Below are 112852 nucleotides of genomic sequence, written 5' to 3'. Positions count from 1 at the left end.
CCGGCGATGATGCCGGGCGACATTATGGGCCATGAAATGATGGGCGAGGTCGTGGAGACCGGGTCCGGCATGAACGGCAAGCTGAAGAAGGGCGACCGGATCGTCGTGCCCTTCACCATCCAGTGCGGCGAGTGCGACCAGTGCCGGCGCGGAAATTTCTCCGTCTGCGAGCGCTCCAACCGCAACAAGGCGCTGGCCGACAAGGCCTTTGGCCATACCACGGCGGGCCTGTTCGGCTATACGCATCTCACCGGCGGATACCCCGGCGGGCAGGCGGAATATCTGCGTGTTCCCTTTGCCGATTCCACCCATATCAAGGTGCCCGACAGCCTGACCGACGAGCAGGTCCTGTTCCTCGGCGATATCCTGCCGACCGGCTGGCAGGCAGCGGTGCATTGCGACATCGAGCCGACGGACACGGTCGTCGTCTGGGGTTGCGGTCCTGTCGGGCAGATGGCCATTCGCAGCGCGGTGCTGCTCGGTGCCAAGCTGGTGGTCGCAATCGATTGCATTCCCGAACGTCTGTCCATGGCGCAGGCGGGCGGTGCGCTGACCATCGATTTCAGTCAGGAGAGCGTTGTCGAGCGCCTGAATGAGCTGACCGACGGCAAGGGTCCCGAGAAGTGCATCGATGCGGTGGGGCTCGAAAGCCATGTTTCAATGAGCCAGCCCGATACGCTGCTCGACCGGGCCAAGCAGATAATGATGCTGGAAAACGACCGGCCGCACGTGCTGCGCGAGATGATCTATGTCTGCCGCCCCGGCGGCATCATCTCCATCCCCGGTGTTTATTCAGGTCTGGTCGACAAGATCCCCATGGGACAGGCCATGAACAAGGGCCTGACGTTCCGTATGGGTCAGACCCACGTCAACCGCTGGACGCCGGACCTTGTTCGCCGGATCGAGGAGGGGCAGATCGATCCGTCCTTCGTCATCACGCACACGGCGACGCTCGAGGAGGGCCCCGAGATGTACAAGGTATTCCGCAACAAGCAGGACAGCTGCATCAAGGTCGTTCTCAAACCCTGACAGGAGGCAATCATGTCCATACTTTCCAGACTGACGCGCAACGAGGGCGACCCGAAGATTCTGTCGTCAGGGCCGCGCTCCCGCGAAGCAACGGATGAACTCGCACGAGGGCTCGGCTGGTTCAGCCTCGGGCTTGGCCTGTTCCAACTCATGGCACCGCAGCGCATAACCAGGGCCTTCGGCGTCACAGGCAGCGAGCATGTGGTTCGCGCCTACGGTGCCCGCGAGATCGCCAGCGGCATGCTGACGCTTTCGACCGACAAGCGGGCTGGGTTGGCAAGCCGGGTGGCTGGCGACGGTCTCGACATCGTCACGTTGCTGGCGCTGCTTTCCTACCGCAATCCGCAGCGACATACGGTGAAGGCAGCGCTTGCCATGGTCGTCGGTATTACAGCAATCGACCTTCTGGCGGCGGGTGCCGTGTCTGCCAGGAAGGCGCGGCCGAAGACGGTGAAGGATTACAGCGATCGCTCAGGTTTCCCCGGCGGTGTTGTCGGTGCCCGCGGCATTGCCCGGCAAAAGCCGCCGACCGAGGCACGGGCGGAAACGACACACTAACGGCGCGTTTTATCGCGTTACGAGACACAGGCGGCGGATCGTGTGGCCCCGAGGGGGTACGATCCGCCGCCTGTCGTTTTTCAAACAGACGCTGCGCGCTGGCCGTGAGGTCATGCCAGCCCGCAGGCGGGGAGACTTCCCGCTCGTTCCCGCCAGTCGTACCGCCTCTCCCAAGGCGTTAAACGCTCCGAATTTTCCACACCGCGCGAGGTTGATGCCTCGGACATCTCCACGCTCGCCTCTTTTCCCTTGTCGTCGATCGACGGCACTGCGTCAGGAGGTTATGTCTGGTTTTTATGTGTGCATTGCAGGCAGCGTTTCCTGGCAATACCAAAAAAAACCAATTCGAGAGCGACCCTCTGGCATTTGTGAAAAATCAGCGTCTTTATAAACTATTCTAGAACAGCAACTTAGCGGAAACGTTAAGAAACGCCTGTGCTTGGGCTGGACGATTGGCCTGTTTTTGGTATTGTCGATCTGAAGCACGATGTCCCCTAGGGATGTGGTTTGATGAATGGCTCTGAAGAAGCCGGTAAAGACGGGTTCGCGAATTCGCACGGTGGTGAGACATGCTCGTTATGAAAATGAATTTCATGATTGTTCGTGTGTAAGGTTTTTATGTTGACGAGATCGCTGATCTGACACAGGCTACGAAAATAAATTACGAAAAACGGGGAGCAGGCCGATATGAAGGTCGCCATTATCGGGCTTGGGTTTCGGCTGGGATATCTGGGCCGCATTTTCAGGGATATGGATCCGACCTTCGAGATCGTTGCTCACGTCGATCCGGCGCCGGCAGGCCTGCCCGGTCTTGAGGAGGCCGGCATCTCCGCCGGAAAAGCCTATGCAACGCCTCAGGAGATGATCGCCTCGGAGACGTTCGATCTCTTGATGGTCGGTTCTCCGAACCACATGCATCTCGAGCATATCCGCATCGGGCTTGAGGCCGGGCTCACCGTCTTCACTGAAAAGCCGATCGTCGTGACCATTGAGGAAAGTCTCGAGCTGGCGCGTCTCCTTCATCGTTACGGCCATGACAGGCTGCTGGTCGGCCTCGTGCTGCGCTACTCGCCGCTCTACCGGGACCTGCGTCAGGCGCAGGCCGAGGGCCGGCTCGGCGAGATCGTGTCGATCGAGGCTTCCGAGCATATCGAGCCTTATCACGGCGCCTTCTTCATGCGCGACTGGCGGCGTTACGGCCGCTATGCCGGCGGCTTCATGCTGGAGAAGTGCTGCCACGACCTCGACCTCTATAACGGCGTGGTCGGCGCGCGTCCGCGTTATGTTTCCTCCTTCGGCGGTCGCAAGAGCTTCATTCCCGCCAACGATCCGCGCAACGAAGGCGCCAACGACATGGAAGTCTACCACCGCAAGCCGAGCGGCTGGGAAGGGTCCGACAAGGTGTTCGACAGCGACGGCGATCTGATCGACTATCAGACTGCGATCGTCGAATACGAGAACGGTACCGCCATGACGTTTCACACCAATCTGAACGTGCCGGACCAGTTCCGTCGCTTCTGCGTCATCGGTTCCAAGGGCATGGCGGAAGGCGATTTCGTGCGCGGCTATCTCGATGTGCACAATGCGCGCAACAACGAGAAGGTGGTCGCCAAGACCTATCAGGCGCCGTCCGAAACATCGCACCATTACGGTGCCGACGAGCAGATGGCCGAAGACGTGTTCAAGTTCATCACGGAGGGGCAGGCGCTGCCCGTGTCGGCGCTGAACGCCATCGAAGCGGGCATTCTCGCGCTGGCGATGGATGAGGCCCGGTTCGCCCGAAAGGTCGTGGATCTCGCGCCGGTCTGGGCCGAATACGATGCCTGCCTGCATGGCACATCCGCCGCGTCGTCCGCACAGCTGACCAAGTCGGCTTGAGAGGGTAGGTCATGGAAGCCAAACGAAGCACCGTCCTCTTCGCCTGGCTCCTCATGGCGCCAGCCATTCTCTATGTCACCGTCATCGTTGCCTATCCCCTCGTGGATACGTTCATCCTGTCTTTTACGGATGCCTCCCTGAAGAAAACGACCAACTGGGTCGGATGGGCGAACTACAGCAAGATATTCAACGCGACGTTCGCGGAAGTCATCATCCGGACCTTCATCTGGACCTTCTTCTCCGTGTCGCTGAAGATGATCATCGGCACGTTCGGCGCCTCCATGCTGAACGCTGCCGTGCCCGGCCGCGCGCTCTTCCGCGTACTGACCATGCCGCCCTGGATCGTGCCCATGGCCATCGGCATCTTCATGTGGGGCTGGATGTATAATGGCCAGTTCGGCATGATTTCCGGGTTGCTCCAGCGCTTCGGCCTGTCCGACAGCCCGATCGCCTTCCTCGCGCAAGGCTCCACCGCCTTCTGGGCAACGGTCATCACCGACGTGTGGATCGGCGTTCCCATGGTCACGCTGTATATGCTGGCCGCCATGCAGTCGATCCCGCAGGATCTCTACGAGGCCGCCTGGACGGATGGTGCCGGCAGGTTCTACCGCTTCCGCCGCATCACTTTGCCGCTGCTGGTGCCGTCGATGATCACGATGTCGATGATCTCTCTCATATCGACCTTCAACTCCTTCGACATCATCTGGATCCTCACGCGCGGCGGGCCGACGGGGGAAACGACGACGATGATCATCGACACCTACCGGACGGCCATCGGCTCCAACAGGTACGGGGAGGGCGCAGCGCGGGCGGTTCTCATCTGCATCTTCCTGTCGATCTTCTGCGTCTTCTACTTCCGCATGACCAGCCGCCTTTCTTCCGGAGACAAGCGATGAAAGAGCCGTCCATCCTCATCAACCGCTATGCCTGGTACGAGATCGTCGGCATCTATGCGGGTATCTTCGTTTTTCTCACCTTCCTTCTCGCGCCCTTCGTGGAAGGCTTTCTGGTGTCGCTGAAGCCGTTGAGCCAGCTGTTTTCCTCGCCCTACCGCTTCATTCCGGAAAACGGCTCGTTCGAGGCCTACCGCACCATGTGGGTCAGCGTTCCCGGCTTCGCACGCTACATCTTCAATTCGCTGTTCATCTCCAGCGTCGTCACCATTGCCGTGCTGATCCTTGTGGTTCCCGCGGCCTACGCCTTTGCCCGCTTCGAGTTCAAGGGTTCCGGCCAGCTTCTCGGCGCCTTCCTCGCGGTCAACATGTTCTCCGGCGCGGTGCTGCTTATCCCTCTTTTCCGGCTGATGCGTTCGCTCGGCGTGCTCAACACCTATTTTGCGATGATCGTGCCGGGCGTCGCCTTCCTCATCCCCACGGCCATCTGGCTTCTGCGGACCTATATGATGCGGATTCCGAAAGAACTGGACGAAGCCGCCTTCGTGGATGGCGCCAGCCATTTCTACACGCTGCGCCGGGTCATCCTGCCAATCGCCATGCCCGGTATCGTCGTGGTCGCCATCACCACCTTCATCGGCTCCTATGCGCAGCAGTTCATCTATGCGCTCACCTTCAATTCCAAGTCTGAATATGCGCCGCTCCCCGTGGGGCTGTTTGCCTATTTCGGACGTCAGGAAGTCGTCTGGAACGAGCTCATGGCGGCGAGCTTCGTCGGCATCGCCCCGGCCATGATCGTGATCTTCTTCCTGCAACGCTATCTCGTCAGCGGCCTGACCGCCGGCGCGGTGAAACAATAAGACCAACCACCAGAGACTGAACGGGAGCATAAGAACATGACATTTCACTTCAAAACGGGCCTGCTAGCCCTGTCGCTGCTCGGCTCGACCGCGCTCGGCATGCTCGGCACGGCTGTCACGGCACAGGCGGCTGACCAGGAAATCAGCTGGATCTATTGCGGCGACAAGATCGACCCGATCCACGAAAAGTATATCAAGGAATGGGAAGGCAAGAACGCCGGCTGGACCGTGAAGCCCGAACTGGTCGGCTGGGAGCAGTGCCAGGACAAGGCAACGACGCTGGCGGCTGCCGGTAACCCGGTCGGCATGGCCTATGTCGGCTCGCGCACGCTGAAGGAATTTGCCGAGAACGACCTGATCGTCCCCGTGCCGATGACGGAAGAGGAAAAGAAGAGCTACTACCCTAACATCGTCGATACCGTGACTTTCGACGACAACCAGTGGGGCGTGCCGGTCGCGTTTTCGACCAAGGCTCTCTACTGGAACAAGGACCTCTTCGCCAAGGCCGGCCTCGACCCGGAAACCCCGCCGAAGACCTGGGCCGAAGAAATCGCCTTCGCCAAGCAGATCAAGGAAAAGACGGGCATCGCCGGTTACGGCCTGCCGGCCAAGACATTCGACAACACCATGCACCAGTTCATGCACTGGGTTTATACCAATAACGGCAAGGTCATCGATGGCGACAAGATCGTCATGGACAGCCCGGAAGTTCTGGCAGCCCTGCAGGCCGTCAAGGACATCACGCCTTATTCCGTCGAAGGCGCGACCGCCTACGAGCAAAACGAAATTCGCGCCATCTTTCTCGATGGCAAGGCCGGCATGATCCAGTCCGCGTCCGGTGCCGCGGCTCTTCTCAAGAAGACAAACATGAAGTGGGGTGTCGCGCCGCTTCCGCTGGGTCCATCGGCCAAGGGCGAAGGCACGCTGCTGATCACGGACAGCCTCGCCGTCTTCAAGGGTACGGGCGTCGAGGAAAAGGCGATCGAATTCGCCAAGTTCATCACCTCGCCGGGCCCGCAGGGCGAATACGAGTTGCAGGGCGGCGCTGGCCTCACCCCGCTGCGTCCTTCGGCCAAGGTTGACGAATTCGTCAAGGCCGATCCGTCGTGGAAGCCCTTCATCGATGGTATCGCCTTTGGTGGTCCCGAGCCCCTGTTCAAGGATTACAAGGGCTTCCAGAATGCCATCATCGAAATGGTGCAGTCCGTCGTGACCGGCAAGGCCGAACCGGCAGATGCTCTGAAGAAGGCTTCGGCCGCGATCGAAGAGTACAAATAAGCCAGTCCCTGCCTGCTGTCGCGGCGGTCTTTGCCGCTGCGACAGTGCCTTTCCGGAGCGGGTCCGGCCTCTGTCGTTGATCCGCTCCCTCCTTTTTCGTCCAGACCAACGCCGCCCGCTTCGGCGACCGGAGACCGATGTGATACAGCTCTTCCTCAACAAGGTGCAGAAGTTCTACGGCGACTTCGAAGTGCTCAAGGGCGTGCAGCTCGAGGTAATGAACGGCGAGTTCGTCGTCTTCGTCGGCCCGTCCGGCTGCGGCAAGTCCACGCTTCTGCGCATGATCGCGGGTCTCGATTCCACCACGAGCGGCGATATCGTCATCGACGGCGTGCGCGTGAACGACCTGCCGCCGGTCAAGCGTGGCATCGCCATGGTGTTCCAGTCCTATGCGCTCTACCCGCACATGACCGTGTTCGAGAACATCGCTTTTCCCCTGCGCGTGGAAAAGATGGAGGAGAGCAAGCTGAAGGCCAAGGTCGAGAACGCCGCGCGCATCCTGCATCTCGAACAGCGTCTCCAGCAGAAGCCCGGTCTGCTTTCCGGCGGACAGCGGCAGCGCGTTGCCATCGGCCGCGCCATTGTGCGCGAACCCAAGATCTTTCTGTTCGACGAGCCTTTGTCGAACCTCGATGCAGCACTGCGTGCCGACATGCGTATCGAGCTTGCCAAGCTCCACCGCGAACTCAAGGCGACGATGATCTACGTGACGCACGATCAGGTGGAAGCCATGACCATGGCTGACCGCATCGTCGTGCTGAATGCCGGCGATATCTCGCAGGTGGGCGCACCGCTGGAACTGTACCACAAGCCCCGCAACCTCTTCGTCGCCGGCTTTATCGGCAACCCGAAGATGAATTTCGTACCTGTCACTTGCACGGCTGTCGGCTCCGCTGGTGTCACGGTGGAGTATCAGGGCCAGACGGTCACGATTCCTGTGGCAAGCCGCGGCGATCTCGTCGGGCAGACTCTGACGCTCGGCATTCGTCCCGAGCATACGATGCTGACGCCCGGCGACCTCAACATTGCGATCATTCCGTCCGTCATCGAGCGGCTGGGCATCAACACTGTCGGCTATTCCAGCCTTTCGGACGGCACGCCCTATTGTGTGCTTCTGCCCGGTTCCGCACCGCTTGCCGTCGAACAGCCCGTCTCCACCGGCATCATGGCCGCCGATTGCCATCTGTTCGAGGCCAATGGCGAGGCGCTGGAGCGCACCGTTGACTGGCGGAATCTGGAGATTCCCGCGGCTATGACGGCGGCCTGAGGGTCTTTTCTTTCTTAACCCCTCACCACACCAGCCCGCGTGCTGCGACATCCTCGACGCGCGTCACCACGCCGTCCCGATGAAACGTCATGATATCGAAGAGGTTCGAGACCACGCAGGTGTGGTTCGGCACGATCAGCACCTTCTCGCCGATCTCCGGCCGGGCGCCCGGCACGCGTGACAGGTCCACCACGCCATGCTCTTCCGACAGACCTGTGATGACGGCATCGGGGTATTCGACGATCATGCCGTAATCGGAAAATCCGAGCAGATCCGATGTCAGCGCCTTCGATCCGGCATCGAGGACGGCGCGGTCGGGTGTCGGGCGGGCGACGACGGTGGCCAGGATCTGCATCGCGCAGTCGGCAAGCGAGCAGTGGCCGGAGCGGGCCATGGCGCGATCGTTGTAAACGTAGGTTCCGGCACGATGTTCGGTGGCGGAAGGCACGAGGTGGGCCGAGAACAGGCTCGGCGTTCCCCCGTGGCTGACAATCGGGCAGGGGATGCCGAGCGCCTTCAGGCTGGCGATGGCACTTGAGAAGAAAGCTTCCACCGCCGCTTCGTCATGGGCTTTCGGATAGGTCAGCAGGCCCCCGAAAACGAGGCCGTCGGCAGCCATGATCGCCTGTGCCAGAGCAACCGCTTCTGCCGGATCCTGCACGCCGCACCGTCCGGCGCCGGTGTCGCATTCGACCAGCACCATCAGCGGCTTTGTGCCTGCAAATCGCGTGGAAAGGCCGGCGACCGTCACCGCGCTGTCCGCGACGACCTTGAGGCTGGCAACCCGTTCGTTCAGCGCCTTCAGCCGGTCAAGTTTTTCGGGCCCAAGAATGTTGAAGGTGATGAGGATATCTTCGAAGCCTGCATCCGCGAAAACCTCGGCCTCCGTGATTTTCTGGCAGTTGATGCCGCGCGCGCCGGCCGCTTCCTGGGCCTTCGCGATGGCCGGGATCTTGTGAGTCTTGATATGCGGCCGGAAGGCGAGGCCGTGGCTGTCGAGATAGGTTTGTACGCGGGCGATATTCGCCGCAAGCCTGCCCTCGTCGATGAGGGGCAGCGGCGTCGACAGCGACAGGATGGGCTGGCCGACCTGCGGCCGGGGCGGTGTGGTCATCGGCGTCTCTCCCAAGGGGTCGTTCTTTTAAAGATGCTTCGTCTTCTGCCGGTTGCCCGAAGTCTGCGCGACGGCTCTGCGAGCCGCGACCACGGACTATCCCGCGTTCGCAACGTTCACGTCGCGTCCATGCGGGTCCGCCACTATCGGCCAGATCTCGCGCGAGACGCGCCGGTAAGGGGTTTTTGCCGGATTGTTCGGGTAGGGCGATCCGGCCGAGCAGTAGAGGATCTCGGAGGCGATCTTCGAGAAGGCGGCATAGAAGTGGTTGGTGGATTTGATCACCAGTATATGCTTTTCGCTCGGGTCGATGCCGAGCGCGGTAAACAGCGACGGGTCGTAGCTCTGTACGCGGACCGAACTCAGGATGATATCGATCCCATCGAGGTGGATGTGTGCGGCGTCGCCGAAGGGCGCAACGCTCTCGCCGAAGCGCATTTCGGCGTTGCGGACGACATGCTTGACGGTGACCCGCCCGTCGATTGGGCTGCCGGTGCCGGGCGCGGATTTTGCGCCGAACCGCAGCGGGATTTCGGCGCCTGCACCAGCCGCAAGGCAAATCTGCACGGCGATCGGATCCCAGATCATGCCGACGGCGACATTCCGGGCACCGCGGGCAAGCAGTGCTGCGAGGATCACCGTTGCATCCCCGGCCGTGCCTCCGCCCGGATTGTCCCACATATCGGCGATAATAACGGGACCGCGCGGGTTGACCAGAGCCCGGTCGATCGCTTCCGCCTCGTCGATCTGCGGCATCATGAAGGTTCCGCGTTTGGAAAACAGATCGAGGCCGAGTTCACGTGCCAGTCGCTGACCCTTTTCGGGATGTCCGTTCGTGATCGCGATGGTCTTCGTGCCCATTTCCGGTACGTCTCCGGCCATGAAGCCGTGGATGACGGAGAGGGAGAGGATTTCGGGATCGTCCGCCTCCATCCGCATCAGCCGGTCCACGAACGAGCGCATCGGTTCCCGGGAGGTCGGGAAGACGTCGATCATCCGGCAGTCGAACACGGACATCACAGGCTTCACGCGACCTTCCAGCGTATCCACGGCGATCCGCCAGAGGTCTCCCGCGCGGTCGACGAAGTCGGTATGTGGGAATTCCTTGAACACGACGAAGAAATCGACAGCTGCGACGCGCTTGGCGGTGAGATGGCTATGAGGATCGATTTCCGCACAAACGAGAATATCAGGACCGACGATCTCGCGGATGCGTGCCAGAAGATCGCCTTCCGGATCGAGATAGCCATCCGCAACCATCGCGCCGTGCAGGCCCATGACCACGCCATCGACAGGCATCGCGGCCTTCAACTGGTCGAGGATTTCGTCGCGCAGGCTCTCATAGGCCTGCCGGTTGACGAGGCCGGCCGGGTCCGCCCAGGCGGCTGTGCCCTCGATCAGCGTCCAGCCTTTTTCCGCGCAGACCTTCCGTCCCACAGTGATAGGGGCGGTGCAGAGCGTCGGCGTCTCCGGATGCTGGCCCGGAGGAGCGTAAAGGGACGCCTCGAAGGCGCGGCGGTCGATGCAGATCGGCGCGAAGGTGTTGGTTTCCGTGGCGAGAGCGGCGGTAAAGAGACGCACGGTGTTCAGCCTTCCGCAGGTTGTCAGGGCAGGGCGCGGATCTGCGCACCGCCCGATCGGTTATCGCTCAATCGTCTACCGCTCAGGCAGCGGGGTTCGGCAGGTAGCCGGTGAAACCGCAGATCTTCCAGCGGCCCTCATGCAGACGGCAGGTATAGAGCGTCTGCCACTGCATCACGTCGAGGCTGCCATCGGTCTTGCGGATGCCGCCCTGAAACTTCTTTCGGGCGAGCGCCGTCTCGCCCTTCACCTCGATCTCTGCCAGCGTCGTCGTTGCGAAAATCGCCTGACGCGGGTCCTCGCCATAGGTCTGGCCCTGAAAGTCGCGGGCCTGCTTCAGCCATTCGTCGCGATAGGCGTCGAGCGACGGAAAGGCGAGGCTCCAGTCGTCGGGGTTTGGCTTGTGATTGCCGCTGATGGCGAGAAAGCCCTCCTCGACGAAATCTGCCGCCACCATCGACCAGTCCGCGGCGAGAAAGGCATCGATGTCTCTGGGAACCAGCATGTCCCATATGGAATGGCGCGCCACGTCGCTTGCCGGAAAGGGGTTGGCATGGGGATCACGCATGGAATGACCTTCGGTCTAAATTATTTTCATAGAAGCTCGAAAACTCTGGTCAAGTTCTGTTTTCTATGGTCCATTGTCAATCATCGACGAAAATAATTTGCACGAGGGCCGCGATGACCATCAAGCGTTATGGTGCTGAGAAAGCCGGTGCCGGCGGCCAGAGGCTGCCTTTCGCCCGTGCCGTGGAAGCTGCCGGGTGGCTGCATGTTTCCGGGCAAGTGGCCATGGAAGACGGCGAAATCATTCCCGGCGGCATCGTCGAACAGACGCACAAGACAATCGCCAATCTGCTCGCCATTCTGGATGAGGCCGGTTACGGCGTCGAGCATGTCGTGCGCTGCGGCGTCTGGCTGGACGATCCGCGCGACTTCTGGACGTTCAACAGGATCTATCAGTCGTATTTCGGCGAGCATCCCCCGGCCCGCGCCTGCGTTCAGGCATCCATGATGGTGGATTGCAAGGTCGAGATTGACTGCATCGCCTACAAGGCGCCGCTGTAAAGGCGCGAGTCACGCGTTGGTTCAGGGGGAGGCGGGATGGATATCTTCACGACGATCCAGGAGGGCCGGGCGCAGTTTTCGCCGTCCGAGCAGCGGATCGCCGATATTCTCCTCGGCGACTTCGAGTTCGCGGTCAACGCCTCCATCATCGAGCTTGCCGAGCGGGCGAATGTATCGCCGCCGACCGTCACCCGCTTCTGTCGCAATGTCGGCTGCCAGAGCTTTTCCGACTTCAAGGTGAACCTCGCAAAAACCGCCTTCATCGGCGTGCGCTACCTCAACCCGGAGGCCAAGAGCACCGAGCCGGCCGATGTGGCAGAGGATGTGATCACCAAGGCGCAGAACGCCCTGTTCATGATGCATCGCGCGCTCGATCCCGTCCTTCTGGACAAGGTGGCCGACCGTATGTCTCGTGCCGAGATGGTCTACAGCTTCGGTTCCGGGGGGAACTCCTCGATGATCGCGAGCGAAATGCAGAACCGTCTGTTTCGCCTCGGCTCCCGCGTAACGGCTAGCAACGATCACAATATGCAGCTGATGCTGACGGCGGCGGCTCGCACCGATGATGTCATTTTCGGCTCGTCCTTTTCTGGCCGCAACCATGACCTCGCCCGTTGTTTCACGCTCGCCCGCGAAAACGGCATCACCACGATCGCGCTCACGCAGTCGGGCAGCCCCGTTGCGCAGGCGGCCGAACTCGTTGTCGGCATCGATCTGCCGGAGGGCGTCAATATCTTCCGCCCCACCTCCACCCGCTTCGCCTTTCTCGCCGTCGTGGATGTGATCGCCAGCCTTGTCGCCTACCGCAACCGCAAGCTTTCCACCGTGACGCTGCGCCACATCAAGCAACAGCTGGTCGAACACCGCGATGGTGACGACCGGCAGATCCTCGGAGACTGACCATGCCGCGCACGATTGCCCGTTTGAGCGAGACCCACCGATGAGCCGCTCGGTCGCCGTCGTAACGGGAGCTGCCGGCGATATCGGCCGTGCGATTGCTGCTCGTCTGTCCGAAAGCCATGATGTGGTCGTTCTGGTCGATATCGATGCGTCGGCGGTTGAAGCGGCGGCCGTCGCTCTTGGCCCCTCCGGGCGCTTTGCCACTGTTGTCTGCGACGTCACCGACGAGGCGAGCATTCGCGCGATGGCGGAGGCCGTGGCCGGCCATGGCCTTGTGCGGACGCTGGTCAACAATGCCGGTGCCGCCCGCGCGGTCAGCCTGCACGATACGGACGGCGCCATCTGGCGGGCCGATGCGGCGCTCAATCTGGAAGCCCCGTTTCTGGTGTTCCGCGCGCTGGAAGCGGCGCTGAAGGAGGCGCAGGGCGCGGTGGTGAATATCGCCTCCGTCAACGGGCTCGCCGTTTTCGGCCACCCGGCCTATAGCGCGGCCAAGGCCGGCCTGATCCACCTGACGCAGTCGATTGCCGTGGAATACGGCAAGTTCGGCATAAGGGCCAATGCCGTTGCGCCGGGTACCGTTCGCACGCAGGCGTGGGAGGCGCGCGCAAGCGCCAATCCTCAGGTGTTCGAGGATGTGAAGCGCTGGTATGCGCTTCGCCGCATTGCGACGGCAGAGGATGTCGCAAATGCCGTCTTCTTTCTCGCCGGCGAACAGGCGCGCGCCATCACCGGCGTCTGCCTGCCGGTGGATTGCGGACTGACGGCCGGGCAGGCCGAGTTGGCGCGGACCTTTTCGCAATCCGACAATTATTGAGATCACGACCGTCCAGAAGGGAAACCACCATGGCAAACGCACATGATTTCCGGCTCGAGAACAGCTGGCACCCGATTGCAGGAGAAGACTGCGGCGGCTTCGTCTCCACGCTGTTCAACCTCTCCGACACGCCTGTCTCAGGCTTCAAGCTGGCCTATACGTCGCTGACCCGTGTGATGGACAATCCGGCCTGTGACAATGCCACCTTCCTCATGCGCAACGCCAATTTCCATCAGTTCGCCCCGCCGAAGGACTTCGTGCTGGCGCCCGGCGGCAGCTGGCGCTTCACCGTCTCCGGCCTCTGGCGTCCGGCAAAGCACCGGACGGACGGCGCGAAATCGGCGTATCTGACGCTGGGCGATGGCAGCCATGTGCCTGTCGATGTGGACGACCTGCTTCTTGGCGGGCGTCCCGCCGAGCCGGCACCGGATCTGCTGCCGAAGGGTGAGGTGACGGAGCCATTTTACCTGCTTCCCTGGCCAAAAGCCGCCAGCCTGTCCGCCGGGGATGCCGTGCCCGTCGCGCTCTACCCCGCCGAGGGAGCAAGTGTCGAGGAACTGAAGGCGGTCAGCACGGTCATCGCGCTCTACCGTCGCCTTTTCAAGGTAGGGCATGTGCCGCTGTCGCTCGCACCGGTTCATGAAGGCCGCGCCTTGCAATTCCGGCAGACCGAAGATCTTGGCGCCGAAGGCTACACGCTGGACTTCGGCGATGTGGTCACGCTTGCCTATGGTGGCGCGGCCGGCCGGCAATACGGGCTGACCGCGCTTTCGCAGATGCTGCACGGTGCACGGGCCGAGAAAGCGCTTTTCCGCTTTCCCTCGACCGGCGAGATCGCGGATGCGCCGCGCTATGTCTGGCGCGGCTGCCATCTCGATGTTTCGCGTCAGTTCTATCCGGTCGCCGACGTTAACAGGCTCATCGATATTCTCGCCTGGCACCGGATGAACGTGTTCCACTGGCACCTCTCGGACGACGAGGCGTGGCGTCTGGAAATCACGGCCTATCCGACGCTGACGACGCTCGGCGTGCTGCGTGGTCCTGACGAGCCGATGCTGCCGCAACTCGGCAACGGTGCAGAGCCGGTCGGCGGGTTCTATTCTCAGGAGGACGTGAAGGCGATCGTTGCGCATGCGTTGGCACTGCATGTCGAGGTCGTGCCCGAGATCGATATTCCCGGCCACAGTACGGCAACGCTGGTGGCCCTGCCGGAGCTTGCCGATGGACAGGAAGCGCCCGACAGCTATCGCTCCGTTCAAGGCTTTCCCAACAATGCGCTGAACCCGGCGGTCGAGGAAACCTACGTGTTTCTCGGCAAGGTTTTCGATGAGATGGTTACACTCTTCCCCTCGAAGCTTCTCCATATCGGCGGGGACGAGGTGGCGTCGAACACGTGGATGGCATCGCCGCTGGCGCGCAAGCTGATGACGGAGGAGGGCATCGAGGACACGTTCGGGCTGCAGAGCTATTTCATGAAGCGTATCCAGCAGATGCTGTCGACACGTGGTCGCAGGCTTGCCGGCTGGGACGAGGTTTCTCATGGCGGCGGCGTCGACCCTGAGGGCACCCTGCTGATGGCGTGGCAGAAGCCGGAAGTGGGCGTTGAACTGGCGCGCCAGGGCTATGATGTCGTGATGACGCCGGGGCAGGCCTATTATCTGGACATGGTTCAGGACGAGGCCTTTCAGGAGCCGGGCGCAAGCTGGGCCGGCACCGTGCCGCCCGAGCACACCTATACCTATGAGGCGGTCGGCGATTTCCCGGAAGAACTGCAAGCCCGCATGCGCGGTGTTCAGGCCTGCATCTGGTCGGAGCACTTCCTCAACCGCGACTACTTCAACCACCTCGTCTTCCCGAGGCTCGCCGCCATCGCCGAGGCCGCGTGGACGCCACGGGAACGCAAGGACTGGCAGCGATTTGCCGCCCTGGCGCCGTTGAGCCCTAGGCTTTGAGCGGTTTTCCTTCCTTTCTTCCCCGCAAACAGAAACCGCACCACTCCAAAGGCCGGATATCATGACCTTCCGTATCGCCGTAGGCGGCATCCATACCGAGTGCAGCACCTCTTCTCCGGTTCTGATGCGCCCTGAGGATTTTCGCGTTCTGCGTGGGTCCGATCTATTGTCGGCCGAGTATTTCTCGTTTCTACCGAACCCTGACGTCGCGCCCCTGCCGCTGCTTCATGCCCGTGCCGTTCCGGGCGGGCCGCTGGCGCGGGAGACCTATGAGGGCTTCAAGACCGAATTCCTCGATCGTCTGAAGGCCTCGCTGCCGCTCGATGGGCTGTACCTCGCCATGCATGGCGCCATGAACGTCGAAGGCATGGATGACGCGGAGGGTGACTGGATCTCGGCGGCACGCAGTGTCGTTGGGCCAGATATTCCCGTGGCTGCGAGCTACGACCTGCACGGCAACGTCACGCAGCGCATCATCGATCAGCTGGATATTTTCGCGGCCTACCGCACCGCGCCGCATATCGATGTACGCGAGACGATGGTCCGGGCATGGTCCATGCTGGTAAAGACGTTGCAGACAGGCGAGAAACCCGGTGTCGCATGGGCGCCGGTGCCGGTGCTGCTGCCGGGCGAACGCACCTCCACCGAAGACGAGCCGGCAAAGAGCCTCTACGACGCGTTGCCGAAGCACGATGCCGTGCCGGGGATCTGGGATGCAAACCTCATGGTCGGCTATGTCTGGGCCGACGAGCCGCGCGGAACGGCCTGCGCCGTGGTAACCGGAACGGACAAGGCGGCGACTGAAGCTGCCGCGCGCGACATCGCTCTATCCTACTGGGCGGCTCGCAAGGACTTTCGCTTTGGCCCTGAGACCGGGCCGCTCGAAGAGATGCTGGACATTGCCGAGCGGACGGAGACCCGGCCGGTCGTCCTTGCGGACTCGGGCGACAACCCGACGGGCGGCGGCGTCGGCGACCGGGCCGATGTGCTCAACGCCCTCATTGCGCGCGATTTTCAAGGCGCCGTCATCGGCGGCATTACCGATCGGCCAGCAGTGGAAGCCTGCTTTACAGCGGGTGAGGGCGCGGTCGTGCAGCTGCGGATCGGCGGCGCTCTCGATCCCGCGAGCCCCTTTGCCAACGTTTCCGCCACTGTCATCCGGCTCGATGATCCCGCTGATGCCGGGGAGCGGCAGGCGGTCGTCACCGTCGGTGGCATCACCGTCATCCTCGCAGCGCGGCGGCGGCCCTACCACAACATCGCCGACTTCACCCGCCATGGCATCGATCCCCTGAGCGTTCGGCTGCTCGTGGTCAAATCCGGCTATCTCTCGCCCGAGCTGGCGCCTATAGCCCGGCCGAACCTCATGGCCCTTACGGATGGCGTCATCAATCAGGATATCGAGCGTCTGCCCAACAACCGGCGCCTGCGCCCGTCCTATCCGTTCGACGCAGATTTCGATTACGTGCCACAGCCGCAAGCCTCTGCCCGCTGGAAGTGAAGGCAACGGCAATGCCGAAAAATACGCGACGGTGCCGCTTGCGCCGTTGCACTGCTGATGCTGGCGTATAGTATAGGTTTCATCCTCATATTCCCGGCGATGTGCCGTCTCTCCAGCTGGGCCGTCTCGCGCCCTGGTGTTCCCCATGAGCCTATCGATCGCGACTGCCCTTCGGGACCCGTCGCTCCGCGTCAGCGCGCTTGCCATCTTCTTCTTCGGGTTCTCCGGGGCGGCGACCCAGCCCTACCAGTCGATCATCGGCATTCGCGAACTCGGGTTGACCGATAGCGGCTATGCCACCCTGATGTTTGCAGCCGCTGCCGTCAGCGTCACGGCGAGCGTGCTCATGGGCATCTTCGCCGACCGGCTCGGCGACTATCGCACCTCCATCCTCTATGTCGCGCTGTTCGGCATATCGGGCTTCGCTCTCGTCTACGTCTCGGCGACGATCACCGCCTTTGTCATTGCCAAGCTCGTTCTGCTGCCCGTGTTCGGAGCGCTGAATTCGCTCATATTCGCCAATGTGCGCGCTGCCTCGGGCGGGCTGGCGCAGTCGCAGCTCGTGGCGGTCAACGCCACGATGCGCGCGACGATCTCGCTCTCCTGGGTGCTGGTTCCCGGCATCGTCGGCATCGCGCTCGCCGGTTCGCAATCCATGCTGCCGGCCTATCTAATTGCGGCGCTTGCTGCGGGCGTCTGCTTCATCCTCGCGGCCTTCTACCTGCCGCGGCCTCTGCCGCTCGGGACCCGCGACGATGCCGCGCGCTACCGGATTCTCGCCTCGCTTGGCGAAGTGGTGTCGCCGCGCGTCGCGCTCCGGCTCCTCGCCATCGCGCTCATCTGCTCCATGCTGTTCGTCAACGATGCCGTGCGGTCGCTGATCATCACCGGCAAGGTGGGCGGAACGGTGCGCGACATCGGCATCGTCGTCGGCGTGGTGGCGCTTCTGGAAATCGTCTTCATCCTGTTCTGGAGCGCGGCCGAGCGGCGGATCACCTCACTGCGTTCGCTGGTCATCGGCGCCACGCTCTATGCCGTCTACATGGCGCTGCAGGGCATGGCCACGCAGACCTGGCATATCTACGCCCAGACGATCATCAGCGGCATCGCCGCTGCTGCCATCATCAGCCTGCCGATCACCTATCTGCAGGACCTGATCGCCGACCGGCCCGGCCTCGGCAGCTCGCTGATCGCGGTGAATATGTTTCTCAGCGCAGGCATCAGTGCGGTCGTCTTTGCAGTGGGCACGCGGCTCGGCGACTACGGGTTTACCTCCATCCTCGGCGGCTTCGTCGGTATCGCCGGCGTTATCCTGCTCGTGGTTCTGGACGGGAGCAAAGGACGGGCGAAGGCCTGACCTGACCGACAAAGATCTTCACAACGAAAAACACCGGAGCGTCGATCGCTCCGGTGCTCTGTCTTTATGCGCTTGAGCTGTCGCGGCTCAGGAAGCCTTGGCGCCGGCCAGCACTTCTTCGCACCAGCTCGGGCCACCCGGCTGACGGCGGTCGCCGACGAGGCGAACCGATTTGATGATATAGTCCGAGGAGACGGTGAGCTGTACCGAGCAGCTGAGATACTCAGTGCGAGCCGGCGACGTCTGCTTGCCGCGTGAGCCATCTGCCTTCTTGGCATAGGTCGCGGGAACCTTGCGGTTGCGATAGCCGCCCTTCCACGAATAGAGGGTATCGCTGCCGCTCTGCGCGTCGGCGATCGGCGGGCCGAACTGGGCGAAGAAGACGCCGGCCGGCTGTCCGGCCCAGCGGGCTTCGACCGCGTTCTGCTGCATTGGCGCAACGGTCGTGCATCCGGCAAGCGCCAGCGCAAGGCCGGCAGCGGCGAAAACCCGCAAGGTCATGTATCGTCCCCTTCGAAAGATCCTGAAACCGGACGCCCTGCCGCCTGCTACCAGCCCCTTGCCGGCATCAAGGCGCACCGCCCGTTCGCTCACGCCTCTAGCGCCAATCGCATCCAAAGAAAATCGCTTGGAACCTGCCGATGCGTAATTAATTCCGAGCGTTGCCGAAAATCTCTACCGCCGCCGCAGCCTATGTGGTCTGCGACATCTTCCTGTCAAAAACTCATCCAAACCGATGATTTGCCGCTTGTGGAATGAAAAACGCTGTTCTATAGAAACGCCGCTGGTCACGGAGTGTAGCGCAGCCTGGTAGCGCACCACGTTCGGGACGTGGGGGTCGCAGGTTCAAATCCTGCCACTCCGACCAGCCGAAAAGCCCGCGATTGCGGGCTTTTTTCATCTCAGTGCCGGATATGTTCGTGGAGCTTCTCGGCCTGCCCGCAGTCTCGCCGGTGCTTTGAATTATCACCAAAGATGGTTCCGAGACGGCGTATGACCGGTGCCGACGTTATGGTAAGCGGTTTGCCCGTCAGACCAGAAGAAGAACCGGGACGGATACAGTGACGAGAAGAGCCGCGCCTGCGGTAACGACGATCTTGAGAAGGCTCGTGTCGAAGGACATCTTCTGCTGTTCTGTCATGCTCTACTCCCAACGCTCGTCTTTCTGTTTTTTATGATGTGGTAACGCGGTGAGTTGGGAGAATGTTTCGAAAACGGCTCGGCGTATCGACAATTGTTTGAAGGACAACCGTGGCGCGACATTTCGCACGTGCCACGGTTGCCAGATTCCTAAAGCTCTACCTTTGCCGGTGGGCCGCGGAAGGCATCGAGCCTGTCGATGAGGTCGAGGCGGACGGGTGCGCCGGTTGCGGCGGACTGGTAGATCGCTTCCATGAGAACATGATCCTGCACGCCTTCCTCGCCCGGCGTACGGGGCTTGCGGTCGTGGAGGATGCAATCGGCGAGATGGTCGATTTCGGCGGCAAACTGGTTGTTTGCCGAAAGGTCGATCTCCTTCTGGACTGTCTGGTCACCCTCCCGCTCGATCACGGTCATGCTCTGGCCCTCGTATTTATAGGCGTTGGGCATGTCGACGGTTGCCCTTTCGAAGTTCAGGCGCTGATGCTTGTCATCGCGAGCGCCGTAGCTGGTCAGGCAGTTGACCATGGCGTTGGAGGGGAAGCGAAGGGTGAAGGACACGGTTTCCTCGACCTCTGCATAACGAGGGTCGTCGGGCGGGCTGTATTGCGTCGCCATGATCTCCACCGGCTCCTCGCCGGTCAGGAAGCGTGCGGTGTTCAGGCAATAGAGCCCGATATCCGGCAGCGCGCCGCCGCCGGCGAGCGCCTTCTTGTGACGCCATTGCTCGGCGCCATTCTCCGCGACGGTCTGGACGTTGATGGCCGACATGCCGACCAGCCGGCCATAGGCCTTCGAGCGGACCTTCTCGGCCAGATGCAGATTGAAGGCCTCGTACTGGATGCGGTAGGCGATCATCAGCTTCACGCCGGCGGCATTGCACGCATCCAGCATGGCCCGGGCTTCGGTGGAGTTTACCGACATGGGCTTTTCGCAAAGGACGTGCTTTCCGGCTTTCGCGGCCCGCTCGACGAACGGGCGGTGCAATCCGTTCGGCGTCACCACATAGACGGCCTTGATCTCGGGATTGTCCTTGATCGCGTCGAAGCCGGCATAGTCGTAGCAGGCTTCCGGCCTGACGCCATATTGCTCGGCGACCGTCTTCATCTTCTCGGGCGAGCCGGACACGAGAGCCACGAGCTTCGCGCTCTTGGTTTCGCCGAAAGCAGGCAGGATTTCCTCAAGGCTGAGGCGGCCGAGCGCCACGACCGCGAAACCGACGCGCTCGCCGGGCGGTAGCGGTGCTTTGGGATTGCCGCTCGGTGTCTCCGAGGGGCCGCGCCATTCGGGGAAGGTGACCTTGCCGTCCTCGACCGCGCCCGTATCGACCGGGGAGGGTGGGGGCAGGCCCTGCGTCTGGGCCTGCACTGCGGGAGCGAGCAGCATGCCGGTAACGCCGACGCCGCCGAGTTTCAGCAGGCCGCGTCGGTTGAAGGCAGGAATGTCATTCATGGGAGGACCTCTCGTTGATCCCCTTGCGAACTACGGAAGCCGTTGTTTGTTCACATACTGCCGCCTAGAGTTTCCGGTGAACACGGGTTCACCGGAAAAGCTCTATCCTCTTGTTTTCTCCGCATTGTCCGACGCCGAAGCGATCCCGCTTCGGCTGGAAATGCTCTAGACCGCCTCCAGAATTCGCCTCTGCAGGTCCACCGCGCGGGGGTCTGCCAGTTCCCGCCGGGGACGTTCAAGATCGATATCGATGTCCAGCGCAACGGCACCTTCACGCAGCACAATGACACGATCGGCCAGCGCGACCGCTTCAGCAACGTCATGGGTGATCAGCACGGTGGTAAAGCCGCGCGCGGTCCACAGGGTTTCGAGAAGGCGGTGCATCTCGATGCGCGTCAGGGCGTCGAGAGCGCCGAAGGGCTCGTCGAGCAGGAGGATGCGCGGCTGGCTGACGAGGGCGCGGGCCAGCGCCACGCGCTGCTTCTGCCCGCCGGAGAGCACGCTCGGCCAGTCGTTTTCCCGGCCGTCGAGACCGACATCCCGTAGCGTGGTGCGGGCCGTCTCCTGCCACTGGGGACCGCGGGCGATGCCGACATTTTCTCCGACCCGCTGCCACGGCACCAGCCTCGCCTCCTGAAAGAGGAGACGCACATCGGGATTCAGTCCATCGACCGTCTTGCCGCCGATGGACACCGTGCCTGACGTCGGCTTGTCGAGACCGGCGATCAGCCGCATCAGCGTGGACTTGCCGCCGCCCGAGCGCCCGACGACGGCGAGGAACCGGCCGGCAGGCACATCCAGCGAGAATTGCTTCAGGACGCTCAGCGCGCCAAAGCACTTCTCAACGTTCGACATCGAAAGAGGCAGGCCGTTGACCGGGCTTGCTGGCTGTCTCGTCTCCTGTGTTTTCAGGGTCTCGGACGGTTTCAGCGCGAGGGTCATGGCGTTCCCTTCTCCGCGCCCTGATAGGCCGGATGCCAGGAGAGGACGCGCCGCTCGATGGCGCGCGTGGCGAGATCGGCGACCTTGCCAAGCAGGGCATAGACGATGATGCCGAGCAGCACGACGTCGGTCTGCAGAAACTCGCGGGCGTTCATGGTCATGTAGCCGATGCCGTTGGTGGCGGAGATGGTCTCTGCAACGATGAGCGTCAGCCACATGAAGCCGAGCGCATAGCGCAGGCCCACGAGGATGGAGGGCAGGGCACCGGGCAGGATGATGCGGGTGATCATGGCGCGGCGGTCGAGCCCGTACACTTCGGCCATTTCCACCACCTGCGGGTCGATGGTGCGCACGCCGTAGAATGTGTTCATGTAGATCGGGAAGAAAACGCCGACGGAGACGAGGAAGATCTTCGCCGTCTCGCCGATGCCGAACCAGAGAATGACGAGCGGGATGAGCGCGAGATGCGGCACGTTGCGCACCATCTGGATCGTGCTGTCGAGGAAGGTCTCAGCGGGCCGCCACAGGCCGTTGACCACGCCAAGTGCAAAGCCGATGCCGCCGCCGATGAGGAGACCGATCACCGCGCGCTGGGTGGAGGCAAGCGTGTGGTAAAGGAGCGAGCCGTCGAGCAGCAGCCGCCAGAAGGCTGCGGCGACGGCGGTGGGCGCTGGAATGAGCCGCGCGGTGACGAGGCCGCTGCGCGAGGCGATCTCCCACAGGATGAGGATCGCGATCGGCAGCGCCCAGGGTGCAAGGCGTTGCCAGACGGCGGCGCCCGTCCCGGGATCGCTATCCGAACGCGTGCTCTTCCGCGACACGACCGAGGCTTCGGTTCCGGAGCCGGCGAGCGAGGCTTCCGCCATCAGGCGCCACCCTTGCGGACGTTGTCGGCAATGACGATCGGCGCGGGAATGAGGCCGAGCGTGTGGAATGTGTCAGCAATCGCCTGCTGCTGTGATACGACCGCGTCGCTCAGTGGCGTGACGCCGAAGGACTGGCGCTCCAGCGCGATGGCAAGGATGTCGCCGGGGATGCCGACGATGGGCGCGAGCTCCTCCGCGGCCGTTGCGGTGTTCGCCTTCGCCCACCGGTCGATTTCTCCGATGGCGGCGATCGTCACGTCGAGCGCTTCGGCATGAGCGTCCACGAAGCTCTTCGTGCTGAGGTAGAACTGGTGGTTCGGCACGAGGTTTTCGCCGTTGCGCAAGGTGCGCGCGCCAGTGGCGGCTTCGGCTGCTGCCTGGAAAGGATCCCAGATCACCCAGGCATCGACGGCGCCCTGTTCAAAGGCGGCGCGGGCATCGGCCGGCGGCAGGAACGATGTCTTGATATCGGTATAGGCGAGGCCCGCATCTTCCAGCGCCTTGACCAGCAGGAAGTGCACATTCGATCCCTTGTTGAGAGCGACGTTCTTGCCCTTCAGATCGGCGACCGTCTTGATGGGGCTGTCGGCGGGCACGAGGATGGCTTCGCCGCGAGGCGCGGGCGGTTCATGGGCGATGTAGACGAGCGGCGCGCCGGCAGCCTGCGCGAAGATCGGCGGCGTCTCGCCGGTCGAACCGAAATCGACGGCGCCGACATTTAGCGCTTCCAGCAATTGCGGCCCCGCCGGGAATTCCGACCATTCCACCGTGTAGCCGATCTTCTCCAGCTTCTCTTCCAGTATGCCCTTGCCCTTCAGCAGAACCAGCGTGCCGTATTTCTGGTAGCCGACACGGATGACCTTGTCGGCAGCGCGGGCGGGCAGAGTGCCGAGAAGCGGAAGAAGGGCGGTGCCGGCCAAAGCGGTGGTCAGGGAACGTCTGGTAATCAGCATGAAAGTGCTCCGTCGCAAGTCCAAAAGTCCCGTGGTCACCCCGGAAACTCAGTTGATCCATAGACTAAGCGTGGTGTCTGCCGATGACAGATATTGCATGCTCTTTTTCACCGCCTCGCGAGCATGTGTTTGTGCCGATGCGCGGGCTTACGCAAATCATCCACTTCAATTGGCTTGGAAACGCTGGGGCACGCACAATGGGCAGCTGTGCTGAAGGCGACGTTTCGCCGGAAGCTCCCGCTTGAGAAAGCGATTTCACATATACAGCGAAAAATAGTCTATTAAAACTGTGTATTTCTCGGTCGGCCTCTAGGCTGTCTCCATCGGAATCCCGATCCCATCCGATTTCCCATGGAGACAGTGTCATGACGATCCATCAGCCACCAGACGTCGCAGAGCAGCAGGGTGTACCACAGACGCAAGGAACGCCGTCCGGCGCGCCGACGTTTAAAAGCCGGCATCCAGAGACGCTGGCGCTACACGGCGGCAGCTTCCGGTTCGATCCGACGACCGGAGCGGTGGCGGTGCCGATCTACCAGACCTCGTCGTTCCAGATCTCCAACACCGAAACGGCGGACAAGCTATTCGCGCTCGAAGCTCCCGGCCACCTCTATTCCCGCATTTCCAACCCTACGCAGGATGCCTTCGAGCAGCGGCTGGCAGAGATCGAAGGTGGCGCCGCGGCGCTGGCCGTCGCCTCGGGGCAGGCAGCGTCCGCCTATTCCATCCTCAATCTCGCCCGGCACGGCGACAACATCGTCAGCGCCGCAGGCCTTTACGGCGGCACATGGGCCTTGTTCGCCGCGACGCTGAAGAGCTTCGGCATCGAAACACGATTTGTGGATGCTACCGATCCGGAGGCTTTCGCACGCGCAACCGACGACCGGACGCGGGCTTATTACGGGGAATCCCTGCCCAATCCGAAGCTCGAGGTCTTCCCGATCGCGGAGGTTGCGGCTGTCGGGCGGCGCTTCGGCATTCCCCTGATCGTGGACAACACGGCGGCACCGTTGATCATTCGCCCGCTGGAGCATGGTGCAGCCATCGTGGTCTACTCGACCACCAAATATATCGGCGGTCACGGGACGTCGATTGGCGGCGCCATCATCGATGGAGGGAATTTCCCGTGGCGGGACCTCGCAGAGCGCCATCCCAACCTCAACGAACCGGACCAGAGCTATCAGGGCAAGACATGGATCGAGAAGGCGGATGCGATCGGTTTCCACCCCTATATCCTGCGGGCGCGCGCCGTTTTGTTGCGCGACCTCGGGGCCGCCATCAGCCCGCAAAACGCGTTCAACCTGATCCAGGGGCTGGAGACGCTGCCGCTGCGCCTGCGCCAGCACAATGACAACGCGATCAAGGTGGCCGATTTTCTCCTGTCCCACCCCAAGGTGGCCAGCGTCATCTTCCCGAAGTTCCAGACGGGTCAGGCCCGCGAAAGGGCCGAGACATATTTTGTTCCGGGAAGCTACGGCGCGCTGGTGGGCTTCGAACTGAAGGGCGGCCGCGAGGCGGGGCGCCGGTTCATCGACGCGCTGACGCTCTTTTATCATCTTGCGAATATCGGCGATGCCCGATCGCTGGCCATCCATCCCTCGACCACGACGCATTCCCAGCTGAGCGTCGAGGACCAGCGCGCGGCCGGCGTAACCCCCGGCTATGTCCGGTTGTCGATCGGTATCGAGCATCCCGACGACATCATCGCCGATCTGCGTCAGGCGATCGACGCCGCCTGAAGAGACTGCAGCCATAAGACAGCATTGGACCAGACCGCAACCAGACAGGGGACATCGATGACCGGGACTGCCACGCACCGCTACACGCCGCCAACCGCCTTGCTTTCGGCAAAGGTGGAATGGCCGACGGTTCTTCTCGCTGTTGGACTTCATGGCGGCTTTCTGGCGGTGACGTGGTGGTGGGCTGTGCTGCCTCTGCCGCTGGTGGTCGTCATCGGCGGGTTGCTGATCGCGTGGCACGCCTCGTTGCAGCATGAGGTCATCCACCATCACCCGACACGGAGCCGGCGCATCAACGATGCGATCGGCTCCGTGCCGCTATCGCTCTGGTTGCCCTATCCGATCTACAAGGACAGTCATCTCGATCACCACCGCGACGAGTTCCTGACCGATCCGGTGGAAGATCCCGAATCCTCCTATGTCACACAGGCCGTGTGGCTCGGCCTCGGGCGAACCGGCAAGCGTCTGGCGCAGTGGAACCTGACGCTGCTCGGGCGGCTGACGATCGGGCCTGCGGTGATGCTGGGGAGTTTCCTGGCTGGCGAGGCGCGCTTCGTCTGGCGCAACGAGGTCGGCCGCCGGAGCATCTGGGCGCTGCACGCGCTCGGGGTGGCGATTGTGCTGACCTGGGTCGTCGCCATCTGCGGCATGCCATTCTGGCTCTACTTCTTCGGCTTCGTCTATCCCGGAGCGGCCATCACACGGCTGCGCTCTTATGCAGAGCACCGCTTTGCCGAGGCGGCGGCGGAGCGCACGGCCATCGTGGAAAACAGCCGCATCTTCGGGCCGGTCTTCCTGTTTAACAACCTGCATGTGCTGCACCACCGCAAGCCGGGTCTTCCTTGGTACCGTCTGCCGGCCATCTACCGGCGTGATCGGGAGGCTCTTGTGGCGGCGAATGGCGGTCTCGTCTATAATGGCTATCTGGATGTCGCGCGGCGTTTCCTGCTCCGCCCGCACGATCGGATCACGCATCCGCATCATTCCGGTTGATGCGGACAGCACGGGACGTCACGAAGGAAGCCCATGTCGCAGACCTCGAATGTCGCGTCGCGTGTTGCCAGTCTTGCAATGTATGCGAACCCCGCGCCCGTGGCGGCGGCAACGGCGAAGCTTTGGGATTATCTGCGCGACAAGCTTCGCGCCGAAGGTCTTGCGGAGGTGCCGCAGGCTCTTTCGACGCTACCTTATGATGAGGCCTGGCTGCGGCCTGAGCTTCTACTCGCCCAGACCTGCGGCTTTCCCTTCGTCAGTCGGCTACGGGGCAAGGTGCGGCTGGTCGCGACGCCGGTCTATCGCTACCCCGGCTGCGATGGCCCCGACATGCGCAGCTTTCTCATCGTTCGCAGCGACAGTGCTGCGACCGCGCTGATCGATCTGAGGGGCGCCCGCGCCGCCGTCAACCAGCCGGACAGCAACTCCGGCGCCAATCTCTTCCGCGCAATGATCGCGCCGCTGGCGATCGATGGTCGCTTCTTTGGCGCGTTCATCGAGACAGGCAGCCACGTCGCCAGCATCGACGCGGTTCGCGAGGGTGCCGCGGATATCGCGTCGATCGACTGCATCACCTATGCCAACATCCTTCGCTTCGACCCCCGCCGCCTGAGCGGCATTCGGGTGCTGGGCGAAACAGTGAAGGGGCCCGGACTGCCGCTGATCACCCGCCTGTCGGCCTCCGACGAGGAGATCGCGCTTCTTCGGCGCGTGCTCGATGCGGCCGCGACCGATGCGGCTCTGGAAGGGGTTCGCGACCATCTCGGTCTTGTCCGTTTTGCCCGACTTCAGGATGCGGATTATGAACCCCTTGCGGCTCTTGCCGATGGCGCACGGGCGCTCGGCTACCCTGTGGCGGGTGCGTGATGCAGCGTGAAAACGTTGCCCCTTCAGCTTGAGCGCCTATGTCAGCCTCTGAAAGTCGGCGAAGGTTTCGCCGATCGCCTGATGGCGAAGACAGTAAGGAAGACGGTATGACAGACCTCACGAACACGCGCATCACGCTTGCCCGTCGGCCGCAAGGCGCACCGGTTGCGGAGGATTTCCACGTCGAGCAGGTACCCGTTCCCCAGCCGTCCGAAGGCGAGATTCTCCTGAAAATCCTGTATCTCTCGCTCGATCCGTACATGCGGGGCCGGATGAGCACGGCGAAATCCTATGCCAAGCCTGTCGAGGTCGGCGCGGTCATGGAGGGGGGAACGGTGGCCGAGGTCGTCGCCTCGAAGCATGCCGATTTCAAGCCCGGCGACATCGTCCTCTCGCATGCCGGCTGGCAGTCCTATTCCGTGTCGGATGGCAAGGGCCTGCGCAAGCTCGACCCGAATGTGGCGCCCGTCTCCACGGCGCTCGGCGTTCTCGGCATGCCCGGCTTTACCGCTTATGCCGGCCTCCTGACCATCGGCCAGCCGAAGCCGGGCGAGACGGTGGTGGTGGCTGCCGCCAGCGGCGCCGTCGGCTCCGTCGTCGGGCAGATCGCCCGGATCAAGGGTGCCCGCGCCGTTGGCATTGCAGGCGGCCCGGACAAATGCGCCTTCCTGCGCGATGAACTCGGCTTCGATGTCGCGGTCGATCACCGGGCGCCGGACTTTGCCGAGCAGTTGAAGGCGGCATGCCCCGATGGCATCGACGTTTACTTCGAGAATGTCGGCGGTCACGTCTTCGATGCCGTCTTTCCGCTTCTCAATACCTATGCACGGGTGCCGGTCTGCGGCCTCATCGCGCATTACAACCAGGGCGGAGAGGTGCCTGACGGTCCGGATCGTCTGCCGGGCTTCATGCGGCAGGTTCTCACCCGCAGCCTCCAGATCCGCGGCTTCATCCAGACCGAGTTCAGCGACCAGCGCGACACCTTCCTCAAGGACGCCGCCGGATGGATCGCCGACGGGCGGCTGCGCTATCGCGAGGACGTCGTCGAGGGGCTGGAGAAGGCGCCACAGGCCTTCATCGGGCTGCTGGAGGGCCGCAACTTCGGCAAGCTGGTCGTCAAGGTCGCCTGAGCCTGAGCAATCGCCAGCAAAGGGGTCACGTTCCGCCCTGTCCGGCTTTTCCGGGCGGGGCGGATGTACTTTGACGGCGTTTCCTCCTGCGACGAAAAAAGAGTGATCAATTCTCCCGAAAGCCGCTCAAACAAAATGCGCTTCCTCGAAAGCTATTCAGTCTACTGAAACGATAGAGATTATCGAAGTCATGGATTTGGAGACGGGGATATGGGTGACAATGGGGCGCGTGGCTGGTTCGGCCGACGGGAAATCCTGAAGTGGTCGGCGGTCGCGGGGGTTGCCGCTGCCGGCACGACATTGCTCAGCGGCACGTCGGCCTTCGCTTCGGCAGAGGAAGGTTCGCTGAAGGGCAAGCGCATCGGCATCAGCACGGCGGGCACCGACCATTTCTTCGATCTGCAGGCCTATAACGCCCAGATCGAGGAAGTGAAGCGGCTCGGCGGCGAGCCGATCGCGGTGGATGCCGGCCGCAACGACGGCAAGCTCGTGTCGCAGTTGCAGACGCTGATCGCGCAGAAGCCGGATGCGATCGTCCAGCTTCTCGGCACGCTCACCGTCATCGATCCCTGGCTGAAGAAGGCGCGTGATGCCGGCATCCCCGTATTGACGATCGATGTCGGCTCGACCAACTCGCTCAACAATTCGACCTCCGACAACTGGGGCATCGGCAAGGATCTGGCGTTGCAGCTCGTGTCGGATATCGGCGGCGAGGGCAATATCGTCGTGTTCAACGGCTTCTACGGCGTCACGCCCTGCGCCATTCGCTACGACCAGCTGGTCAACGTGGTGAAGTATTTCCCCAAGGTGAAGATCCTCGAGCCCGAGCTTCGCGACGTCATTCCGAACACGGTTCAGGACGCTTTCACGCAGATCACGGCCATTCTCAACAAGTACCCGGAGAAGGGCTCGATCAAGGCGATCTGGTCGGCCTGGGATATTCCGCAGTTGGGCGCGACGCAGGCGCTGGCAGCAGCGGGACGCACCGAAATCCGCACCTATGGCGTGGATGGCAGCCCGGAAGTGTTGCAGCTCGTGGCCGACCCGGCATCGCCGGCTGCCGCCGATGTGGCCCAGCAGCCAGCCGAACTCGGGCGCACCGCCATCCGCAACGTCGCCCGGCTGCTCGCCGGGGAGACGCTGCCGCGCGAGACCTATGTTCCAGCGCTTCTCGCCAACAAGGCGAACGTCAACGACATCACCAGGAAACTCGGTATCGGCTGATCCTCCCGGCCGTTCGAAGGGGACTGCGGCAACGCGGGTCGCGATCCCCGATGGTGTGTCGAGGCTATCGCAGGCAGGAGTTTACGAGATGACATCGCCCCAAGAGCCCCCGAGGCCTCAAGAAGATGGGATCGTTCGCCCGGTGATCCGGTTGACCGGGATCGAGAAGAGTTTCGGCGGAACGAAAGCTCTCTCCGGCGTGTCGCTGACGGTCGCACGCGGATCGGTACACGGTCTTGTCGGGCAGAACGGTGCCGGAAAATCGACGTTGATCAAGTTGCTCGCAGGGCTGCAACGGGCGGATGGGGGAGAGATCGAGATCGACGGGGTCGTTCACGATCATCTGACCCCGCACGAGGTCGAGGCGCTTGGCATCCACTTCATCCATCAGGATCGCCTGCTGGTGCCGACGTTCACGGTTGGCGAATCTCTGTTTCTCGGCCGCGAGCCGCGCATTGCGGGGACGCCGTTTCTCGACCGGCGCCAGATGCAGCGTCGTGCTGCCGAGGTTCTCGAACGCTATTTCGGCCTCCGCCTGCCGAATTCGGCGCTGATCGCCGAACTCTCCACGGCAGAAAAGCAGATCGTGCAGATCACGCGCGCATTGCTGCACGCTCCGAAGGTTCTCGTCTTCGATGAGCCGACGGCTGCCCTTGTCCGTCGCGAGGCCGATATGCTCTTCCAGCTCATCCGCCGTCTGCGCGACGATGGCATCACGGTCATCTACATTTCCCACTATCTCGGCGAGATCGAGGATCTCTGCGACACGGTCACCGTTCTGCGCAACGGCCGCGACGTCGCGACGAAGCCGGTGGCGGAGACCTCTGCCACGGAGATCGCGGGTCTGATGGTCAATCGCGACATTGGTGAACTCTACCCGGAACGGACCACGGCGCTCGGTGCAACGCTTCTGCGTGTGGAGGGTTTGAGCGCGCCCGGCCGCTACGAGGATGTGAGCTTTACGCTGCGCCGTGGCGAAGTGCTCGGGCTGACCGGCCTTCTCGGTTCGGGCGCCAAGGATCTGGTCCGCACCCTGTTCGGGCTGGAGCAACCCGTCTCAGGGCATGTCGAGGTGGAAGGCGAGAAAGTCTGGTCGAAGACACCGGCGCAGGCGGCGCGTCGGCGGCTGGCGCTCGTGCCCGAGGATCGCCGCCGCCATGGCGTGGCGCTCGACCTCAGCGTGGCGGAGAACATGACGCTGGCGAGCCTCGACCGTTTCACCCGCTTCGGGCTTCTGGACGCCGGCACTGAAGCGGCGGAAGCGAACCAGCTGATCGAGCGCCTGCAGATCAAGACGGCCGGTCGCGATGCGCTGGTGCGCACCCTGTCCGGTGGCAACCAGCAGAAGGTGGCCATCGCCAAGTGGCTGAGCCGCCATTCGGAAATCTACCTGCTCGACGAGCCGACCGTCGGTGTGGATGTCGGCGCCAAGGTGGAGATCTACCAACTGATCGCCGATCTTGCCGGGCGCGGCGCCGGCGTCATCGTGCTGTCGTCGGACCTGCCGGAGCTACTCGGCATCACTGACCGCATCCTCGTGCTCTTCCGCGGACGCATAGCCGCGGCGCTCGACACAGCCAAGACCAGCGTCGATGCGGTCCTTGCCGATGTCACCGGTTCCTCAGAGGCTTTGCGTCATGTCGGTTGAGGCATTGCCTTTCCGCAGTTCGCAGCCGGACGGCAACGAACCTGCGCAGGCTCGTGGCTTGCGAGCATCCTCGGGCACGGCGGGACGGCGGATTGCGACGCTTCTCTTGCGCGGCGGATCGCTTGCGGTCTTCGTCGCGGTGCTCATCGTCTTCTCCGTGTCCGCGCCATATTTTCTGTCGGTCGGCAATATCGGCAATGTGCTCGGCCAGTCGGCCATCGCGGGCGTGCTCGCCATCGGGCTTACGGTCGTGATGATCGCCGGCGGGGGCAATGTGGTGACGGGTGGTATCGACCTGTCGCTCGCGGCCAACATGGGCCTCAGCGCCGCCGTCTATGCGGCGCTGTCGCAGGCGGGGTTCGGGGATGCCGTTGCCGTTGCCGGCGCGCTGGCGACGGGGCTTGCCATCGGCATCGTCAATGCGCTCGCCATCACGCTTGCCGGCATCGTGCCGCTGCTGGCAACGCTTGCCGTCATGAACGTCGTCGCCGGACTGGAACTTGTCCTGACGCAGAACACCGTCATTCCCGCGACCGGCGATCTGCTCACGCTGCTCTCGGGCAGCGGTCCGTTCGATATCCCCGTTCTCGCTTATGTCCTCCTTGGTTTCACACTGATCGCGGCGCTGGTGGTGCAGGCCACGCCGCTCGGCTTGCGGCTTTACGCTGTCGGTGCGTTTCCCGAAGCCGCGCGGGCGTCCGGTCTCGCCGTCAAGCCGTTTATCGCCGGTTCCTTCCTGTTCAGCGGCTTCTGCGGCGGCATTGCCGGCATTCTCTCTGTCTCCTACCTCAGCGGCAGCACGACGGGCGCCGGCGATCTCCTGCTGCCGGTGGTAGTGACCGCGCTGCTTGGCACCGTGTTCTCGCGCCGGCTGGTGCCGACCGTCACCGGCACGTTGCTCTCGGCGCTGTTCGTCGGATTCCTCGTCAACGGGTTCCAGCTTCTCAACCTCTCCAGCACGCTGGTCAGCGGCATTCAGGGTCTCCTGATCCTCTTCGTCGTTTCCGCCACAACGCTGATACGCAAACAGGAGACGTCGGCATGACGCTCGTGTCCGATCCCTCGACCCGGCTTTCTTCTGGCCTGCTGCGTCGCTCTGCCCGGTATGCGCTGGTCGTGGCCTTGGTCGCGGTGTTTGCCGCCTTCTCGGTGGCCGCGCCAAGCTTCCTCACCTCCGCCAACCTGCAGAGCATCCTTGTCAACAATTTCACGCTGCTTGCCATCGTCTCCATTGCCATGACCTTTGCGGTCGCCGCAGGCGGCATCGATCTTTCCGTCGGAACGGCCATCGATTTTTCGAGCTTGACCTTCGTCTCGCTGGTGCTGGCCGGGCAACCGGTGCCGCTTGCAGCCCTTGCCGGTATCGGCGGTGGAGCGCTGGTCGGTCTCTTCAATGCGGTGCTGATCTCGGGCATCGGCATCTCGCCGTTTCTGGCAACGCTCGGCACACTGTTCATCGGCCGCAGCGCCCAGCAAATCCTCACCAATGGCGGCAATCCGGTCTACCTGCCGCCGGCCGGTATTCCCGAAAGCTTTCGGTTTTTCGGCCGCGGCGTGATCGCCGGTGTGCCGGTGCCGCTGATCGTCGCGGCTGTCGTCATCGCAGCCGCAGCCGTCATCCTCACGAAAAGCCGCTTCGGCCGCGTGGTGCTGGCCACCGGCATCGAGGCGAATGTGGTGCGTTATTCCGGCATCGCGCTGAAGGCGCATGTCGCGGTCACCTATCTCCTCGTTTCCGTCATCGCGGCGATTGCCGGGCTGGTGCTGACCTCGACCGTCACGGTTTATATTCCCTCGTCCGGCAATGCCTTCCTTCTCAACGCCATCGGCGCGACCTTCATCGGCACGACGCTCAGCCCGCATGGGCGGCCGAATATCGCAGGCACGGTGCTCGGCGTGTTGCTGCTCAGCATCGTTGCCAACGGATTGCTGCTGACGGGACTGAATTTCTACTGGCAGCAGGTGGGCACCGGCCTCCTGATCTTTGCCGTCCTCGCCATCAGCTTTGCCAATCGCAAGGCCGTGGCCCGCGCGTGACGCGCCGGGTCTCAGGGAGAAGTGCCATGACCAAACTGATACGCCTCAACACCCACGACAATGATCGGGCGGCCGACAGGATCGCGAGCGAGGAAGATGCGCTTGCGGTCGCCCGCAGCCTGGCCCCCGAATTCGCCGCGACGGCAAGCGATCGCGATCGCGACCGGATCCTGCCGCATGCTGAGATGGACCGGCTCGCCGCATCAGGTCTTCTCGCCATCACCGTGCCGGCCGAATATGGCGGTATCGACGTTTCCAACGCCGTTCTGGCCGAGGTCACCGCCATCCTTTCTGAAGCCGACGGTTCCATCGGGCAGATCCCGCAGAACCATTTCTACATTCTGGAAGCGCTGCGCCATGACGGGACGGAAGATCAGAAGCGGTTCTACTACGGCCGCGCGCTGGCCGGCGACCGGTTCGGCAATGCCCTTTCGGAAACGGGAACGAAGACGGTCGGGCACTACAATACGCGTCTGACGCGGGAGGGCGCGGGTTTCCGCATCGACGGTCGCAAGTTCTATTCCACCGGCGTGCTCTTTGCCGACTGGATCGCCATTTTCGCGCTCGACGAGGACGAGAAGATCACCATGTCCTTCGTGCCGCGCGGCACCGAAGGTGTGGAGATCGTCGATGACTGGGACGGCATCGGCCAGCGCACGACCGGCAGCGGCACGACCATTCTCGACGGTGTCCGCGTGCCCCCGAGCGCCGTGGTTCGCCACCACAAGGGCTTCGAGCGGCCGGGCACGATCGGTTCCGTCGGGCAGATCATCCATGCGGGTATCGACCTCGGCATTGCGCGGGCGGCCTTTGCCGACATGGTGCGCTTCATCCGCACGACCTCGCGTCCCTGGACGAACAGCGGCGTCGAGCGGGCATCGGAAGATCCGTTGACGATCGCCCGGGTCGGGCAGGTCGCGATCCGCATCGAGGCGGCAACCGCCATGGTGGAATATGCCGGCCGCAAGGTCGATCATGCTCAGGTCGATCTGACCGAGGAGACCGCTATTGCGGCCTCGCTCGCCGTCGCCAGCGCCAAGGTGCTGACCACCGAAATCGCCATCGAGGCCACCAACACGCTGTTCGAACTCGCCGGCACCGCATCGGCACGCGAAGGGCTGAACCTCGACCGCCACTGGCGCAACGCCCGGACCCACACGCTGCACGACCCCGTCCGCTGGAAATACCACGTGGCCGGCAACTATCACCTCAATGACGTAGCCCCGCCCAGAAGCGGCGCACTCTGAGGCCAAGGAGACGAGCATGACACGCGAAATCCGGCTGAATGCCTTCGATATGAACTGCGTCGGGCACCAGTCTCCCGGTCTCTGGCGGCATCCGCGCGACCAGTCCGCATCCTACAAGGACCTCGACTACTGGGTGAAGCTCGCACGCACGCTGGAGCGCGGCAAGTTCGACGGGCTGTTCATCGCCGACGTTCTCGGCGTCTACGACGTGCTCAACGGCAATGTGAACGCGGCGCTGAAACACTCGGCCCAGGTGCCGGTGAACGACCCGTTGCAGCTCATTCCGACCATGGCCTATCTGACCGAACATCTCGGCTTCGGCCTGACCGCATCATTGTCGTTCGAGCACCCCTACACGTTCGCCCGCCGCATCTCGACGCTCGATCACCTGACCAAGGGCCGCGTTGGCTGGAACATCGTGACCTCCTATCTCAACAGCGGCGCGCTGAATGTCGGGCAGGCCGGACAGATGCAGCATGACAACCGCTATGACGTGGCGGAGGAGTATCTGGAGGTCTGTTACAAGCTCTGGGAGGGTAGCTGGGAAGACGATGCGGTGGTGCGCGACCGCGAGACGGGGATCTTCACGCACCCGTCGAAGGTCCACGCGATCGGGCATCAGGGCCCGCATTTCAGCGTGCCGGGCATTCACCTGTCGGAGCCTTCTCCCCAGCGAACGCCGGTTCTGTACCAAGCCGGCGCGTCCAGCCGGGGCAAGGATTTCGCCGGACAGCACGCCGAGTGCATCTTCGTTGCCGCGCCGTCGAAGGCGGTGCTGAAGCGGTACGTCGCGAATGTCCGCGAAGCCGCGGCGAAGGCAGGTCGCGATCCGCGCGGCATTCTCGCCTTCAACCTGCAGACCGTGATCGTCGGCGAGACGGATGCGGATGCCAAGCGGAAGTTCGACGAATATCGCCGTTACGTTTCCTATGAGGGGGCGCTGACGCTGATCTCCGGGTGGACGGGCATCGATTTCGGGCAGTTCTCGCCGGACGAAATTCTGCGTCATCGGCACACCAACGCCGTGCAATCGGCTGTGGAAACCTTCACCACCATCGATCCCGGCAAGGAATGGACGGTGCGGGAAATGGCCGACTGGGTCGGCATTGGCGGCTTCGGCCCGGTTTTCGTCGGCTCGCCGCAGACGGTGGCCGACCTGATGCAGGAATGGGTCGAGGAAACCGATGTCGACGGCTTCAACCTGGCGTATGCCGTGACGCCGGAGACGTTCGAGGACGCGGTCGATCTGCTGGTGCCGGAATTGCAGAAACGCGGCGTGTACAAGAGGGAGTACCGGCCGGGGACGCTGCGCGAGAAGTTGTCCGGCGAAGGCCCGCGCCTCGCCGCGCCGCATCCCGGCGCCGCCTATCGCGATCTCGGGCGCATGGAGCAGAAGCTGGCCTCCGGGCAGAACTGAACGGGAGAGGTGGACGGCGCGTCGTCCCAGTGGCCGCCTTATCTTGAAGAAACACCGCCATCCCTTGGAATGGCGGTGCTTTCGTTGAAGCGGTTGACTCAGCTATAGAGGCTTGGCGCGGGAACCCGGTCGTTCAGGGCGAAGTCACCGACTTCGCGGGCCTTGTAGAACACCGGATCGTGGAGCGTGTGCGTGCGAACATTTCGCCAGTAGCGGTCGAAGCGGTAATGGCCCGCCGTTGCGCGCGCGCCCATGAGTTCGAAGATGCGGGCGGTGATATCCAGCGAAACATGGGTCGCGTTGACCTTGGATTCGTAGGCCTCGATGGCGGCCTCTCCGCGTTCTCGCTCGGTGACATCAGGTCCGCGGGCAAGGGCTGTCTGTACCGCATGACCGGCACTGTCGGCCAACGCCGCTGCCGCCTTGAGGGCTGAGCGAAACTCGCCGACGCGCTCCAGAATATACGGGTCGTCTGCGGCGCGCTCGACGCCGGAGGTGAGCCAGGGGCGGGTGGTGTCGCGTACGTAATCGAGCGCTTCGGCCAGCGCACCTTCGGCGGTTCCGATGTAGAAATTGGCGAACACCAGCTGGATCAGCGGCGTGTTGAAGGTCGCCTGTATCTTCGGGGCCGCGTCGGGTGCTGCGAGGGGCAGCAGGAAGTCGCTCTCATAGACCGGGAAGTCCCTGAATTCGACACTGCCGCTATCGGACAGGCGCTGACCGATATTGTCCCAGTCGTCATTGGCGATGTAGCCCGGCCTGTCCGTGGACAGGACGATGTTGGCGATCCGGTCGCCAAAGGCGGCGCTGGCATTGATGCGGTCGGAAATCCGGGCGCCTGTGGAGAACGTCTTGCGGCCGTTGAGCGCGTAGTGGTTGTCTTGCCATGTCAGCACGAGGCCGGGGTCGCGCGGGTTGACGGCAGCGCCCCAATAGAGGCTTTTTTCCACGGTTTCCACTGATAGCCGCCGGGCAAGATCGCTGTCGTCGGCCGCCCAGGAAATGTACTGGCTGTTGACGAAGTGATAGCCCAGCAGCTGGCCGATCGAGCTCTCGCCGCGCGCGAGGATGCGCACCAGACGCAGCCCATCGACCCAGTCGAGCCCGCCGCCGCCGATCTCGGGCGGATGCAGAGCATTCAGCAGGCCGGCGGCCTTCAGTTCGGTGATCTCGCTGAAGGGAGGACGGCCCTCGCGGTCGAGCTCCGCGCCACGGGCTCTCAGATTTGCGGCAATGGAGGTGGCACGGGCAAAGAGATGCTCGCGATCGATTCCGGTAGTATTTTCAGGAGCAGGGGAGCGCAGGGCGTGAAGCGGGCTCATGGCGTCTTCCTCGATGGGAAGGCGGGCCCCGATGTGAAGGCACCGGCAGGCCCGTCCTTTGCATGACAGATGGACCCGGCGACCGGGCAGCTCAGGTTCCGAGCTTCGCTCACGTTATTGCCTAGTCATTTTATAGACAAAGAAGAAGTTCGCGAATATGCAGGTGGAAGGGAAATCCTATTCCATCCTGCCGGCTCATTTAGAGGCTGAGAATGTCCGCGCCTGCGGCCGAAACGCGCTTTCCACTGTCAGACGTCGCTGAATGTCTGATAGATGCTGAAGGATCGTCGGCCATAGGGAGCGGGCTGTTCTCGAAGCTTCCTTCTGCGGTCGTCCCCGGACTTGAAGAGGAATGCCGCCATGTACACACCGCCTGCCTTCCGCCTTGACGATCGCAGTGCCATGCTGGCAACGGTGCGGGCCGCACGATTGGCGAACGTGATCACCGCCACGTCAGAGGGACCGTTCGCGACGCCGCTTCCTCTCTTTCTGGAGGAAGGCGAAGGAGAGCATGGCGTTCTCTACGGGCATTTCGCCAGAGCCAATCCGCAATGGCGGGTTCTTCCGATTGGCGAAGGACTGGCGATCTTCATGGGGTCGGATGCCTATGTCACGCCGGCCTGGTATGCGACCAAGCAGCAGACGGGCAAGGTGGTGCCGACCTGGAACTACGTGACGGTGCAGGCGCGGGGACCCATGGAGTTCTTCGACGATGCCGAGCGCCTGCTGGATGTGGTGACACGGCTGACGAAGCTTCACGAAGAAGAGAGGGCTCTTCCGTGGGCGGTGGACGACGCTCCGGCCGACTTCATCGCCTCCCAGTTGCGTGGCATTGTCGGTCTGCGCATGCCGATCACGCATCTGGAGGGCAAGCGAAAGATGAGCCAGAACCGGAACGAGGCCGATCGTGTCGGCGTCGCCAACGGGCTTTCGGAGAGCGAGCGTCCTTCAGACCGGGAGGTCGCTGCTCAGATTCCCGTCTGATCCATTGCCCCTGAGGTTGCGAATTACAGATCAGGCTTGTGAAAGAAGGCCTCCAGCCGGTAGCCGTCCGGGTCGATGACGAAGGCGGCGTAGTAGAAGGTGGCGTATTCCGGGCGCAGGCCCGGAGCGCCGTTGTCCTCTCCGCCATGTGCGATGGCGGCAGCGTGAAAGGCTTCGACGGCCTCTTCGCTATAGGCCTTGAAGCAGAAGTGAAGGCCTGACCGCAGGTCGGGACGGACGGGATGTTCGGCCTGCGTGACCCAGAGCCCGACCTGTTCCTCTCCGTATCCCAGCATCTTCGCACCGCTCGTCAGCCTGCCATAGCCGAGCGGGGAGAGGGCGGCATCGTAAAAGGTGCGCGACCGGTCGATGTCCCGGACGCCGATGGAAACGTGGTCGAACATGCGCACTCCCTCCTTGCCTGCTGCTGCGGGCGATGTCGTTGCGCAGTTGTCGCGTGCCTCGGCGATTTTCGCAAGCCACTGCAAAGTTTCCGGCGCGGGACGCGCTGTCTTCAGCGTACCGATGCATGAAACGGACGGATTGCGACCCTATATCCCCACGCAGCAGCGGCTGTACCCGAGCCGTGCTCATGCCTTCAGGAGATCGATATGGCTTCACCCAAACTTTTTTCGCCGATAGATGTCGGCGGTCTGACGTTGCGCAATCGGATCGTCATCGCGCCCATGTGCCAGTATTCCGCCGAGAACGGTGAAATGACCGATTGGCACCTGACCCATCTCGGCATGCTTGCCCAGTCGGGTGCCGGCCTTCTCACCATCGAGGCGACGGCGGTGACACCGGAGGGGCGCATCAGTTTCGGCGATGTCGGGCTGTGGAACGACGCCTGCGAAGCGGCGATGGCGCGTGTCCTTGAGGGTATTCGCCGCTGGTCGGACATGCCGATTGCCATCCAGCTCGGACACGCCGGCCGCAAGGCATCCACCGATCTGCCCTGGAAGGGCGGCGCGCAGCTGCCGCCCGATCATTCGCTCGGATGGAAGACGGTGGCGCCTTCGGCATCCGCATTCAAGCCATCCTATGACGCGCCGGAAGCGCTGGATGCCGAAGGCCTCGAGCGGATCAGAAACGGCTTCGCCGATGCTGCGCGCAGGGCAGCGCGTCTCGGCATCGATGCCGTGCAGATCCATGGAGCCCATGGCTATCTCCTGCACCAGTTCCTCTCGCCTTTGTCCAATACCCGCGTCGATGAATATGGCGGTTCGCTGGAGAACCGCATGCGGTTTCCTCTTGAGGTCTTCGATGCCGTTCGGGAGGCTTTCCCCGCGGAGCGCCCGGTTACCATGCGGGTCTCGGGAACGGACTGGGTCGAGGGTGGCTGGGACAGCGCGCAGACCGTCGCCTTCGCAAAGGCGCTCGAGGCCCGGGGTTGCGCCGCGATCCATGTTTCGAGCGGTGGTCTGAGCGATGCGCAGGCTATTCCCGTCGGTCCCAGCTACCAGGTGCCGCTCGCGCGTGATGTGAAGCAGGCCGTGTCCATACCCGTCGTAGCCGTCGGGTTGATCACCGAGTTCGAGCAGGCCGAATCGATCATCGGAACGGGTGATGCCGACATGATCGCGCTGGCCCGGACGATTCTCTACGATCCCCGCTGGCCCTGGCATGCGGCCGCGCATTTCGGCGCGAGCGTTCACGCCGCTCCGCAATATCTCCGCTGCCAGCCCCGTCAGTTCAAGACGTTGTTCGACGAGGCTTCATAACACCCTGTAGCTGGTGCAGGCCGGTCGAGGTGGCCGGTCTGCATCTTGCAGATTGACCCGCTTCAACACAGTCCGTCAGATATGGCCAAAAGCCAGGCAGGCATAGCCAAACGCAGAAAACCCCGGCACGACGCTGTGCGTCGTTCCGAGGTGTTTTCGAAGACCAGCCGCGCACAGTCGGATACCGTCCGACGGCGCCGTTCGGATCTTAGCGCGTTACAACTTTTTTCTTCGGGCCGGGCAGGAGGCCTTCGCGCTGCAACTGCTTGCGGGCGTTCTTGCGCTGGCGGGAAACAGCTTCAGCCTTCTGGCGAGCACGCTTCACGGAAGGCTTTTCATAGGCTTCGCGCATACGCATTTCGCGGAAGACGCCTTCGCGCTGAAGCTTCTTCTTGAGCACGCGCAGCGCCTGCTCAACATTGTTGTCTCGAACCAGAACCTGCATCTCGAACCTTGATCTCTGTCGCCCGCTGGGGCGGTGGTATGGTGACTTCGGCGCTCCTTATCTCACCACACGTCCGTCATGAAAAGGGGTTGGCTCGAAAAAAGAACGAAGAAAAGTGCCAAATCTTATTCTCTCCGGCGACTGACGGTTCCTGAAAGGGCGCCGGCCGGCAATAAGATGTGCACATCGGGAGCGTTACGCTCGCCACCACCATCGCATCCGTCTTGCCGCTTGACAAGATCTTCCCGCAACACCGATTGTCGCAGCGGCCATCGCGGTGGCCGTCACCCCGTTTTCGGATCTCCCCTTGCTCTGTCGTGTCGATCTCCATCCGGCTCCAAACCGGACAAGGTCGTCCCAGTGATGAATGCCCGAGGAAGACATCATGGCGCGCGTCCTGATCCTGTTTGCCCATCCCGGTCAGAGGCATTCGCGCCTTAACGTCCGCATGGCGGAGAGGGCACGGCAGCTCGAAGGGATAACCTTCGTCGATCTCTATGCGGAATATCCTCGTTTCAACATCGATATCGATGCGGAACAGGCGCGATTGGTGGCGCATGACGTCATCATCTTTCAGTTTCCAATCTACTGGTATTCGCTGCCGGCTCTCCTGAAGGAGTGGCAGGATCTCGTGCTGGAATACGGTTTCGCTTATGGCCAAAGCGGCTCGAAGCTGGCGGGCAAGCTGTTTCTTCCGGTCGTCACCACCGGCGGTGCGCGCGATGCCTATCGCGAGGAGGGCTCCAACCATTTCAGGCTTCGGACGCTGCTTTCGCCGCTGGAGCAGACGGCTTTGCTCTGCGGCATGCGCTTCGTGCCGCCGTTCGCGCTTTTCTCCGCCCATGATTCAGCCACCGACGGACGCGGGGATGCCCATATCGCCGCCTATCTTCGTCTGCTCTCGGCCTTGCGTGACGACACGCTCGATCTGGAAGCCGTCCTGAGGCGCGAGCTTCTGGACGATGGCGAGATTCCACTGATCGACGCCATTCGTGGTCCGACGCCTTCCGAAACGAGGCCATCTCCCAGTTCCATCACCGCAAGGATCTCCGAATGAGCGGCTTCATGTTCCAGGCCTTCGTCTATCTCGCGGCCGCCGTCACATCCGTCATCATCGCGGCCCGCCTCGGGCTTGGTTCGGTCCTTGGCTATCTCATCGCCGGCATCGTCATTGGCCCCGTTTTCCACTTCGTCGGCAACGAAACGCAGGATCTGCAGCATTTCGCGGAGTTCGGCGTCGTCATGATGCTGTTTCTGGTCGGGCTCGAGCTTCAGCCGCAGGCCCTGTGGGACATGCGCGCCCGGCTCCTCGGGCTCGGCGGCCTGCAGGTGGCGGGCTCTGCGGCGGTCGTCACGGGGATCGGGCTTGCGGCCGGGTTGCCCTGGCAGACGGCATTGGCGGTCGGGCTCATTTTGTCGCTCTCATCGACCGCGATCGTGCTGCAGACGCTGAGCGAGAAAGGGCTTTTGAAGTCGCAGGGCGGGCGCTCCAGCTTCTCCGTGCTCCTGTTTCAGGATATCGCTGTCATTCCCATGCTGGCGGTTCTGCCGCTTCTGGCACTCGGCACCTTGCAGGGCGGCGACCATGCTGCCCATGGTGCCGGCAATTCGGCAACGCTCGTGTCCGACCTTCCCGGATGGCAGGTGGCGCTGGTCACGCTTCTCGCGATCGCCTTCGTCGTGGTGGCCGGGCACTTCCTGTCTCGCCCGATCTTCCGGCTGATCGCGGCCTCGCGGCTGCGCGAAATGTTCACCGCTGCGGCTCTGCTGCTGGTCGTTTCCACCGCGTTGCTGATGAGCATGGTCGGCCTTTCCCCCGCGCTCGGCACATTTCTCGCCGGTGTGGTGCTCGCCAACAGCGAGTTCCGCCACGAGCTGGAAAGCGATATCGAGCCGTTCAAGGGGCTGCTGCTCGGCCTGTTCTTCATCACGGTCGGTGCCGGCATAGATTTCTCACTGCTCACGGCCAATCTCGGCCTCGTCCTCCTGCTGACGCTCGGCGTCATCGTCATCAAGGCGGCGGTGCTGTGGCTGATCGGATATATTTACAGCTTGCGTGGTTCGGACCGCTGGCTGCTGGCGCTGGGACTGGCGCAGGCCGGCGAGTTCGGCTTCGTTCTTGTCTCCTTCACCGTCCAGAATGCCGTGCTGCCCTCCGAGCTCGCGGCCATTCTCATGCTGGTCATCGCCTTTTCCATGCTGCTGACGCCGGCGCTCTTCATCCTCTTCGACAAGGTCATCCTGCCGCGGCTCGATCGGGGACAGATGCGGGAGGCGGACGAAATCGCGGAAGAGGCCTCGGTCATCATCGCCGGGCTCGGCCGCTTCGGGCAGATCATCAACCGGATGCTGCTGGCGAACGGCCACAAGACCATCGTGCTCGACAGCCGCTCCGATGTCATCGACGGACTGCGCAAGTTCGGCATCCGCTCCTTCTTCGGCGATGCCGGCCGGCCGGATCTCCTGCACTCCGCCGGCCTGCGCAAGGCGCGGCTGCTGGTGGTTGCGATTGACGACATCGAGCGTGCCCTCAGCATCGTTCGTCATGCCAAGCACGAGAACCCGAACATTCACGTCATCGCGCGCGCCTATGATCGCAATCACGTCTACCAGCTCTACGAGGCCGGTGCCGACGACATCGTGCGCGAGGTGTTCGACAGCTCGGTCCGGGCTGCCGGCTATGCGTTGCAGAGTCTTGGAATGCATCCCTTCGACGTGGAAAAGAGCAAGGCCGTCTTCGTCAAGCAGGACAATTGGGGCCTGCGCCAGCTTGCGCCGCTCTGGAAGGACGACGTGCCGGTGTTCGAGAACAAGGAATATATCGCTCGCGCCCGCGAGATCTCGGAGGTGCTCGAACAGGCCATGATGGGCGACCGCAGCGCACGGCACGACCGAACGGAACGCGGCTGGACACCACCCGATATCGCGGCCCGCCAGCATGATCTGGACGGGCAGGGCGAAGGATAAGTTGCTTGAAAGCCGATATGGCGCCGCAGAACGGACGCAGGTTGCGCAGCCATGCTGTACTCTCTCGCAGGGGGCTTCGTTTAATATCAGGAGATCTGCGCTGTCGAGACGACGTGCCGTATTTGCATTCGCCTTGTGTCGGGCATGGACCACGCTCGTCTCTGGGTGAGATCCTGGCGATCATCATGATCTGGGCTTTTGCTGCCAACAGGCCTGCTGTCTGACGTTTATCAGCCCTGCGGAGAAGACTGCATGACATCCACCACATTTTCCCGCTTCACCCGGTTCATGCCGTGGCCGGCTTCACCCGTCAGTCCGAAGGAGCGGTTTCGCTCGGCAGGCGGCGCCCTTTTCGGTCTCCTTCTGACCGGCCTCCTCGGCGCTTTCCTGACCGCGACCTTGCCCCTGTCGCCGGCATTGGTGGCGCCGATGGGTGCGTCGGCGGTTCTGCTTTTCGCCGTGCCCTCCAGTCCGCTCGCTCAGCCCTGGTCGCTGATCGGCGGCAATCTTGTCGCGGCCTTCGTGGGGGTGACGGTGGCAAAGCTCGTGCCCGATCCGATGCTGGGCGCGGCGCTGGCCGGAGCGATCGCCATCGGCACCATGATGAGCCTGCGCTGCCTGCATCCGCCCAGCGGTGCGATCGCGCTGACCGCCGTGCTCGGTGGCCCGGCCATCCACGATCTCGGTTACGGCTTTCTGTTGTGGCCGGTGGCGGGAAATTCGCTGCTGCTTCTCGTCGCCGCACTGCTCTTCAACAATCTTACCGGCCGCCGCTATCCGCATGTGGCCACGCCGGCGCTCGGCGCCCATCAGACGAAAGATCCGCCGCCGACAGCGCGGATCGGCTTTGCCGCCGAAGATCTCGATGCCGTGCTGAAGGATTACGACAGGGTGCTCGACATCCAGCGCGACGAGCTAGTCACGATCCTGAAGCGCACGGAGCTGCGCTCGTTCCAGCGCCGGTCCGGTCAGACGCCGTGCGGACAGATCATGTCGCGCGACGTGATTGCGATTGCGCCGGATGCCTCGCTCTCGGAAGCGCACGCGCTTCTGCGCGCCCACCACATCAAGGCCTTGCCGGTGACCGACGACAACGCCCGCGTCATCGGCATTCTGACGCAGACCGATATTCTCGACCGGGCGGACTGGACCCGGGGCCGCCCGACCATCGGCCTGCGCCGCCGCTACCAGCTGGCCGTTTCCGGCGCCACTGCGCCGAACGGCACCGTGAAGGACATCATGACCAGCCTCGTGCGGACGGTCTCGTCTGAAAGCTCGCTTTCCGAGGCCATCCTTCTGTTTGCCGAAGGCGGCCTTCATCATCTGCCTGTCACCGACGCCACACATCGCCTCGTCGGCATCGTCTCGCAGTCGGACGTGCTGGTTGCGATGCTGGCAGAGGGGTAAGATTCCCTCGTCTTCGGTTACCGCCAGCCCAGCGCCGGCGCGACCTCTGTCAGGATGGATTCGATCACATGGGCGTTGTAATCGACGCCGAGCTGGTTGGGGACGGTGAGGAGGAGGGTGTCGGCCTCGGCGATGGCTTCGTCGCTTCGCAACTGATCGATGAGGATGTCCGGCTCGGCGGCATAGCCGCGGCCGAAGATCGCGCGGGTGTCGGCATCGATAAAGCCGATCTTGTCGCCGGATTCCCCTTGGCGGCCGAAATAGGCGCGATCCATATCGTTGGTGATGGCAAAGATGCTGCGGCTGACGGAGACGCGCGGGGTGCGGGTATGGCCCGCGGCCTTGAAGGCGGCGCGGTAGGCGCGGATCTGGTCTGCCTGCTGCACATGAAAGGGCTCGCCCGTCTCGTCATCCTTGAGGGTCGAGCTTTGCAGGTTCATGCCGAGCTTTGCAGCCCAGATCGCGGTCGCATTGGAACTTGCCCCCCACCAGATCCGGTCGCGCAGGCCGGGTGAGTGGGGTTCCAGCCGCAGGAGGCCCGGCGGGTTGGGGAACATCGGGTTGGGATTGGGCTCGGCGAAGCCTTCGCCGCGCAGCACATCGTAGAAGACCTCGGCATGACGGCGGGCCATGTCGCCGCTGGTCTCGCCGTCAACAGGTGCGTAGCCGAAATGGCGCCAGCCATCGATAACCTGTTCCGGCGAGCCACGGCTGATGCCCAGCTGAAGGCGACCGCCGGAGATGATGTCGGCAGCGCCCGCATCCTCCGCCATGTAGAGCGGGTTTTCATACCGCATGTCGATGACGGCGGTGCCGATCTCGATCCGGCTGGTGCGTGCGCCGACAGCGGCCAGCAGCGGGAAGGGCGATGCCAGCTGGCGGGCGAAATGGTGCACCCGGAAATAAGCGCCATCGGCCCCGAGCTCTTCCGCCGCGACGGCAAGGTCGATCGACTGCAGCAGCGTATCCGCCGCGCTGCGCGTCTGCGACTGGGTCGAGGGCGTCCAGTGGCCGAAGGAGAGAAAGCCGATCTTCTTCATGGTATTCCCGTTATGGTCTTTGTGCGGTGCCTGTCTGCGTGCGACGGGGTGTTTTCGCAGATTCCGTGCCAAAGGCACAGTCTCGCATTCGGATGACAGTGCGTTCGCTGTTCAGGTGTCGCGCAGCCCTTGCGTCTTGATCTTGCCGTTCCGCCGGGTGAAAACGCGTGCCGTAACCGGAGGCGCACGATGACGACCGACAGGAAGCAGATTCTCTTCAACGCGTTCGGCATGAATTGCGTCGGCCACATCAACCACGGGCTCTGGACCCATCCGCGTGACCAGTCGGATCTCTACACGACGCTGCCCTACTGGACGTCGCTAGCCCGTACGCTGGAGCGCGGCCTGTTCGATGGATTGTTTCTCGCCGATATCATCGGGGTCTACGATGTCTATGGCGGCTCGGCGGACCTGAGCCTCAGGGAGGCGATCCAGCTGCCGGTCAACGACCCCGCGATGCTGATCTCGGCCATGGCGGCGGTGACGCAGAACCTCGGTTTCGGCGTGACCGCCAATCAGAGCGCGGAGGCGCCGTACCTGTTTGCCCGCCGCTTTTCGACGCTCGATCATCTGACCGAGGGGCGGATCGGCTGGAACATCGTCACCGGCTATCTCGACAGCGCGGCGCGGGCGCTGGGGGACGCGGGTCTCGCCGAGCATGACAGCCGCTACGACCGCGCCGACGACTATATGGACGTGCTCTACAAGCTGTGGGAAGGCAGTTGGGCAGATGACGCGGTGCGGCGCGACAAGGCGGCGCGGGTCTATGCCGATCCCTCCCGTGTTCGGCCCATCGCCCATGACGGGCCCTACTACCGGTCGCACGGCATCCATCTCGCCGAGCCATCGCGGCAGCGCACGCCGCTTCTCTACCAGGCGGGAACCTCCGGCCGCGGTCGTGCCTTTGCCGCCCGCCACGGGGAGTGCATCTTCATCACCGCCACCACACCGGCTGCCGCCCGGAAGACAGCGCGGCAGTTGCGGCAGGAGGCTGTGGATGCCGGGCGGGGCAAGGATGCGCTGCGCATCTTCGTCGGGATCACCATCGTCACCGGCGAGACGGACGCCGTGGCCCGCGAGAAGCATGCGGACTATCTCGCACATGCCAATCCGGAAGCAGGGCTTGCGCATTTCTCGGCCAGCACCGGCATCGATTTTTCACAATACGATCTCGATGCGCCAATCACCTATGGCGCTTCGAATGCCAGCCAGTCGGCGGTCGAAATTGCCCGGGCTGCCGGGTGGACGCGGCGGCGCATTCTGGAGGAGGCAGCCCTTGGCGGGCGCTATCCGGTGCTGGTGGGCACAGGCGCGGATGTCGCCACGGCTCTCGGCGCGTGGGTCGAGGAGGGGGAGATCGACGGCTTCAACATCACCCGCACAGTGGTGCCGGAAAGCTACGAAGATGTGATCGACCATGTTGTGCCGGTCCTGCAGGAGCGCGGACTTTACAAGACGGCGTATGGCAAGGGCTCCTTGCGAAACCGATTGTTTGGCCGAGGTGACCGCCTGCCCGATACGCATGTCGGTGCCTCGCATCGCTGGCCGAGCCAGAGATAAGCCTCTCGTTCCGGGTTTTGCGCGTCCGGGGGAAAAAGAGTTTCCCAGACGCGCGCGCAACGCCAATTCCTTTCTACCAAAATAGTAGACTAACGGGTTTGATGGCAGGTGCAGCGGACCGTGACCCGTAAGCTGTGTTCGACACCAACCCAGCGAGGTAGAAGTGATGATGGCCATCCTGAAATCGAGCATCGAGGCTTTTCGCAGCGGCGGCGTCCCCGGTATCGAGGGCAATGCCGCCCATGATCGAGCATCGTTTAGCGACCGCGAAACGTTCGGGCGGAACTGGCAGGACGGAGACAGCGACGATCGACGGTCGCCGCGTCGCTCCGAGGAGATGTTCTACTGGGGCATGGCTGGCGGGCCATGGTACTAGGGCCTTGTTCACGGGAGGACGCCTGTTTCGGGCGGTACCCCGGATGAAGAGGGTCGAGAGCGCGGGTCCGATCTCGACCCTGACGCCGGCGTCGACCGCCGGTGCGGTCCAGACATTGATCGTTCCCGGACTTTTCGGGTCCGGCGAGGGCCACTGGCAGAGGATCTGGCACGAGGACAGGCCACAGACGCGCATGCTCCGGCAGGCGGATTGGGAGCATCCGGATCTCGGGACCTGGCTTGCAGCACTGGATGCGGCGGTCGAGGCGGGCGGAGAGACCTACATCATCGCCCATAGCCTCGGCTGTCTTCTGACGGCGCATCTCGGCCAGCGCCCGTCGGCCCGGCATGTCAAGGGCGCCTTTCTCGTCGCGCCCTGCGATCTCCAGCGAACCGAGGCGCTGCATCCGGGACGTCTGTCTTTCGATGCGGTTCCCGCGAAACCCTTGCCCTTTCCGAGCCTCATCATCGGCAGCCTCAACGATCCCTACATGGCGCCGGGCGAGCTGGACCGGTTGCGGGACGATCTCGAGGCGTCGCTTCATACCATCGGCGCCGCCGGTCATATCAACATCGCCAGCGGCTATGGTCGTTGGGCGCAAGGTTATGCGCTGTTCGATGCGTTCAGGGCGGATGTGGAAGCTTGCTCGGCCGCTGCTGGCTCTGCTCCATGCTCGACGGCGGAAGAGCCACCGGTTTTCGTCCGGCGTTCCGCTGCCTATCGATAGCATGGATAGGAGACGCGCCGCGCCGGATAGTCGCAGGCAATCTCTCCTTGCTCGTCTTCCCCGGTGCCGGCTCACGCGCTAGATCTGCGCCTCGTCGATATCGCGTTCCTGTCGATATCGCCCGCGTCGGCATGGCACATTTCTACGATGCGCAGACGCAGAAAGAGGCAGATGATGAGCGATATTTTGCAATTCTCCCGCAGCGCAGCTGCCCGATCCTCTATGGGGCGTGCGAGCGCCATGGGCATTGCAGCCTGCCTGACGTTGATCGCGGTGCCAGCCGCGGCGCATGTCACCATCGCGCCGAAGGGCGTGAAGGCCGGGCAGGTTTCGACCTTCGTCCTGAAGATCCCCCATGGTTGCGCCGGTGCGGCGACGACAGGATTACGGGTCGCGGTGCCTGGCATACTCTCCGACATCGAGCCGCAGGAAAAGGCCGGCTGGACGGCGGCGGTGACGCCTGCCACCGGTGGGGCCGGCGTAGGCGCGAAGCCGGCGCAGATTGCCTGGACAGGCGGCAGCATCGCTTCTGCCAACCATGCGGAGTTCGCTTTCAAGGCAAAGGTTGCCGCGGATGCGAAGGGGCGGATCTATGTGCCGATCGTGCAGCAGTGCGGCGATGCAGTGGAGCGCTGGATCGAAATTCCCGCAAGTCCCGCCGCCGGCGAACCCGATAAGCCGGCCCCGGCCTTCGAGGTGAAGCCCTGATCTGCCGGTGCCGGATGGTGGAACCGGCCGGATGTGCCGACGCAGTCGGCGTTCGCCTTTGTTGCCGTGGGGAAACCGCGTGTTACGGCTGCGCCCGACTACGGGAGACATAAGCGGAATGGTCTCCACCAAGGCTTTGCCGATCCGTTGCAGAGCGCTCGCGTCCAGCCTCGTCTCGCTTCTGGCCTTGCTGCTCATCCTGCTGGCGAGCGCCGGGGCCGCCTTTGCGCATGCACAACTCGTCGCGTCCGACCCGGCGGATGGTGCGGTTCTCGCGGTGGCGCCAGAGGAAATCGTGCTGACGTTTTCCGAGCCTGTCGATCCCCTCGTTTTCCGCTTGAGCGACCCGACAGGGCGGGTGGAGATGCTGCCTACGGCTGGTTCCGCGTCCGGCTCGGACGCGACGCGGCTCGTCATGAAGCTTCCCTCGGGGCTTGTTCCCGGCACGCACAGCCTGTCGTGGCGCGTCACCTCGGCAGACGGACATCCGATTGGTGGCGGACTGTTGTTCTCGGTCGGCAAAGCCAGTGCGCGCGCGCCGAACGGCGTTTCGGTCGCTGATCCGGTCACATCGGCCGGCCTCTGGGCATCCCGGCTGCTCGCCATGACCGGCCTCGTTATCGGTGTGGGTGGTGCAGGATGGGCAGCACTGCTTTTTCGCCAGCGTTATCCGCACGAACAGACTGGCTCGGTTGGTTTCCCGTTCGTTGCACTCTCTCTCTGGATCGGCATTGCCGCGACGCCGGTCTGGATCGCGTTTCAGGGCTTCGATGCGCTCGGAGAGGCGGCTACCGGTTGGGTCTCGGCCGAGGTCTGGTCTGCTGGCCTCACGGGCACCGCCTATGGTCGGGCGGCCCTGGTCGGCGCCGCAGCAATGGTCCTGGCACTGGTGTCGCTCCGGGTCCGCCACCTTCGCCTTCGTTTGTGGCTTGCCGGGTTCGCCTTCGTCCTGGCAGGGTTTGCGACGGGGATGGCGGGGCATGCGGCAACCGCGCCGCCCCGTTTCGCCACGGTCCCCGCGATCACGCTCCATATGCTCGCCGCCATGGCATGGATTGGCGGTCTCCTGCCGCTTTGGGAGGCGCTTCGCGCATCGAAGCAGCCGTCTGCCACCCGTGATCCCGCCAGCGCGGCGCTTCTTCTGTTCTCGCGGCTCATCCCGTTCGTTCTTGCTGTGCTCATCACGTCCGGACTGCTGCTCTGCATCGTGCAGGTCCAGACGCTGTCGAACCTGTTGGCGACCGCTTATGGGCGGGTGCTACTCGCCAAGCTCGCGATCGTCGCGCTTCTGGTCCTTCTGGCTGCTGCCAACCGGTTCCTCTGGACCCGCCCTGCGGCAGGAGGGTCGCCTCGTGCCTTGCGCAGTCTCCGGCGCAGTATCCTCGTGGAAGTCGTGCTCGGCACGCTGGTGCTCGCAGTCCTCGGCCTCTGGCGCTTCACACCGCCACCTCGGGCGCTCGCCTTTTCAGCTCCGTCCGTTCAGGAGCGGCAGGTCGAGCAACAGGGCCTGATGGCGACACTCTCGATCACACCGGCGCACACAGGCCCGGTTCGCGTTTCCCTTCGGGACCTGATGTTCAATGGTCAGCCGGTCGATCCGCTGTCGATCACGGTGGAACTCGACAATCCCGCCAACGGCATCGGCCCTTTCACGCGCGAGGCACGCCGCAGCGAAGGCGGAGCGTTACAGGCCGATGGCTTCGTGCTGCCGGTCGCAGGCGTGTGGACCGTGCGTGCGACCGTGCTGGTCGATGATTTCACCTCCGTTACGATGACGAGCCGCTTCGATATCGCAGCGCCGTGAGTGCGCTATAAAAACATCGGCTTACCGAGCGTCCAGAATGAGATTGCGTGAGGCCCCGAGACTTTGGTCCAAATTTCTCTCGCGGTGCCGATCGGCAGGCCATCCTTCGTTGCTTCATAAGGCAGCATTTGCAATTTTTCAGGGCAATCACTAAAGCGTCCTCCTCCCAAGACCGAAAGCAGACCCGTCATGAAGAAAACCCTGGCTGCCCTTATCGAAAAGACCACCTTCACCCGGCGCGCCGGTCTGGCGCTTGCCGCATCCGCGGCAGTCGCTGCCTTCGTTTCTGCCGGGCCGACACCGGTTCTGGCGCAAGACAAGACCTCCGTGAAGGTCGGCATCATGAGCGGCGAGGACGAGGATGTCTGGCGCGTCGTCGTGGCCGAAGCCGGCAAGAAGGGCCTGTCCGTCGAGACCGTCGTCTTCAACGACTATACCCAGCCGAACGAAGCTCTGGAGCGCGGCGAGATCGACGCCAACGCCTTCCAGCATCTTCCCTATCTCGAAAACCAGATCAAGCAGCACGGCTACAAGATCACGCCCGCGGGCTACACCGGTGTCTGGCCGATCGGCGTCTATTCGCGCAAGGCGTCCAAGATTTCGGATCTTGCAGAGGGTGCCGTCGTCGGCGTGCCGAACGACCCGTCGAACGAAGGTCGCGCGTTGCGGGTGCTCCAGAACGAGGGCCTGATCAAGCTGAAGGAGGGTACGGGCATTCTCGCGACGATCACCGACATCGAGGAGAACCCGAAGAATCTCGAGATCAAGGAGCTGGATGCCGGCATTGTCGGCCGCTCCATCGACGATCTCGACGCTGCCGTCGTCAATACGGACTGGGCGCTCAAGAGCGGCCTGACCCCGGAAAACCGGATCGCGCAGGAGCCGGTGGACGGCAACCCGTACCGCAACTTCATTGCGGTGAAGGAAGACCAGAAGGATGCGCCCTGGGTAAAGACGCTTGTCTCGTCCTACCAGAACGAGACGGTCAAGGCTGAATTCGACCGTGTATACAAGGGCACGGGCATCAGCGCATACTGAGCCCATCGGCATAAAAGACAGGAAACGGCTCGCGGCCCCGGCTGCCGCGAGCCGTTCGCCGTTGCGGCGGGGAAGGACGTGAGAATGACAATGACTGCCAACGCAATCGCCACGAGCGCCGTGGCTGACGCCGAGCGCTCGGAGACGTCAGGTGTGGCGGATGTGCCGGTCGTGCGGCTCGATGGCGTCTTTCGTCATTTTGGCGAGACGGCGGCGCTTGACGGCATTTCGCTTTCGGTCCGCAAGGGCGAGGTCCTCGGCATCATCGGTCGCAGCGGAGCGGGCAAGTCGACGCTGATCCGCTGCCTGAACGGACTGGAGCGTCCCGATCGCGGGACGATCGAGATCGAAAGCCGCGACATTACGGGACTGTCGGAAGCCGAACTCCAGCCCTTGCGCCGCCGCATCGGCATGATCTTCCAGCACTTCAATCTGCTGTCGGCGAAAACCGTCGCCGAAAACGTCATGTTGCCGTTGAAAATCGAGGGCATGCCCCGGGCGGAGCGGCGCAGACGCGCGGCGGATCTGCTCGATCTCGTTGGCCTCTCGGCGAAGGCCGATGCCTATCCTTCGGCTCTTTCCGGCGGCCAGAAGCAGCGCGTCGGCATCGCCCGGGCGCTGGCCGCGCGCCCGGCGTTGTTGCTCTCCGACGAAGCGACCTCCGCGCTCGATCCGGAAACGACGGCGTCGATCCTCGCGCTCCTGAAGGATATCAACAAGCGCCTCGGCCTGACCATCCTTCTCATCACGCATGAGATGGAGGTCGTGCGCGGCGTTGCAGACCGTGTGGCAGTCATCGATGCCGGCAAGATCGTTGAGGATGGGCCTGTCTGGTCCGTGTTCTCCGATCCGAAAGCCGAGACCACGAAGAGCCTGCTCGGCGCCATCCGCCCCAGTCTGCCACCCGCCATCGGCGCAGAGCTTGCGGCGAGAGGCGAGACGGTTCTCAGCGTCGATCTGGTCGGCCCGGAAGCTGCAACGCTGCTCCCCGCTCTGTCCATCGAACTCGGTGCGCCGGTTCGGCTGGTGCATGGCGGCATCGATCATATTCAGGGGCAGTCGGTCGGCCGCTTCTTCATCACACTTGCCTCCGGCGCGTCGCTGTCGCAGGCAATCGCTTTCCTGACGCGCCACGGCGCCCATGTGGAGACCACGGGTCATGTCGCCGATCATGTTTGATCTTCTGATGCGGTCTCTCTGGGAGACCGTATTGATGACGCTCGCCTCCGGCATCATCTCGCTGGTCGCCGGCCTGCCGCTCGGTCTTGCGCTCGTGATGACCGGCAAGGGTGGTATCTCGGAGAACCTCTGGGTGAACCGCGTGCTGGGCGCCGTCGTCAACGGTTTCCGCTCGGTGCCGTTCATCATTCTCCTCGTGGCGCTGATCCCCGTCACGCGCTTCATCGTCGGTAGTTCCATCGGCACATGGGCGGCGATCGTGCCTCTCTCCATCGCGGCCACGCCCTATTACGCGCGCATCGCGGAGGTGTCGCTGCGCGAGGTGGATCGCGGGCTGATCGAGGCGGTGCGCTCCATGGGCGGCAATCGCTGGACGATCGTGCGCGAGGTGCTGCTACCCGAAGCGCTGCCGGGCATCGTCGCGGGCTTTACCGTGACGCTCGTCACGCTGATCGGCGCTTCGGCCATGGCTGGCGCCATCGGTGCCGGGGGGCTCGGCGATCTCGCCATCCGCTACGGCTATCAGCGCTTCGAGACGACGGTTATGGTGGCGGTGGTGGTCGTGCTTATCGTTCTCGTCTGCGCTATCCAGTGGTTCGGCGATCGTCTGGTCGATCGCCTGGATCATCGCTGACCAAAACGCCGTTTCCGCTTCAAGGCCCGTGATCAGGTCAAACCCAGGGGAAGTGCCCATGTCCAAGCAGATGCATCTCGGCGCCTTCATGCGGCCTGTCAGCCTGCACACCGGCGCCTGGCGTTATCCCGGGTCCGCACCAGATGCGAATTTCAGCTTCAGGCATCTGAAGCACTTCGCCCAGACGCTGGAGGCGGCGAAGTTCGACGCCTTCTTCATGGCCGATCATCTGGCCGTGCTCAACATGCCGGTGGAGGCGTTGAAACGCAGCCATACGGTGACGTCGTTCGAGCCCTTCACGCTGCTTTCGGCGCTGGCTGCCGTCACAGAGCGGATCGGCCTCGTTGCCACGGCCTCGACCACATTCGATGCGCCCTATCATATCGCCCGGCGCTTCGCCTCGCTGGATCACATCAGCGATGGCCGGGCCGGCTGGAACATCGTCACCACGTCGAACCCCGATGCCGCGCTCAATTTCGGCCTCGACGAGCATGTGGAGCATGGCGAACGCTATCGCCGGGCGCGCGAATTCTTCGATGTGGTCACCGGTCTCTGGGACAGTTTTGCGGATGACGCCTTCCTTCGCGATCAGGAGAGCGGACTGTTCTTCGATCCCGAACGCATGCATGTGCTCGACCATCACGGGCCGAGCCTTAACGTGCGCGGGCCGCTCAACATCGCCCGTCCGCCACAGGGCTGGCCTGTTATCGTGCAGGCGGGACAATCCGAGCCTGGTCGCCAGCTTGCCGCGGAAACGGCGGAGGTGATCTTCGCCGCGCCGCGCGATCTCGCTGGCGGTCAGGAGCTTTTCGCCGACGTCAAGGGGCGGCTCGAATCGCTCGGCCGTTCGCGGAACCATCTGAAGATACTGCCGGCCGCCTTCATCGTCATCGGCGACACGATCGAGGAAGCGAGGGCCAAGCGGGCCCTGCTCGACAGTCTGGTGCATTTCGAAAGCGGCATCGCCTCCCTCTCCATCGCGCTCGGCCTCGATGCCTCAAGCTTCGATCTCGATGCCCCGCTGCCGCGCGATCTTCCCGACACGAACGCCAGCAAGACGGGCCGCCAGCAGGTGTTGCGGCTTGCCGAGACAGAGACGCTGACCGTGCGTCAGCTGGCGCAGCGCTACGGCGGCTATTCCGGCCTTGCTTTTGTCGGAACACCGGAAAGCGTTGCCGACGAGATGGAAACATGGATCGACACGGAAGGATCGGATGGGTTCAACGTGGTCTTTCCCTACCTGCCGCAAGGGCTCGACGACGTGGCACATCGGCTCGTTCCGGAACTCCAGCGGCGCGGCCGGTTCCGCAAGGAATATGATGGCACGACGCTACGCGACCATCTCGGCCTGCCACGGCCCGATAACAGGTTCTTTCCGACCGGCTGATCGGCGGCAGGACGGTCACGTTTCTTCTATGCGCCGCTGGTCATCGGGGAGAACGGCGAGTTCGCGCCAGTCGATCTCTTCGAGGAGCATGTTGTACTCGTCGACATTCAGCCGGTTTCCGGTTCGCAGCCGCTCCAGCGCCTTGCGCTGGGCGTCGATCGCTTCCAGCGCCAGCGCGCGGTAGGTCTGCAACGGGTCGGCACCCTCGGTATCGGCGAGTGCCGCCTTTTCGATGGCGAATTTGTTGCGCACGAGTTCGGCTTCCGCTCCTGTCCGGTTGCCGATTCTGTCGAGCCCGGCCGATGCGATTTCCAGGCGGAAACCGGTCATGTCGCGGGCGCCCTGTTCGCGCTGGTCGAGGCCGAGCAGCCGGATGAGCGGCGCAAGTGTCAGCCCCTGAAGGACGAGGGTCGCGAGGACGACGGCGAAGGCGGCCAGCAGCACGAGATCCCTTTGCGGGAATTCGGCGGGTAGCGCGAAGGCCGTTGCCAGCGTAACGAGGCCGCGCATGCCGCACCATGCCGCAAGAACCGATTGGCGCACATTCGTCTGTTCCTCGCCGGTCAGGAGAGCATTGCGGACGCGGTTGAAGCCGATGCAGATGACGAAACGAACCACGATGACGGTCATGACGACGGCGGCGATGAAGCCGGACGCGTGGATCAGTCTCTCGGTCGTCATGTTCCCGATGATATCGCGCACCTGCATGCCCATGAGCAGAAAGGCCATGACGTTGAGCACGAAGACGACGGCGCTCCAGACGGCATAGGACTGGACGCGCATGCGGGCAGAGGATCGGCTGGTGTTGCTGGCCGCGATCGTCATGGCGAAGGCGACGATGGCCAGCACCGCCGACAGGCCGAGATGTTCGGCGACGATCCAGAGCAGAAATGTCTGTACGAATTGCAGGAGGTTGCCGCCAAGTGTTCCCGCGACATAACCGGTGACACGCGAGGAAACCCAGGCCGTGGCCATGCCCAACAGGATGCCACCCGGCGCGGCGATGGCGAAATGAAGGGCGACCGTCGGTCCGAGCCCGCCAGATGTCTGCACGGAAAGCGCCGCGCCGAAGATCAGCAGGGCAGCCGCGTCGTTGAACAGGCTCTCGCCGCGCAGGACCGCGTCCGTGCTGCGGGGAATGGACATGCCGGAGAGAACGGCGGTTGCCGCTGCTGCATCCGGCGGCGCGACAATGGCGCCCAGCACCAGCGCGGCAGCGATCGGCAGACCTGCATAGGACCAGCCGATGAAGGCGACCGCCGCAGCGGTTGCCACGACACCGCCGACGGCAAAGACGATCAATGCCACCCAGTACCGCCGCGCGGTGTTCACCGGAAAGTCGAAAGCAGCATCCATGAGGGCCGGCGCGATAAACAGCGCGAGCGCCGTTTCCGGCTCCAGCGCGATATAGGGAACGCCGGGCACAAGCGCCGCTGCAACACCGGCCATGGCCAGCATGGACGGATAGGGCACCGCCAGCCGTCGCGATACCTGCAAGAGGGCGATAGCGACAAGAAGCAGGACGAGAAGGCTTTCGAAGAAGTTCATCGGTCTCGCGTCATCCCCTCATCGACCTTCACCAGGGCACAGAGACCGGCAGTCCCATCGACGGCTCACGGCCGGTGGCGTCTTGTGTAAGCTCGGACTTTGCCTCAGCCGGACACATCGGTCCAGAGGGCGCATACGGCATCGTTCCTTAAATCGAAATCGATCTCAGGATAAAATGATGTAGCACGTGCGAAGCGCTGTCGTGTGTGAGGGGAGATTTACACGGAGCTTCCTGAAGCGGCAGGGGCTTACTTCATGAGGCCGGCGGCACGGAGCGCGTTCTCGATGACATCCTTTACGCTTTCGGGTTTGCCCGAGGAGGAGGCAGGGGTTTGCGAAGAGGTGTCGTGTCCGGCTATTCCTGTTCCAGCCCTTGCGGCGCGCGTCTTTTTCTCGAAAGAGGGGATGATGCCCCAATTGCGGGCGATGTGGACCGTCGAGGAGATGCCGACGTCCAGCATGTAGGGGGCCGCTTCTCCATAACCGCTCTGGCTGTCGAGCGGCGTGCCATGGCCCATGCCGCGAACGAGGACAAGGTCCAGCACCTCGCGTCCCGACCTGTCGACCCAGATATGCCGCTCCTGCCCATCCAGGGTTTCGACCCGTTCCGGACGTGCAACGACGCCCAGCGCGCCGCGCCACTGGTCGATGAGCGCGCCAGCATTCGTGTCGGCAACCGTGCTGTCGGCTGTACCCTGCCAGATCGAGACCGTCGGCCAAGGACCCTTGTGGGGGGATGCTGTGGCAAGCAGGTCCTGCAGCCTGTCCGCGTTCGGCAGGCCATGGCCGCGCATGCGGTCGAAGGCTTCGGGCACGCTGCCGGCAACGCCGTGCGGCAGACCGGCGATGATCGCGCCACCGGCAAAGATTTCGGGATAGGTGGCAAGCAGCGAATTCGCCATGGCACCGCCGGCCGAAAGCCCGGTGATATAGATGCGGCGCGGATCGACGCCGTGATCGGATATCATCGTGGCGATCATCTCGCGGATCGAGAGCACCTCGCCGGATCCGCGCGTCACATCGGGTTTTGCAAACCAGTTGAAGCAGAGATTGCCGTTATTGCCCCGGCTCTGCTCCGGCAGGAGCACGGCAAAGCCGTAATCCTCCGCCAGTGCCGACCAGCCTGAACCACGATCGTAGCCGGCTGCGTTCTGCGTGCAGCCATGCAGGACGACGACCAGCGGCAACGGACCTTTCGTCGTTTCGGGTATCCTGTACCAGCCGGTGAGCGCGCCGGGATTGCTGCCGACGATGTCGAGGGGGCGCAACGCGGACTCGGAGGGGCGCAGACCTTCAGGTCGCGCCTTCAAGCGTGCCAGACGCTCGATCGTATCGGATAGTTTTCGCATGGGCCGTCTCCAGGCTCTGGGCCGGACCCGGAAAAGGCAGGGTGGCGCATGGTGCAGTGCACAACAAATGGGATGCCATCGTGGCCAGACAAGGGCCGTGGCGGTTTCGCCTTCATAAATACGATAATTCTAATATATTGTCGATGAGGCGGAGGAAGATGCGCGCGCCGCGCTCGATCAGCACATCCGGGAAATCATAATCGGGATTGTGCAGCGCCGGATGCGCCTCGCCGCTGCCGAGGAACAGCATGGCCGATGGACCGCAGGCGGCGAACCGGCCGAAATCCTCCGAAGCCCGCATGGGCAGGCCCGTCTCGTCATGGCCGATGCCCTCGTCGCTCAGCGCCCGCCGCAGATGCGCGACTGCTTCGGGTGCGTTTTCACAGTGGTGGAAGATATCCTCGTATCGATAGGAGAGGGCCAGGCGCTCCTGCGCCGCCGTCTGCAAGATCAGGGCTTCGGCACGGGCGCAGAGATCGGCCATGCCGGCATCGGTCAGGGTCCGCAGCGTCGCCCAGACTTCTGCCCGCCCGGGCGCAATGCCGAACGCCGGTTCGCCAAGCACGGCATGGGTCAGCGTCACCATGGCGAAGTCCGCTGACGGGAAGGTCCCCCGGCCGAGGTCCGTCAACTGGGGCATCAGGCGGGAGACGGCCAGCATGGGGGAGAGGCCGGTCTCGGGCATGGAGGCGTGCGCCGTCTTGCCGTCGAGAAGGATGCGCAGGCCGCGCGAGGCACAGTTGACCGGGCCGGAAGCGAGCGCGACATGGCCGAGCGGCAAGCCCGGCAGGTTGTGCAGCGAGAAGGACAGATCCGGTCGAATGTCGGCGAATGCGGGATCGGCGATGACGGCAGCGGCGCCCGCGCCGGTTTCTTCGGCGGGCTGGAACATCAGCACCACCCGGCCGCGCGCCGGGCGACGACGGGCAAGGCCGCGACCGAGCGCTGCAATGATCGCCATATGCCCGTCATGCCCGCAGAGGTGGCCCTTGCCGGGGACTTCGGAGCGGTACGCGGTATCGGAGATCTCGGGGATCGGCAGAGCGTCGAGTTCGCAGCGGAACAGCAGAGTCGGCCCGGGTGCCGCGCCAGCAAACACTGCCGTCACGCCGTGTCCGCCGAGGCCGGTGACGATGCGATCGGGGTCTAGCGCGGCCAGCTGCGCCTCTACCCGCGTGGCCGTTTCCCGTTCCTCGCCCGAGACCTCCGGGTGGCGGTGCAGGTCGTGACGGAAGGCCACGAGATCGACCAGATCCTTCTCCGTCAGAAACATGCATGTCCTCCCGTTCAGATGCCCGCCATCCTATCGTGTGGAGACGGCACGACAATGCTCAAGATCTGAAACGGCTAGCCGATGTTCGCCCGTCCAAAGCGGGCGGAAACCTCCGGCATGTCTGATGCCAGTGGGGCTTCGGCGAAATCGTCGAGGATCGGGCAGTTCGGGCGGTCGTCGCCGTGACAGTTGCTGGCGAGATGGCGCAACGTCGCCGTCATCGCGGCGATGGCGGCGGCCTTGCGGTCGAGTTCGGCGATGTGCTCCAGCGCGATGGCCTTCACGTCGCCGCTCGCCCGGGCGCGATCCTGCCAGAGCGCCAGCAGGGTTTTCATCTGTTCGACGGAAAAGCCGAGGTCGCGGGCGCGGCGGATAAAGCGCAGCGTATGGATGTCGGCATCTTCATACGTCCGGTACTGCGCCTCGCTGCGGTGCGCCGGGGCGATCAGACCGATCTGCTCGTAGTACCGGATCATCTTTGTGGAGACGCCGGAGGCTTTGGAGGCTTCGCCGATATTCATGAAGACGTCCTTTCCGGTTGGATTGCGGGCGAGAAGCGGCGCAGGCGCAGGGCATTTCCCAGAACGAAGACGCTCGAAAGGCTCATGGCGCCGGCGGCGAGGATCGGGGACAGCAGCATGCCGTTCACAGGATAAAGGATGCCTGCGGCGACGGGCACGAGACCGACATTGTAGGCGAAGGCCCAGAACAGGTTCTGGCGGATGTTGCGGATCGTCGCCTTGCTGATCGCGATGGCGCGCGGCACCCCGGCAAGATCGCCCGACATCAGCACCACATCGGCGCTTTCCATGGCGATGTCGGTTCCGGTGCCCAGGGCGATGCCGATATCGGCTTCCGATAAAGCGGGCGCATCGTTGATGCCATCGCCGACGAAGGCGACACGGGCGTTCCGCCGTAACGCCTTTACCGCATCGACCTTGCCGCCGGGCAGCACGTCTGCGACCACCTCGTCGATGCCGAGCGAGCGGGCGACAGCATTTGCGGTGCGGCTGTTGTCGCCGGTGATCATCACGACCTTCAGGCCTTGCGCTTTCAACGCGGCGATGGCGGACGCGCTGCTGTCCTTGACCGGATCGGACACGGCGATCATGGCTGCGAGCCTCCCGCCGATCGCGGCATAGAGCGGAGATTTGCCGGCATCGCCAAGCTCGGCCGCCTGCGTGGCAAGCGCGGAGACGTCGATGCCGCCGTCGCGCATGGCACGGTCGGAACCGACCAGCACGACCTCGCCGTCAATAACGCCTCTCACACCGGAGCCGGGCAGGGCGGCGAAATCGGCGACATCCGCAGGCACGAGGCCTTCACATTCGGCGGCGGAGACGATGGTGGCGGCAATCGGATGTTCGGACCGCGCTTCGAGGCTTGCGATGCGGCGCAGCACATCGGCCCGTTCGAAGTCCTGCATCAGCACGAAATCGGTCAGTTCCGGCTTACCTTGTGTCAGCGTTCCTGTCTTGTCGAACGCGATGACATCGACGTCGCGCAGGCCCTGTAGTGCGTCACCCTTGCGGAAGAGGATGCCGAGTTCGGCTGCGCGCCCGGTGCCGACCATGATGGAAGTCGGGGTCGCCAGCCCCATGGCGCAAGGGCAGGCAATGATGAGAACGGCGACGGCGTTGATCGTCGCATGGGCGAGCGCCGGCGTCGGCCCGAGGATGAGCCATGCCGTGAAGGTCAGAAGGGCGGCGGCGAGGACGGCAGGCACGAAGCGGGCGGTGATGCGGTCCACCATCGCCTGGATGGGCAACTTCGCACCCTGCGCCGTCTCGACCATGCGGATGATCTGGGACAGCAGCGTATCCGCTCCGGTCTTCGTCACGACGAAGGTGAAGGTGCCCGTGCCGTTGATCGTTCCGCCGATGACGGATGCGCCCTCGGAGACCGCCACCGGCAGAGGCTCGCCCGTCATCATCGACTGATCGACCAGCGAGCGGCCCTCTGTGACCTCGCCATCGACGGGGATCTTTTCGCCGGGGCGGATCAGCACGCGATCGCCGGGCTTCACAGCGTTTATGGGAATCTCCACCACGCCTTCCGTCCGGATCACCCGTGCTGTTCTCGCCTGAAGGCCCATCAGGCGTCGGATCGCCTGGCCCGTGCGCCCCTTTGCGCGCGCTTCCAGCATCCGGCCGAGCAGGATGAGCGTCACGATGACGGCGGCTGCTTCGAAATAGACGTTGTCTGTGCCCGGCGGCAGCGCCGATGGCAGGAAGGTGGCAATGAGCGAGTACGACCACGCGGCCGTCGTGCCGAGCACGACGAGAGCGTTCATGTCGGGTGCCAGCCGCAGCAGGTTCGGCACGCCCTTGCGGAAGAAGGTGAGGCCGGGGCCGAAGAGGACCAGCGTCGCCAGCACGAACTGAAGGCGGCGGCTCAGGTCCAGCCCGAGCGTCGTCATCACCCAGTCGTGGATGGCGGGCACGACATGCGAGCCCATTTCGAGCAGGAAGAGCGGCGTTGTCAGCACGGCGGCCGTGATGAAGGCACGGGCAAGCCGGCTCGCCTCGCGTGACGGACGGTCGCCTGTCTCCCCGACATCGGTCGATATCTGATCCGGCGTCTGCGTGCGCACGGCATAGCCGGCTTTCACCACTGCGGCTTCGATCGCGGCGATATCCGTTCCCTCGACCAGCCGGACAGTCGCCATTTCCGTGGCCCGATTGACGCTGGCCTCCCGCACGCCGGGCACCGCTGCCAGCGCTTTCTCCACCCGCCCGACGCAGGACGCGCAGCTCATGCCATCGATGGACATCGCGTGTGTGGTCAGCCTCGGCGTATAGCCGGCGCTCTCGACCGCCGCGAACATCGCCTTCGGATCGAGGCTGGCATCGTGGGTCACGGTTGCCCGCTCGGTTGCGAGATTGACGCTGGCGCCAACCACGCCAGGGATGGCGGCAAGCGCCTTCTCGACACGGGCCACGCAGGATGCGCAGCTCATGCCGTCGATGGCGAGCGTCGTTTTTTTCGAGGCGGTCAGAGGTGGTTGAAGCGGGGTATGGGCCGTCATAGGGACTGTCCCTTCTGTCATCTTCCGATATAGGTAGTCCTTCCCATCATGGGAAGGTCAAGAGGCAGGATGGACATCTTGCGATGATCGATACCGGTTGTTTTTCGCTGCCCGGCACTTACCGATCATGGGCGAAGAATCAGGCGGGTGTGCGGAAAGCAGGCGTGTAGCCAGCCGCCGTGATGGCGCCGGCGATCTCTTCGACGCTCGCGACCGTCTCGACATCCGCTGTTTTCGCGGTGAGATCGATGCTTACTTTCGCTTCGGCATCGACGCTGCGGATGGCCTTCTCCACCGAGCTCTTGCAATGGGCGCAGGTCATATCGGGTATATCAAACGCAATCATGGGGACGTCTCCTTTCAGATACGTCCCCATGATAGGGCTTCCAACGCTTGGAAGGTCAAGGCTTACCTCTTGGCTTTCTTCGCCTCAGCCGTCGAGCGAATCCAGCAGGTCCTGTGCGCGGGCAGCCGTGATGCGGCGGACTTCCAGCTCGTCACGATGGCCGGCAACGAGATCGCTTGCGAGGATTAGGTCTGCGAGGTCGGCGGGCAGGGACAGGAGGACGCGGGTTTCCTCCGTGTGGATGCCACCCAGCGAAGAGCGCTTGCCCGTGATCATGCCGCCGGCAACCGTATTGTTGGTGTCGGGGTCGATCAGGATGAAGGCACCGGTCGTGCGGTTCTGCTCATAGGCGTCGAACATCGCCTGTTCATCGAAGGCCAGATGGACCTTGCCGATCGCATTCATGGAGAGCGCTTCGGAGGGCCCCCATTTACCGCTCTTCAGGTCCAGCTGGCTCACTGGCTCGACGCTCACGCGCTGGCGGCGCGAGCCGCTTTTCAGCCAGTAGCGCTTGTTCGGCTGGATGCCGTCCGGCTGCAGGGCGACGATCTGCGCGTCGAAGGCGACGCCGGTCTGGGGCTGGCTGTCGATGGCGACGATCATGTCGCCGCGCGACACGTCCACCTGACGGTCGAGCACGAGCGTGATCGCGTCGCCAGCAACGGCCGCGTTGCGTACGAGGTCGAAGGTGACGATCTTGGTGACGTTGGCAACCATGCCCGAGGGCAGGATGACGACGCTGTCGCCGGGCTTCACCGAGCCACCGGCAACAGTGCCCTGATAGCCGCGGAAGCTTTCGCCCGGACGCGAGACGCGCTGCACAGGCAGGCGGAAGCCGGTCGTCTGGCCGGAGCGGACCGTGGCCTGTTCCAGAACCTCGACCAGTGTAGGGCCATCATACCAGGGCATGGAGGCGCGGCCATCATAGACCACGTTCTCGCCCTTCAGCGCGGAAACCGGAATGGCCGTGACCTGACGCACGCCGAGCGAAAGCGCCAGTTCGCGGAAATCATGGCTGATGGCGTCGAAGCGGGCGCGATCGTAACCGGTAAGGTCGATCTTGTTGACGGCCAGCACGAACTGGCGGATGCCCATCAGCGTGGCGATGGTCGCATGGCGGCGCGTCTGCTCAAGCAGGCCGACGCGGGCATCGACCAGAAGGATGGCGAGATCGGCCGTGGAGGCGCCGGTCGCCATGTTGCGGGTGTACTGCTCGTGGCCGGGGGTATCGGCCACGATGAAGGAGCGGTTCTCGGTCGCAAAGTAGCGATAGGCAACGTCGATGGTGATGCCCTGTTCGCGCTCGGCCTGAAGACCGTCGAGAAGCAAAGCGAAGTCCGGCAGACCGAGATCGTTCTGCTTGCCGCTGGAGTCCCGGGCGAGCGTTGCCGCCTGGTCTTCCTTGACGGCCTTGGTGTCCCAGAGCAGACGGCCGATCAGCGTCGACTTGCCGTCATCCACGCTGCCGCAGGTGATGAGGCGCAGGGGTCGGGTGTCGCGCGACGCGCGCGCTTCCGACCCGGTGAAGGCCGTGACGTTGCCACCAGAGACCTTGGTTTCGCCCAAGGCGTCACCCGTGCGGGAGGCGTTCTGGAGGGTGGCCTGGGTACCTGTAGAAGCGGAAACGGTCATCAGAAGTATCCTTCGCGTTTTTTCTTCTCCATCGAACCGGACTGATCCCGATCGATGGCGCGGCCCTGACGTTCGGAGACGGTCGCGGTCTCGAGTTCTGTGATGATGTCATCGAGCGTTGTGGCGCTGGACCGGATCGCGCCGGTCAGCGGGAAACAGCCGAGCGTGCGGAAACGGATCAGTTCCTGACGCTTCGCTTCGCCGGGCAGGAGTTCCAGCCGCGGATCTTCGGCAAGAATCATCATGCCGTCGCGCTCGACCACGGGCCGTTCCGCCGCGAAGTAGAGGGGCACGATCGGGATCTCTTCGGCCTGGATGTAGCGCCAGATATCGACTTCCGTCCAGTTGGAGAGCGGGAAGGCGCGCACGCTCTCGCCCTTGCGGATCATGCCGTTATAGACGTTCCAGAGTTCCGGGCGCTGGTTGCGCGGGTCCCAGCGGTGGTCGGGCGTGCGGAACGAGTAGATCCGCTCCTTGGCGCGGCTGGCTTCCTCGTCGCGACGGGCGCCGCCGAATGCTGCATCGAAGCCGCCGGCGTCCAGCGCCTGGCGCAGACCCTCGGTCTTCATGATGTCCGTATAAAGCGCCGAGCCGTGCGTGAACGGCGTCACGTTCTCTGCCGCACCGCGCGGGTTGATGTGCTCGATCAGGTCGAGGTCGTAGCGCTGGACGATCTCGTCGCGAAACGCAATCATCTCCGCGAACTTCCAACCGGTGTTCACATGCAGCAGCGGAAACGGCACGCGGCCGGGATAGAACGCCTTTCGCGCAAGGTGCAGCAGCACGGAGCTGTCCTTGCCGACGGAATAGAGCATCACGGGCTTTTCGAACTCGCCGGCCACTTCGCGGAAGATGTGGATGGCTTCGTTCTCGAGCGCCTTGAGATGCGGATCGAGCGGCGGGCGGGCGCTTTGCGGATTGTGAAGTTCCGTTTCCGGAAGCGTAAGGGACATCGGGTCGTCTCCAGTCTCGTTCGGGCGGGTCAGGCGGTAGCGCGCTTCAGGCGGCGCTGCCTGCCAGGGCCTTCGTGTTCGGTATCGGCTGTGACGCGGCTTCCGCAACGTGCAGGCCGCATTCGCGGGTTTCGTCGTTCTCCCACCACCAGCGGCCGGCGCGCTCCGGCTCGCCGGGCTTGATGGCGCGCGTGCAGGGTTCGCAGCCGATCGACGGGTAGCCCCGCGCGTGCAGCGGATTGACCGGGATCGCTTCGGCGACGACATAGGCGCGGATCGTGTCGATATCCCAATCCGCCAGCGGATTGATCTTGATCAGGCCGCGCTCGAGATCGGCTTCGGCAAAGGGCGTATCGGCGCGATTGCCCGACTGGCCGCGGCGCAGGCCCGTGATCCAGTAGTTTGCGCCGTCGAGCGCGCGCGCGAGCGGCTTTACCTTGCGGACGCCGCAGCAGGCGTGGCGCGCCTCGATGCTTTCGTAGAAACCGTTCAGGCCATAACTTGCGGCGTAGGCATCGATATCGGCCTGCTCGGGATGGAAGCGCTTGATGAGGATGCCATAGGTCTCCTCGGTCGTGTCGATCAGCGCGACCGTCTCATTGAACAGGCGGCCGGTTTCGAGCGTAGACACCTCGATATCGAGCTTCGCCGTGCCGATGGCCGCGGTGATGACCTGATCCTCGATGCCGAGGCTGGTGGTGAACACAGCACGGCCTTCGAGAGACGCGACCAGCGCCAGTCTCTCGCCAAGAGTGAGACATTCCAGCTGCCGGGCCAGCGCCGCAGCAGTTGTTTCAAGGGACATGGATGTCATGGGTTATCCTGTATGGTTGCCGCCTTTATCGCAGTCTTATGTGACAAAAGACAGAAAAACGGATTTCCAATGACAAGGGATCGGAGCAAATATCACTCCGATCCTGCGAGATAGGGAAAAACCACCCGGATACTGGCGATTTTCAGAAGCCGTCGCGGCGGTCTACCGATCGCTCGTCTGCGCCCTTGGGTTGACCCATGTCTCCTGGTTGGAACGCGGCAGGGGCTGCTTTCCGAGAATATGATCGGCCGCCTTTTCTCCGGTCATGATGGAGGGGCCGTTGAGGTTGCCATAGGTGACGTGCGGGAAGATGGAGCTGTCGGCGACGCGCAGGCCCTCGACGCCGATCACGCGCGTTTCCGGATCCACGACCGCCATCGGATCGTTCGCGTCGCCCATGCGGCAGGTGCCGCAGGGGTGGTAGGCGCTTTCCAGGTGCTCGCGCAGGAAGACGTCGATATCCTCGTCGCTGGTGACGGCCTCGCCCGGCTGGATCTCCGGTCCGCGATAGGTGTCGAAAGCCGGCTGCCGGAAGATCTCGCGGGTCAGACGGACGCAGTGGCGAAACTTCTCCCAGTCCTCCGGATGGCTCATATAGTTGAAGCGGATGACGGGGTCGGCCTTCGGATCGGAGGAGCGCAGGGTCACCGCCCCGCGCGACTTCGAGAGGTTGTAGCCGACATGCACCTGAAAGCCGTGGCTCTTGGCCGCCGCCTTGCCATCATAAGAGATGGCGACGGGCAGGAAGTGATACTGGATATCGGGCTGCTTCAGCCCGGGTGCGGATCGCAGGAAGGCGCAGGCCTCGAACTGGTTGGAGCTGCCGAGCCCTGTTCGCGTCATCAGCCACTGCGCCCCGGCAACGCCCTGCCAGAACCAGGGCAGCCATGAATAGAGCGAGACCGGCTTGGTGGAGACCTGCTGGAAATAGAACTCCATATGGTCCTGAAGGTTGGCGCCGACGCCGGGGCGGTCGGCCTTGACCTCGATGCCCAGTGACTGGAGGTGTGCGCCCGGCCCGATACCGGAGAGCATCAGCAGCTTCGGCGAATTGAACGAAGAGGCGGAAACGATCACCTCGCGTTTCGCGCGGACCACCTCGACCGCGCCGCCGCGCTCGATCTCCACGCCGGTCGCCCGACCGTTTTCGATGACGATGCGGCGCGCGAAGCCGCGCAGGATGGAGACGTTGTTCCGCTTCATGGCCGGGCGGAGGTAGGCGTTGGCGGCGGACCACCGGCGTCCGTTGTGGATCGTCTGCTCCATCAGGCCGAAGCCCTCCTGCTTGGAGCCGTTATAGTCTTCCGTCATCTCGAAGCCGGCCTCGCTGCCGGCTTTGATGAAGGCATGGAAGAGCGGGTTTTTGACCGGCCCGCGGCGGACGTGGAGGGGGCCGTCGGTTCCCCGCCATCCCTCTTCGCCGCCATGGGAATGCTCCATGCGCTTGAAGTAGGGCAGCACGTCGGCATACGCCCATCCGCGTGCGCCGAGCGCCTCCCACCGATTGAAGTCCTCGGAATGGCCGCGCACATAGACAAGCCCGTTGATCGAGGACGAGCCGCCGATCACCTTGCCGCGCGGCGCGCTGATGCGGCGATTGTTGAGGTTCGGCTCGGGTTCCGAGTAATACCCCCAATTGTATCGCTTCATGCTCATGGGCCAGGCAAGCGCCGCCGGCATCTGGATGAACGGCCCCATATCCGATCCGCCGGCCTCGATGACGATCACGGTGTTCTTGCCGTCTTCAGAGAGGCGGTAGGCGAGCGCGGAACCGGCGGAGCCGGAGCCGATGATGACGAAATCTGCGCTTTGCATGGGCTTACCTCCAATGACGACGTTGAGTATACGACTTATTGCGAAAGGCGATGAAACTTGTAGCATCCATCGCTCTTTGCTATGTTTATGGTATGAAGCGAATTGTCGTCAGCCGTGAAGCGCAACGGAGCTTGAGCCGGATGCAGCCAAAGCGCCGTGCAGCGATCTATGCCAAGCTCGACGCCTATGCGCTCGATCTGCCGGTTGATATCAGGAAGATGCAGGGCAAGCGCTTCTTCCGCATTCGCGTCGGTCAGGACCGGGTGATCATCGATGATCAAGGAACGGTCGTCATGGTCATCGATGCTGGACCTAGGGGCGGCATCTACAAGGAGTAAGGAAAAATGGGCGATATCCAGAAGCTCGTCATCGAGGGAAAAAGCTATGTTCTTCTCAGCGAGGAGGACTATGAGGATCTTATCGATGTTGCGCGGGCGGAGTCGATCCTCGGGCGAATCGCGGCGGGAGAGGAAACATGGCCGCTGGAATTCGTGAGGGAGTTGACGGAATCCGACAGTCGAATCCGCAGTTTCCGCGCCTATCGCGGCATGACCGCAACCGAACTCGCCGAGCAAGCCGGGATCTCGCAACCCTATCTCTCGGAGATCGAGGCCGGGAAAAAAACCGGATCGGTCGATGTGCTGAGGCGTATCGCCAAGGCATTGCGGGTCGATCTTGACGATCTCGTCATTGACATGGAGGCGGAGCGCGACGCCCATCAATAAGGCGCCTCGACCTTCCCCATCGCGACATAGACCGTCTTCAGCTCGGTGTAATGCTGGAGCGCCGCCACGGAGTTCTCGCGACCGAAGCCGGATTGCTTGGAGCCGCCGAAGGGGATTTCGACCGGGCAGAGATTATAGGTGTTGATCCAGAGCGTGCCGGCCTCCAGCCGATCCACCACCCGGTGGGCACGCGCTATGTCGTTCGTGAAGACGCCGGCGGAGAGGCCGAATTCGGTTGCATTTGCCCGGGCGACGACCTCGTCCTCGTCGTCAAAATCGAGCACGCACATGACCGGGCCGAAGATCTCCTCGCGGGCGATGGTCATCGTATCGGTGACATCGGCAAAGACGGTCGGCTGGATATAGGTGCTCTCGGCCGGTACGTCGTTGGGGATAGCGCCACCGGTGACGAGTGTCGCGCCTTCCGCCTTGCCGGTCTCGATGTAGGCCAGCACCTTGTCGCGCTGCGGCCGCGAGACCATGGGCCCTAGCTGGGTCGCCTCGTCCATGGGATCGCCGATCACGATCTTCTCCGTGCGCGCTTTCAGGCCTGCAAGGAAGCGGTCCTTGATGCTCTTCTGCACGAAGACGCGCGTGCCGTTGGAGCAGACCTGGCCGGTCGAGTAAAAATTGCCGAGCATCGCGCCGCCGATGGCGCTGTCGATATCGGCATCCTCGAACACGATCAGCGGTGACTTGCCGCCGAGTTCCATGGTGACGTGTTTCAGTTGGCCAGCGGCAGCGGCCGCGACCTTGCGTCCGGTCGGCACCGAGCCGGTCAGCGAAACCTTGCCGACATAGGGGTGGCCGACGAGCAGGGGGCCGGTGCCCCTGTCGCCCTGGATGACGTTGAACAGGCCCTTGGGGAGGCCTGCCTCGATGAGGATTTCCGCGATGGCGAGCGCGCCGAGCGGTGTGTTTTCCGACGGCTTGAACACCATCGCATTGCCCGAGACGAGCGCCGGCGCTGCCTTCCAGCAGGCGATCTGCTGGGGATAGTTCCAGGCGCCGATGCCGACGCAGACGCCGATGGGGACGCGCTTGGTAAAGGCGAAGTCGGCCCCGAGCGGAATGTGCTCGCCGTTCAGCGCCGCCGCCGCCACGCCGCCGAAGAACTCGAAGCTGTCGGCACCGGATGTGGGGTCGGCGACGATCGTCTCCTGAATAGGCTTTCCGGTATCGAGCGTTTCCAGTTCGGACAGTTCGAGGTTGCGCGCCCGCATGATGTCCGCAGCCTTTTTCAGGATCCGTCCGCGCGCCGTCGGGCTCATGGCCGCCCATTCCGGCTGCGCTCGCTTCGCCGCGGCCACAGCCCGCTCCACGATTTCGGGCGTCGCGGCATGAAGCTTTGCGATGACCTCACCCGTTGCAGGATAGATGCTGTCGAACGGCGTGCCTGCGGTGTCCTCGACATAGGCGCCATCAATGAAGTGGGAGGCTTTCGGCTGGGCTCTCATGATGTCTTGTCCTTCAGGGCGTTATTATCTTGCAGGGCGTGAATGGCCGGACTGTTCATGTTTTGTCGAGCCTGTCGCTCTCGCCACCTCACTCTCCTCGCGGAAAGCGCTTCGATTCTTCGAGATTATCGAGGTTCATGTGGTTGCGCATGTAGCGTTCGGAGGCTTTCTGCAGCGGCTGGTGGTCCCAGGGATAGTAGGCGCCGTTGCGCAGCGCCTCGTAGACCACCCAGCGCCGGGCTTGGCTCTCGCGCACAGCCGCATCGAAGGCCGCCATGTCCCAGCGCGCGTCGCGCATCTGGCGGAATGCCTCCAGCGTGGCGGCAATGGCGGTGGTCGGTGGTGAGAGAGCGAGATTGTTCAGTTCGAGCGGGTCAGCATCGAGATCGAACAGCTGGTCGGGATCTTCAGCGCAATGGACGTATTTCCACTTGCCTTCACGAATGCCGACGAGGGGTGCGATCGATCCTTCTGCCGCATACTCCATCAGCACGGGCGAGACGCGCTCGGCGCCGTTGATGACCGGCAGCAGGCTTTCTCCGTCCGTCCACGGCATGATCTCGTCCATGGAGATGCCTGCGAGGTCGCAGAGCGTGGGGGTAACGTCGAGGTTCGAAACGGGAGCGTCGTGCAGTCCGGGCGTCACGCCGGGACCCGATATCATCAGCGGCACCCGGGCGGACCCCTCGAAGAAGTTCATCTTGAACCAGAGGCCGCGCTCGCCCAGCATGTCGCCATGGTCGGAGCAGAACAGGATCAGCGTGTCGTCCAGTTGGCGTGTCCGCTTCAGCGTGTCCACGAGCCGGCCGACCTTCTCGTCGATATAGGAAATGTTGGCGAAATAGGCCTGCCGGGAACGGCGGATGTCTGTTTCGGTCACGGTGAAGCTGGCGTAGTCGCAGGCGGCGATCAGGCGCTCTGCGTGCGGGTCCTGCGTTTCCAGCATGCCCACTTCGGGCAGGAGATGCGCGCAGTCCTCGTAGAGATCCCAGAACTGGCGTCGGGCGACATAAGGGTCGTGCGGATGGGTGAAGGAGACCGTCAGGCACCAGGGCCGGCGGTCTGCGGTGCCGATGTCGCGTGCGAGCTGATAGATCTTCTGCTCGGCGAGAAAAGCGACCTCGTCGTCATACTCCATCTGATTGGTGATCTCGGCCACGCCAGCGCCGGTCACCGAGCCGAGATTGTGGTACCACCAGTCGATCCGTTCGCCCGGCTTGCGGTAGTCCGGCGTCCAGCCGAAATCGGCAGGGTAGATATCCGTCGTCAGCCGCTCCTCGAAGCCGTGCAACTGGTCAGGACCCACGAAATGCATCTTGCCGGAGAGCGCCGTGTAGTAGCCGGCGCGGCGCAGATGATGGGCGAAGGTGGGGATGGAAGAGGCGTATTCCGCGGCGTTATCGTAGACGCCTGTGCGGCTCGGCAGTTGCCCGGCCATGAAGGAGGCTCGGGCGGGCGCGCAGAGCGGCGAGGAGGTGTAATTGTTGGCAAAGCGGGCCGAGCGCGCGGCCAGCGCTTTCAGATGCGGCGCGTGCAGCCACTCTGCCGGGCCATCCGGAAAAAGCTTTCCATTGAGCTGATCGACCATGATGATCAGGATGTTGGGCTTGTTGCTCTCGGCGGGGCTCACGCGGCGGCTCCTTCGTCTGGGCGGGTTGCGAGGCGGGCGAGGGCGGCATCGACGGCGTCTTCGGCCAGCGCGATCGACCGCTCGGTCGTCAGAGGTGCAGCGCCCAGTGCCCGGCGGATGTAAAGCCCGTCGATCAGCGCGGCCGTCGCCTCGGCAATGCGGGACGCCTTGGTCTTGGGGCAGAGCTGCGAGAGGCTTGCGGTCAGGTTGGAGTGCAGGCGGCGGGCGTAGAGCACCAGCAGGCGGCGCACGGCTTCGGAACGTTGCGCTTCGGTGTAGAAGGCGAGCCAGGCCGCAACCGTTTCGGGCGCGAACTGCCCGGCATGGAAACTGACGCGGATAACGGCCGACACGCGTGCGCGGGGATCGTCAGCTTCGGCGAGTGCGGAGACGGTATCGCGCCGCAAGTCGCGTAGCAGCGAGCGCATGGTTTCGGTCAACAGCTGGTCCTTGCTGCCGAAGTAATGATGGGCAAGCGCGGGAGAGACGCCGGCACGGCGGGCGATGTCCGACATGGTCACGGCAAGCGTGCCCTGGTCTCCGATGGCGCTGATGGCGGCATCGACCAAAGCCTTTCGGCGCACCGGTTCCATTCCGACCTTCGGCATCCACGTCTCCCGTCGTTGGGATGAGCTTAATTTTGATTGATCCGTCAATCAAGAAAAAAGAGTTGTCGGCAGTTTATCCGCAATCAACGCTGTGAAGCCCGTTCCAACCGGACAGAAGCGCGGTTCTCAGGCGCTGCCGAAGGCCTTGGTCACCCTGACGTCGCCGACATGCATCCCGTTCCAGTTGTGCATCGAGGTCGTCGCTTCGGCCAGAAGCGATGCCTCGATCTCGGGCTCATCGCGGAAGAATCGGGCGAGCGTTGCGGCGATCATGGCTTCGGCGGCTCGGGTGGTGCCATCCTCGCATTTTAGCGCGATGGCGATGCCCTGCTCGGGAATGGTTGCGCAGAAGACGCCTTCCGCGCCGGTCTTTGCGAAGATGCGGCCCGGTGCGATCTGCATGAGACGTGTGCAGGCTCGCTTCGTGCCCGCGACATAGAAAGGCTCGGCCATGCAGGCGTCGATCAGGCGGCGTGCGGCTTTGGCGCGCTCGAGCCCAAGGCCCGTTCCGGTCGCCATCTTTGCAAAGCCGTGGGCGAGGCCTTTCAGCGGCACGGCATAGGTCGGGATGGCACAGCCGTCGATGCCGCAATTGTCGTGGCCGAGGGCTGCGCCCGTCAGGCTCTCCATCGCGTCGCGGATCTCGCGCTGGATGAAGTGGTCGTAGCCGATATAGCCTTCAGGCTCGACACCGGCGTGGCAGGCGGCGCAGATGAAGCCGGAATGCTTGCCGGAGCAGTTGTTGTACAGCGCGTTCGGCTTGTCCATCGCCCGCACCTGATCGATCAGGATCGGCTGTTGAAAGGACCAGTGCGCGCCACATTCGAGCGTGTTGGCGTCACGTCCAGCCAGCGCCAGCATGTCGGCCGCAAGAGCGGCGTGTTCCGGCTCGCCGCTGTGGGAGGAGCAGGCGAGCGCCAGCATCCGCTGGTCCATGCCATAGGCATCGGCAGCGCCCGTTTCGATCAGGGGCAGAGCCTGCATCGCCTTGCAAGCGGAACGTGGGAAGATGGCGGCATCGACGTCACCGAGGGAGAAGACCGTGCGGCCGTCGCCATCGACCGCGATCACCATGCCACGATGCCGGCTTTCCACCAGCGCACCGCGCGTCACCTCGACCAGTACCGGGTTCGTCATCTCGCAAGCCTCTCGTCGTCGCTGTTATCCATCACATTTCGGTGCGGATCTTGTTATCCGTTTCCGGCACGACGATCTCTGTGCAAGAGGCCGCCGCTTGTCCTTCCCTGCCATAACCGATCGCGCTTCCGCGTCAAACCCGGACATTGCATGAATCTGATCCGCATCCTTCTGCTTGCCATCCTCGTCGTCTATCTCCTGCCGGCGCTGGCATCCGCCGGTCTCTGGTACGTCAAGGAGCGTCCGGAAAGCTGGCGCAATGCCGACTGGTCCTCGTCCGGCGTCCTGCCCAAGGCGACAGCGGACGGAGAGGCTGCGATCTATGTCCTCTCGGCGGCCACGGGCGGACTGAAGGGCGCGGTCGCGAGCCATGCCTGGATCGTGACGAAGGAAGCCGGAGACCGCGTCTACAATCGCTATGACAAGGTCGGCTGGGGTACGCCTATCCGGCGCAATATGCGCGAGGCCGATGGCGCCTGGTATTCCAACCGCCCGAACATCGTCGTCGCCATCACCGGCGCTGAGGCGGCACGGCTGATCCCGCAGGTCGAGGCCGCGATCCAGTCCTATCCCTATGCCACGCCCGGTGCCTATCGCATCTGGCCGGGTCCGAACTCCAACACCTTCGTCGCCCATGTTCTGCGCACGGTGCCGGATCTCGGCGCCGTGCTGCCACCGGATGCGGTTGGCCGCGACTACCTGCCGGAGGGCAGGCTCTTCTCGGTCGATGCCGACGGTCGCGACATTCACGCGACGCTCTACGGTCTTCTCGGGATCTCCGTCGGTGTGCGCAGCGGGTTCGAGCTGCACTTCATGGGGCTCGTCGCGGGTGTGGATGTCGCGCGGCCTGCGCTCAAGATTCCGGCTTTTGGACGGGTCGGCGTGTGAGCCTGTCGATGACGCATGCCTGTGCAACATCAGCTGACGGATCAGGCTGGACTGCCGTCCAGTCTTGCAAGAGCGGCGGCTTGTTCTTCCCTGTCGGAAAATGCCGAAGGAAATATATTCAAGCGTCGTCGCGACATGCTGTCTAACCGCAAATCAAAAACGCGTCATTTAGCCATAACGCCAAAACGGAAAAAGGGCCGCGTTAGCGACCCTTTCCACGAAATACGGCCCGTAAACGGCCCGGACTGGCTGCTGGCTCAGTCCGTAGAAGGAAGGCTCAGAGCGAGGGCTGCCTCGTTTCCGCAACCATGCTTCCCGTGTCCGTTACGAGTACCGAAATCTCATTAGACATTGGACCACCTTCCTTTCATTACGTTGAACATGAAGAAAAGATAGGTGATTTTCGCGGAAGCGCAAGTCCTTCTTTCCGATAAGTCGGGTATCCGTGATCACGAAGAATGACGTTTCATTGTCACGTCGTGAAGCGGCAGTTTCGCGTCAGAGGGTCAGTACGATCTTTCCGATGTGACCGCTCTCCTCCATTAGCCTGTGTGCCTCGGCAACATTGGCAAAGGGCAGAACGGCACTCATGACCGGAGCAACGGTGCCTTCGTCGAGCAGCGGCCAGACATTGTCCTCGAGATCATCCCGGATCGCTTCCTTCTCCACCGCCGTTCGCGGGCGGAGCGCCGAGCCCATGACGCGAAGGCGTTTGGAGAGGATCGGCGCGATGTTGGCCTTCTCCACTTTTGCTCCGCCGAGGAAGGCGATGATGGAAAGCCGGCCGTCGGTGGCCAGGCATTCGAGGTTGCGCTCGAAATAGGATGCGCCGATCATGTCCAGAATGACATCGACGCCGCGACCGCCGGTCTCCGAAAGGATGACCTCCTTGAAGTCCTCGTCTCTGTAGTTGATGGCCCTGACGGCGCCCAGCGACAGGCAGGCTTCGCATTTCGGGCCACTGCCGGCGGTGACGTAAACCTGTGCCCCGAAGGCGCCTGCCAGCTGGATCGCCGTCGTGCCGATGCCGCTCGATCCGCCATGGATGAGGATGGATTCTCCCTCGACCAGATCGGCCATCTGGAACACGTTCGCCCAGACGGTGAAGAAGGTTTCCGGCAGGGCGGCAGCGCGAGCGGCGTCGTATCCCGTTGGCCAGCGAAGCGCCTGCGTTGCCGGTACGCTGCAATATTCGGCATAGCCGCCGCCATTGGCGAGCGCGGTCACGCGGTCTCCGACGGCAAAGCCCTCTGCGCCTTCACCGATAGCGACGATTTCACCCGCGACCTCCAGTCCAAGGATCGGGCTTGCACCGGGAGGGGCGGGATAGAGCCCCTTGCGCTGCATGACATCGGGCCGGTTGATGCCGGCAGCTTCCACGCGCACAAGCAGGTGGCCGGCTTCGAGGTCCGGGAGGGGGCCCTTCGCGAGCACCATGGCCTCCGGCCCGCCGGGCGAAGGCAGGTCGATGAACGTCATTTCTGTCGGCAACGGCATGGGAACTCCTGTGCTTGGTTGCGGCAAGAGCTAGCGCATCTCGCGTCAGGATCAAAGGCGAGCGGCTTACAGAACCAGAAGCACGCCGCCGATGGCGATCAGGCCGATGCCGATCGTGTGCAGCGCCGACAGTTTTTCGCCGAGAAACAGGACGGCGAAGAGGGCGACGAGAACGACGCTCATCTTGTCGACCGGCGCCACGCGCGCTGCATCGCCGATCTTCAGCGCGCGGAAATAGCAGAGCCAGGACGCTCCGGTCGCAAGTCCCGACAGGACGAGGAACAGCCAGCTCTTCGGCGAGACGCTGCCGGGTGGCTGCCAGTGTCCGGTTATCGCGAGCAGGAGCCCAAGTGCGGCCAGAATGACCACGGTGCGCACGAAGGTGGCGAAGTCCGAATTGACGTTCTCTATGCCGATCTTGGCGAAGATGGCGGTCAGGGCTGCAAAGACCGCCGAAAGCAGGGCCCAGGCCTGCCATGAGAGGAAGAGGGATCGCATCGGTGGGACCTTTCCGGCGTTGCGGGATTGTGGCTCGTGAGGCTCAGGGGTGAAGGATCTCCAGCCCTGCCTCGCGATAAGGCGAGAGTGTCGTGTCCTCGATATCCATGGGAACCACAAGCCCGGTTAGGTCGGCAATGGGCAGGATGCGGTGCGGCGAGACCGTGCCGAGCTTGTCGCCCGCCGCGAGAATGAAGGTTTCCGCGGACTGGAGAGCGATGGCGCGCTTGATCGCGGCTTCCTCGAAATCGCCCGTGGTGGCGCCGTGGGTGGGGTGAATGGCGGTCGCGCCCAGGAAAAACAGGTCGAAGCGCATCGTTTCGATGGCGGCAAGGGCGGCCGATCCGGTGGCCACCATCGAATGCTTGTAGAGCCGCCCGCCGATCATGATCACGTCGGCATCGTGGCCGGCAAGCGCTGCGGCAATCGTCGGGCTGTGGGTGGCGACGGTGATGCGCAGATCACGCGGCAGGGCCCGCGCCAGCGCCTCGTTCGTCGTGCCGCCATCGAGGAAGACGAACTGGCCTGCGGCGATCCGCTCGACAGCCCGCAGCGCCAGCGCCTGCTTGGTCGCCTTGGCGATCTGCGTTCGGGCGCGGAGATCGGGCAGAGGCGGCGCTACGGGAAGGGCGCCGCCATGAACGCGCTGCAGCTTGCCGTTCCCCGCCAATTCCCGCAGATCGCGCCGGATCGTGTCCTCCGACAGTCCGAGTTCGCCGGCAAGCGCAGTCGCGACGATCTGCCCGTCGCGGCGCAGGCGATCCAGGATGAGGGCGTGGCGATGGCTGGTCAGCATCAGAATCTCCTTCTTGACTCTTCAAGATTATGCAGTTTTATATTGGAATTATCAAGAAAATACCTGCAAAAACGCGAAGGAATATCCCATGTTGATTTTGATTGCCGGTCCTTATCGTTCCGGTACGAACGACGATCCTGCAAAGATGGCGGCCAATCTGAAGGTACTGGAGGCGCCATCGCACGCGCTTTTTCGGGCAGGGCATGTGCCGATGATCGGGGAATGGGTGGCGCTGCCGATCTGGCATGCGGCGGGCGGCAAGGCGGTCGGAGATGAACTCTATGAGGAGATCTTCCATCCGGTCGCCGGACGGCTGCTCGCGCTCTGCGATGCCGTGCTTCGGCTACCCGGCGCCTCGAAAGGGGCAGACAACGATGTGCGGATCGCGCGTGAGCGCGGCATCCCGGTCTATGAGCGACTGGAGGATGTGCCGGGATGCGACGCCTTCGCGACGGTCCCGATCCCGGCGTGAGCCTGTTGCGGCTGCGGCGCGTCAGGCCGGCTCGGCTTCGCGGACCGCCATCATCTCGCGGAAGGCCGGGCGTGACTGGCAGCGCTCGATCCACGCCTTGATGCCGGGGTGTCTATCGAAGAGAGCCGTCTGGCTCTGGGCGTAGCGAAACACTTCCGCGAGGTTCAGGTCCGCCACCGTAAAGCGGTCGCCGACGACGTAGGCGTGCTGAGAGAGGCGCGCTTCGAGCGCGCCGAAGCGTGGCTCCAGTACCTGCACGGCTGCTTCCACGATGGCCCGGCCACGCGCCGGGCCGTTCGGCTCTGCGTCATAGGCGAGTACGATCTTGACCGCGTGCGGTTCGATTTCCGTTGCCGCCCACAGCGTCCAGTCGAGGATCTGCGCGTCCTCGGCGATACTGGCGCCGGCGAGCGGCCCGCCATGCGTACGCGCGAGGTAGAGGTTGTTGGCGAGCGATTCCGACAGCACCAGACCGTTATCCTCGATGGCGGGGATCGTGCCTCGGGGATTGATGGCGAGATAGGCCGGCGACGCCGTGTTGAGCGGTGCGGTCTCGGCCGTTGGATCGACCAGCCGGCGCGCCTGAATGACCGGAACGGCGCGGAAGGGTATGCCCAGTTCGCCAGCCATCCAGTAGTTGCGCGATGCCCGCGAGCGATAGACCCCGTAAATGGTCAGCATGATGATCTCCAGCTCTTGATGCTGTGCGCAAGCCTAGCGTCCCGGCTGGGCGATGGAAGACCGGTACGCTGATGCAAGGCATGAATGTTGCTGATGGGTTGCGCGTCACACGCGGCGGTTTCCCGTCACCGTCAGATGTGGAAACGCGTCCGTCGCACCGTCCACAAGGTCCGCCGTTGCCCTTTCGGTCCAGCGATAGCCGAGAACGGCGTTCTCCACGTTCTCGAAAAGATTGTTCGTGATGAGCGCCGTGCCCGCGCCGTCCGCAACGGACACGGCGCATCCGAGCTGCGCGACGCGGATGATGTTGCCGGTCACGGAGACGTTGCGCAGATACGGTCCCCAGCCAAGCACCAGCGCCCAGCGGGCCACCTGCTCGATCACATTGCCTATCACCACCGTGTCGGCCTCCGCCGAAATGCCGAAGCCGAAGCCGGCGCCGTCGGAGACATAGGGACCGATGCCGGTGATATTGCGAATGACGTTCTGCCCGACAGTCGCCAAACGGCCACCGGCATCGAAATTGACGATGGAAATGCCGTTGGCGGCGGTGTCGATGACGTTGCCGGTAACGACGGCGCCCTGGAAGCCGAATTCGGAATAGATCGCGGTTTCGCCGGACCGCAGGCACTGGTTGGTCGAGATCAGCACGTTGTTTGCGGCGTTGGCGCGAATGGCGGAGAGGGCGCAATCGGACACGTGGTTGCCGGAGACGACAACGTCGCCCGCCCGGAAGATGTTGATGCCATTGCCGTTCTGCCCGGTTCCGCCATCGAGCGAGGCGATACGGGAAATGCGATTTCCCGAGACGAGCGTTCCATCGGCGCCGGCTTGCGACCTGTGGACGAGGATGCCGCCATTGCCGCAGTCGGAGACGGTGTTGCCCGTGATCGAGAGGCCGCGGCTGTCGACAGCGAAGATGCCGACGCCTTGGGCGCCCGAAATATCGTTGTCGCGGATGCGGCCGCCGCAACGTCCGAGGTTCAGGCCGTGACCTCCCGTGCGACCAGTGATGGCACAATTGTCGATCGTCAGCTGCTCGATGCCGTCGAGATCGAGGAGACCGCGCCCCACGTCCCCTGTTCGTCCATCGCCATCGAGCGTCAGACCGGTGAGGGTGAGGCGGGCGAGGTTTTCCGCTGTCAGGAGAGGGCTGGCGTCGGCTGCGATCAGCCGCGTGGCACCCGGCGTGCCGGCAAGCGTCAGGCCGTCGGGCAGGACGATCCCGGAGAGCCTGTAATCGCCGGGCGGCAGAAAGACCGGCAGGCGGCGTTTAGCGGCTTCGGCGAGGAGTGCCCGGAACGAACCGGACTGGTCCGAACGCTTGCCGGGCCGGACGCCGAAGTCGGTAGCATCGAGCGCGCCGCGAAAGCCGTCCGGCAGGGAAGACGCGCTCGTCTGCGTGCTGCCGACGGTTGCCGGCAGGCTCGCAAGGGCAAAAAGAAGAGTGCGGCGGGTCGTCATGTTTCTTCCGGTGAAAGGGTCGGACGATCGGTCATCTTCAGAGAAGAATAACTTCTTTCCGTTAGCAGTTTATACCATACAGCGCGCGCCAATGACTGGCGGGAGACGGCCTTGAGCAAAACGACCCTTCGCGGACGCAGCACGATCTCCGGAAGTCCTTCGGACGACGACGATACGCAACGTTTGATTGAGGCGACCCGCCGTCTCGCCAGCGAAGCTTCCCGTCTCTACGGCCCGCGCACGGACATCGCCGAACGCCACTACTGGCTGGAAACGATGGTCAATCATATTCCGGATTACATCTACGCCAAGGATCTGGAGGGCCGCTTTCTCATCGCCAACGAGGCGACGGTGCGGGACAACGGCTTTGCCGAGATGCACCAGATCGTGGGACTGACCGACTTCGATCTGCACGACGAGGCGATCGCCACCCGGATCACAGAGGGCGAGCGGCAGGTCATTGTGAGCGGCGAGCCGATTATCGGCTTGGAAGAGCGTGCGGCCGTCGATCAGGGCACCGAGCGTTGGCTGATGACGTCCAAAGTACCGCTGCGCGACAAGCTTGGCCGGACGATCGGCACTGTCGGCGTGTCGCGCGACATCACCGATCGCAAGCGCGCCGAGCAGCTCATGATCGGGCAGACGCGCGTTCTGGAGATGATCGCCAAGGACACGCCGCTGCCGGATCTCTTTCGCGAGCTGATCCTGATGATCGAGGCGCATGTGCCCGGCGTGCAAGGCGCCGTCTACATGCTGACGGAGGACGGGCAGCGGCTTTTGAAGGGCGTGGCGCCCGGTCTCGATCCACTCTATGCGGCCGCGCTTGAAGGCTTTCCGATCGGGCCGAAAAACGGCTCCTGCGGCACGGCCGCGTTTCGCGGCGAGTCCGTTTTCGTCGGGGATATCCTGAACGATCCGCTATGGGCGCCCTACGTCGATTTCGTCAAACCCTTCGGGTACCGCGCCTGCTGGGCGTCTCCGCTTCTGTCGTTCCACGGCAAGGCGCTCGGGACCTTCGCGCTTTATTCGAAGACGGTCGGCCTGCCGGCGGATCCTGTCCGCGACCTGATCGCCATGGCGGCGCGTCTTGCCGGTATCGCCATCGAGCGTCGCGAGGCGGCCGAACGCATCCATTTCATGGCCCATCACGATGCCCTGACCGGCTTGCCGAACCGCATCATGCTCGACGGGCATATGGAAAACGCCATGGCGGATGCGCGGGAAAAGGGAGAATGGGTTGCGCTCGCCTTTCTCGATCTCGACAATTTCAAGCTGGTCAATGACAGCCTCGGCCACAATGCCGGCGACGAACTGCTGCGCAATGTCGCGCAGCGCATGAGCCTCTGCGTGCGCAAGGGCGATATGATCATCCGTGTCGGCGGTGACGAGTTCATCATTCTCCTCAGCGGACTCCAGGCCGACCGGGAGGTCGTGCTTGCGCGCTTCGAGGGCATTCGCAGTGCGGTTGCCCGCCCGATGACGCTCGCCGGGCAGACTTTGCAGGTCACCTGCAGCATGGGCGTCGTGTGCTATCCGGAGCAAGGGGAAAGCACGGGCGAGTTGCTGGCCAATGCGGATGCCGCCATGTACCGCGCCAAGGCGCTCGGCCGGAACAACCTCAAGCTCTTCTCGTCCGAAATGGCGGATGCTGCGCATGCCAAGCTGCTGCGGGTCGAAGCCCTGCGACAGGCGCTGGAACAGAAGGAATTTGTGCTGCATTACCAGCCGCAGCTCGATCTTGCCTCGGGCTGCATCTTCGCGGCGGAAGCCCTGTTGCGCTGGGATCATCCCCAGCACGGTCTCATCTCGCCCGCCGATTTCGTGCCGCTCGCGGAAGAGACGGGGTTGATCGTGGAGATCGGCGAATGGGTGCTGGAGGCTGCCTGTCGCCAGAACCGGGCGTGGCAGGATGCCGGCTTGCCGAGCCTGATCGTCAGCGTCAACGTGTCCGCCCGCCAGTTCGCGGACAAGACCTGGGTCTCCCGCGTTGCCCGGACGCTCGACGAGACCGGGCTCGATCCGCAGTTCCTGGAACTCGAACTGACGGAAAGCCTGATCATGCAGGATGTGCCGCAGGCGATCGCCACCATGCACGAGTTGGAAACGCTCGGCGTGCGGCTCGCCATCGATGATTTCGGCACCGGCTATTCCAGCCTGAGCGCGCTCAAGCGCTTTCCCGTCAACCGCCTGAAGATCGATCGGTCCTTCGTCAAGGATATTCCCGATGACGAAGACGATATGGCGATTACGGCAGCGATCATCTCGCTGGCGCAGAAGCTGAAGCTCGACGTGATCGCCGAGGGGGTGGAGACGCAGGAGCAGCTCGATTTTCTGCGGGAGGCCGGCTGCAACGAGATCCAGGGCTATTGGGTCAGCCGTCCGTTGCCGCCAGCCGCGTTCGTCTCGCGGATGGCGAGGGGCAGGGCGCTCGAAGCATTGATCGCCTGATCGCGCGACGAGGTCGGCCTTGCGCCGGAACGTCCGCCGGGTGGCAAGCCTCGCGCCAGCGCCTCTCTGCCATAAAGGGTGACAACCGCCGGCGGCGGATGGATGCAAAGTTGCAACGGTCGTCAAAAACCCGCTGAAACCTGCTTTTCCTCCGTTTGCCGTGCACTAGCTTGGCTGTTGTGCTCGTTGAAGCCGAATGCTCGGGTCGGTCCTGCTATTGGACCCGGCGCGATCGGCACAACGGAACATGATCGTCGCGTCAACCGGAAGTCCGCCCCTTATGAGCCCGCTCAAGCCTCCGACGTCTCCTCTGTCTCGCCGTCAGTTTCTGAACCTGACGGGCGTGGCTGCTGCAACGGCTGCCCTGTCGGCCTGCAACAGCACGTCCAATACAGCCAGCTTCAATGCCGAGACCCGGCCCTATTTCCGCAACCCGGAGTTCGACAACCGCTTTGCGCCGCCAAACGGCAGCTACCCGCCTTTCGGTCAGCCTCAGAACGCCGCCTATATGACCGGCCTTCCGCCGCGCTCGGCCTATGCCGCCAGCATCTACGGCCCGGTCGTCGATGGCGGCTACGCCATTCCCGCCGTGCCGTATCAGGAGATCGATCCGCGCTTCTACCGACAGGAAGTGGCGGATCCCTTCGGCGAAGCGCCGGGCACGATCATCGTGGACACACAGGACCGGTTTCTCTATCTGACCGAGCCGGGTGGCCGGGCCATGCGCTACGGCGTCGGCATCGGCCGCGAAGGCTTTGCCTGGTCAGGCCGGGGCGTCATCCAGTGGAAACAGAAATGGCCGCGCTGGAAGCCGCCGAACGAGATGGTGGCACGCCAGCCCCATCTTGCTGCCTATTCCATCGAGAATGGCGGTATGGAACCCGGACTGTCAAACCCGCTCGGCGCGCGCGCCATGTACATCTTCAAGGACGGACAGGATACGTTGTACCGCCTGCACGGCTCGCCGGAATGGCAGTCGATCGGCAAGGCCGTTTCGTCCGGCTGCGTTCGCCTGATCAATCAGGACGTCATCGACCTCTACGATCGCGTGCGCACGAAGTCTCCGATCCTGGTCGTCTGATACATGACGGAAGATGGATGAGAAGCATGGCCGGCGGTTTCCGCCGGCTTTTTGCTATCGGTCAGTGACGGGCCGTGTCGATGATGTCGGCGAGGGCCTTCAGATTATCCGACGTCAGCGGCTTTTCGAAATAGCTCTTCACGAAGTCGTATTGCAGCGCCTTTTTCCTGTCGCTGCCGAGGTGCGAGCTCGTCAGCATGACGACCAGCGGGACGGGGCGATCGACTGGTCGGGCAAAGTCGCGGGCGTAGGTTTCGAGAAATTCGAAGCCGTTCATCACCGGCATGTTGATGTCGAGAATGATGGCATCCGGCCGTTCCTGTCGCAGCACTTCCAGACCCTCGCGACCGTTCAGCGCCTGCACGACCTTGATGTCGGGGTCGAAGCGCTGGATCGTGTAGCCGCAGATGAAGAGATCCGTCTCATCGTCGTCGATGATCAGGAGTGAGCCGATGGCCATGCGTCGTTCCCCCCGGGCAAGCGTATGACGAACCGGCTGCCCTTGTCGAGCCTGATATAGGCCACCGTGCCTCCGAGATGTTCGACGCTCTTCTTCACGATGTATAGGCCGAGGCCGCTGCCGTCCGACCGATAGGGATGGAAGCGCTTGAACATCTGGAAAAGGCCGGCCTCGTCACCCTCTTCGAGACCGAGACCGTTGTCCGACACGCGAAGTTCCAGCCATCCGTCGTCAGTGATCGCCGCATCCACGGCCACTTTGCTGGTTTCTTCGTGGGGATCTGCATATTTGATGGCGTTCGAGATGAGATTGTCGAGGATCATTCGAAGGCGTTCCTGTTTGGTATGAATGATCAGCGTTTCAGGAATATCGACCACGAAGGATACCTGCCTTGCGGGGTCCATGAAGCGCAGTCGCTCGACGGTTTCCTTCACTGCCGAGGCCAGAGGTATGGAGGTCACGGATTCATCCAAGAGGCGGCTGCGTTTCAGCTGGATGATGTTCTCGATCAATCCGTCCAGCTTCTGCAAACCGCGCTCCAGCCGCTCGATGACCGGGGCGAGTTGTGTGCCGGGGGCTTGCAGGCCGATCATGTCGCGCATGATGGCGGTGAGGCCGATGGACGAGGCTATGGGCGCGCGCAGGTCGTGCGAGGTGCGATAGGCAAATTCCTCCAGCTCGGCGTTGGCTTCCAGAATATCCTGCTCGTGCTGTTTCCGCTCGGAGATGTCGCGGATGATGCCGCTGTAGAGCACGGTGCTGTCGAGTTCGATCCGTGCGACCGAGAGGTCGAGGGGAAAGCGGATGCCCGTGCGACGGATGCCCTCGACCTCGCGAGGGGCGCAGGCGATCTGCGCCTCGGGATCGTCTTTGTCTGCTTGCGGCATAAGCTCCGGGATCAGGGTGCGGATGTCGCGTCCCAGCATATCCTCGCTACGATAACGGAAGATCGTTTCCATCGCATGATTTGCCGAGAGGATCGTGCCGCGAGCGTCGATCGTGATGATCCCGTCCGCTGCGGTGTCGATGAGGGCGCTCATGCGCTCCTGACTTTCGCGCAGTTGCAGAGCCATGCTGCGGTATCGCTGGGCATTGCGAAACGCGTAGACGATGAGGAAGGCATAGACGATGCCGGAGACGACGAGCAGGCCGGCAAGGATCGGCTGCGAGGCCGTCTTGCCATCGGGATCGATGCTGACGGTGGGACCGGTTCCCTCGAAGGCGTCCTGAAGGTCGAGCAGCGTCAGGCCCAGCAGCAGCAGATAGCTCGCCGCACCGAGCATGGCGGCAATGGTCGAGGCGTGGTAATCGCGTTCTTCCACGCGCAGAAAGACGAGTGGAAGGGCAAGGGCCGCGAAGCAGAGCGCCGTATGCGGCGACATATGGCCGTAACGCGGCCAGTTGCTTTCGGTGATCACTTGCAGGCCGTAGCCGAGCAGCGTGGCGGCGGCGGTCATCAAGACCGTTGCCGCGAGAACGATGCGCAGCAGCGTCGGCTTTCCCGTCACGGCGCTCACAAGCATGCAGACACCGATCAGCACGAAGGACAGGGCTGTGCCGCTCGCCAGATGCCCGGGATAGGGCGCGGTCTGGCGGAAAGGGTCGAGCAGCAACCTGTCGAGCGGATGCCCGGCATGGAGGATAGGCTCCAGCAGGAATGCGAGGCCGATAAAGATGACGGTGAGCGAGAGGGCTGTCGCAGACCGGCTCGCGCCCGTGAGGAGGGCGATCATCGCGCAGCCGCTCAGGACGAAGCTGACGGCGGTATTGAACTGCATGCGGAAGAGGATCGGTAGGGCGTCAGCGACGAATCCAACCTTCAGAAGCCAGAGACTGCCCATGCAGGTGCCGACGAGGATGGAGAGCATCGCGGCCGCCAGGCCTGCCTTGTGCCAGGTGATGCCGAGCGTCGGTTTCCGGCTCTCTCTAACGACGTTCCAGGGATATCGACGCTCGCTTTGCGTGGTCGCGCGACGACCCGCCTGATGCTCCTCCATTGCTTGCGCGTGAGCCATTCCCCGGTCACCCCCTCGCTTCGTCCCCGAAACGAGAAAGATCACGGCCTGCAGGTGCCGTCAACGCGCCGTCGTGTCGGAGAGAAGGTGAGATACCGTATCAGCCGGCGTCTGTGATGCCGTCCGGCCGGGACAGTCGCACGGTCAGCGCTTCCAGCACCGTCCGCAGCGCGCGCGCCTCGTCCGTGCTGCAGCCGATTGCGTCGCCGATCGCCGTCTGCACATGGCCGGCCTCCATCTGCAAAGCCTCGCCTCTTTCGGTCAGCGCAATATTGACCTGCCGTTCGTCCTTGCGGTCGCGCGTACGACTGACGAGACCGGCAGCATCCAGACGCTTGAGGAGAGGGGAGAGCGTGCCGGAATCCAGCCCCAGCTGCTCACCGATCTGCTTCACCGTCATCACCCTGTGCTGCCACAATGCAAGAAGAACGAGGTACTGCGGGTATGTCAGACCGAAGCGGTCGAGCAGCGGCTTGTAGGTCCGATTGAACGCGTGGGAGAGCGAATAGACCGCAAAGCAGAGCTGGTCGTTCAAAGGCAAGGGAATGCCGACCGGCGCCGTCTGCGCTGCGTTTCGGTTCTCCGCTGTCTTCGTCTTTTCCATGCCTGCAAACCTACATGTTTCGTCACGAAAAAGCAATTTGCAAAATTAAGTTGCGAGCAATCGAATTGTGCGTTATAAAAATCGTGAAGACAGCAGATCTTCTTCATGAAACGCGTCGAAAGCGACGACAGGAGACCTCAATGGCTATTCTCTACACCACCAAAGCTTCTGCCACCGGCGGCCGTGCAGGTCGCGCCGTGTCCGAGAACGGCGTGCTCGACGTCGTCCTGACCGTTCCCAAGGAACTCGGTGGCGACGGCGCCACCGGCACGAACCCCGAGCAGCTCTTCGCAGCCGGTTATTCCGCCTGCTTCCTCGGTGCATTGAAGAATGTGGCGGGCAAGGAAAAGATCAAGGTTCCGGAAGAGACCAAGGTCACGGCGACGGTCGGCATCGGCCCGCGCGACGACGGCACAGGCTTCGGCATCGACGTCTCGCTGCTCGTAGACATTCCAGGCCTCGACCGCGAGACAGCGGAAAAGCTGGTTGCCGCCGCACACATCGTCTGCCCCTACAGCCACGCCATGCGCACCTCGACGGAAGTGCCGGTCAAGGTCGCCTGATAGGCCCCGGGGCACGATCGCCCGAGATTTCAGAGGGTGGAGACGGCTCGTTCGTCTCCACCCTTTTCGTGTAAATGGCGGGGATTTCCCGCTATGCGCGTGCATTTGATCGTGACGGCGAAGAGTGCCATGATGCATCCCGAGGCATGATGATTGCAGGATGGCACGATGTTGGAAGAGCATGGAACGTTCATCTGGACCGAACTGATGACGACCGACCGGCCGGCTGCCGCGGCGTTCTACAGCGATGTGGTTGGCTGGACGACGGTAGAGATGGCCACCTACGATTACAGCGTCTTTGAGACTGCGCGGCCCGAGGGCGGCGGTCGGGTCGGCATTGCCGGCATGATGTCCATCCCGCCGGAGTTGCTGGCGGAGAACGTGCCGCCGAACTGGACGGCCTATGTTTCCGTTTCCGACTGCGATGCCACGGTGGCGAGGGTCGCGGCTTTGGGCGGTACGATCCGCCGGCCGCCCGAGGATATTCCGGAGATCGGCCGCTTCGCCGTCATCGCCGATCCGCACGGGGCGGTGCTCTGCATCATGACGCCGGAGCCGATGGACGTGCCGCCACGCGCCGTGCCCCCGACGACCCCCGGGCAATTCGGTTGGTACGAACTCTATGCGGATGATTGCGAGGCGGCCTTTGCCTTCTACGCAGATGTGTTCGGCTGGACGGTCGATCACGACATGGATATGGGCGACCTCGGCATCTACCGCATCTTCGCGTGTGAAGGGCAGGCGGTCGGCGGCATGATGACGCGCCTGCCGCAGATGCCGAAAGCGCATTGGGCGGCTTACATCACGGTCGAAAGGCTCGATGACGCCGTCTCCCGGCTTGTGGCCGGAGGCGGCAGCGTCATCAACGGGCCGATGGAGGTTCCCGGCCCGGCCTATATCGTCAATGCGATCGATCCGCAGGGCGCCTTCTTCTCGCTCGTGGCGTCGCAGCGTTAGACGTCTTCATCTTCCGGCATAGATCCGATCGAGGACGTCCGCGACCACGATGAACTGCTCCGCTGCCGGATCGAAACGATCGCCCTGCGACAGGCGGCGCACCCAGTCGGCCGCCGCCCGGCCGCCCCAGTCGTCCGGCGCGCGGGTTAGCGTTTCCACATTCGTGCCGGCGTAGCGTTCACTCGTGAAGTCGTAGAACGAGCCGTCGACATTGCGGAAACCGGCGCCGCCCTCCCGACCGTAGAAGCTCGCGCCGATCACCGCATCGCAGCCGGCCTGCAACTTCCAGGAACAGGCAAGCCTGAGGACCGCGCCCGTTTCCAGCGTCAGCGTCGCCACAGCGAAATCCTCGACATCCTCAGGGGCAAGGGGCTGCCCGTCCTTCATCAGATGGCTCGAGACGGCCGCGACCTTGGGAAAGCCGAGGGACCAGAGGGCGAGATCCACCATATGCACGCCGAGATCGATGACGCAGCCACCGCCTGACAGCGTCCGGTCGTAGAACCACGGCTTGTCCGGGCCATAGGCGTTGTGAAATGTGAGATCGACGGCAAAGACCGAGCCGAGCGCGTTCGTGTCGATAAGCTGCCGGATGGCGCGGACGGCGGCCGTATGCCGGTAGGAGAGATCGACGCCGAGCAGGCGGTCGGCGGTGCGGGCGGCCTCCACCACGGCGCGGACTTCCTCTGCCGAACGACCGAGCGGTTTCTGGCAGAAGACGGCCTTACCTTTCTTCAGGGCCATGATCGACTGTTCGGCATGGGCAGCACTGGGCGTGGCGATGACGATGCCGTCGAGATCCTCTTCGATCAGGCGGTCGACGTCCTCTATATATCGGGCTTCCGGCGCGAGCTGCAGGGCTGCCGCGGCCATTTCGGGCGAGGGGTCGGCGATGGCTGCGGCCGTTGCAAGCCCTGTATCGAGGATCGCTTTCATGCGGTGGCGACCGATCCAGCCGGTGCCGAGGAAGCCAAGGCGCAGCGGCCGGGATGTGTTCTTCATGTCCATCTGCGGTGTCATCACGTTCATGCCATCACCATCAGCGCCTTGAGGAAGCCGTCCGGCCGGTCGCGGGTCGCGTCGAGCGCCTTGGCGAGATCGCTCAAGGGGAAGCGATGGGTGTAGAGCGGCGAGGGGTCGAGGCTGCCGTCGGCCACGGCCTCGACAGCGGCGCGGATGCCCTCGATATAGATCTGCGGATCGCGCTCATGCGCGTTGATCACGTCGAGGCCGCGCCAGTTCCAGAGCTGCATGTTCACCTGCCGCGGCCCGTCCTGATGGTAGCCGGCGATGACGAGACGGCCGCGTTCCGCCGTGAGCTCGCCCGCAAGGTCGAGCGGCCATTGTTTGCCGACGGCTTCGATGACGCGGTCGCAGAAGCGGCCCTCCGTGAGTGCGCGGACCTGTTCGATGATCTCCCAATGGTCCCGCATCTCGATCACCTCGGCAGCACCCATGCGGCGGGCGACATCGAGCGACGTCTGCCGGCGCGAAATGGCGATGACGCGGGCGCCTGCCTTCGAGGCCAACTGCGTGAGGAGCGCGCCCAGAAAGCCGCTTCCGACAATGGCGACCGTCATGCCAGCCTCGATCCCCGCGCGACGGAAGATGTTGATGGCGCAGCCGAGCGGTTCGCCGGGAAAAGGTTGTCCGTCGAGCGCTGCCGGTAGCGGAACGACCATGTCGGCGCTTGCGATATCGTGCGTGGCATAGGCGTGATAGCTCAGCGCCGCCACGCGATCTCCCGGCCTGAGCCCGCTTACGCCAGGTCCGATGGCGTCGATTACGCCCCAGCCCTCATGGCCAAGCCCGCCCGGCTCGGTCGGAAACGTCATCCAGTCCGGCCCGGACCAGGGCACGAGATTGGAGGCGCAGACGCCGCAGCCCTCAAGCCGGATTCGGACCTCTCCGGCACCCGGTTCCGGTACGGGCAGGCTCTCGATCTCGACCACGCCCGGACCTGTGACGATGGCGGCCTGCATCGTCTGCACTGTCGGTTTCGCCATGATGTTCATCGCATGCTCCTGTTCTCTGAAGCGCGCCGAACCGGGTAAGATGGCCAGAGTTCCTGAAGATGCAGAAGAAGATGATGAGCCGGGGAAGAGAGGCGGCGCTTCTGCGGGGACACGCAGCGGAGGAGAAGAAAAAGATGACAAAGAAGTTCTTGAAGAAGGAACTTTCGCGTGATCGCCCTGTTCGGGGCGCCATCGAGAGAGTGGTTTAGCAAGCGGAGTATTCGATGGCAAAGATTCTCGTCACAGGCGGTTGCGGCTTTATCGGCCGCCACGTCACGGAAGAGCTTCTGGAGAATGGCTACGAGGTACGCATTCTCGATGCGATGATCGATCAGGTGCATGCCGACGCCGAAGCGTCCGTGCCCGATGCGGCCGAGGTGATCCGCGCCGACGTGCGCGACAAGGCGGCCGTGAAGGCGGCGCTCGACGGCGTCGACGGTGTGCTGCATCTCGCGGCCGAAGTGGGCGTGGGCCAGTCCATGTACGAAATCGCCCGCTATGTCGGCGGCAACGATCTCGGTACGGCGGTTCTTCTGGAGGCCATGATCGACATGCCGATCCGGCGCATCGTCGTCGCCTCGTCCATGAGCGTCTATGGCGAGGGCCGTTACGAGACGGCCTCTGGCGAGGCGCAGGGGCTGGTGCGCCGTAAGGGAAGCGACATCAAGGCCGGGCGCTGGGATCTGCAGGGACCCGACGGGCAGGCGCTCATGCCTGTTGCCACCGACGAGGAGAAGCCGGTCGATCTCGCCTCCATCTACGCGCTCACCAAATATACGCAGGAAAAACAGGTTCTCATCTTCGGCGAGGCCTATGGCGTCGAAGCGGTGGCACTGCGTCTCTTCAACGTGTTCGGCGCGGGGCAGGCGCTTTCCAACCCCTATACCGGGGTGCTCGCCAATTTCGCCTCCCGCCTTGCCAACGATCAGCCGCCGATGATCTTCGAGGACGGCGCGCAGCGGCGCGATTTCGTGCATGTGCGGGATGTGGCGCGGGCCTTCCGGCTGGCACTGGAGCAACCGCAGGCTCCCGGTCACGTCATCAACATCGGCAGCGGGCAGGCCTATACGATCGCCGAGGTCGCCAGTCTGCTGGCCGAGGCCATGGGCGTGCCTGACATAAAGCCGGATATTCTGCGCAAGGCCCGCTCCGGCGACATCCGCAACTGCTTTGCCGATATCTCCAAGGCGCGCGAACTTCTCGGCTTCGACCCTGCCTATCGCCTCGAAAACTCGCTTGGGCCCTTTGCCGAATGGGTGCGCAGCACGGGCGCGATCGACCGTGGCGCGGAGATGCGCAAGCAGCTGGAAGAGCGAGGCCTCGTATCATGACGGCGCCGCGCGACGACATGAGGAGCGCACAGGGGCGGACTTACGGATTTGCCGAGTGGTTTCGCCCGGGCGAATATGCGCGCACGGAAGAGATCCTGCCTGACATTCTCGCAAGCGGCGCCAGCTATCTGCGCACGCATCTTTCCTGGGCGGAATATCTGGCGCCGGGCGGGCAGGAGTGGTTCGACTGGTTGATTCCGAAAGTCGGCAGCCAGATCGATCTCCTTCCCTGCATCCATTATACGCCGCCATCGATGTCGCGAACCGGCCGCTCGTCCGGCGCGCCTGTCGAGCTGAAGGCCTATGCGGATTTCGTCGATCATGTGCTGACGCGCTACGGCGCGCATTTCCGCCACGTCGAGTTGTGGAACGAGCCCAACAATCTGCTCGACTGGGACTGGCGGGAAGACGGCGATTTCCAGCTCTTCTGCGAAATGGTCGGCGGTGCCGCCTATTGGGCGCAGCAGCGCGGCTTCAAGCCGGTGCTCGGCGGCCCTTGCCCGTTCGATCCGTTCTGGCTGAACCTGATGGGCGAGCGCGGCGTGCTGAATGTCGTGGACGCCGTCGGTTTTCACGGCTTCCCCGGCACCTGGGATAGCGAGGCGGGCACCTGGGGCGGGTGGGACATGCATCTGGGCGAAACCCGGCGCATCCTCGACCGGTACAATCCGAAAGCGGAAGTCTGGATTACGGAGACTGGCTATTCTACCTGGCGCAAGGACGAGGTCGAGCAGGCGCGGCGCTTCGTCAAGGCCCTCTCCGTGCCGGCCGACCGGATGTACTGGTATTCCTGGCGCGATGTGCCGCCGGATGTCGCCGTGCAGGAAGGGCTATGGTTCGATCCGCGGCATTATCATCTGGGGGCCGTGGATCATGAGAACCAGCCGAAACTTCTCGCCCGCCTCCTGATGGAGGGCGGGGTGGAGCGGCTGGAACAGGTGACGGGCATCGCTTCGCCGCAGGTGGCAAAGGGCGCACGCCCCGTTGTCATCACCGGCGGCAGCGGCTTCATCGGTTCGAACCTTGCCGACAGCCTGCTGCGCGATGGCGAAGATGTCGTCATACTCGACAATCTCGCACGGCCCGGCGTGGACCAGAACCTCGCCTGGCTGACGGATCGGCACGGCGCGCGGGTTCATCCCGTCATCGCCGATGTGCGCGATCTCAGGGGTATTCAAGCTGCGTTCGCGGACGCGAAAGCCGTCTTCCACTTCGCCGCCCAGACTGCGGTGACGACGAGCCTTGTGCATCCGCTCGAGGATTTCGAGGCGAATGCACGGGGCACGATCAACGTGCTCGAAGCCGTGCGCAAGGCCGGCCACGATGCTCCGGTGATCTTCGCCTCGACCAACAAGGTCTATGGCGCGCTGGAAGATGTCGAGATGGTGACGCTCGACGATCGCTACGTGCCGGCGGACGACGCGATCCGCAGCCACGGGATCGGCGAGAGCCGGCCGCTCGACTTCTGCACGCCCTATGGCTGCTCGAAGGGCGTCGCCGACCAGTATGTGCTGGATTATGCGAAATCCTATCGTCTGCCGACAGCGGTCCTGCGCATGAGCTGCATCTATGGGCCGCGCCAGTTCGGTACGGAAGACCAGGGCTGGGTGGCGCATTTCCTGATCCGGGCGCTCTCGGGCGAGCCGGTCTCGATCTATGGCGACGGCAAACAGGTGCGCGATATCCTGCATGTGGATGACGCCGTTGCGGCCTACAGGGCCGTGCTCGACGGCATCGATCGTGTGAAGGGCGGCGTCTTCAACCTTGGCGGCGGGCCGCGCAATTCGGTGAGCATCCTCAATGTTCTCCGCGAGATCGAGGGCCTGACCGGGCATCCGTTCGAAACGCAGTTCGGCGACTGGCGCGCCGGGGACCAGTTCTTCTTCGTCGCCGATACGCGCAAGCTCGAGGCGGAGCTTGGCTGGCAGGCAAAGGTGCGCTGGCGCAACGGCCTCCAGCACCTCGCGGAATGGCTGGTCGAGCATCGCTTCGCCGGGCGGTCGCTGGCGAGCGAAAAGCGAAGGGTACCCGCATGACCGGGCGGACACGTCCCGTGTCCCGTGTGCTCATGACCGTGGATGCGGTCGGGGGCGTCTGGCGGTATGCGATGGATCTTGCCGCGGCGCTGGCTGCGGTCGATGTCTCCGTGATCTTCGCCGGATTCGGACCCAGGCCATCCGGCGAGCAGATGCGGGAGGCACAGGCGCTCGGCGCGTTGCACTGGCTCGACGCGCCGCTCGACTGGACGGTGGTCGATCCGCGTGCACTCGATGGCGTTGCAGTCGAGATCGAGGCGCTGGCAGAGGCACAGGCGGTCGATATCGTTCACGTCAACCTGCCGTCGCAGGCTGCGGGTCTTCGCACCGGAATACCTGTTCTCGCGGTCTCGCATTCCTGCGTCGTCACCTGGTTTGCCGGCGTGCGCGGCACGGATGTGCCCGAAGACTGGGCCTGGCAGAAGCGGCTCAACGCAGATGGTCTCCGCCGTGCGGATGCCGTCGTCATGCCGAGCCGCAGCCATGGCGCACTGGTCGAGGCGACCTATGGTGCGATGGCCCACCTGACCGTCGTGCCCAATGCGAGCCGGCTGGCGACCGTTCTGCCGGAGAAGGCGGACATGGTGTTTGCTGCCGGGCGCTGGTGGGACGAGGGCAAGAATGGCGCGGTGCTCGATGCAGCCGCTCCCGCCATGCTCTGGCCGCTGGTGATGGCGGGCCCATTGACGGGGCCGGCCGGACAGGGTGTTGCGCTTTGCCATGCCGAGCTGCCGGGCGCACTGTCGCACCGCGAGACGATGGAGCGCATGGCGCGCGCAGCCATCGTCGTTTCGCCCTCGCTTTATGAACCGTTCGGCCTGGCGGCGCTCGAAGCTGCACGGTCGGGTGCTGCGCTCGTGCTTGCTGATATCCCGACCTATCGGGAGCTCTGGGACGGTGCTGCGCTCTTTGCCGATCCACACGACCCGGACGCTTTTTCAGACGCCGTCAACCGGCTCGTGGACGATCCGCGCCTGCGCCGGGCGCTGGCGCTGCGGGCGCAGGCGAAGGCCCGGCGGTTTACGCCCTCGGCGCAGGCGGATGCCATGCTCGACCTCTACACACGCATTGCATCCGTCAAACGTTCTCACGATCTCGCGGCAGCGGAGTGATCCCATGAAATTCGTCTTCTACACCCACTCTCTCGTCTCCGACTGGAACCACGGCAATGCGCATTTCCTGCGCGGCGTGATGCGCGATCTCGTGCGACGGGGACATGAGGCCATTGCACTGGAGCCGGCCGATGCCTGGAGCCGCGACAACCTGATGCAGGATCAGGGACCGGCCGCCATTGCGGATTTTCATGCCACTTTTCCCGATCTCGTTTCGCGCAGCTATGGCGCGTCGTTCGATCACGAGGCGGCCGTCGATGATGCCGACGTGGTCGTGGTTCACGAGTGGACCGATCCGGCGCTGGTCGCGCGCCTCGGGCAGATGCGGGTGAAGGGCGCAGGCTTCACGTTGCTCTTCCACGATACCCATCACCGGGCGGTCTCCGCCGAGGGCGATATCGCCGGGCTCGATCTCTCGGGCTATGACGGGGTTCTGGCCTTCGGGGAGACCTTGCGGGAGCAATATCTGCGCGCCGGCTGGGGCACATCGGTCTTTACATGGCACGAGGCGGCTGACGACACGCTGTTCCGGCCCCTACGGGAGGTAGAGAAGACCGGCGACCTCATCTGGATCGGGAATTGGGGCGATGACGAGCGCTCGGCGGAGATCGCGGAATTCCTCGTGCAGCCTGCCAAGGAGCTACGCCTGAAGGCGACCGTTCGGGGCGTGCGCTATCCCGACCATGCGCTGGCGGCGCTGGCGGATGCCGGCATCGCCTATGGCGGCTGGATCGCCAATGCGCAGGCGCCCGCCGCCTTTGCCCACCACAAGGTGACGGTCCATATCCCGCGCCGGCCCTACGTCACGCACCTTCCGGGTATCCCGACCATCCGCCCGTTCGAAGCCATGGCCTGCGGCATTCCGCTGATCAGCGCTCCTTGGAACGATGCCGAAGGGCTGTTCCGGGCAGGGCAGGACTATCTGATCGCGCGCGATGGGGCCGAAATGACGCGGTGCCTGAAGACGGTACTCTCGGATCCGGATCTTGCCGCCGATCTCGCCCGCTCCGGGCTTGAGACCATCACCGCCCGCCACACGTGCCGCCATCGGGTCGATGAACTGCTGGCCATCCTCGACCGGCATGGCACGGAGAGAACGACATCGAGCGCAAGGCGCGACCCTTCGAGCATGGAAAAGAGCGTCATGGCCGGCGTGAGGGAGGCTGCGGAATGAAGATCGCTTTTTATGGATCGAGCCTGGTTTCGGCCTACTGGAACGGTGCGGCAACCTATTATCGCGGACTTTTGCGGGCACTCTCGGAGAAGGGCTACGACATAACCTTCTACGAGCCCGATGTTTACGACCGGCAGAAGAACCGCGATATCGACCCTCCGGAATGGTGCCGCGTCGTCGTCTATGAGGGCACGATCGAGGCGTTGAAGGCTGCGACGGCGCAGGCTGCGGATGCCGATATCGTGGTGAAGGCAAGCGGGGTGGGATACGAGGACGATCTCCTTCTCACATGCCTTTTGCAGGCGGCGCGGCCGGATGCGCTGAAGATCTTCTGGGATGTCGATGCCCCCGCAACCCTGTCGGAACTGAGGTCGGCACCGGAACATCCGCTGCGCGCTGCGCTGAAGGAGATCGATCTCGTGCTGACCTATGGCGGGGGCGACCCCGTCGTGCGGGCCTATCGCGAGCTGGGGGCTGCCGATTGCATTCCGGTCTACAATGCGCTCGACCCGCAGACGCATCATCCCGTCGAACCCGATCCGCGTTTCGCCGCCGATCTCGGCTTCCTCGGCAATCGCCTGCCGGATCGCGAGGCCCGCGTCGAGCGGTTCTTTCTGGAGCCGGCAAAGGCCGCGCCCGCCAGCACCTTCCTCTTTGGCGGATCGGGGTGGACGGACAAGCCCATGGCGCCGAACGTTCGCTGGATCGGACATGTTTCGACGCGCGATCACAATGCGTTCAACGTCACGCCGAAGGCCGTGCTGAACATCTCTCGCGACAGCATGGCGCAGAACGGCTTTTCACCGGCGACACGGGTCTTCGAGGCGGCGGGTGCGGGTGCCTGCCTCATCACAGACTACTGGGAGGGCATCGACCAGTTCCTGAGGCCCGGGAGCGAGGTGCTGGTTGCCCGCGACGGACGGGACGTTGCCGAGATCATGGCGACGCTGGATACCGAACGCGCCCGGGAGATCGGCCGGCAGGCGCTTGCCCGGGTGCTCGATGCCCACACCTACACGCATCGGGCCGAAGAGGTGGACGCGCTGTTTCGCCAGCATGCCGCACGGCTGGAGGCTGCGGAATGAGCCAGCCTCTCGACATCGTCATTCTCGGCCTATCACTGTCCTCGTCCTGGGGAAACGGGCACGCCACCACATTCCGCGCGCTTATTCGCGGGCTGCATGCTGACGGGCATAGGGTGCTGTTTCTGGAGCGCGACGTGCCGTGGTATGCGAGCCAGCGCGACCTGCCGGAGCCGGATTTCTGCGAACTGGCCTATTACGACAATCTCGACGGCCTGATGGCCAGCTATGCCGACCGGATAACGACGGCCGATGCGGTGATTATCGGGTCTTACGTTCCGGACGGTGTCGCGGTCATCGACGGGGTCGCCGGGCTCCTGCCGAAACGGCTTTGCTTCTACGATATCGACACGCCGGTGACGCTGGCGAAGCTGGTGCGTGGCGACGAGGAGTATCTCGCACGGCGGCAGATCCCGGCTTTCGACGTCTATTTCTCCTTCTCCGGCGGCGAGGTGCTGACGCGTCTCGAACGGGACTTCGGTGCCCGCAAAGCATGCGCGTTGTTCTGCTCGGTGGATGCCGACCGCTATGGCCCCACTGGCGAGGCACCTTTCTGGGATCTCGGTTACCTCGGCACGTACAGCCCCGATCGTCAGCCGACCCTTGAGCGGCTGCTGATCGAGCCGGCACGTCTTCTGCCGCAGATGCGCTTCGTCGTGGCGGGACCGCAATATCCCGACGATATCGACTGGCCCGTCAACGTCGAGCGCATCGAGCACCTCCCGCCGAGCGAGCATGCCAGCTTCTACAGCCGTCAGAGGTTCACGCTCAATGTGACGCGGGCGGACATGATTGCAGCGGGGTCGTCGCCGAGCGTGCGCCTGTTCGAAGCCGCCGCCTGCGCGACGCCGATTATCTCGGACGCGTGGCGCGGCCTGTCCGAGCTCCTGCCGGATGGCGAGGCGATCGTGATCGCGGAGCGCCCGCAGGATGTGGTGGCGGCTCTGACGCGGATGGACGACGGGCAGCGGACCCGGCTTGCGGATGCGGCGCGCACACGGGTGCTTGGCCACCACACGGGGCTTGCACGGGCAAGGGAACTGATTGCGGCACTCACAGATACGAGCGCCGCGCACATACCGAACAGACGATCAGCGTGATGACAAAGGAGGTGCACCATGGTGCAGGTTCATCGTAATGGCGAAATCTTCGGCGATGGTCGCGGCAGGGCCGCGCGCGGCGGGCGGACCGTTCTGGTTGCTGGAGGTGCCGGGTTCGTCGGCTCCCACCTGTGCGATGCGCTGCTCGCACAGGGCCACCGCGTGCTCTGTGTCGACAGCTTCCTGACCGGCTCGCATGCCAATATTCAGCCGCTTCTCAATCACCCGGCATTCCGGCTGATCGAAGCGGATATCTGCCATCTCAACGACATCGACGAGCCGATCGACCAGATCTACAATCTCGCCTGCGCGGCATCGCCGCCGCAGTATCAGGCGGATCCGATGCACACGATGATGACCTGCGTGCAGGGCACCGGCAACCTGCTGCGGCTTGCGGAAGTGAACGGAGCATCGCTGCTGCAGGCCTCGACCAGCGAGGTCTATGGCGATCCGGAGGAGCATCCGCAGCGCGAGGAATACCGAGGGAATGTCAGCTGCACCGGCCCTCGGGCCTGCTATGACGAGGGCAAACGGGCGGCGGAGGCGCTGTGCTTCGATCTCTACCGCGCCGGTCGCGTCGATGCCCGCGTCGCGCGCATCTTCAACACCTATGGGCCGCGCATGCAGCCGGATGACGGGCGCATCGTTTCCAATCTGGTGGTGCAGGCGCTCTCGGGCGATGCGCTCACCATTTATGGCAGCGGCGAGCAGACGCGGTCGTTCTGTTTCGTGAGCGATCTGGTGCGCGGGCTCATCGCCCTCATGAATGTCGATCCGAACCCGGGCCAGCCGGTCAATCTCGGCAATCCCGGGGAGTTCACGATCAATGAGCTGGCGGAGATGGTGGTGTCGATGGTGCGCTGCGCCGGGGAGATCGTCTACCGTCCGTTGCCACAGGATGACCCGCAGCGCCGCCGGCCCGACATCACGCGTGCCGAGGCACTGCTTGGCTGGAGCCCGACGGTGCCGCTTGCCGAGGGATTGCGCAAGACGATCGACTGGTTCGAGACGTTTCTCACTGAGACGAAGGACCGCCGCCGTCCGAAAACCGGTCCCGCTCGGGAAAGCGAACACCGAACGACGCCCGTGCCCGTCGGCGCCTGAAGGGCCGACTGATCATTCTTTTCAGGAATGAGGTCCTGGCGCGGTGCCGCCGGGGCCCTTCCGGTCGTCGCTCAGCAGAGCCTGCATGAGCGTTCGGATGTCGGCCGGCTCCGGGCCAAGCACATAGGGCTGCGGTCCGTCCGTGGGGACGGAGGTGCCGACGATGACGAAGATATAAGGCAGTTTCAGCCGGTCGAAGCTGTCGAGAAGATCCATCAGGCTTTCGTCGAGAACGGAGATGTCGACGAGGGCACCTGCCCAGTCCCTGACGTTTGCAAGGTCGATGGTATCGGGTGCGACGGGGCCTTCCAGCGTCACGTCGGCAGATTGCCAGGCAAAGCGCGTCGTTTCCGACAGTGTTTCCGGATCACCGATGACGAGAACCTTGAACTGGGGCACGTTCGATCCACTCAATGAGAGGCCCGGGTCTGGCGCATCGTGCGCCTGTCCTCCGGCATGCTGCCGCGACGGAGGATACGATGCGCCGTTGCATCGTCTGTTCGCGGACCCGCAGCCCTTAGACGGAAATACCGTCAGGGTCGAGACGTGTTTCAGGAATTTGCGATAGGTGCGTGCAGGAGCGCTCGAGGGTGCGGCACATTTGCACCGCACGGCCGATTAGGTGTCTGGAGTCGCTCCTTTATCGCAGTTCTTCGCCCAACTCGCGCGCGAGATGCTGGCGGGCCCGACTGACGCGACTTTTCATGGTGCCGAGTGCGCAATCGCAACGGGCTGCGGCAGATTCGTAACTGATCCCGTCGATGAAGATATACTGGATGGCCGTGCGATAATGCACGGGCAAGCGCATGACCGCGCGTTCCAGCTCATGGCCGCGGACGGACCATTCCTGCGTTGCCGCCACCGAAGAGCGATCCGCGACGCAATCGTCGAAGCCCACATGCTCCCGCTTCGAGACGCCGAAGCGCGTGCAGAAGGTGTTGCGCATGATGGTGAACATCCAGGATTTCAGCCGCGTCCCCGGCTCGAACTTGTCGATATTGGCGAGGCTCTTGGCAAGCGTCTCCTGTACCAGATCCTCGATATCGGTTTCCGATCGGTAGAAGCGCGATGCAAAGGCGCGTAGTGCCGGAATGAGCTCTACAACGTCCCGTTCCAAACCGGACGAATGGGAATTTTGAACCATATCTCTGCCTCCTGGATATGATCTAGCAATTACTCCAGAACGGGTTCGTTCCCTTTGTTCCCCTTTGTTTTCGCATTTTTTGAAAAAATTCTGCTTCTTTATGTTCTTCTTGGATTGAATTTAATATTTCATGCAACCTTTGGAGAGTGTTCTGGCACATCGGCAATGCGGCATTTCTTCCGGCCGGTCGGCGGAAGCGGTGAGCCCTGATCGACACGCCAGCGTCTCAACGTCGGGCTTCTGTTGCCATGCGCACCGCGAGCCCGGCGAGCACCGTTCCCATGATCCAGCGCTGGACGGTCGCAAAGCCGGGCTTGGCGGTCAGGAAATTCGAGATCGAGCCGGCGGAGAAGGACATCATTGCGTTGACGGCGACGCTGACCACGATCTGGACCGATCCGAGCACAAGTGCCTGAACAAGCACGCTGCCATTGGCGGGATGGATGAATTGCGGCAGCAGCGAGAGGTACATCACCGCGATCTTCGGGTTGAGCACACTGGTTGCAAACCCCATGAGGAAGAGCTTGCGCGGGCTATCCTTCGGCAGGTTGCGGACCTGAAAGGGCGAACCGCCTCCGGGGCGCACCGCCTGCCATGCCAGCCAGAGCAGGTAGATGGCGCCGGCAAACCGCAACGCGTCATAAGCATAGGGCACGGCAAGCATCAAGGCTGTCAGACCGAAGGCAGCGCAGAGCATGTAGACGACGAAGCCCAATGCCACGCCACCGAGCGAGACGAGGCCGGCGGCTGGCCCCTGGCAGATCGACCGGGAAACGAGGTAGACCATGTTCGGCCCCGGCGTCAGTGCCATGCCCAGAGCGATGAGCGTGAATCCGATCAGGCTGTTCATGTCCGGCATGGTCCACTCCATCGTGAGGAAACGGGCTCTGTCTTGCTGCACCTTATATTAGATGGGAAGCCTGAACGATAGAAGGGCTGCCGTTTGCTTTCTGCCTCGTGTTATCCTTGTTTGCGTCGGGAAAAATGAGAGACGAGACATGCCTGAAATGGGCGCCATGTGGCGGGCGGAGATCGATGCCGTCGAGTTTTACGTCGATTGCGAATACCGCTTCGTCGTGCATCGGAACGTGTTTCGAACGTTGCGAGGAACGCCTGCCGAACCGGAGGTCTGTCTTGCATTCGTGGAAGCGAATGCCGATGCGTTCCTGGTTGCCGCACATGTGCGGATCAACGCTGCGGCATCGCCGTCCATCAAAGCGTTCCATCTCAACAGTCGGCAGCTGCGACGCGCGATGATGGACGCGTCGGAGCGGGGTGCCGTTCTTACAGAACCTGCGCCGCGCTGATCGACGATACGAACTGGCGGGTGCGCTGGTGTTGTGGCGTGTCGAAGACGGCGCGTGCCGGGCCAGCCTCGACGATATCGCCAGCCTGCAGGAAAATGACCTGATCGGCGAGCTTCGAGGCCAGGCGCAGGTCATGCGTGGCCATGACCATGGTGGTGCCTTCGCGCGCGAGTGTGCCCAGCACGTCCACCACTTCGGCTGCAAGCTCCGGGTCGAGCGCAGAGGTGGGTTCGTCGCAGAGGAGAACGCGGGGCGAGGGCGCAAGCGCCCGGGCGATAGCCACGCGCTGCTGCTGCCCGCCGGAGAGCGTGGCCGGCCAGGCCGACGCTTTTTCCGCCATGCCGACTTTCGTCAGCAGTTCCATCGCGCGGGCACGGGCCTTCTCGGCCGGCCATTTCAGCACGGTCGTCAGGCTCTCCATCACGTTTTCGATGGCCGTGCGATGCGGGAAGAGCTGAAAATTCTGGAAGACCATGCCGGTCTGCTGGCGGATCTTCTGTATATCGTTCCAGCCGGGCTTCTTGCCTTTCGTGAACGTCGTCTCCTCGCTGCCGATACGGATGGTGCCGGCGCTCGGGATTTCCAGGAGGTTGATGCAACGCAGCAGCGTGCTCTTGCCGCCGCCGGAGGGGCCGATCAGCGCGGTTACGCTGCCTTCGGGAATTGCGAGGTTGATATCCTTGAGGATCACGGCATCGCCGAAGCGCTTTTCGATATGGCGGAGCTCGATCATCGGTTGGCCTCCATCATGCCGCCGTAGCGCGCGAAACGCCGCTCCAGCCGCACCTGCAACGAGGACAGCACGGAACTGAGCGCGAGATAGAGCAAGGCCGCCTCGATATAGAGGATTAGGGGCTCATAGGTCGTGGCGACGATGCGCTGGGCGGACTGGAAAAGCTCGGGAACGGTGATGGCGGCTGCAAGCGATGTATCCTTCACGAGCGAAATGAAGGTGTTCGACAACGGCGGCACCGCGACGCGCGCCGCCTGCGGCAGGATGGTGCGCCGCATCGCCTGGTTCCACGTCATGCCGATCGAATAAGCTGCCTCCCATTGGCCTTTGGGCACGGAGGAAATGACGGCGCGGATGATTTCGGAGCTGTAGGCGCCGACGTTCAGCGTGAAGCCGATCAAAGCAGCAGGAAATGCGTCGAGCAGGATGCCGACGCTCGGGAGGCCGTAGAAGATAACGAAGAGCTGGACGAGAAGCGGTGTGCCACGGATGACCCAGACGTAAAACCGGGCGATCATGGCCAGCGGCAGGGGGGCGAACAGGCGCGTTACCGCAGTGATCAGACCGAGGATCGCGCCGAGGAAAAAGGACAGAAGGGTAAGGGGGACCGTAAATTTCGCGCCCGCCCACAGGAGGGCGGGAAGCGATTCGATCATGAGTTGCAGCCAGTGCGGCACGGTATTTCCTCAACTTGCGCGATGCCGAAAAAGAGCGCCCGCAGAGAACCTTCGTTCACTGCAGATGCTCTTTTCGTCGTCAACGACCGCACTCCCGAGAGCGGAGCGAAATGCTTCGTCTGGAAATGCTACTGCATTCAGCGCGATACGTCCTGGCCGAAATACTTGTCCGAGATCGTCTTGTATGTCCCGTCGGCCTTGATGTCCGTCAGTGCCTTGTTGATCGCGGCGAGGAGTTCCGGCTCGCCCTTGCGGATGATGATACCGGAATAATCGGCATTGTCCTGCTCGGCGGCGATCTTCACCGGGGCATCGGGCTTCTGCTTCTTGAAGTCGAGGAAGGACAGGCTGTCGTTGACCGTCGCATCCGCCCGGCGGGTGAGCACGAGTTGGATCGACTGATCGAAGCCGTCGGTGCCGACCAGTTCGGCGCCGGCGCTCTGGGCGATCTTGCCGAAATTGCTGCTCAGCGACTGTGCCGAGGTCTTGCCCTTCAGATCTGCAAAGCCCTTGATGTCGTCATTGTCCTGCCGGACGATGAGCACGGCCTTTGAAGCGATGTAAGGCTCGGAGAAGTCGTACTTCTGCTTGCGCGCCTCCGTGATGCCGACCTGATTGATGACGGCGTCGTAGCGACCGGCGTCGATGCCGGCGATCAGCCCGTCCCATTTGCCTTCGATGAACTCCGCCTTGACGCCGAGCTTGGCGGCGACGGCTTCGCCGATCTCGACGTCGAAGCCGACGAGCTTGCCGCTGGCATCATGGAAGGTGAAGGGCGCGTAGGTGCCTTCGGTGCCGATCTTCAGCACGCCGGCCGTGGTGATGGCAGACAGGTTCTCGCCGGCCAGCGCCGGTGCGATGGCGGCGGCGTGAAGGATGGCGGCAGTGGCGATGGTCTTGAGCCAGTTCATGGGTCTCTTCGTCCTTTTGAAGCAGGGGCGGTTCTGTCGGCACATCGGCCGGTCGGGATCTGTCATCGCAGGAAATAGGCGTCGAGGATTGAAAGAAAACTGCAAATGAAACGGGCAAATGCGAAAATCCTGCTCTTGTCCACAGCGTAAACCGTACGCATGCCGCTAAGTTTCGCTATGCCTATATGTAAGTCAAACCTTCCTTTACGTTTATATCCGATTCTGACAAACCTCCGGCCCAGAGGGTCGGGACGGCACTACGGAGAAGCGTATGCGCAGTTTGTCTCAGTCTCTCGGGTTCGATGCGAAGTCCGTTTTTCAGGCTTTCAGCCCGATCATCGGCGAGATCGCCTTCCCGACCAATCTCTTTGCGCTGAATGCCGGCGTCTGGTCGGCAAGACGGGAGCGGTCCTTCAGGAGATCGACGTCTTCGTGCGCCGGATCGATCAGAACGTGGATGCCATCGCAACTGCGGCGAAAGAACAGGCGATCGGCTTGCGCGAGATCAACAAGGCGGTCAATGATCTCGACCGGATGACGCAGGAGAATGCCGCATGAGCGAGCGGACGACGGATATCAGCCGCGCGCTGGCCGAGGGTGCGGATGCTCTGGCGGCGCTGGTCAGCCTGTTCAAGCTCAACAGGCGCACCGCCCCGCGTGGCGCCGAGACATTGGTTCAGCCGCGCCATGCACGCGGTGAGGGCACGCCCGCGCGGCGGAGCTTTGCTGCCTGAAGCATGATGCTTCGGGCCACGACGCCGGCGCATGTCGTTTGTGGAACCTCTGCAGGGTTCCGGGCGACGTGCATTCGGCGCAATGCCGCCGCAGGGCGGGAAAGGATCTATTATGCAGGAAGACCGGCGCAGGAAGCTGCTGTCACAGCGCCTCATTCCGGATAACGAGATCGATCGTCTCGCCGCCGTTCGTTCCATCGGGATCCGTGCCGTTGAAACAATGCCCGAACTTCAGGATCTCGCCTTCCTTGCCCGCGACGTGTTCGAATGCGCCTTTGCAGCGGTCAATATCGTGGATCAGGACTGGCTGCGTTTGACCGCGCAGTCCGGCATCCACGTCGAAAGGTGCTCGCGCGAGGAATCTATCTGCCAGTACGTCGTCCACGAAGGCAATGTCATCGTGGTTCCCGATCTGACACTCGAGCCGGATATGGCGACCTTGCCCTACGTGGCGGGGGAGCCGCATCTGCGCTCCTATGCCGGCGCGCCGATCGAGCTGGAGCCGGGGCTGACGGTCGGTTCCTTTTGCGTCATGCATACGCATCCGCGCGAACTCGCTGACCGCGAGCGTCGTCAGCTCAGCGAGTTCGCACGTATCGCCAGCGCGCTTTTCCGGTTGCAGCGGTCCAATCTCCTGATGGTGAAGGGGGAAAAGGCGCTGCGGCTGGCGGCGATGACGGATCCGATGACCGGCTTCTACAATCGGCATGCTTTGCCGGAACTGGTCGACAGCGAAATGCGCGAGACGCTTGCAGCGGGTCGGCCGTTCGGCGCCGCCTATCTCGACATGGACGGCTTCAAGGGCATCAACGACCGGCACGGGCACCAGACGGGCGACGAGGTGCTGCGGCAGGCGGCCGTGCGCATTCGGTCCGTCATCCGCTCCGGCGATATCCCGCTGCGCATGGGCGGGGACGAATTCGTCATCTTTTTCCCCGATTGCGGCTGCGAGGATGCCCTGACAATTATCGCTGCCCGTCTGGTCGATGCCTTCCGGGCGCCGTTTCCGGTCGACGGTATAGAGGTCATGGCGCATCTGAGTGTGGGGGCTGCCGCCGCGCCACAGGGCGGCACCAGCCGGGAAAAGCTGCTGGAGACCGTCGACAGAGCGCTCTACGAGGCCAAGGCGAACGGCCGCGACCGGTATGTCGTGCGGGCCGACGGCGCCGTTTCCTAAATCGTCGCCGGACGGCGGAAGACGAGGAGGCTTGCGGTCAGCGTCTGCACGACGCCGCCATCCTGGTTCATCGTTCGGCTGCGCATGACCACGATGCCGCGGTCGGGCCTGGATCGGGACGGATTGATCTCGGCGATCTCGCCTTCCGCATGCAGCCGGTCGCCCGGGCGCGTCGGCAGCGGCCAGGCAAGTTCGCAACTCGTGCCGATAAGGCCGCCATCGAAGGGCAGGCTGTCCACGATCAGGCGCATGGTGAGGGCTGCGGTATGCCAGCCGCTTGCCGCTAACCCGCCAAACAGCGTGGACCGCGCGGCATCGTCATCGAGGTGAAACGGTTGCGGATCGAACTGGCTTGCAAAGCTGCGGATTTCCTCAGCCGTGATGTCGATGGTGCCGCTCTTGAACGGCATCCCGACCACAAGGTCCTCCAGAAAAAGACGCTGCTTCTCTTGGTCCATGTCCACCCTCCCAGTCTCCACCCTCCAAGTGTCCGCGTTCGCATATCAGCGAATGCTCAGGGGGAGGCTAACAGCGCCGGGCGGCGAGAGCAATGCGCGACGCCCGGCGTGTCATTTCGTTGGCTCGCACCTTTGCTGCCGACGCTCAGGGGATCAGGCGTTCTCTCCGTAACTCGTCGAACAGTCCCGTGAAAGCATCGTCCGTCGGCTGGTAGACCGTGAAGCCCATGCGGCGGCTCTTCGACATATCGGTGACGACCTCGATCGGCCGGCCAAGATCGGCATCCGTGTGCCACGGCGAGATGAGCCGGTCGATGTCGTGCTCCACGAGGTTTTCCCGTTCGGCGATCCTGCGCCAGATCGCGGCGTCATCCGCCATCTGCTGCTCCAGCGGCCGCACTGTGCCATCGAAGGGCGCGGCCTCGATGCCGAAATACGCAGCGATGCGCTGCCACATCCAGCTCCAGCGGAAGATGTCGCCGTTGACGACGTTGAACGCTTCGTTCGCCGCCTCCGGTGTGGTGGAGGCCCAGAGCATGTGGCGGGCGAGTACGCTGGCGCTCGTCATGTCGGTCAGGCCGTTCCACTGGGTTTCCACGCCGGGGAACCGGAACGGCCGTCCGGTTTCGCGGCAGATCGAGGCGTAGACCGCAAGCGTCGTTCCCATGTTCATCGCGTTGCCGACGGCCTTGCCGATGATGGTGTGGGGGCGATGGACGCTCCAGTTGAAGCCGTCGCGGCTGGCAGCGGAGAAGACCTCGTCTTCCTGCGCATAGTAGAAGTTCTCGATGTCGAGGCGGTCCTGCTCCTCGCGGAACGGCGTCTGCGGCAGTGTGCCCTTTCCGTATGCTTCGAACGGACCGAGATAGTGCTTCAGCCCGGTAACGAGTGCAACGTGGCGCACGCTTGCCGCAGGACGCAGGGCGTCGAGCAGGTTGCGCACCATGGCGGCGTTCACACGGATATTTTCGGCTTCCGTCGGCTGACGCAGCCAGCTCGCAATGAAGACATGGGTCGGCGCGACCTGCGCCAGCGCCGTGCCGAGCGAGGCGGGATCGAGAAGGTCGGCTGCGAGCGGCGTGACGTTTTCCTGCCGGCCGGGCTTGCGCGCGAGCCCTGTTACGTCCCAGCCGGCGTCTGCCAGCACCTTTGCGGTAGCGCTGCCGACCACGCCGCTGGCGCCTACGATCAAAGCCTTGTTTTGCATTTGCATTCTCCTTGCGTTCACCGCGGACATAGGCGTCCCTTTCTTTCTGTCCACCCGCTCTATCTTGTGGGTCAGTGCGCTGGTACGGCGGCGGACGCTTCTTGCGGGAACATTCCCGGCAGGGCTCGGTTACCTGTCGTCCCGGACTTTGGCCGCGACGCCCGTCGAATGCGTTTTCTTCCTCAACCGTCGAGTTCCGGTGTTTTCATGACAGTCAAAATTGCGATCATCGGGTCCGGTCCGACCGGTATCTATACGCTGCACGGGCTCGTCGCCTCGCGGCGCCCGCTCGATATCATCGTATTCGAAAGCGAAGCCGATCCTGGCAAGGGGACGCCCTACCATCCCGATATCAACGATCAGGCGATGCTCGCCAATATCGCCAGTATCGAGCTGCCACCCATCTACGAAACGCTCGTCACATGGCTGCGCCGCCAGCCGGATACCGAGCTCGAGCGGATGAATGTCGTCCGAAGTGCCATCGCCGAACGCGCCTTCTATCCACGCATCGTTCTCGGTGAGTTCTTCCAGGACCAGTTTCGCCAGTGCGTCATCGAAGGACGCAAGGCTGGCCATGTGATCGAGATCAAGGCGCTGCACCGCGTCGACGACATCGACCTCCATGCGACCGACATCGCCGTCAAGGCCAGCGGGCCGGATGGAGAGAAGGACTATGCGTTCGACCACGTCGTCATGGCGACCGGGCATGACTGGCCGGAGACGACGGAGACGCGCCCGGGCTATTTCATGTCACCGTGGCCGGCGCCTGTGCTGAAGACCATTCCGCCGGGCCGCGTCGGTATTCTCGGCACGTCGCTCAGCGCCATCGATGCGCTGATCTCGGTAGCCACGGCGCATGGCGCATTTTATCTCGACGCTGCGGGGTCTCTCGAATATTTCCCCGCGACGGGCAGTGAAGCCTTTACGGCGGCGCTGATGTCGCGCAAGGGCGTGCTGCCGGAGGCCGACTTCTATTGTCCCTATCCGTATCTGCCCTTGTCTATCTGCACGCCGGAGGCGGTGGATGCGCTGGTTGCCAGCGGCCGGGGTGATCTGCTCGATCCGATCTTCGACCTGTTCCGTGCCGAACTCCTCGCCGCCGATCCCGACTATGCCGGGCGGATCGGTCTGGGAATGCTGACGGTAGAGACGCTGGCGCCGGCCTATTTCGCGGACCGCGAGGCGGCGGATGCCTTCGTCTGGGCGGCGGCGAACCTTGCCGAGGCTGAGCAGAACGAACTGGACCAGCGCACGATCGGCTGGCGCTACGCGATCCTGCGTATGCATGAGGTCATCGCGCGGGCGGTGCCGCACTTCAACGAAGACGATCTCAAGCGGTTTCACAAGCACTTCAAAACCGTGTTCATTGACGACTACGCAACGGTGCCGCACCAGTCGATCCGGCGGCTGCTGGCTCTGCGACGCGCGGGCAAGCTGGAGGTCCTGCGTCTGGGTCAGGAGTCCGACATCGACAATGAGAGCGTCGAGCGCGGCGCCGTCGTGATCTTCGACGGGCGGAAGGAGGTCTTCGAGTCCTTCATCGATGCAACCGGACAGCATACGTTGTCAGCGCGCGATATACCGTTTCCAAGCCTCGTCAACCACGGTTTCGTGCGAAAGGCGAAGACGGCCGTCTCGTCGGTACTGATCGATATGCCGGACCAGCCGGCAATGGTGCGCACTGGCGGCGTGGACCTGGACGATGCCTTCCGGCCGACGTTCGAGGCGCCGGTCAGCCGTCGTCTTTACTGCGTATCGATCGCGTTCCTGCTGCACAAGCTACCCTTTATCCAAGGCATCACGAGTGCCCATGAACTGGGCGGTATCGTCTCCGCAGCGATCCTGCGCGATATCGGCGGCGAGAGGTCCGACGGTATCTTGGGGTTCGACATGAACGCCGCGTAAAGCGGTGGAGATCTGGAGCATTTCCAGCCGAAGCGGGATCGCTTCGGCGTCGGACAATGCGGAGAAACAAGATGATAGTGCATTCCCGGTGAACCGTGTTCACCGGGGTGAACACGGTTCACCGGGAATGCACTAGGTCTCGACCCAGACCTCGTCGCCGATGGAAAGGCGCCCTCCGGCGACAATCTCGGCGTAGATTCCAAGATTGCGCCTGTTGCCACGCAGGATGCTGCGCAGCACGTCGGGCTGTTCCGGCAGGCCCGGCTGCGATGCGAGCGTCATTCCACAGCGCTTCGTGCCTTCGGTTGCCGTGATCTCCAGCGTGCCGATCACCATCTTGCGGCCAATCCAGTCGTTTTCAACGAAGCCCGATGCGGCGTTCGTTTCCACGAGAATATCCGGGCGAAATCGGCGCACATCGACGACAAGCGCCGGGTCGCTTGTGCTGATGGCGTTCATCGAGGCGGTTGTAAGGATGTGGAGCGGGCTTGCCGTGTATCGCGGCGCGATCACCGGCCAGCTCTGCCCCGTTCCTCGCGTATCGCCAACTGCGACGGGGAAGCCAAAATGTTCTGCCAGGCGCTCTTCGAGGTCAGGTGCGTCGAGCGTCAGCCATGTGCCGTCGGGAAAGCCGATCTCCGCCATGCCGTCCGCTTTCAGCCTCGAGACGAGATGCAACGCCTTTCGCCAGCGTTCGCTCGATTCCGGTGCGGCGGGTTCTCGCGTCTGCGGGTCGAACAAAAGGAAAGCACGATTGCCGGCGACACCGTGTTCCACGTTACCGGTTTCGCCTGAGTGAGCGATATCGAGGTGATCCACCTGCTCCCCGCCAAGCGAACTGACAGGATAGCGCCAGAGTTCGGCGATGCGTCCAACGGATTTCAAGGGTTTCATCTCCCGGAGCGGGTTATGGATGATGCAGCGCTTAGGAAGGTGCACAGGCGGGAATACACCGTGAGAATGCCGCCGGCTTCTGCAGGTTCCAGCCGGACTCCGAAAAGCGCCGGGAAGGCTGCCACGGTGCTCCGTGTCCGGATTCCGCATTTTTGTGAACGCAAGGCCTGCGGCATAGCTGCTGCTACAGCCTCTGAATTGCACAATTTTTTAGCATTTGCTTATTTTTTGATTTAAACTATCATTTTGTTTTCATTCAGCTTTTGTTGCTAACTTGCCGTCCTTATGATGGTTCAGGGTATTTCGATGTCAAGCGCTTCAACAGCATCCGCACGCCTGCCTTGGCAGACGGATGATTTTCGTCTTCTATTCCAGACCCATCCGTCGCCGATGTGGATCTACGACCCGCTGACCTATCGCTTCCTCATCGTCAACGATGCCGCCGTCGATCTCTACGGCTACAGCCGTCGGGCCTATGAGCAGATGACCGTCCTCGACATCCGCCCCGCCTCGGAGCGCCAGCGCATGGTGGATGCCGTGGCGCGACGCAGCGATGTCGATCGGGCGGAACGATGGACACATCTCAAAGCGGACGGAACGGTGCTCGATGTTTTTACCTACGGGCGCGAACTGCCTTTCGAAGGGCGGCAGGCGATCCTTGCTATCGTTCAGGACCAGACGGAGGTCAATGCCGCCCGCCAGCAGGTCACCGAGACGCAGACTTTTCTGGACAGCATCATCGAGAACCTGCCTCTTGCCGTCTTCGTCAAGGACATCGAGCAGGACGGGCGGTACGTGCTCTACAACGCCGCCTGCGGCAATATCCTAGGCACGACGTCCGAAGAGATTGCGGGGGGCTCCGAGCGCACGGTTTTTTCGGAGCGCCAGATGACGCAGTTTCGCAAGCAGGACGAACGCGCCCTGGCGACATCCGGCACCGTCAGCTTTGAGGAGACGGTCGAGGATTGTTCGGGCGGAAAACGTATCCTGCGCACGGCCAAGCGCGTCATTCCAGCCTGCAATGGCGGTCGTCCGCGTTACATTCTCGGCATTTCCCAGGATGTAACGGCGGAGCGGGAGACCGAGGCGCGTCTTGTGGTCATGGCCATGCACGACGCGCTCACGGGCCTCGCCAATCGTGCCTATTTCAGCGATTATATCCGAAGCGCTGCGCTCGCGGCGACCAAGGACGCACCGGTTGCGCTGCTCTATCTCGACATCGATCACTTCAAGAGCATCAACGACAGCAAGGGGCATGCGGCGGGCGATGCTTTGCTCTGTCAGGTCGGAGACCGGCTTCTGTCCATCGTGCGGCAGGGCGATCTTGTGGCGCGGCTTGGTGGCGACGAGTTCGCTGTCGTGCTGCAACTGACAGACGGGCGTTCGGCGGAAGATGTCGCCGAGCGGCTGCTGGCCGCCTTGCGTGTGCCGTTCGACCTCGACGGCGCTGCCGAGCACGTGACGTGCAGCATCGGCATCGCCCGCGCTCCGGAGCATTCGGCGGATGATGACGGGCTCATGCGGGACGCCGATCTCGCGCTCTATGCCGCCAAGGAGGGCGGGCGTTCGACGTTCCGGATCTATCGTCCCGAGATGCGCAGGGAAGCCGAGCGTCGCCACGATATGAAGCTGGCGCTGCATCATGCGCTGGAGGAGGGGCAATTCGAACTCTACTACCAGCCGATCTACCGGATCGACGGGCCGGACCTTGCGGGTTTCGAGGCGCTGATCCGCTGGAACCATCCCGAGCGCGGACTGGTGGGACCGATCGACTTCATACCTGTCGCCGAGGAAACCGGCCTGATCGTGCCGATCGGCGAATGGGCGCTGAACGAGGCGTGTCGGACGGCTGCCCGCTGGCCTGCGCACCTGCGGGTGGCAGTCAACCTCTCGGTCTCGCAGTTCCGCGATGCCGGCCTTCTGGACGCAATGCGCCGGGCGATCGATGACAGCGGTCTTGCGCCGGAACGGCTGGAGATCGAGATTACCGAGTCCGTCTTTCTCACCGACGTCGCGCACAGCCTGCCGCTGCTGCGGGCCATGAAGGCGCTGGGCCTCAGGATCGCCATCGACGACTTCGGCACCGGCTACTCCTCGCTGTCCTATCTGCGCTCCTTCGCATTCGACAAGATCAAGCTCGATCGGAGCTTCGTTTCGGGCATCGAGACGGATGCAGGCAGCCTTGCCATCATCCGCGCCGTGGTGGGCATCGGCTCGGGCTTCAACGCCACGACGCTGGCCGAGGGCGTGGAGACGGAGGAACAGCTGCGAGCGCTTCGCCGCGAAGGTTTCGCGGAGGTGCAGGGCTACCTTCTCGGCCGCCCCCGTCCGGTCGGCGATACAGAAGCATTGATCGCCGCAACGGATGCGCTTGCCGCATGAGCCAGCCGGCGCCCCGTGATGTTCAGAGGGCGCCGCTCCGGTTGAGCGCTATCGCATAGAGGCTCGTCGTTGCCGTGATGAACAGGCGGTGTCGGGCGCGTCCGCCGAAGCAGAGATTGGAAGCGCGCTCCGGCAACAGAATGCGGCCCATGAGGTGTCCATCCGGCGCGATGCAGTGCACGCCATCGCCGGCGGACGACCAGACATTGCCCTCGCTATCCAGCCGGATCCCGTCCGCGGCGCCAGGAGAAATGACGTGGAAGACGTCGCCGCCCGAAAGCCGGCCATCGTCGGCGACATCGAAGACACGGATATGACGAGGATCGTCGCTGTGCGGCAGGCCGGTATCGGCGACGTATAGCCGGCGTTCGTCCGGGCTGAAGGCAAGGCCGTTCGGAGAGCGGAAGTCGGTGAGCATCGCCTGAATGCCGCCTGAGGGATCGACCCTGTAGACATTGCAGGGCAGCTCCTGTTCGCCGCGGTGCCCCTCGTAATCGCTGAAGATGCCGTAGATCGGGTCGGTGAACCAGATACTGCCGTCGGAGGCGACGATGACGTCGTTCGGAGAGTTCAGGCGTTTGCCTTCAAAGCTGTCGGCGATGACCGTGATGGTCCCGTCATAT

The 112852-nt window shown here is 63.4% G+C and carries 104 protein-coding genes, 1 tRNA gene and 1 pseudogene (2 of these 106 only partly in view); 59 read left to right on the top strand and 47 right to left on the bottom strand.

The features are described 5' to 3' along the window. The 7 genes from BSG19_RS05080 to ugpC form a co-directional block, all read left to right on the top strand. Positions 1-1029 carry the 3' portion of a zinc-dependent alcohol dehydrogenase gene (locus tag BSG19_RS05080; RefSeq protein ID WP_092985377.1) on the top strand. 147 nt of this gene lie to the left of the window's left edge, so only the last 1029 of its 1176 coding nucleotides appear in the window; the start codon falls outside the window, past its left edge; it ends in the stop codon at positions 1027-1029. 12 nt (positions 1030-1041) lie between these two features. Beyond that, a complete protein-coding gene (locus BSG19_RS05075) occupies positions 1042-1587 on the top strand; it encodes a hypothetical protein (protein WP_092985375.1) in 546 nt (181 codons plus the stop codon). 687 nt (positions 1588-2274) lie between these two features. Further along, positions 2275-3465, top strand: a complete 1191-nt coding sequence (locus BSG19_RS05070) for a Gfo/Idh/MocA family protein (RefSeq protein WP_092985373.1) — start codon at positions 2275-2277, stop codon at positions 3463-3465. Between the two features lie 11 nt (positions 3466-3476). Then, the gene (locus BSG19_RS05065; protein WP_092985371.1) at positions 3477-4361 is read left to right on the top strand and encodes a carbohydrate ABC transporter permease; all 885 of its coding nucleotides are present in this window, start codon (positions 3477-3479) and stop codon (positions 4359-4361) included. Then, positions 4358-5218 (top strand): carbohydrate ABC transporter permease, encoded by an 861-nt coding sequence (locus BSG19_RS05060; RefSeq protein ID WP_092985369.1) that lies wholly within the window; start codon positions 4358-4360, stop codon positions 5216-5218. Before BSG19_RS05065 ends, BSG19_RS05060 begins: the two co-directional genes overlap by 4 nt. A 36-nt stretch (positions 5219-5254) precedes the next feature. Next, entirely contained in the window at positions 5255-6496 is a 1242-nt protein-coding gene (locus BSG19_RS05055) for an extracellular solute-binding protein (RefSeq protein ID WP_092985367.1), read from the top strand. Between the two features lie 139 nt (positions 6497-6635). Next, positions 6636-7763, top strand: a complete 1128-nt coding sequence (gene ugpC / locus BSG19_RS05050; RefSeq protein ID WP_092985365.1) for an ABC transporter ATP-binding protein — start codon at positions 6636-6638, stop codon at positions 7761-7763. A gap of 22 nt (positions 7764-7785) precedes the next feature. Here ugpC and BSG19_RS05045 read toward each other — a convergent pair whose 3' ends face one another. The 3 genes from BSG19_RS05045 to BSG19_RS05035 all read right to left on the bottom strand — a co-directional run bounded on the left by BSG19_RS05045 (position 7786) and on the right by BSG19_RS05035 (position 11026). Continuing rightward, positions 7786-8877, bottom strand: a complete 1092-nt coding sequence (locus tag BSG19_RS05045; RefSeq protein ID WP_092985363.1) for a D-TA family PLP-dependent enzyme — start codon at positions 8875-8877, stop codon at positions 7786-7788. 96 nt (positions 8878-8973) lie between these two features. Then, a complete protein-coding gene (locus tag BSG19_RS05040; protein WP_092985361.1) occupies positions 8974-10458 on the bottom strand; it encodes a M81 family metallopeptidase in 1485 nt (494 codons plus the stop codon). Between the two features lie 82 nt (positions 10459-10540). Beyond that, positions 10541-11026 carry a hypothetical protein gene (locus tag BSG19_RS05035; protein ID WP_092985359.1) on the bottom strand — a complete coding sequence of 162 codons (486 nt, stop codon included), beginning with the start codon at positions 11024-11026 and terminating at the stop codon, positions 10541-10543. A gap of 113 nt (positions 11027-11139) precedes the next feature. Between BSG19_RS05035 and BSG19_RS05030 the strand changes: the two genes are divergently transcribed. The 6 genes from BSG19_RS05030 (at position 11140) to BSG19_RS05005 (ending at position 18053) form a co-directional block, all read left to right on the top strand. After that, positions 11140-11526, top strand: a complete 387-nt coding sequence (locus BSG19_RS05030) for a RidA family protein (protein ID WP_092985357.1) — start codon at positions 11140-11142, stop codon at positions 11524-11526. Between the two features lie 36 nt (positions 11527-11562). Beyond that, positions 11563-12426, top strand: coding sequence for a MurR/RpiR family transcriptional regulator (locus BSG19_RS05025; RefSeq protein ID WP_092985355.1), 864 nt, complete (start codon positions 11563-11565; stop codon positions 12424-12426). A gap of 40 nt (positions 12427-12466) precedes the next feature. Further along, positions 12467-13243 (top strand): SDR family oxidoreductase, encoded by a 777-nt coding sequence (locus BSG19_RS05020; protein ID WP_092985354.1) that lies wholly within the window; start codon positions 12467-12469, stop codon positions 13241-13243. Between the two features lie 29 nt (positions 13244-13272). After that, positions 13273-15195 carry a beta-N-acetylhexosaminidase gene (locus BSG19_RS05015; RefSeq protein WP_092985352.1) on the top strand — a complete coding sequence of 641 codons (1923 nt, stop codon included), beginning with the start codon at positions 13273-13275 and terminating at the stop codon, positions 15193-15195. 61 nt (positions 15196-15256) lie between these two features. Next, positions 15257-16696: a M81 family metallopeptidase gene (locus tag BSG19_RS05010; protein ID WP_092985350.1), complete on the top strand. Its 1440-nt coding sequence runs from the start codon at positions 15257-15259 to the stop codon at positions 16694-16696. Positions 16697-16841: 145 nt separating this feature from the next. Beyond that, on the top strand, positions 16842-18053 hold the full coding sequence (locus tag BSG19_RS05005) for an MFS transporter (protein WP_092985348.1): 1212 nt from the start codon (positions 16842-16844) through the stop codon (positions 18051-18053). Between the two features lie 87 nt (positions 18054-18140). Here BSG19_RS05005 and BSG19_RS05000 read toward each other — a convergent pair whose 3' ends face one another. Next, entirely contained in the window at positions 18141-18554 is a 414-nt protein-coding gene (locus tag BSG19_RS05000) for a hypothetical protein (protein WP_092985346.1), read from the bottom strand. Positions 18555-18844: 290 nt separating this feature from the next. Here BSG19_RS05000 and BSG19_RS04995 point away from each other — a divergent pair. Beyond that, positions 18845-18921, top strand: a tRNA-Pro gene (locus BSG19_RS04995). A gap of 422 nt (positions 18922-19343) precedes the next feature. Here the strand turns inward: BSG19_RS04995 and BSG19_RS04990 are convergent. From BSG19_RS04990 to BSG19_RS04975, 4 genes are all read right to left on the bottom strand, one after another. Next, positions 19344-20645, bottom strand: a complete 1302-nt coding sequence (locus BSG19_RS04990) for a Gfo/Idh/MocA family protein (protein WP_092985344.1) — start codon at positions 20643-20645, stop codon at positions 19344-19346. Between the two features lie 165 nt (positions 20646-20810). Continuing rightward, positions 20811-21587 carry an ABC transporter ATP-binding protein gene (locus BSG19_RS04985; RefSeq protein ID WP_092985342.1) on the bottom strand — a complete coding sequence of 259 codons (777 nt, stop codon included), beginning with the start codon at positions 21585-21587 and terminating at the stop codon, positions 20811-20813. Further along, positions 21584-22453 carry an ABC transporter permease subunit gene (locus BSG19_RS04980; protein WP_092985340.1) on the bottom strand — a complete coding sequence of 290 codons (870 nt, stop codon included), beginning with the start codon at positions 22451-22453 and terminating at the stop codon, positions 21584-21586. The genes BSG19_RS04985 and BSG19_RS04980 overlap by 4 nt, the downstream gene beginning before the upstream one ends. Continuing rightward, complete coding sequence (locus tag BSG19_RS04975) at positions 22453-23406, bottom strand: sulfonate ABC transporter substrate-binding protein (protein ID WP_092985338.1); 954 nt, start codon at positions 23404-23406, stop codon at positions 22453-22455. Before BSG19_RS04975 ends, BSG19_RS04980 begins: the two co-directional genes overlap by 1 nt. 365 nt (positions 23407-23771) lie before the next feature. On the opposite strand from BSG19_RS04975, the gene BSG19_RS04970 reads away from it, so the two are divergent. From BSG19_RS04970 to BSG19_RS04925, 10 genes are all read left to right on the top strand, one after another. Continuing rightward, a complete protein-coding gene (locus BSG19_RS04970) occupies positions 23772-25145 on the top strand; it encodes an O-acetylhomoserine aminocarboxypropyltransferase/cysteine synthase family protein (protein WP_092985336.1) in 1374 nt (457 codons plus the stop codon). Between the two features lie 57 nt (positions 25146-25202). Beyond that, positions 25203-26138: a fatty acid desaturase gene (locus BSG19_RS04965; protein WP_092985334.1), complete on the top strand. Its 936-nt coding sequence runs from the start codon at positions 25203-25205 to the stop codon at positions 26136-26138. A 33-nt stretch (positions 26139-26171) separates the two neighbouring features. Further along, positions 26172-27005 carry a phosphate/phosphite/phosphonate ABC transporter substrate-binding protein gene (locus tag BSG19_RS04960; protein WP_092985332.1) on the top strand — a complete coding sequence of 278 codons (834 nt, stop codon included), beginning with the start codon at positions 26172-26174 and terminating at the stop codon, positions 27003-27005. 107 nt (positions 27006-27112) lie between these two features. Further along, positions 27113-28135: an NADP-dependent oxidoreductase gene (locus tag BSG19_RS04955; protein ID WP_092985330.1), complete on the top strand. Its 1023-nt coding sequence runs from the start codon at positions 27113-27115 to the stop codon at positions 28133-28135. Between the two features lie 210 nt (positions 28136-28345). Beyond that, entirely contained in the window at positions 28346-29359 is a 1014-nt protein-coding gene (locus BSG19_RS04950; RefSeq protein ID WP_092985328.1) for a sugar ABC transporter substrate-binding protein, read from the top strand. Between the two features lie 88 nt (positions 29360-29447). Continuing rightward, entirely contained in the window at positions 29448-31007 is a 1560-nt protein-coding gene (locus tag BSG19_RS04945) for a sugar ABC transporter ATP-binding protein (protein ID WP_092985326.1), read from the top strand. Further along, a complete protein-coding gene (locus BSG19_RS04940; RefSeq protein WP_092985324.1) occupies positions 30997-32052 on the top strand; it encodes an ABC transporter permease in 1056 nt (351 codons plus the stop codon). Before BSG19_RS04945 ends, BSG19_RS04940 begins: the two co-directional genes overlap by 11 nt. After that, a complete protein-coding gene (locus tag BSG19_RS04935) occupies positions 32049-33044 on the top strand; it encodes an ABC transporter permease (protein ID WP_092985322.1) in 996 nt (331 codons plus the stop codon). The genes BSG19_RS04940 and BSG19_RS04935 overlap by 4 nt, the downstream gene beginning before the upstream one ends. Positions 33045-33070: 26 nt before the next feature. After that, positions 33071-34291, top strand: coding sequence for an SfnB family sulfur acquisition oxidoreductase (locus tag BSG19_RS04930; protein WP_092985320.1), 1221 nt, complete (start codon positions 33071-33073; stop codon positions 34289-34291). A gap of 16 nt (positions 34292-34307) precedes the next feature. Further along, complete coding sequence (locus BSG19_RS04925) at positions 34308-35708, top strand: LLM class flavin-dependent oxidoreductase (protein ID WP_092985318.1); 1401 nt, start codon at positions 34308-34310, stop codon at positions 35706-35708. 98 nt (positions 35709-35806) lie between these two features. On the opposite strand, the gene BSG19_RS04920 is transcribed toward BSG19_RS04925, so the two are convergent. Then, positions 35807-37030: an acyl-CoA dehydrogenase family protein gene (locus BSG19_RS04920; RefSeq protein ID WP_092985316.1), complete on the bottom strand. Its 1224-nt coding sequence runs from the start codon at positions 37028-37030 to the stop codon at positions 35807-35809. A 360-nt stretch (positions 37031-37390) separates the two neighbouring features. Here BSG19_RS04920 and BSG19_RS04915 point away from each other — a divergent pair, with 360 nt between their 5' ends. Continuing rightward, positions 37391-38014 carry an FMN-binding negative transcriptional regulator gene (locus tag BSG19_RS04915; protein WP_092985315.1) on the top strand — a complete coding sequence of 208 codons (624 nt, stop codon included), beginning with the start codon at positions 37391-37393 and terminating at the stop codon, positions 38012-38014. Between the two features lie 23 nt (positions 38015-38037). Here the strand turns inward: BSG19_RS04915 and BSG19_RS04910 are convergent, their stop codons facing one another. Then, entirely contained in the window at positions 38038-38418 is a 381-nt protein-coding gene (locus tag BSG19_RS04910) for a VOC family protein (protein ID WP_092985651.1), read from the bottom strand. Positions 38419-38625: 207 nt separating this feature from the next. On the opposite strand from BSG19_RS04910, the gene BSG19_RS04905 reads away from it, so the two are divergent. Then, positions 38626-39735 (top strand): NADH:flavin oxidoreductase/NADH oxidase, encoded by a 1110-nt coding sequence (locus tag BSG19_RS04905; protein ID WP_092985313.1) that lies wholly within the window; start codon positions 38626-38628, stop codon positions 39733-39735. 208 nt (positions 39736-39943) lie between these two features. Here BSG19_RS04905 and rpsU read toward each other — a convergent pair whose 3' ends face one another. Further along, positions 39944-40180 (bottom strand): 30S ribosomal protein S21, encoded by a 237-nt coding sequence (gene rpsU, locus BSG19_RS04900; protein ID WP_092935191.1) that lies wholly within the window; start codon positions 40178-40180, stop codon positions 39944-39946. 385 nt (positions 40181-40565) lie between these two features. On the opposite strand from rpsU, the gene BSG19_RS04895 reads away from it, so the two are divergent. From BSG19_RS04895 to BSG19_RS04885, 3 genes are all read left to right on the top strand, one after another. After that, on the top strand, positions 40566-41237 hold the full coding sequence (locus BSG19_RS04895; protein WP_092985649.1) for an NAD(P)H-dependent oxidoreductase: 672 nt from the start codon (positions 40566-40568) through the stop codon (positions 41235-41237). Further along, positions 41234-43147, top strand: coding sequence for a monovalent cation:proton antiporter-2 (CPA2) family protein (locus BSG19_RS04890; RefSeq protein WP_092985311.1), 1914 nt, complete (start codon positions 41234-41236; stop codon positions 43145-43147). The genes BSG19_RS04895 and BSG19_RS04890 overlap by 4 nt, the downstream gene beginning before the upstream one ends. Before the next feature lie 252 nt (positions 43148-43399). Then, positions 43400-44554 carry an HPP family protein gene (locus tag BSG19_RS04885; RefSeq protein ID WP_092985309.1) on the top strand — a complete coding sequence of 385 codons (1155 nt, stop codon included), beginning with the start codon at positions 43400-43402 and terminating at the stop codon, positions 44552-44554. A gap of 17 nt (positions 44555-44571) precedes the next feature. Here BSG19_RS04885 and BSG19_RS04880 read toward each other — a convergent pair whose 3' ends face one another. Next, complete coding sequence (locus BSG19_RS04880; RefSeq protein WP_092985307.1) at positions 44572-45594, bottom strand: LLM class flavin-dependent oxidoreductase; 1023 nt, start codon at positions 45592-45594, stop codon at positions 44572-44574. Between the two features lie 189 nt (positions 45595-45783). Between BSG19_RS04880 and BSG19_RS04875 the strand changes: the two genes are divergently transcribed. The 5 genes from BSG19_RS04875 (at position 45784) to BSG19_RS04855 (ending at position 50769) form a co-directional block, all read left to right on the top strand. Then, entirely contained in the window at positions 45784-47154 is a 1371-nt protein-coding gene (locus tag BSG19_RS04875) for an LLM class flavin-dependent oxidoreductase (RefSeq protein ID WP_092985305.1), read from the top strand. 166 nt (positions 47155-47320) lie between these two features. Then, on the top strand, positions 47321-47530 hold the full coding sequence (locus BSG19_RS04870; protein ID WP_092985303.1) for a hypothetical protein: 210 nt from the start codon (positions 47321-47323) through the stop codon (positions 47528-47530). Between the two features lie 43 nt (positions 47531-47573). Then, positions 47574-48257, top strand: a complete 684-nt coding sequence (locus BSG19_RS04865; protein WP_092985301.1) for an RBBP9/YdeN family alpha/beta hydrolase — start codon at positions 47574-47576, stop codon at positions 48255-48257. A gap of 171 nt (positions 48258-48428) precedes the next feature. Further along, on the top strand, positions 48429-48965 hold the full coding sequence (locus tag BSG19_RS04860; protein ID WP_170865861.1) for a YcnI family protein: 537 nt from the start codon (positions 48429-48431) through the stop codon (positions 48963-48965). Between the two features lie 118 nt (positions 48966-49083). After that, entirely contained in the window at positions 49084-50769 is a 1686-nt protein-coding gene (locus BSG19_RS04855) for a copper resistance CopC/CopD family protein (protein ID WP_170865860.1), read from the top strand. 5 nt (positions 50770-50774) lie between these two features. Here BSG19_RS04855 and BSG19_RS25665 read toward each other — a convergent pair whose 3' ends face one another. Further along, complete coding sequence (locus BSG19_RS25665) at positions 50775-50960, bottom strand: hypothetical protein (protein WP_139274729.1); 186 nt, start codon at positions 50958-50960, stop codon at positions 50775-50777. Between BSG19_RS25665 and BSG19_RS04850 the strand changes: the two genes are divergently transcribed. The 4 genes from BSG19_RS04850 (at position 50959) to BSG19_RS04835 (ending at position 55007) form a co-directional block, all read left to right on the top strand. Continuing rightward, complete coding sequence (locus BSG19_RS04850) at positions 50959-51807, top strand: MetQ/NlpA family lipoprotein (RefSeq protein WP_092985295.1); 849 nt, start codon at positions 50959-50961, stop codon at positions 51805-51807. The genes BSG19_RS25665 and BSG19_RS04850 overlap by 2 nt on opposite strands. Before the next feature lie 90 nt (positions 51808-51897). Continuing rightward, positions 51898-52986 (top strand): methionine ABC transporter ATP-binding protein, encoded by a 1089-nt coding sequence (locus BSG19_RS04845; protein WP_092985293.1) that lies wholly within the window; start codon positions 51898-51900, stop codon positions 52984-52986. Next, a complete protein-coding gene (locus tag BSG19_RS04840) occupies positions 52967-53620 on the top strand; it encodes a methionine ABC transporter permease (RefSeq protein WP_092985291.1) in 654 nt (217 codons plus the stop codon). The genes BSG19_RS04845 and BSG19_RS04840 overlap by 20 nt, the downstream gene beginning before the upstream one ends. Positions 53621-53678: 58 nt before the next feature. Further along, the gene (locus BSG19_RS04835; RefSeq protein WP_170865859.1) at positions 53679-55007 is read left to right on the top strand and encodes an LLM class flavin-dependent oxidoreductase; all 1329 of its coding nucleotides are present in this window, start codon (positions 53679-53681) and stop codon (positions 55005-55007) included. Positions 55008-55022: 15 nt separating this feature from the next. On the opposite strand, the gene BSG19_RS04830 is transcribed toward BSG19_RS04835, so the two are convergent. The 10 genes from BSG19_RS04830 to betA all read right to left on the bottom strand — a co-directional run bounded on the left by BSG19_RS04830 (position 55023) and on the right by betA (position 67765). Then, positions 55023-56555, bottom strand: a complete 1533-nt coding sequence (locus tag BSG19_RS04830) for a cation:proton antiporter (protein ID WP_092985287.1) — start codon at positions 56553-56555, stop codon at positions 55023-55025. A gap of 248 nt (positions 56556-56803) precedes the next feature. Then, complete coding sequence (locus BSG19_RS04825; RefSeq protein WP_092985285.1) at positions 56804-57904, bottom strand: extracellular catalytic domain type 1 short-chain-length polyhydroxyalkanoate depolymerase; 1101 nt, start codon at positions 57902-57904, stop codon at positions 56804-56806. 112 nt (positions 57905-58016) lie between these two features. After that, on the bottom strand, positions 58017-59177 hold the full coding sequence (locus BSG19_RS04820) for an amidohydrolase (protein ID WP_092985283.1): 1161 nt from the start codon (positions 59175-59177) through the stop codon (positions 58017-58019). 74 nt (positions 59178-59251) lie between these two features. Next, positions 59252-59698: a Cu(I)-responsive transcriptional regulator gene (cueR, locus tag BSG19_RS04815; RefSeq protein ID WP_092985281.1), complete on the bottom strand. Its 447-nt coding sequence runs from the start codon at positions 59696-59698 to the stop codon at positions 59252-59254. Then, positions 59695-62205, bottom strand: a complete 2511-nt coding sequence (locus BSG19_RS04810) for a heavy metal translocating P-type ATPase (protein WP_092985279.1) — start codon at positions 62203-62205, stop codon at positions 59695-59697. The genes cueR and BSG19_RS04810 overlap by 4 nt, the downstream gene beginning before the upstream one ends. Before the next feature lie 139 nt (positions 62206-62344). Beyond that, positions 62345-62551 carry a heavy-metal-associated domain-containing protein gene (locus BSG19_RS04805; RefSeq protein WP_092985277.1) on the bottom strand — a complete coding sequence of 69 codons (207 nt, stop codon included), beginning with the start codon at positions 62549-62551 and terminating at the stop codon, positions 62345-62347. Positions 62552-62635: 84 nt separating this feature from the next. Then, the gene (cysN, locus tag BSG19_RS04800; protein WP_092985275.1) at positions 62636-64183 is read right to left on the bottom strand and encodes a sulfate adenylyltransferase subunit CysN; all 1548 of its coding nucleotides are present in this window, start codon (positions 64181-64183) and stop codon (positions 62636-62638) included. Next, a complete protein-coding gene (gene cysD, locus BSG19_RS04795; protein ID WP_092985273.1) occupies positions 64183-65136 on the bottom strand; it encodes a sulfate adenylyltransferase subunit CysD in 954 nt (317 codons plus the stop codon). The genes cysN and cysD overlap by 1 nt, the downstream gene beginning before the upstream one ends. A 46-nt stretch (positions 65137-65182) precedes the next feature. Then, positions 65183-65950 carry a phosphoadenylyl-sulfate reductase gene (locus BSG19_RS04790; protein ID WP_092985271.1) on the bottom strand — a complete coding sequence of 256 codons (768 nt, stop codon included), beginning with the start codon at positions 65948-65950 and terminating at the stop codon, positions 65183-65185. Positions 65951-66112: 162 nt separating this feature from the next. Beyond that, positions 66113-67765, bottom strand: a complete 1653-nt coding sequence (betA, locus tag BSG19_RS04785; RefSeq protein ID WP_092985269.1) for a choline dehydrogenase — start codon at positions 67763-67765, stop codon at positions 66113-66115. Between the two features lie 140 nt (positions 67766-67905). On the opposite strand from betA, the gene BSG19_RS04780 reads away from it, so the two are divergent. Both BSG19_RS04780 and BSG19_RS04775 read left to right on the top strand, forming a co-directional pair. Then, positions 67906-68103, top strand: coding sequence for a type II toxin-antitoxin system RelE family toxin (locus BSG19_RS04780; protein ID WP_244529085.1), 198 nt, complete (start codon positions 67906-67908; stop codon positions 68101-68103). A 6-nt stretch (positions 68104-68109) separates the two neighbouring features. Continuing rightward, complete coding sequence (locus BSG19_RS04775) at positions 68110-68490, top strand: helix-turn-helix domain-containing protein (RefSeq protein WP_092985267.1); 381 nt, start codon at positions 68110-68112, stop codon at positions 68488-68490. Here BSG19_RS04775 and betB read toward each other — a convergent pair. The 4 genes from betB to BSG19_RS04755 form a co-directional block, all read right to left on the bottom strand. Further along, positions 68484-69947 (bottom strand): betaine-aldehyde dehydrogenase, encoded by a 1464-nt coding sequence (betB, locus tag BSG19_RS04770; RefSeq protein WP_092985265.1) that lies wholly within the window; start codon positions 69945-69947, stop codon positions 68484-68486. The two genes, BSG19_RS04775 and betB, sit on opposite strands and share 7 nt — an antisense overlap. 88 nt (positions 69948-70035) lie before the next feature. Next, positions 70036-71577 (bottom strand): choline-sulfatase, encoded by a 1542-nt coding sequence (betC, locus tag BSG19_RS04765; RefSeq protein ID WP_280142388.1) that lies wholly within the window; start codon positions 71575-71577, stop codon positions 70036-70038. Further along, positions 71574-72185 (bottom strand): transcriptional regulator BetI, encoded by a 612-nt coding sequence (betI, locus tag BSG19_RS04760; protein WP_092985263.1) that lies wholly within the window; start codon positions 72183-72185, stop codon positions 71574-71576. The genes betC and betI overlap by 4 nt, the downstream gene beginning before the upstream one ends. Positions 72186-72311: 126 nt before the next feature. Beyond that, positions 72312-73322, bottom strand: coding sequence for an asparaginase (locus BSG19_RS04755; protein ID WP_092985261.1), 1011 nt, complete (start codon positions 73320-73322; stop codon positions 72312-72314). A gap of 150 nt (positions 73323-73472) precedes the next feature. Between BSG19_RS04755 and BSG19_RS04750 the strand changes: the two genes are divergently transcribed. Continuing rightward, positions 73473-74210, top strand: a complete 738-nt coding sequence (locus BSG19_RS04750; RefSeq protein ID WP_092985259.1) for a DUF3750 domain-containing protein — start codon at positions 73473-73475, stop codon at positions 74208-74210. 498 nt (positions 74211-74708) lie between these two features. Here the strand turns inward: BSG19_RS04750 and BSG19_RS04745 are convergent, their stop codons facing one another. From BSG19_RS04745 to BSG19_RS04735, 3 genes are all read right to left on the bottom strand, one after another. Continuing rightward, entirely contained in the window at positions 74709-75707 is a 999-nt protein-coding gene (locus tag BSG19_RS04745) for an NAD(P)H-quinone oxidoreductase (RefSeq protein ID WP_092985257.1), read from the bottom strand. Positions 75708-75773: 66 nt separating this feature from the next. After that, positions 75774-76205, bottom strand: coding sequence for an EamA family transporter (locus BSG19_RS04740; protein ID WP_092985255.1), 432 nt, complete (start codon positions 76203-76205; stop codon positions 75774-75776). Positions 76206-76248: 43 nt separating this feature from the next. After that, positions 76249-77001 (bottom strand): DeoR/GlpR family DNA-binding transcription regulator, encoded by a 753-nt coding sequence (locus BSG19_RS04735; RefSeq protein ID WP_092985253.1) that lies wholly within the window; start codon positions 76999-77001, stop codon positions 76249-76251. An 88-nt stretch (positions 77002-77089) separates the two neighbouring features. Between BSG19_RS04735 and BSG19_RS04730 the strand changes: the two genes are divergently transcribed. Next, the gene (locus BSG19_RS04730; RefSeq protein ID WP_092985251.1) at positions 77090-77473 is read left to right on the top strand and encodes a DUF4406 domain-containing protein; all 384 of its coding nucleotides are present in this window, start codon (positions 77090-77092) and stop codon (positions 77471-77473) included. Positions 77474-77494: 21 nt separating this feature from the next. On the opposite strand, the gene BSG19_RS04725 is transcribed toward BSG19_RS04730, so the two are convergent. Both BSG19_RS04725 and BSG19_RS04720 read right to left on the bottom strand, forming a co-directional pair. Beyond that, the gene (locus BSG19_RS04725; protein WP_092985249.1) at positions 77495-78154 is read right to left on the bottom strand and encodes a glutathione S-transferase family protein; all 660 of its coding nucleotides are present in this window, start codon (positions 78152-78154) and stop codon (positions 77495-77497) included. A 105-nt stretch (positions 78155-78259) separates the two neighbouring features. Further along, on the bottom strand, positions 78260-79618 hold the full coding sequence (locus BSG19_RS04720; protein WP_092985247.1) for a TIGR03808 family TAT-translocated repetitive protein: 1359 nt from the start codon (positions 79616-79618) through the stop codon (positions 78260-78262). Between the two features lie 111 nt (positions 79619-79729). Here BSG19_RS04720 and BSG19_RS04715 point away from each other — a divergent pair, with 111 nt between their 5' ends. Next, the gene (locus BSG19_RS04715) at positions 79730-82066 is read left to right on the top strand and encodes an EAL domain-containing protein (RefSeq protein WP_092985245.1); all 2337 of its coding nucleotides are present in this window, start codon (positions 79730-79732) and stop codon (positions 82064-82066) included. A gap of 280 nt (positions 82067-82346) precedes the next feature. Continuing rightward, entirely contained in the window at positions 82347-83147 is an 801-nt protein-coding gene (locus BSG19_RS04710; protein WP_092985243.1) for a L,D-transpeptidase, read from the top strand. A 61-nt stretch (positions 83148-83208) separates the two neighbouring features. Here BSG19_RS04710 and BSG19_RS04705 read toward each other — a convergent pair whose 3' ends face one another. The 3 genes from BSG19_RS04705 to BSG19_RS04695 all read right to left on the bottom strand — a co-directional run bounded on the left by BSG19_RS04705 (position 83209) and on the right by BSG19_RS04695 (position 86226). Next, complete coding sequence (locus BSG19_RS04705; RefSeq protein WP_092985241.1) at positions 83209-83607, bottom strand: response regulator; 399 nt, start codon at positions 83605-83607, stop codon at positions 83209-83211. Further along, positions 83586-85622: a PAS domain-containing sensor histidine kinase gene (locus BSG19_RS04700; RefSeq protein WP_092985239.1), complete on the bottom strand. Its 2037-nt coding sequence runs from the start codon at positions 85620-85622 to the stop codon at positions 83586-83588. The genes BSG19_RS04705 and BSG19_RS04700 overlap by 22 nt, the downstream gene beginning before the upstream one ends. 100 nt (positions 85623-85722) lie before the next feature. Then, a complete protein-coding gene (locus BSG19_RS04695; protein WP_092985237.1) occupies positions 85723-86226 on the bottom strand; it encodes a MarR family winged helix-turn-helix transcriptional regulator in 504 nt (167 codons plus the stop codon). A 140-nt stretch (positions 86227-86366) separates the two neighbouring features. Between BSG19_RS04695 and BSG19_RS04690 the strand changes: the two genes are divergently transcribed. Together BSG19_RS04690 and BSG19_RS04685 are read left to right on the top strand one after the other, a co-directional pair. After that, positions 86367-86789 carry an organic hydroperoxide resistance protein gene (locus tag BSG19_RS04690; protein ID WP_092935108.1) on the top strand — a complete coding sequence of 141 codons (423 nt, stop codon included), beginning with the start codon at positions 86367-86369 and terminating at the stop codon, positions 86787-86789. A 168-nt stretch (positions 86790-86957) separates the two neighbouring features. Next, positions 86958-87746, top strand: a complete 789-nt coding sequence (locus BSG19_RS04685; protein WP_092985235.1) for a VOC family protein — start codon at positions 86958-86960, stop codon at positions 87744-87746. Between the two features lie 6 nt (positions 87747-87752). On the opposite strand, the gene BSG19_RS04680 is transcribed toward BSG19_RS04685, so the two are convergent. Together BSG19_RS04680 and BSG19_RS04675 are read right to left on the bottom strand one after the other, a co-directional pair. After that, positions 87753-88775, bottom strand: a complete 1023-nt coding sequence (locus BSG19_RS04680; protein ID WP_244529084.1) for a Gfo/Idh/MocA family protein — start codon at positions 88773-88775, stop codon at positions 87753-87755. After that, complete coding sequence (locus tag BSG19_RS04675; protein ID WP_092985233.1) at positions 88772-89761, bottom strand: MDR/zinc-dependent alcohol dehydrogenase-like family protein; 990 nt, start codon at positions 89759-89761, stop codon at positions 88772-88774. Before BSG19_RS04675 ends, BSG19_RS04680 begins: the two co-directional genes overlap by 4 nt. Here BSG19_RS04675 and BSG19_RS25660 point away from each other — a divergent pair. From BSG19_RS25660 to BSG19_RS04640, 8 genes are read left to right on the top strand one after another with little or no spacing between them, the layout of a single operon-like run. After that, positions 89751-89933 (top strand): hypothetical protein, encoded by a 183-nt coding sequence (locus BSG19_RS25660; protein WP_139274728.1) that lies wholly within the window; start codon positions 89751-89753, stop codon positions 89931-89933. The two genes, BSG19_RS04675 and BSG19_RS25660, sit on opposite strands and share 11 nt — an antisense overlap. Before the next feature lie 52 nt (positions 89934-89985). Then, the gene (locus tag BSG19_RS04670) at positions 89986-91092 is read left to right on the top strand and encodes an NAD-dependent epimerase/dehydratase family protein (RefSeq protein WP_092985231.1); all 1107 of its coding nucleotides are present in this window, start codon (positions 89986-89988) and stop codon (positions 91090-91092) included. Then, positions 91089-93128, top strand: coding sequence for an NAD-dependent epimerase/dehydratase family protein (locus BSG19_RS04665; RefSeq protein ID WP_092985229.1), 2040 nt, complete (start codon positions 91089-91091; stop codon positions 93126-93128). Before BSG19_RS04670 ends, BSG19_RS04665 begins: the two co-directional genes overlap by 4 nt. Before the next feature lie 32 nt (positions 93129-93160). Next, positions 93161-94240 (top strand): glycosyltransferase family 4 protein, encoded by a 1080-nt coding sequence (locus BSG19_RS04660; RefSeq protein ID WP_092985641.1) that lies wholly within the window; start codon positions 93161-93163, stop codon positions 94238-94240. A gap of 4 nt (positions 94241-94244) precedes the next feature. After that, positions 94245-95414: a CgeB family protein gene (locus BSG19_RS04655; RefSeq protein WP_092985227.1), complete on the top strand. Its 1170-nt coding sequence runs from the start codon at positions 94245-94247 to the stop codon at positions 95412-95414. Continuing rightward, a complete protein-coding gene (locus tag BSG19_RS04650) occupies positions 95411-96499 on the top strand; it encodes a CgeB family protein (RefSeq protein ID WP_092985225.1) in 1089 nt (362 codons plus the stop codon). The genes BSG19_RS04655 and BSG19_RS04650 overlap by 4 nt, the downstream gene beginning before the upstream one ends. Next, positions 96496-97596 carry a CgeB family protein gene (locus BSG19_RS04645; protein WP_092985223.1) on the top strand — a complete coding sequence of 367 codons (1101 nt, stop codon included), beginning with the start codon at positions 96496-96498 and terminating at the stop codon, positions 97594-97596. Before BSG19_RS04650 ends, BSG19_RS04645 begins: the two co-directional genes overlap by 4 nt. An 18-nt stretch (positions 97597-97614) precedes the next feature. After that, positions 97615-98700 carry a UDP-glucuronic acid decarboxylase family protein gene (locus tag BSG19_RS04640; protein WP_092985221.1) on the top strand — a complete coding sequence of 362 codons (1086 nt, stop codon included), beginning with the start codon at positions 97615-97617 and terminating at the stop codon, positions 98698-98700. 21 nt (positions 98701-98721) lie between these two features. Here BSG19_RS04640 and BSG19_RS04635 read toward each other — a convergent pair whose 3' ends face one another. The 3 genes from BSG19_RS04635 to BSG19_RS04625 all read right to left on the bottom strand — a co-directional run bounded on the left by BSG19_RS04635 (position 98722) and on the right by BSG19_RS04625 (position 100703). Continuing rightward, on the bottom strand, positions 98722-99099 hold the full coding sequence (locus BSG19_RS04635) for a hypothetical protein (protein ID WP_092985219.1): 378 nt from the start codon (positions 99097-99099) through the stop codon (positions 98722-98724). 241 nt (positions 99100-99340) lie between these two features. Continuing rightward, complete coding sequence (locus BSG19_RS04630; protein WP_092985217.1) at positions 99341-99844, bottom strand: sigma-70 family RNA polymerase sigma factor; 504 nt, start codon at positions 99842-99844, stop codon at positions 99341-99343. Positions 99845-100070: 226 nt separating this feature from the next. After that, the gene (locus BSG19_RS04625; protein WP_092985215.1) at positions 100071-100703 is read right to left on the bottom strand and encodes a LysE family translocator; all 633 of its coding nucleotides are present in this window, start codon (positions 100701-100703) and stop codon (positions 100071-100073) included. Positions 100704-100842: 139 nt separating this feature from the next. Here BSG19_RS04625 and BSG19_RS04620 point away from each other — a divergent pair, with 139 nt between their 5' ends. Beyond that, complete coding sequence (locus tag BSG19_RS04620) at positions 100843-101151, top strand: hypothetical protein (RefSeq protein ID WP_139274727.1); 309 nt, start codon at positions 100843-100845, stop codon at positions 101149-101151. Here BSG19_RS04620 and BSG19_RS04615 read toward each other — a convergent pair. The 3 genes from BSG19_RS04615 to BSG19_RS04605 form a co-directional block, all read right to left on the bottom strand. After that, positions 101129-101884, bottom strand: coding sequence for an amino acid ABC transporter ATP-binding protein (locus tag BSG19_RS04615; RefSeq protein ID WP_092985211.1), 756 nt, complete (start codon positions 101882-101884; stop codon positions 101129-101131). The two genes, BSG19_RS04620 and BSG19_RS04615, sit on opposite strands and share 23 nt — an antisense overlap. Then, positions 101881-102561, bottom strand: a complete 681-nt coding sequence (locus tag BSG19_RS04610) for an ABC transporter permease subunit (RefSeq protein WP_092985209.1) — start codon at positions 102559-102561, stop codon at positions 101881-101883. The genes BSG19_RS04615 and BSG19_RS04610 overlap by 4 nt, the downstream gene beginning before the upstream one ends. A gap of 137 nt (positions 102562-102698) precedes the next feature. Further along, positions 102699-103472 carry an amino acid ABC transporter substrate-binding protein gene (locus tag BSG19_RS04605; protein ID WP_092985207.1) on the bottom strand — a complete coding sequence of 258 codons (774 nt, stop codon included), beginning with the start codon at positions 103470-103472 and terminating at the stop codon, positions 102699-102701. A 384-nt stretch (positions 103473-103856) separates the two neighbouring features. Here BSG19_RS04605 and BSG19_RS04600 point away from each other — a divergent pair. Together BSG19_RS04600 and BSG19_RS04595 are read left to right on the top strand one after the other, a co-directional pair. Further along, positions 103857-104206: pseudogene (locus tag BSG19_RS04600) on the top strand (chemotaxis protein); the annotation flags it as partial. Between the two features lie 112 nt (positions 104207-104318). Continuing rightward, the gene (locus BSG19_RS04595) at positions 104319-105383 is read left to right on the top strand and encodes a GGDEF domain-containing protein (RefSeq protein WP_348272120.1); all 1065 of its coding nucleotides are present in this window, start codon (positions 104319-104321) and stop codon (positions 105381-105383) included. Here BSG19_RS04595 and BSG19_RS04590 read toward each other — a convergent pair. Then, entirely contained in the window at positions 105380-105841 is a 462-nt protein-coding gene (locus tag BSG19_RS04590; protein ID WP_092985205.1) for a MaoC family dehydratase, read from the bottom strand. The genes BSG19_RS04595 and BSG19_RS04590 overlap by 4 nt on opposite strands. A 145-nt stretch (positions 105842-105986) precedes the next feature. After that, positions 105987-107048, bottom strand: coding sequence for an SDR family oxidoreductase (locus BSG19_RS04585; RefSeq protein WP_092985204.1), 1062 nt, complete (start codon positions 107046-107048; stop codon positions 105987-105989). 207 nt (positions 107049-107255) lie between these two features. Here BSG19_RS04585 and BSG19_RS04580 point away from each other — a divergent pair, with 207 nt between their 5' ends. Continuing rightward, entirely contained in the window at positions 107256-108953 is a 1698-nt protein-coding gene (locus BSG19_RS04580; protein ID WP_092985202.1) for an FAD/NAD(P)-binding protein, read from the top strand. A gap of 132 nt (positions 108954-109085) precedes the next feature. Here the strand turns inward: BSG19_RS04580 and BSG19_RS04575 are convergent, their stop codons facing one another. Then, complete coding sequence (locus tag BSG19_RS04575; RefSeq protein ID WP_170865858.1) at positions 109086-109838, bottom strand: MOSC domain-containing protein; 753 nt, start codon at positions 109836-109838, stop codon at positions 109086-109088. A gap of 315 nt (positions 109839-110153) precedes the next feature. Here BSG19_RS04575 and BSG19_RS04570 point away from each other — a divergent pair, with 315 nt between their 5' ends. Continuing rightward, a complete protein-coding gene (locus BSG19_RS04570) occupies positions 110154-112229 on the top strand; it encodes a putative bifunctional diguanylate cyclase/phosphodiesterase (protein WP_092985198.1) in 2076 nt (691 codons plus the stop codon). Between the two features lie 22 nt (positions 112230-112251). Here BSG19_RS04570 and BSG19_RS04565 read toward each other — a convergent pair whose 3' ends face one another. Further along, positions 112252-112852, bottom strand: partial view of an SMP-30/gluconolactonase/LRE family protein gene (locus tag BSG19_RS04565; RefSeq protein ID WP_092985196.1) — the 3' portion only. It continues 290 nt past the right edge of the window; only the last 601 of its 891 coding nucleotides appear in the window; its start codon lies beyond the right edge, outside the window; its stop codon occupies positions 112252-112254.

The sequence above is a fragment of the Rhizobium sp. NFR03 genome (genome assembly GCF_900111275.1).
Lineage (GTDB): Bacteria > Pseudomonadota > Alphaproteobacteria > Rhizobiales > Rhizobiaceae > Ferranicluibacter.
This window is presented reverse-complemented; position numbering and strand designations above follow the sequence as displayed.

Coding starts and splice junctions, on each gene's coding strand:
- BSG19_RS04595 (WP_348272120.1), top strand. CDS start 104,319: ATGCAGGAAGACCGGCGCAGGAAGCTGCTGTCACAGCGCCTCATTCCG.
- BSG19_RS04975 (WP_092985338.1), bottom strand. CDS start 23,406: ATGCTGATTACCAGACGTTCCCTGACCACCGCTTTGGCCGGCACCGCC.
- BSG19_RS04910 (WP_092985651.1), bottom strand. CDS start 38,418: ATGTTCGACCACGTTTCCATCGGCGTCCGGGACATCGACCGGTCGCGC.
- BSG19_RS04855 (WP_170865860.1), top strand. CDS start 49,084: ATGGTCTCCACCAAGGCTTTGCCGATCCGTTGCAGAGCGCTCGCGTCC.
- BSG19_RS04675 (WP_092985233.1), bottom strand. CDS start 89,761: ATGAACATCATGGCGAAACCGACAGTGCAGACGATGCAGGCCGCCATC.
- BSG19_RS04875 (WP_092985305.1), top strand. CDS start 45,784: ATGACGACCGACAGGAAGCAGATTCTCTTCAACGCGTTCGGCATGAAT.
- BSG19_RS04865 (WP_092985301.1), top strand. CDS start 47,574: ATGAAGAGGGTCGAGAGCGCGGGTCCGATCTCGACCCTGACGCCGGCG.
- BSG19_RS04860 (WP_170865861.1), top strand. CDS start 48,429: ATGATGAGCGATATTTTGCAATTCTCCCGCAGCGCAGCTGCCCGATCC.
- BSG19_RS04680 (WP_244529084.1), bottom strand. CDS start 88,775: ATGAACGTGATGACACCGCAGATGGACATGAAGAACACATCCCGGCCG.
- BSG19_RS04970 (WP_092985336.1), top strand. CDS start 23,772: ATGACGATCCATCAGCCACCAGACGTCGCAGAGCAGCAGGGTGTACCA.
- BSG19_RS04890 (WP_092985311.1), top strand. CDS start 41,234: ATGAGCGGCTTCATGTTCCAGGCCTTCGTCTATCTCGCGGCCGCCGTC.
- BSG19_RS04965 (WP_092985334.1), top strand. CDS start 25,203: ATGACCGGGACTGCCACGCACCGCTACACGCCGCCAACCGCCTTGCTT.
- BSG19_RS04940 (WP_092985324.1), top strand. CDS start 30,997: ATGTCGGTTGAGGCATTGCCTTTCCGCAGTTCGCAGCCGGACGGCAAC.
- BSG19_RS04915 (WP_092985315.1), top strand. CDS start 37,391: ATGTACACACCGCCTGCCTTCCGCCTTGACGATCGCAGTGCCATGCTG.
- BSG19_RS04830 (WP_092985287.1), bottom strand. CDS start 56,555: ATGAACTTCTTCGAAAGCCTTCTCGTCCTGCTTCTTGTCGCTATCGCC.
- BSG19_RS04630 (WP_092985217.1), bottom strand. CDS start 99,844: ATGGTTCAAAATTCCCATTCGTCCGGTTTGGAACGGGACGTTGTAGAG.
- BSG19_RS04790 (WP_092985271.1), bottom strand. CDS start 65,950: ATGACATCCATGTCCCTTGAAACAACTGCTGCGGCGCTGGCCCGGCAG.
- BSG19_RS04980 (WP_092985340.1), bottom strand. CDS start 22,453: ATGGCGGAAGCCTCGCTCGCCGGCTCCGGAACCGAAGCCTCGGTCGTG.
- BSG19_RS04850 (WP_092985295.1), top strand. CDS start 50,959: ATGAAGAAAACCCTGGCTGCCCTTATCGAAAAGACCACCTTCACCCGG.
- BSG19_RS04725 (WP_092985249.1), bottom strand. CDS start 78,154: ATGCTGACCATTTACGGGGTCTATCGCTCGCGGGCATCGCGCAACTAC.
- BSG19_RS04945 (WP_092985326.1), top strand. CDS start 29,448: ATGACATCGCCCCAAGAGCCCCCGAGGCCTCAAGAAGATGGGATCGTT.
- BSG19_RS04810 (WP_092985279.1), bottom strand. CDS start 62,205: ATGACGGCCCATACCCCGCTTCAACCACCTCTGACCGCCTCGAAAAAA.
- BSG19_RS04960 (WP_092985332.1), top strand. CDS start 26,172: ATGTCGCAGACCTCGAATGTCGCGTCGCGTGTTGCCAGTCTTGCAATG.
- BSG19_RS04845 (WP_092985293.1), top strand. CDS start 51,898: ATGACTGCCAACGCAATCGCCACGAGCGCCGTGGCTGACGCCGAGCGC.
- BSG19_RS25665 (WP_139274729.1), bottom strand. CDS start 50,960: ATGACGGGTCTGCTTTCGGTCTTGGGAGGAGGACGCTTTAGTGATTGC.
- rpsU (WP_092935191.1), bottom strand. CDS start 40,180: ATGCAGGTTCTGGTTCGAGACAACAATGTTGAGCAGGCGCTGCGCGTG.
- BSG19_RS05045 (WP_092985363.1), bottom strand. CDS start 8,877: ATGACCACACCGCCCCGGCCGCAGGTCGGCCAGCCCATCCTGTCGCTG.
- BSG19_RS04665 (WP_092985229.1), top strand. CDS start 91,089: ATGACGGCGCCGCGCGACGACATGAGGAGCGCACAGGGGCGGACTTAC.
- cueR (WP_092985281.1), bottom strand. CDS start 59,698: ATGAATATCGGCGAAGCCTCCAAAGCCTCCGGCGTCTCCACAAAGATG.
- BSG19_RS05000 (WP_092985346.1), bottom strand. CDS start 18,554: ATGACCTTGCGGGTTTTCGCCGCTGCCGGCCTTGCGCTGGCGCTTGCC.
- BSG19_RS04775 (WP_092985267.1), top strand. CDS start 68,110: ATGGGCGATATCCAGAAGCTCGTCATCGAGGGAAAAAGCTATGTTCTT.
- BSG19_RS04570 (WP_092985198.1), top strand. CDS start 110,154: ATGTCAAGCGCTTCAACAGCATCCGCACGCCTGCCTTGGCAGACGGAT.
- BSG19_RS04605 (WP_092985207.1), bottom strand. CDS start 103,472: ATGAACTGGCTCAAGACCATCGCCACTGCCGCCATCCTTCACGCCGCC.
- BSG19_RS04930 (WP_092985320.1), top strand. CDS start 33,071: ATGACCAAACTGATACGCCTCAACACCCACGACAATGATCGGGCGGCC.
- BSG19_RS04590 (WP_092985205.1), bottom strand. CDS start 105,841: ATGGACCAAGAGAAGCAGCGTCTTTTTCTGGAGGACCTTGTGGTCGGG.
- BSG19_RS05015 (WP_092985352.1), top strand. CDS start 13,273: ATGGCAAACGCACATGATTTCCGGCTCGAGAACAGCTGGCACCCGATT.
- BSG19_RS04580 (WP_092985202.1), top strand. CDS start 107,256: ATGACAGTCAAAATTGCGATCATCGGGTCCGGTCCGACCGGTATCTAT.
- BSG19_RS05055 (WP_092985367.1), top strand. CDS start 5,255: ATGACATTTCACTTCAAAACGGGCCTGCTAGCCCTGTCGCTGCTCGGC.
- BSG19_RS05070 (WP_092985373.1), top strand. CDS start 2,275: ATGAAGGTCGCCATTATCGGGCTTGGGTTTCGGCTGGGATATCTGGGC.
- BSG19_RS04895 (WP_092985649.1), top strand. CDS start 40,566: ATGGCGCGCGTCCTGATCCTGTTTGCCCATCCCGGTCAGAGGCATTCG.
- BSG19_RS04650 (WP_092985225.1), top strand. CDS start 95,411: ATGAAGATCGCTTTTTATGGATCGAGCCTGGTTTCGGCCTACTGGAAC.
- BSG19_RS04670 (WP_092985231.1), top strand. CDS start 89,986: ATGGCAAAGATTCTCGTCACAGGCGGTTGCGGCTTTATCGGCCGCCAC.
- BSG19_RS04805 (WP_092985277.1), bottom strand. CDS start 62,551: ATGATTGCGTTTGATATACCCGATATGACCTGCGCCCATTGCAAGAGC.
- BSG19_RS05075 (WP_092985375.1), top strand. CDS start 1,042: ATGTCCATACTTTCCAGACTGACGCGCAACGAGGGCGACCCGAAGATT.
- BSG19_RS04695 (WP_092985237.1), bottom strand. CDS start 86,226: ATGGAAAAGACGAAGACAGCGGAGAACCGAAACGCAGCGCAGACGGCG.
- BSG19_RS04745 (WP_092985257.1), bottom strand. CDS start 75,707: ATGCCGTTGCCGACAGAAATGACGTTCATCGACCTGCCTTCGCCCGGC.
- BSG19_RS04730 (WP_092985251.1), top strand. CDS start 77,090: ATGTTGATTTTGATTGCCGGTCCTTATCGTTCCGGTACGAACGACGAT.
- BSG19_RS04870 (WP_092985303.1), top strand. CDS start 47,321: ATGATGGCCATCCTGAAATCGAGCATCGAGGCTTTTCGCAGCGGCGGC.
- BSG19_RS25660 (WP_139274728.1), top strand. CDS start 89,751: ATGATGTTCATCGCATGCTCCTGTTCTCTGAAGCGCGCCGAACCGGGT.
- BSG19_RS04585 (WP_092985204.1), bottom strand. CDS start 107,048: ATGCAAAACAAGGCTTTGATCGTAGGCGCCAGCGGCGTGGTCGGCAGC.
- BSG19_RS04990 (WP_092985344.1), bottom strand. CDS start 20,645: ATGAATGACATTCCTGCCTTCAACCGACGCGGCCTGCTGAAACTCGGC.
- BSG19_RS05025 (WP_092985355.1), top strand. CDS start 11,563: ATGGATATCTTCACGACGATCCAGGAGGGCCGGGCGCAGTTTTCGCCG.
- BSG19_RS04710 (WP_092985243.1), top strand. CDS start 82,347: ATGAGCCCGCTCAAGCCTCCGACGTCTCCTCTGTCTCGCCGTCAGTTT.
- cysN (WP_092985275.1), bottom strand. CDS start 64,183: ATGACCGTTTCCGCTTCTACAGGTACCCAGGCCACCCTCCAGAACGCC.
- BSG19_RS05060 (WP_092985369.1), top strand. CDS start 4,358: ATGAAAGAGCCGTCCATCCTCATCAACCGCTATGCCTGGTACGAGATC.
- BSG19_RS04740 (WP_092985255.1), bottom strand. CDS start 76,205: ATGCGATCCCTCTTCCTCTCATGGCAGGCCTGGGCCCTGCTTTCGGCG.
- BSG19_RS04935 (WP_092985322.1), top strand. CDS start 32,049: ATGACGCTCGTGTCCGATCCCTCGACCCGGCTTTCTTCTGGCCTGCTG.
- BSG19_RS04705 (WP_092985241.1), bottom strand. CDS start 83,607: ATGGCCATCGGCTCACTCCTGATCATCGACGACGATGAGACGGATCTC.
- BSG19_RS04825 (WP_092985285.1), bottom strand. CDS start 57,904: ATGCGAAAACTATCCGATACGATCGAGCGTCTGGCACGCTTGAAGGCG.
- BSG19_RS04640 (WP_092985221.1), top strand. CDS start 97,615: ATGGTGCAGGTTCATCGTAATGGCGAAATCTTCGGCGATGGTCGCGGC.
- BSG19_RS04700 (WP_092985239.1), bottom strand. CDS start 85,622: ATGGCTCACGCGCAAGCAATGGAGGAGCATCAGGCGGGTCGTCGCGCG.
- BSG19_RS04780 (WP_244529085.1), top strand. CDS start 67,906: ATGCAGCCAAAGCGCCGTGCAGCGATCTATGCCAAGCTCGACGCCTAT.
- BSG19_RS05035 (WP_092985359.1), bottom strand. CDS start 11,026: ATGCGTGATCCCCATGCCAACCCCTTTCCGGCAAGCGACGTGGCGCGC.
- BSG19_RS04660 (WP_092985641.1), top strand. CDS start 93,161: ATGACCGTGGATGCGGTCGGGGGCGTCTGGCGGTATGCGATGGATCTT.
- BSG19_RS04835 (WP_170865859.1), top strand. CDS start 53,679: ATGTCCAAGCAGATGCATCTCGGCGCCTTCATGCGGCCTGTCAGCCTG.
- BSG19_RS04920 (WP_092985316.1), bottom strand. CDS start 37,030: ATGAGCCCGCTTCACGCCCTGCGCTCCCCTGCTCCTGAAAATACTACC.
- BSG19_RS04720 (WP_092985247.1), bottom strand. CDS start 79,618: ATGACGACCCGCCGCACTCTTCTTTTTGCCCTTGCGAGCCTGCCGGCA.
- BSG19_RS04820 (WP_092985283.1), bottom strand. CDS start 59,177: ATGTTTCTGACGGAGAAGGATCTGGTCGATCTCGTGGCCTTCCGTCAC.
- betA (WP_092985269.1), bottom strand. CDS start 67,765: ATGCAAAGCGCAGATTTCGTCATCATCGGCTCCGGCTCCGCCGGTTCC.
- BSG19_RS04620 (WP_139274727.1), top strand. CDS start 100,843: ATGCCTGAAATGGGCGCCATGTGGCGGGCGGAGATCGATGCCGTCGAG.
- BSG19_RS05030 (WP_092985357.1), top strand. CDS start 11,140: ATGACCATCAAGCGTTATGGTGCTGAGAAAGCCGGTGCCGGCGGCCAG.
- BSG19_RS04985 (WP_092985342.1), bottom strand. CDS start 21,587: ATGACCCTCGCGCTGAAACCGTCCGAGACCCTGAAAACACAGGAGACG.
- BSG19_RS04955 (WP_092985330.1), top strand. CDS start 27,113: ATGACAGACCTCACGAACACGCGCATCACGCTTGCCCGTCGGCCGCAA.
- BSG19_RS04690 (WP_092935108.1), top strand. CDS start 86,367: ATGGCTATTCTCTACACCACCAAAGCTTCTGCCACCGGCGGCCGTGCA.
- BSG19_RS04685 (WP_092985235.1), top strand. CDS start 86,958: ATGTTGGAAGAGCATGGAACGTTCATCTGGACCGAACTGATGACGACC.
- BSG19_RS04625 (WP_092985215.1), bottom strand. CDS start 100,703: ATGCCGGACATGAACAGCCTGATCGGATTCACGCTCATCGCTCTGGGC.
- BSG19_RS04885 (WP_092985309.1), top strand. CDS start 43,400: ATGACATCCACCACATTTTCCCGCTTCACCCGGTTCATGCCGTGGCCG.
- BSG19_RS05010 (WP_092985350.1), top strand. CDS start 15,257: ATGACCTTCCGTATCGCCGTAGGCGGCATCCATACCGAGTGCAGCACC.
- BSG19_RS04655 (WP_092985227.1), top strand. CDS start 94,245: ATGAAATTCGTCTTCTACACCCACTCTCTCGTCTCCGACTGGAACCAC.
- betB (WP_092985265.1), bottom strand. CDS start 69,947: ATGAGAGCCCAGCCGAAAGCCTCCCACTTCATTGATGGCGCCTATGTC.
- BSG19_RS05065 (WP_092985371.1), top strand. CDS start 3,477: ATGGAAGCCAAACGAAGCACCGTCCTCTTCGCCTGGCTCCTCATGGCG.
- BSG19_RS04840 (WP_092985291.1), top strand. CDS start 52,967: ATGTCGCCGATCATGTTTGATCTTCTGATGCGGTCTCTCTGGGAGACC.
- BSG19_RS04950 (WP_092985328.1), top strand. CDS start 28,346: ATGGGTGACAATGGGGCGCGTGGCTGGTTCGGCCGACGGGAAATCCTG.
- BSG19_RS04735 (WP_092985253.1), bottom strand. CDS start 77,001: ATGCTGACCAGCCATCGCCACGCCCTCATCCTGGATCGCCTGCGCCGC.
- BSG19_RS04880 (WP_092985307.1), bottom strand. CDS start 45,594: ATGAAGAAGATCGGCTTTCTCTCCTTCGGCCACTGGACGCCCTCGACC.
- BSG19_RS04645 (WP_092985223.1), top strand. CDS start 96,496: ATGAGCCAGCCTCTCGACATCGTCATTCTCGGCCTATCACTGTCCTCG.
- betI (WP_092985263.1), bottom strand. CDS start 72,185: ATGCCGAAGGTCGGAATGGAACCGGTGCGCCGAAAGGCTTTGGTCGAT.
- BSG19_RS04750 (WP_092985259.1), top strand. CDS start 73,473: ATGAATCTGATCCGCATCCTTCTGCTTGCCATCCTCGTCGTCTATCTC.
- BSG19_RS04615 (WP_092985211.1), bottom strand. CDS start 101,884: ATGATCGAGCTCCGCCATATCGAAAAGCGCTTCGGCGATGCCGTGATC.
- BSG19_RS04905 (WP_092985313.1), top strand. CDS start 38,626: ATGGCTTCACCCAAACTTTTTTCGCCGATAGATGTCGGCGGTCTGACG.
- cysD (WP_092985273.1), bottom strand. CDS start 65,136: ATGTCCCTTACGCTTCCGGAAACGGAACTTCACAATCCGCAAAGCGCC.
- BSG19_RS04755 (WP_092985261.1), bottom strand. CDS start 73,322: ATGACGAACCCGGTACTGGTCGAGGTGACGCGCGGTGCGCTGGTGGAA.
- BSG19_RS04925 (WP_092985318.1), top strand. CDS start 34,308: ATGACACGCGAAATCCGGCTGAATGCCTTCGATATGAACTGCGTCGGG.
- BSG19_RS05005 (WP_092985348.1), top strand. CDS start 16,842: ATGAGCCTATCGATCGCGACTGCCCTTCGGGACCCGTCGCTCCGCGTC.
- BSG19_RS05020 (WP_092985354.1), top strand. CDS start 12,467: ATGAGCCGCTCGGTCGCCGTCGTAACGGGAGCTGCCGGCGATATCGGC.